Source organism: Sphingorhabdus sp. M41, assembly GCF_001586275.1.
Classification (GTDB): Bacteria; Pseudomonadota; Alphaproteobacteria; order Sphingomonadales; family Sphingomonadaceae; genus Parasphingorhabdus.
Genome location: NZ_CP014545.1, coordinates 2,784,448 through 2,897,911 on the forward strand (window position 1 = coordinate 2,784,448; position 113,464 = coordinate 2,897,911).

The following is a 113,464-nucleotide window of genomic DNA, read 5'->3' on the forward strand; positions in this document are numbered from 1 at the left end:
CGAAGAGAAACCACTGGACTGCGTAGGACAGATGATTGTTCGGAACGTCCTCCAGCGCGGGCGGCTGGCTTTTCTGCAACCCTGCAACCGGTTCGCTGGCGACCAGACGAATGATATACTGGCTGTCCGGCGCGATAATGCCGTCGACGATTCCGCCATCCCATTCCGGGTCATCCGGTCTCTCCGACCAGCCGGCTACGACTTGCGCGCCAGGGCCCTCAGCGCCTGCGGTGCGGCACTGGGCAATATGCGCCCAGCCCGACTGGCCGTTGGCGCTGCGCCCGCTGGTGGATCGCCAGCCGATAACTTCCAGACAGTTGACGGTCGACTTGCGGAAATAGGGCGCGTCCTCTGCGCTCGGCACGGCGGGATAAGCAATGGCAGGCATATCCGACGCCGCCGCATAGGTTGCCAGCAACCCGTTCTTCCAGTCTGCGCGCTGCAATTGCCAAATGCCGAGACCGGCCATGGTGGCCACGGCAGCCAGAACGAGGATGGTAACGAATATCGGAAGCCGCTTGATCATGGACAGTCGCTTCCGTCAATAGTGCCTTCGCGGGCCTGATTGCGATGCTCCAGAATCAGCAACAATGCCTTCGACACCCTGAGCGATCCGACAACCGCCGCCACGGTCAATGGTACCCAGAGCATTATATGAATCCAGATCGGCGGATGAAAATTCGCCTCCACCGCCAAGGCCAGGCCGAGGATAATCGCGCCGACTATCAATGTCAGAAAAGCGGCCGGACCGTCGCCGACATTATATTGGCTGAAGTCGAGTCCGCAGGCTCGGCATTTGTCCGAGAATTTTGTCAGATTTGCGAACAATGTCTTTTGTCCGCAATTGGGGCAAAGACCAAAAAGGGCAGCAGGAAGAACCTCCGGCTGCCCTTTTTCATTTTCGGTTTTGGTCAACGCAATGGCCTAGTGGACCGCAGCGCCCCAGCCGCCCCAGACATAGACGACGATGAACAGGAACAACCAGACGACATCGACAAAATGCCAATACCAGGCAGCCGCTTCAAAGCCGAAATGCTGTTGCGGGGTGAAATGCCCCTTATAGGCCCGTGCCAGACAGACGATCAGGAAGATCGTGCCGACCAGAACGTGGAATCCGTGGAATCCGGTCGCCATATAGAATGCCGAGCTGTAATTGAGACCAGCAAACGGGAATGGCGCAACACTATATTCATAGGCCTGAATGCACGAGAAGACCGCGCCAAGGATGATCGTCAGCCACAGACCGGTGATCAGGCCTTTCCGGTCACCGTGGATCAGCGAGTGGTGAGCCCAGGTAACGGTGGTGCCGGAGCACAGCAGGATCATCGTATTAAGCAGCGGCAGTTCAAAGGCGTTGAGAACCTCGATGCCCTTGGGTGGCCATTGCAGCAGCGCGGCGGCGCCATCCTGTCCGATATAATTTGTGACAATGCCATCAACCATTTCAAGCGGCTGAGGGAAAAGGGCGAAATCAAACCAGGCCCAGAACCAGCCCACGAAGAACATGACTTCCGATGCAATGAACAGAATCATCCCGTAGCGCAGATGCAACTGCACCACCGGTGTGTGATCACCCGCATGGGCTTCCTTGATCACATTGGACCACCAGGCGTAAAATGTCAGGCCGACAGCCGCCAGACCAACATAGAAAATCAATGCACCAAATGCCATGTCGTGCATCCAGCGGATGCCGCCGATTGCCATGACAAACGCGGAAAACGAACCGACCAGCGGCCAGATGTCTGGCGGCAGAATGTGATAATCATGATTTTTGGCACCGGCCATATTATTTCCCTAACCTTGACTTGAATTTCTCTTAGCTATCGCCCGTACCGGCGTCTACTGCCGGCTCGTTCGTGGAGCGATAAAAGGTATAGCTAAGCGTAATTTCCTTGATATCTTTAGTTTCCGGATCATCCATGATCGCCGGGTCAACATAATAGAGCACCGGCATCCGCATCGTCTGACCGGGCTTGAGCAACTGCTCACTGAAGCAGAAACATTGGATCTTGTTGAAATATTGACCGGCCAGTAGCGGGGTCACATTGAACGTGGCGGTACCGACAACCGGCTGGTCCGAGTCATTGGTGGCAATAAAAACCGCCATGTCGCGCGCGCCGACGGTGACATGGTCAACCGGCTGCTCCGGCTTGAAGGACCAGGGAAGCGCGGAATTGACATTCGAATCGAAACGGATCGACATCACCCGGTTGGTGGCATGGACTGTTGCGGCCTCTGCTTCACCGACGCGCTGGGTGGTTCCGGCATAGCCGGTCACGCGGCAGAACACCTCGTATAGCGGCACGGCGGCAAAACCCAGGCCGAGCATGCCGAGTCCCATCGCGCCCGCCATCATGGCGCTGCGGCGGTTCTTGCCGGAAAGGGAGGTCTTTGTGATCGCCATCAGGAACCCGACCCGATTTTGACGATCGTAATGAAGTAAAACAGCACAACCATGAACAGCAGCAGCCCGGCCATGATAACCGCGCGATGCTTTTGCCGGGCCTGATAGAGCTTCTGCTGTTCCGGCGTCATCGGAGCTTTTTCACTGTCAATCTCGCTCATGCCAATATCATCCGGTCCGCGACAATCGCTGCGAACAGCGAAAATAGATAAAGGATCGAAAATTTGAACAGCCGCTTTTCAGCCGTCATCTCATCTGGCCGGGTCGTTGTACTGCGCGACACCCGCCATGAAAGAACACAGAAAATGAGGCTCAGAATGATCGCGGCGGTGCCATAGATCACACCGGCCAGCCCCAGCGCAAAGGGCGCGATGGCGATTGCTGCCAGTATCAGACTATAACCAAAAATCTGGAGACGAGTCGATTGCCGACCGGCAACCACCGGCATCATCGGCACACCGGCTTTGGAATAGTCGCTGTTCATGAACAGGGCGAGCGCCCAGAAATGCGGCGGCGTCCAGAAGAAAATAATCGCAAACAGCAGGAACGGCATCACCGTCATGTCGCCGGTAACCGCAGCCCATCCTATCGCTGGTGGGAACGCCCCGGCGGCGCCGCCAATCACGATATTTTGCGGCGTGCTGCGCTTCAGCCAGATAGTATAGACCACGGCGTAGAAGAAGATCGAAAAGGCCAGGAATATGGCGCTGAACCAGTTTACGGCCACGCCCATCAGCAGAACCGAGAAAACCGACATTCCGATACCGAAATGCAGCGCGGTTTCGCGGTCCATCCGGCCAGCCGGCAGCGGCCTCTGGCTGGTCCGCTTCATGATCGCATCGATATCCGATTCATACCACTGGTTGAGCGCAGCCGAAGCCCCTGCCCCGAGGCTGATCGCGAGGATCGCGGTAAAGCCGATCACCGGGTGGATTGTTCCCGGCGCCGCCAGCAATCCGCAAAGCGCCGTGAATATAACCAGCGACATCACGCGCGGCTTGGTCAGCGCGAAGAGATCCTTCGCGCTGGCCAGGCCTTGTATTGTCTGTGACGCAGTGGTCATTTTTCTTTCCAAACTTCCGGCTGATTCTCAGATCACTTGATCTGAGGCAGCGTTTCGAACTGGTGGAACGGCGGCGGGCTGGACAATGTCCATTCCAGCGTCGTCGCGCCTTCGCCCCAGTAATTGCCTTCCACTCGACGGCCAGCCAGCAAGGCGTAGCCGATGTTCACGAAGAAGATCAGCACACCGACCAGCATCACGGCATAGCCGATCGAGCTGATCTGGTTCCAGTAAGCAAACTGCTCCGGATAGTCGGCATAGCGACGTGGCATGCCCTGCTGTCCGAGGAAGTGCTGCGGGAAGAACAGGATGTTCACGCCGATGAAGAAGATCCAGAAATGGAGCTGCCCCAGCAATTCGCTGTACATCCGGCCCGACATTTTCGGGAACCAGTAGTAGAAGCCGGCAAAGATCGAGAAGACCGCACCCAGCGACAGCACATAGTGGAAGTGAGCAACCACATAATATGTGTCATGGAGATTGTCGTCGATACCGCCATTGGCCAGCACAACACCGGTCACGCCACCAACGGTGAACATGAAGATGAAGCCAAGCGCCCACATCATCGGTGTCTTGAAGGACATCGAGCCGCCCCACATGGTCGCGATCCACGAGAAGATCTTGATGCCGGTCGGCACCGCGATCACCATGGTGGCTGCGGTGAAGTACATTTTCACGTTAACCGACATGCCGGTGGTGAACATATGGTGCGCCCAGACCACGAAGCCGACCACGCCGATGGCAACCATCGCATAGGCCATGCCGAGATAGCCGAACACCGGCTTGCGGCTGAAAGTCGCGACGATATGGCTGATCATGCCGAAACCGGGCAGGATCATGATGTAGACTTCGGGGTGACCGAAGAACCAGAACAGATGCTGGTACAGAACCGGATCACCGCCACCGGCAGCGTCATAGAAAGTCGTACCGAAGTTACGGTCGGTTAGCAGCATCGTGATTGCAGCAGCCAGCACCGGAAGCGCCAGAAGCAGCAGAAATGCGGTAACCAGAACCGACCAGACAAATAGCGGCATTTTGTGCAGGGTCATACCCGGCGCGCGCATGTTGAAAATGGTGGTGATGAAGTTGATTGCGCCAAGGATGGAGGACGCACCCGCCAGATGGAGCGACAGAATCGCCATGTCCACCGCCGGACCAACCGACCCGCTGGTCGAGAGCGGCGCATAGACCGTCCAGCCGGTGCCCGCACCATTGCCGGTGCCGCCGGGGACAAAGGATGACCCCAAAAGCAACAGAAACGCAGGGACAAGCAACCAGAAACTGACATTGTTCATCCGCGGAAAGGCCATGTCCGGCGCACCGATCATCAGCGGCACGAACCAGTTACCGAAACCGCCAATCATCGCCGGCATGACCATGAAGAAGACCATGATCAGACCATGTGCGGTAATCAGCACGTTCCAGAGGTGGTAGGCTTGATCCAGCGACGCTTCGCTGCCGTTGGAAATGCTTGCCCAGGCCTGCAGATACTGGATACCCGGCTCAGCCAGCTCCAGACGCATCAGACCGGAAATCGCACCACCGATGATGCCCGCGATAATCGCGAAAATCAGATAGAGAGTGCCGATGTCCTTGTGGTTGGTCGACATGAACCAGCGCTGGAAAAAGGCCGGCTTGTGATCCGCATCATGCGCGTGATCATCAATATGGCCATCTGCTGTGATAGTTGTCATTGCTCTAACCCTCAGTTGGTCGCAGCGGCTGCAACGGCAGGCGCAATTTCGGTTGTCGTGTCATTGACTGCAGCGACTTCGGCGACAGCAGGCTCTGCTGCTTCGCCTTTCACCGTGCCGCCATTGGCGCGAACCCAGTTGTTGAATTTTTCTTGCGAGAGAACTTCAACCGTGATCGGCATGAAGCCGTGACGCGCTCCGCAAAGCTCCGAACACTGGCCATAATATACGCCTTCACGGTCGATCTGCAGAACCTTTTCATTGATTCTTCCGGGAACCGCATCAAGCTTGAACCAGGCCGAAGGAATGGCGAAGCTGTGGATGACGTCCGCTGCGGTGATCAGCAGCTTGACCGGCTTGCCGACCGGGATAACCATACGGTTGTCGGCGGCCAGCTGATGGGGTTCGCCCCGCGCAGCCGCATCTTCTTCCGACAGCATGTTGGAAATGACTTCGAAATCGCCATTGTCGGGATAGCTATAGCCCCAATACCACTGATATCCGGTTACCTTCACGGTCAGCGCATCTTCTGGCGCTGGCTCAAACTGGCGGGCAAGCAGACTGATCGAAGGCACCGCGATGACGACCAGGATCAGAACCGGAATGACCGTCCAGATAATTTCGATGAATGTATTGTGCGTGGTTTTCGACGGCTCGGGATTGGCACCGCGACGAAAGCGGAAGACGACCCAGAACAAAAGAAAGAGAACCAGCAAGCTGACACCAACCATCATCGGGACGAGGATCGCATTGTTGATCCAATGTGCGGTCTGGCCGGTTTCGCTGAACTGCTGCTGAAAATCAATGCCGCCATCGACCGGCATGCCGATGCCTGGCGTAGGTTTCATCGGGGTATAAAGGGCTGGATCAAGTCCGGATGCGGTCGCTTCCGCCGCCGCTGGTACATCCGCCGCTTCAACTGCGCTGGCCGCTGCCGGATCTACGACTGGCGCTGCCGGCAATGCTTCCTGCGCCGACAATGCTGCCGGCGTGAGAATCAGGCCGATGGCCAGAATCCAAGCTTTAACAAAATGAGTCATATATTGCTCAACCCTATCTTACCCCAAGTTTCGGTAGTTTTCCGGCGATGGCCCGACATCTGGAATCAGCGAGCCCGGCCTGAAATAGTCCGATTGTGGCGGCTTATAGGCATGGTTGCTGCAAGCCTCAAGCTACCGAATAGATATTTTTTCAGTTTTTTGACTTTAATTTTTCTGGCAATGCAGCAGCAATATGCCCATTTGGGCAGAAAGAAGCAAAATAGAGCAGGATGAAACATTGACAGAAGACGAGATTTTAGCCGAATTCCGAAGCTGTGATGCCTTGCTGGAAGGCCATTTCATCCTCTCGTCCGGTCGCCATGGCGCCCAATATTTACAATGCGCGCGGTTGTTGATGGACCCGGCGCGGGCCTCGCGGATGGCTGAAGCGCTGGTCACCAAGATTCCGCAGAATATCAGGCGTTCAATCGATATTGTAGTGTCGCCGGCGATGGGCGGTGTGATTATCGGCCATGAAATGGGGCGAGCACTGGGTCTCGAGGCGCTGTTCCTCGAACGGCCCGACGGCACGTTCGAACTGCGCCGCGGTTTCCGACTGAAGCCGGGCCAGAAGGTGCTGATGATGGAAGATGTCGTTACCACCGGCCTGTCGTCGCGCGAAGCGATTCAGGCAATCCGGGATGCAGGCGGCGACGTGATTGCCGCCGGCGCGCTGATTGACCGATCCAATGGTGCCGCGCAATTTGATGTGCCCTTCTTCCCGCTGGTGACGCTGGACGTGCCATCCTATGCCGCCGATGAACTGCCACCCGAACTGGCCGCGATACCAGCCACCAAGCCCGGCAGCCGCGCCGGGATTCCAGCCGGGTGAACATTTCACACCCACTCAGGCTCGGCGTCAATATCGACCATGTTGCCACTATCCGTAATGCGCGCGGCGGCGATCATCCCGAACCGGTACGCGCAGCTCTGGTGGCTGCCGAAGCCGGCGCCGACGGCATAACCGCCCATCTGCGCGAAGACCGTCGCCACATCCGCGATGATGATCTGACCGTCCTGATGGACAAGCTCACCATCCCGCTGAATCTGGAAATGGCGGCGACCGACGAGATGCTGCAAATCGCCCTGCGCCACAAGCCGCACGCCGCCTGCATCGTACCGGAAAACCGCGAGGAGCGGACGACCGAGGGCGGGCTGGACGCCGCTGGCCTGCACAATAAGCTGGCCGATTTTGTCGGTCAGCTGAGGGAAGCGAATATCCGCGTCAGCCTGTTCATCGAACCCGACCCGCGCCAGATCGAAGCCGCCATCCGCCTCGGCGCGCCGGTGGTCGAATTTCATACCGGCCGTTATGCCGAACTTACCGGTACCGAGCGCGAAGCCGAACTGCGCCGGATAGCCGATGCAGCAGCCCTGGCCGCAAAAAACGGCATCGAACCCCATGCCGGCCATGGCCTGACCTTCGACAATGTCATTCCGATCGCGGCCATCCCGCAGCTCAAGGAACTGAACATCGGCCATTTCCTGATCGGCGAAGCGATTTTCAGCGGCCTCGACGGAAGTATAAGACAGATGCGCGAACTGATGGATGATGCGCGGTGAGAATGGTGCCGCAACTTTCCTCCCCATCGCAGATGGGGAGGGGGACCGCCCGAAGGGTGGTGGAGGGGTGCCTGCCGCTATGCACCAATTCCGCTTTCGGCCCCTCCGTCGCCTTCGGCGCCACCTCCCCACAGCTTCGCTGCAGGGAGGAAAAGATATGATCATCGGCCTCGGCTCCGACCTCTGCAATATCGAGCGCATCCAGAATTCGCTCGACCGCTTCGGCGAGCGGTTTGAAAAGCGTGTCTTCACCGAACTGGAACGCGCCAAGGCGGCCCGGCGGCCATTTACCAAGGCCGGAACCTACGCCAAACGCTTCGCTGCCAAGGAAGCTTATTCCAAAGCGGTCGGCACCGGTTTCCGCGCCGGCGTCTTCATGAAGGATATCGGCGTCATCAATGCCAAGAGCGGAGCACCGACGCTCGCGCTCACCGGCGGCGCGAAAAAACGCCTCGACGCGCTGACACCGGCGGGATATGGGGTGACCGTTCATCTCACACTCACCGACGATCATCCATGGGCGCAAGCATTCGTGATCATTGAAGCCCATCCGCTATAGGAAACGCGCGTCGCATGGACCAGGAAAACAAAGACAAGAATATGGCTCTAGACAATATCGCCGGCAGCGACACCGCCAAGAAACCGGAAAAGGAAAAGACCGACTGGATCGGCGAGATCAAGAGCATCGCCCTGCTGTTGCTGGCGGTTCTGGCGTTCCACAGCCTGGTCGCGAAGCCATTTTATATCCCATCGGTATCGATGATGCCCGGTCTGCTTGTCGGCGACCGGCTGATTGTCAGCAAATATGCTTATGGCTGGTCCTGGGTATCCCCGACCTTCCATATCGTCCCACGCGTATCGGGTCGCTTGTTCGGAAGTCTGCCGGAACGCGGCGACGTCGTCATCCTGACCCCGCGAGAGCAAAGCAGCGACTATATCAAGCGGGTGATCGGCCTGCCCGGCGACACGATCGAACTGCGCGGCGGTCAGGTGTTTCTCAACGGCATCGGCGTAAGACAGGACGTACAGCCCGATCTGCAGGTGCCGATCGATGCCAACTCTCCCTGCGGAGTCCACGAATTTCCCGGTGCACGCGGTGTGGATGCCGACGGCAATCCGGTTTGCAACCTGCCGATCGTGCGTGAAACTCTGCCCAATGGCGTGAGCTATGATATTATCGATCTCGGTCCGCAATATACCGATGACGTGGCACCGGTCGAAATTCCGGAAGGACAAGTCTATCTGCTGGGCGACAATCGCGATCTCAGCGCCGACAGCCGGGTGGCCAGTCCGCTCGGTCTCGGTGGCCCCATTCCCTGGGAGAATATTGGCGGACGGGCCGAATTCATCACCTTCTCGCTGGATGGAACCACGACGCTCAATCCCTTGAGCTGGTGGGGTGCCTTCCGCAGCGGACGGGCCGGCACCAGCCTGCGTCCTGCCAAAGCGGTTTCAGCCAGCAAATAGGCAGAAGCCTAGAGCTGCAGCCCTGCGGTCTCGTCGAGACCTGCCATGATATTGAGATTCTGCACCGCTGCGCCCGACGCACCCTTGCCGAGATTGTCCAGCCGCGCAATCAGGCGGGCATGATAGCCTTCGGCGTTACCACATACAAACAGCTCCAGCCGGTCGGTTGGCGCGTCATTCTCGCTGATCAACAATTCCGTCAGGTCACCCCTGCCCTGAACCGAAACAATCTTCGAACCGGCGTAAAAGGAGCTAAGCTCTGCCAATAGCTGTTCTGCCCGCACCGAGCCCATGGCTCCGAGGTGAAACGGCACGTCGACCAGCATCCCGCGAAAAGCGCGGATCACGGAGGGCGCAAAAATGACATCATGGCTCAGACCGGCATAGGTCTTCATTTCCGGCAGATGTTTATGGTCGAAGTTCAGGCCATAGCTACGAAAACCCAGATCGGGTTCCTGCGCAAAGCGCTCGATCAGCGCCTTGCCGCCGCCGGAATAGCCCGACACCGCATTCATCACATAGGGCCAGTCGGCCGGCAGCAGTCCCCTGGCAATCAGCGGCGCAATCAGCGCCAGAAAGCCGGTCGGATAGCAGCCCGGGTTCGACACGAAGCGCGCCGCCGCAATGGCATCGCGCTGACCATCGCGAAATTCGGCAAAACCATAAGCCCAGCCTTCGGCCGTCCGGTGCGCCGTCGAGGCGTCGATAATCCGCGTGCGGTCATTGTCGACCAGCGCAACCGCTTCCCGCGCCGCATCATCGGGCAGGCACAATATGACAAAATCGCTATCATTGATCGCTTCGCGCCGCGCCGCAAGATCCTTGCGCTTTTCGTCCGGCAGCCGGACCATCGCAAATTCTTCCCGCCCGAAAAGCCGGTCGGCGATCTCGAGGCCAGTGGTACCCACCGCGCCGTCAATGAAAACAGTTTTCGTCATAGTCAGTCTCAGGAAAGCCGTTTGCGCGCCAAAACCGGTTGGTCCGATAATTTGGCAAAGCGGGCAACCGTGTCGGCCAGAGGCTCGATAATTACCTGCATCATGTGCGAAGTGGAATGGATGATCCGGTCCTTGTCGACCATCAGGCCGACATGGTTCGGGAAGAACACCAGATCGCCGCGCCGCAGCTCTTCGTCTTCCGCAATATCTTCGCCCAGCGCCTCTAGCTGCTGGTCGCTGTCGCGCGGAGCCGCAACGCCGGTCAGCATCAATATCATCTGGATCAGCCCCGAACAATCGAGCCCGTCACCGCTGCGGCCACCCCAGAGATAGGGCGCGCCGATCAATTGTTCGGCGAGCGCCGCGGTGCCGTTGCTGCCGTCAAACACGACCTTGGTGCCAATCGGCTGGACATGGCGGACATGGACGTAGCCCTTGCCGCTTTTCAGATAATTGCCGCATTCGCTGGCTTCGCCACAGGCGATCCGCGCGCCCATCGGCAGCCGCTTCATCACGCCCGATTTGAAATCCGGCTCGATGAAAATCAGCGCCGCGCGGGCAAAGATCAAATGAGTCGGCTCGGGTGTCTTCTTCTGATGTTGCAGCGCATGGACCGGCACATAGCCGACATAGCCGTCATTGCCGCAATAGCCCCAGGCCCAGTCACCGGCGATATCCAGCACATGAAAATCCTCGCCGTGCAACAATTCGGAAATCGCTTCATGATCCTTGCCCGGCTGCTTGCGCAGCATCGCCTTGGGCGCGGAACAGCGCATCGGCATCGGCGCAGCATAATGCGGCGCAAACATCTTGCCGGCCAGCGCAATATCCGCCAGGTCGCCGCGATGCGCGGTGATCCGGGGATCGAAATCCCCTTCAGGACCATTGAGCACGAATTTCGCGTGCGCGCCTGTATCTGCAGTTTCCATGTCCATGCGTTTAGAAATCCCAATAGCGATAAAAAATGTCCGTGACTCTGCGGCTAGTGCGCCATGTGACAAAGCGATGACAATCGACCGCCTTTAGACGACCCGGGGGCGGTTAATCAAGCGGTGTCGCTGCTGTCTGGAATCTGTACACAAATTTTCGCTATGGATCGGGTTCGCCGCCTAATTAGGCGATAATCCCCCACTTGCCGTCAAAGCGCCCCCAATAGGAGCCACTGCTCCATTCATAGGAACCATTCTCGTCCTTGTAGACCACGCGTATGGGAGGTTCCATATTTGCGTCGAGAACCTGATATACCCGGCCGCCAAGCACCGGCGTGATGGTATAGCTTTCGGCGATTTTCGTGGCCCCCTTGGTCACAACCTCGCGGGCAAAGGCGCGGGCGATATCGACCGGATATCCGCGCCTTTTCGCATCCCGGAACAGCGGTGCCTGCAAGGCGAAGATGGCATCTATGTCGCGCGCCACGGCGGCTTTGTGGAAGCTTTCAATCGCCTCCGCCAGGCCCTCTTCCCCGGCAATTTCGGCGCTGAGATATTCGTCCTCGACGGGACGATCATGGATAAAGCTCAGCGTCTTGGTGCCGGGCGCATCAAATATTGCCTGATCGACATATTCGTCGTCGGGCATTTCATCTCGGCAGCCTTGGGTGATCGAAAATTGAGCGTCGTCGCCGTCATATTCGATACGGATCTTGTTCTGACCTTGGACGAGCCAGTCCGTAAACGTACCACCCCCGCTAGACGGTCCCTGTTCAGCGCGAAAAAACACGCCATTTACGAATATTTTGGCACTACCCGATCCCAGCTTGTCCTGCAGGCCATGTTCGGTAACGCAACTTTGCGCGCCTTCCGTATCGGTCGCGGCGGTTGTGGTCAGGGCGATCACGGCGGCGAGCAAGCCGCGTTGGACTTTGTTCATCATGACGCGGGATACTCCTCCTGAATTTTCTTCCCGTCAAGCTGTTCTGGGAGAATTAACCAACCACGGTCCCGCTATTACCTACTTCCCGTAACGCCCCTGCAAATAGCGCCAGCTCGCCCGCAGGCCCAGCGCTTCGCCACCGATCGGCCGACCCGGCTTGGCCGCCGGTCGCCAGGCAAAAGTGTCGAAATGCGCCCAGGGCACGGACTCCGGCGCAAATTTCTTCAGGAACAAAGCCGCGGTGATGCAGCCGGCAAAGCCGCCCGACGCGCTGTTCACGCAATCGGCGATACTGCTATTGAGCATTGCGTCATAGCCGGACCATAGAGGCATTTGCCAAAGCGGGTCGCTTTCATCGTCACCAGCCTGCAGCAGCCCATCTGCCATCTCCTTGTCATCGCAGAACATTGCCGGCATGTCCGGCCCAAGAGCAACGCGCGCGGCACCGGTCAGTGTCGCGAAATCGATCATCAATTCCGGCTCTTGTTCACCGGCCAATGTCAGCGCATCGCCCAGCACCAGCCGCCCTTCGGCATCAGTATTGGTAATTTCGACGGTCAGCCCCTTGCGGCTGTGCAATATGTCGCCGGGTCGCAGGGCGTTGCCGTCGATTGCATTTTCCACCGCCGGAACCAGCAGGTGCAGATGCACCGGCAGTTTCGCCTCCATCACCAGTCTGGCCAGGGCAATGGCATGGGCAGCACCGCCCATATCCTTTTTCATCAGCATCATGCCGGCAGGAGACTTCATCGAAAGCCCGCCGCTGTCAAAGGTCACGCCCTTGCCGACAATCGCGATTTTCGGATGGTCGGCCTTGCCCCATTTCAGTTCGAGCAGGCGCGGCGCATGGGCGCGCATCGCCGCCTTGCCGACGCCGTGGATCATCGGGAAATGTTCTTCCAGCGTATCGCCGCGCGTCACTTTCAGCTCTGCGCCGTGCTGAGCCGCCAGCTTGTCGACAATGTCTTCCAGCCTGTCCGGCCCCATATCGGCAGCCGGCGTGTTGACCATGTCACGGACCATCGCGCTGGCCTCGGCCTGGCGCAGTGCTTCCTCGCGCTGGCCGATCGCGTCCTTGACCAGCAACACGCTCGGTCCCTGCCGGTCGGGCAATTCCTTGTAGCGGTCAAACTCGTGCTGCGAGATCAGCCAGCCGAACAGCGCGCCCTTGGCGCTGATGTCCTGCAGCCGGTAATTGCCCTCGGGCAGGCTGCTGCCGAGCTTGGCCAGCGACCAGGCATCGAGCTTGCCATGATCCGCCACGCCGGCAACCACCGAAAAATCGGTCGCCAGCGATTTGTCATCGCTCTTGCCGCCGACCGGAGGCAGCAGCAGATAGGTGTCGGCTTTTCCGGCGAATTGATAGGCCGCCGCCAGCGCCCTTATGCTCTCCGGTTGCCCTTTCAGCCAGTCTTCGAAATTGCCCGCATTCACTATCTGGATGGAGCGAGCGGTCTGGCCGGTATCAGCCTCAATCAATGCCTTAAAATCAGTCATTTGATCGCTATAGCCATGAAATCTGCCGAGCGCGAGAGTCTATTCAGCAGCGATGGCTTCCGCTTCGACCGGTTGTGCTGGCAGACGAGCCGCGACCGCACCGGGCTTGGAAAAGACGATAACCCCATCATCGACCGCCTTGTACCGCAGATTGATGATATCCTTGGGATAGTTCTGATTGAGTCGCCACGGTTTGCGATCGCCCTGTTTTGGCAAATTCTTGATCGCCCGCTGGACATAGCCGGAACTGAAGTCGAGCATTGGTTCGGTGCCGATCAGGCCGTCGGCCGGCAAGGTCGGGGTTGCGATCGGCGTTCCATTCTTGTCCATGAAATTGATCAGGCGGCAGACATATTCGCTCGTCAGATCGGCTTTCAGGGTCCAGCTGGCATTGGTATAGCCCATGGTCATGCCAAAATTGGGAATGCCGGAGAACATGACACCCTTGTAATTGATTTTTTCGCCAAATTTGACCAATTGACCATCTACTGAAATTTTCGCGCTACCGCCGGTGATCATTTTCAGACCGGTAGCGGTGACAATGATATCCGCCTCGAGCATCTTGCCGGATTTCAGCTTGATACCGTCTTTGGTAAATCTCTCGACATGATCGGTGACGATCGACGCCTTGCCCGACTTGATCGATTCGAACAGATCGCTGTCGGGAACCAGACACAGCCGCTGATCCCACGGATTATAGCTGGGGGTGAAATTTGCCATGTCAACGTCGGGGCCCATTTCCTCGCGCACCATCTCGAGCAGCCGGCCCTTGAAGCCCTCGGGTTTCTTGCGAGCCAGATTGAACATGAAAATGCCCATCAGCACATTTTTCCATCGAGTCAGCAGATAGGCGAGCTTGCCCGGCAGGAATTTGCGCAACCGCAGGGCCCATTTATCCTCGCCCGGCCGCGATACGATATAGGTCGGAGAGCGCTGCAACATGGTGACATGCTCTGCCGTTGCCGCCATCGAGGGAATCAGTGTCACGGCGGTCGCGCCGCTGCCAATAACCACCACCTTCTTGCCGGCATAGTCGAGATCTTCGGGCCAGAATTGCGGATGGACAATCGGACCGGCAAATTCGGATTTGCCGGGGAAGTCTGGGTTATGGCCTTCTTCATAGCTATAATAGCCAGAGCACATATGGAGAAAATTGCACTGGATGGTGCTGAGCGAGCCATCGCCATGCTGGAGACTGACCGTCCACAGCGCCTCTGCACTCGACCAACTCGCATCAACCACCTTGTGGTTGAACAGGATTTTATCCTGCAAGCCATATTCGTCGACGGTTTCGTTGAGATAATTCAGGATCGATGGCGCATCTGCAATTGCCTTGCGCGCGGTCCAGGGTTTGAAATTATAACCCAGAGTATACATGTCGCTGTCGGATCGGATACCGGGATAGCGGAAAATGTCCCAGGTCCCGCCGAGCCGCTCTCGCCCCTCGACTATGGCAAAGCTTTTGCCGGGGCATTTTTTGGTCAGATGGACCGCTGCGCCAATACCGGACAGGCCGGCACCGACAATCAGGACGTCAAGAATCTTATTTTCCATCCCGCCGTCTTACTGACATTGCTGTCAGTTGGCAAGTGAGTGGTTTTGCTAGGCCCTGGCACGGGGCTATTCGCTGATCAGGGTCAGTCTGCGGAACAGGGTGGAGTCCAGCTTTTCGTCAAAACGGCAGCCGATATGGCCATCTTTGCACCACATCGCGGTCGCCGAGACTGGGCTGCTGTCTGCAAACCGCAGCCAGACGCGGATACCCTCGTCAAATATGCTTTCGCTCGCGATCCGGCAGCCGTAGATTGAAACATCAATCAGTTCGCCTGCTTTCGCCGCTTTGCCATGCTGCCTGATAGCGGCCTTACGAATCTGCACCGGATGACGATACACCTTGCGATGCTCGATCAGCGCCGGCTTCACCGTGCGATACTGCGAATTCATATAGCCCATAATCTACCTCTTGCAGAGAGGCTTAGCCAATTCTGGTCAACAAACGGTTAATCAACCTGAGGCAAGGGCTGGAGCCGATTATTCTGCAGCTTCCAGAGCAGGCTCGCTGTCGCCAGCCCCTTGCTGAGAATTGGGGCCGTAAAATTGCATCACCCCGTCATCCACCGGATCGTGGAGCAATATCTTCTTGTCGAACAGATAATCCTGATTGAGCTTCCATGGCATCGCAGTGCTGTTGCGCGGCAGTTCATTGATCGACCGCTGGATATAACCGGACGAGAAATCGAACAGCTGTTCCTGCTCCAATTCCTTGTTCAGCACCGGATTGGCGATCCGCGTCGATGTCGCGTCCATATGGTTCAGCACGCGGCAGGCAAATTCCGACACGATATCCGCCTTCAGCGTCCAGCTGGCGTTGAGATAGCCGAAGACGATCGCCAGATTGGGAATGTCGGAGAACATGCAGCCCTTGTAATAATAATGATCGGGCCAGTTGACCGGCTTGCCATCGACCTCGAACGCGACCTTGCCGGCGACCGCCAGCTTCAGACCCGTCGCGGTGACAATCACATCCGCGTCGAGCGTTTCCCCCGATTTCAGCTTGATGCCGCTCTCGGTTACCGTCTCGATATGACCGGTCTTCAGATCGGCCTTGCCTGCGGCAATCGCCTTGAACATGTCACCGTCGGGCACCAGGCACAGACGCTGCTCCCACGGGCCATATGGCGGCGTGTAATCTTCCTTCACATATTTGTCGCCGAGCTCTTTCTTCATCGGCTTTTCAAGCTTGTCGATGACCTTCTGCGGATTGTCACGCGCGGTGCGGAAGGTGAGATCCTGCATCTTCACATTCTTCCAGCGGGTGATCTTGTAGGCCCATTTGTCCGGCAATATCTTGCGCAGGCTGTTGGCAAGCCAGTCTTTCGACGGCGCCGAGGCATACCAGGTCGGCGTGCGCTGCAACATCGTCACATGGCTGGCTTTTTCCGCCAGTACTGGCACGATCGTCACGGCGGTCGCACCGCTGCCAATGATCACCACTTTCTTGCCGGTATAGTCAAAATCCTTGGGCCAGAATTGCGGGTGCACCACATCGCCCTTGAAATTGGCCAGCCCTTCTATTTGCGCGTCATAGGGATTGTCATAGTCATAATAGCCGGCGCCCATATAGACGAAATTGGCGTGCATTGTGACATGGCTGCCGTCGGATTTCTCTGCCGTGACGGTCCAGCGCGCATCCTCGCTCGACCAGCTGGCCGACAGCACTTTATGGCCGAAATGGATATGTTTCTCCAGATCATGCTTGGCCTTGATCCGGTGGAGATATTTGATGATCGAGGGACCGTCGGCAATCGACTTCTGCTCGGTCCACGGTTCGAAGCTGAAGCCCAATGTGTGCATGTCGCTGTCGCTGCGGATGCCGGGATATTGGAACAGGTTCCAGGTGCCGCCAATATCATCGCGGCGCTCGACTATGGCAAAGCTCTTGCCCGGACATTTGTCCCGCAAATGCACTGCCATGCCGATGCCGGAAATACCCGCGCCGACGATCAATACGTCGACCGATTCTATTGCTGCACTGCTTTTGTTTACGATCTGAGTCGCCATTGCCGTCTCTCCCAGCTTTTGGGATGTTATGCCATTGCCGACGAAGAGTTGCAATTAGAGATTTAATTGGGCGGTTAAGGGCGGTCAGAAACCGGCAACTTTTCTTTAGCCGCAAAGCGAGCAGAGGCCCGGCCGATACCAAGGAAACGCTGGCCTGATCCTGTGCTTCGATAAATTTGAACTTCGTCGTTCACAGATCCAGATTATCCGATTCTGCGTTTGGCAGGTTCGAAATTGGCTTCCGCTTCCTGAATATTTTCCAGAGCGACGAATTCGGGCGGCGCTTCTGCTATTCGGCCCGCGATTCCGCTCGCCGGAATGGGTTTGCTAAACAAATAGCCTTGTACCTGCTTGCACCCTGCCCGCTTCACCTGCAGCAACTGGCCATCGCGCTCGATGCCTTCTGCTGTCGTGATCATGCCCAGACTGGACGCCAGACCGGTGACCGCTCGGATGATCGCCTGACAATCTTCCCGGCTATCAACATCTTCGACAAAGCAGCGGTCGATCTTGATCTTGTTGAACGGAAAGCTGCGCAAATAGTTGAGCGAGCTATAGCCGGTGCCGAAATCGTCCAGGGCGATCTTCACTCCGAGCGAGTGAATCTTGTTCAAAAGTTCGAAATTGGCCCGGTTGTTGCTCATGATCACCGTTTCGGTGATTTCCAGTTCCAGCCGATGCGCGTCGACGCCGGCTGAGGCCAGGCCATGGATGATGGTCGACAACAGATTCGGGCTGCGCATCTGCGCCGGAGACAGGTTGACCGAAACGCCCAGATGTTCCGGCCAGTTTTTCAGTTCGAGAAGAGCCGTCCGGAGCACCCATTCACCCAGCTGGATAATCAATCCGGTCGCTTCGGCTATCGGAATGAACTCCTTCGGCATGACCATGCCCCTGGTCGGATGATTCCAGCGGACCAGTGCTTCATAGCCCAGCGGTTTCTCGGTCTGGACGTCGAATACCGGTTGATAGTAAAGTTCAAGCTCATCGCGCTTCAATGCGGCCTGCAGGTCCAGCTCCATCGCGCGCCGGTCCAGCTGCGCTTGCAGCATTTCCGGCTTGAAGAGCGTCACTCGCCCGCGTCCATTATCCTTCGACTTGTACAGCGCGATATCCGCATTGTGCAGCAGGCCTTCGGCGGTTTCGGACTTGTCATTCGAGACAACAATGCCGACACTTATTCCCGGAACAATCTTGTGACCGTCAATCATGAAGGGTTCGGACACGATATTGACGATATCCGACGCGATCTCAGCAATATCATCGCTATTCCCTACGCTGCTCAGGCAGATCGCAAATTCGTCGCCGCTCAGTCGGGCGACAATATCCTCATCGCCTGTGGCCGCTGCCAGCCGATTGCCGACCATTTGCAATACCTGGTCTCCGGCATTGTGACCCATTGTGTCATTGATCGCCTTGAACCGGTCAATATCCAGATAGAGCACAGCGATATTGCGATCGCCTTTGAGCCCGGCAAGCGCGCTTTCCAGCTTTTCATTGAACAGGGCGCGATTGGGCAGATCGGTCAGACTGTCATAATGCGCCAGATGGGCAACCTGATCTTTCGCCTGTTTTTCGTTGGTGACATCGGTGGCCGCTCCTCGAAGCGATTTAGACGGTCCCTCCGACGTGTCCATCGGCCGACAGGAAATTCTCCACCAACGCTCTTCACCGTCGACCGATATTGGCAGCACCAGACCGCGGATCGACTTGCCCAGGCCTATCTGCTGCAACAGGAAATCCCGCTCATCACCCTCGGTGAACAGATCGGCAATATGCTTGCCGTTCAACTCCTCGACAGCCAGGCCGGCGACATTGGCAAAACGGCCTGATGCCTGAACAATCCGATGCTCCTCGTCGGTTTCCCACAGCCAGTCCGAACTTTGCTCGGCATAGTCATTGAGCAAAAGCTTGACGGTTTCAGCAGCCTCTTTTTGCTTGGCGGCATAAATATGGCGCTTGGCAAAGTTGAAAAAGAACAGCCGATATATCGAGTCGATACAGATGGCGAAAAAGACCAGCAGCAAAACGGATTGAAATGCCGCGACGCCTTTGACCGAGAAGAAAGCGAGCGCCAGCAATGCGGTCGGTATCGCGATAGACAATGTCTGCGCGCGCGGGATGCTGCCATAGGTAAAACCGCCGATCACGATGCTCCCCAGGATCAGGATCACGCTATTCTCGTCAAATGGAATCTGGCCAAAAGCCAGGGGAAAAGAGAGGCTCAGATTCACCGCCAGAGCCACGATGATGCTTTCAAGGCAGAACTGGCGCCGCAACACATAAAAATATGCAAGGTCAAAATCCCGCGGATTTTGCCGGCTGAAATTTCTCATCGATATAAATATGATGACCGCCAGCCCGAAGAGGCCTGCCGCTATGAAGGGGGCGCTGGCATGGATGAACAGATTGGCCATCATGTAGCTCGCGACCGGTATCATGGCGATGGCAATGATGCGGGACACGTCGGCAATCAGCTTGAGTTGCTGCCGGGCAATCAATTCTATGGTCAATGGATCATGGTCAGCGCGGAAGGTCCAAAATTCTCGTTGAATTTCGAACAGACGCTGCATCATCTGATTTGCGGCCATTAGCTCCACCTCGTTAATCCCGAATCCGAACCGAATTTTCCGACTATCGACCGCAATTCTTCCACGATGCGAACCCGGGCTAGTAACGGTTGCGATCGATCAGATTTAAGGGGAGTGGCTTTAAGACTCCTTAATATGCCGGGCGGGGCCGATTGCCCTCGCCTGGTTCGGCCAGCGGAATGCGGCCCATGGCATCGCCGGCAAAATTATTGTAATCACACCCGATGAGCAGCATCCCGATCACCCGCAACCCGGTCCCTGAGGCCAAGGCCACGGCGATCAGAGCCGCGGTCACCGCCGCCACATCGATTGCCACCGACAGCGATATGTCCCGCCTGGCGCAGCTCGACGACGCAGCGATCTTCCACGAATTTCTCAGCGACCCGCAGATTCACGCACCCATCTACACCCTGCCCCGACCGCTGACCGTCGAAACGGTGCGCGCCTTCATCGCCGACCATCAGCAGCAGCGCGAACAGGGCACCGGCCTGCTGTTCCTCAACTTCGACGCGCAGGGCCGGATCGGCGGCTATAGCGATATCTGCGTCTGGCCCGAATGGGCAGCCGGCGAGCTCGGCGGCGCCATCCACCCCGACCGCCAGGGCCAGCGCCGCGGCGTCGACGGCGCAAGGCAGAGCTTCGCCTGGATGTTCGACCATCTCGGCCTCGACCTGATCTGCGAAACCGCCTCGCTCGACAACCACCGCACCGCGCATCTGCTCGACGGGCTCGGCTTCCAGCGCATGGGCGAAATAGTGAGCAAACGCGCCGACGGCACCACGAGACAGTCACTGGTGTGGGAAATATCGCGGGCAGAATGGGAGGCAAAACACCTTCTCCCGTGAGGGAGAAGGATACGAAGACTTGGCGCCGAAGCCTTGGCGAAGGTGGCTAGGCGCAGTTGGATGAGGGTGTTCGGATAGTGGGCTGCTTCGCCACAACGTCCGGTACACCCCGCTCCTTCTCCCGTGAGGGAGAAGGATACGCAATCTTGCCACCGGAGCGCAGCGAAGGCGGCTAGATGAAGTTGGATGAGGGTGTACCGCTAGTGGGCTGCTCTGCAACCAAAGCTCAGTACACCCTCACCCAGCTGCGCCTAGGCAGCAAGCTGCCAAGTCTCCACATCCCTCTCCCGCACGGGAGAGGGTACTTAACACCCTCCCAAAACCGTGATAGCGCCCGACCATCGAAACGCTCTTCCTCTTGATCGGCCTCACCCTCGCGGCAACCGGCCTTGCGCTAATGATCCGCAGCGATCTGCTGTTCATCCGCAATGGCACCCGCCGCGTGCCCGCCCAGATCGTCCGCCACCAGATCCAGCGGCGCGGCGGCACGACGCTGTACAGCGCAGTGCTGCTGGTGCCCGACGAGCGCGGCGGCTTCATCGAGGTCCGCGATCCCCTGACCACGCCCTTCCCGACCCCGGTGATCGGCGAGCGGCTCACCGTCGTCCACCCGACCGGCTACCCCGGCAAAGCGCGCATCCCCTATCCGTGGTTCCGGGCGGGGGTGTACGGGGTGCTGGGCTATGGGTTTGTGGTTTGCCTGTTGGGGGTTACGGGGTTGGGATAGGAGTCTTCGCCCTAAGTGATCTCAGTTGTCGTTATCCTCAACCAGATCTTTTGCAAGCTCATCAAACATCATATCCGCGCCCCAAGCTTGAGCAGCTGAAAATGCAACCTTCCGCTGTTCGATACTGGTAAGATTTCTGATCGACTTATAACCTAAATCGTGATGCGCTTCCGACCATGCATGTTGGAACAAAGTTTTGATTTGGAGTTCAAAAAAATCTGGGCAGCTTTGCCGCGCTTCACCATCCGGAAGAACATCATCCGGAATATTCAGAATAAAGTGAGTTCCCACATACCCAAATGCCGAGTCATCCTCTGGTTTTTTCTCTTGGATCTCAATGTGATTAAAGTATTTTTCTATCGTCTGTTCAACTTTCTCCACATCGGAGAGATAGAAAACGGTGATTCTAGCGCCGATTTGATCTTGGATTTCACTAAATGGGTCTTTGTATTTTCGGGTTCCATCTTCGTTCGTTTTTATCGCTTTCGTTGCGAACCTGCTTGGCGATTTAGCTCTAACAGTGATTGAATCAATTCTTTCAAACTGACTAAATACTTCTTTTATGTGCAACTCGAGTTCTTTTTCAATATTCTTCAATTGATTATCGAATATTATCGAATAAGCAGTCTCTATATCAGCAACCATCATTCTAATATCTACTTCTTAGTCAAACGTTGATCAGAAATGCGGCCTGATGTTGCATATTCCACTTCGTCACCTTTCCTCTCTCGAACTGTGAAAACCTTTTCGAAATCTTCGCTGGGAGCAGTTAGTATCGCTCCGTTGTCAATTTCGACAGTCCGATAAGGCGCTTTATCCTTAAACTCTTTATGATCAAATTTGAACTTTTTCTCAAACAAGGAGGGCTTTTTGAGAAAATTTTTGATCGTCTGTTGGGTAGAATGACTGAACCCGAAGTGATCGCAAAACTCTTTGATACTGGTGTTTTTATTTTTGAATGTCGTAGGAGCTAATGTCGTTGCTGAAGCAATCTGACCTTTGACCTCCAAGTTAGGATTATTCTTGATGGCGTTTTTCAATGCAACAACTAATCTTTTTGTTCCGGCAGCCGCTGTTTCAGTAAAATCAGCATCCAAAAAATCTCCAATCCAGTAATCTGAAATATTTTCAGCTGACCCACCAGCCTGTCGATCTGTAACTTTTCCATTCCAGAAATTTGCAGCTGGATTTTTGTCATCAAGCAACAATGCCTTATATGAAGACATCCTTTTGACGAAAACTCGATCCAAAAATTCGACGTCGAGTCCCGTACTATCTACTTCAGCAAGGATTGCTTGGTCAGTAGGAAATCGAGACACGACCAACCGTTCGTTCAAGCCATAATTCCCGCTGATCAAAAAAAGAAGTCCAATTCCACTTCGATTGTCTGTCATTGACTGAAGCCGCTGAGCAATGGCTCGACCATTTTTCTTTTTTGGATCCTGTTGGTAAGCAATCATAAGGTCTCGGCAATCGTTCTGTTGCGACCCACTATTTGAGTTAAATGTAATATCGAAATCCCGCGCATCCGGCCCAGCCGAATATATTGCTTTCAACATTTCAAACAAATCGCCGGTGTTTGGTAGCTTATCCCCTGAAATAGCGGTTGCATTCGGATCGTTTTTTCCGGGATGAATTAGGAACGCATGAATCTTGTTAATTGCCACAATACTAGTCCCCCGTGTTCGACATAACGATAATAGAGTACTTTTCTCAATCAAGTAAAGAAAACAGAGGCAGATCTGGAATAGCGTAAAAGTTCGACATACTGTTTTAAGTTAGAAACCGAGGTGCTTTCAAAAATGAATGGGCTCTCCGCTTTCCTACATCACACCAAATAGGTTATATATTTTCCATTTAGCAAACCACCTCTAAACCGCCACACCTATGTGCTGCGGTCAGGATGGTCACTTTGGAAGGAGTAAAACCTATGACATTTCAGGACGAATTTATTCACCGCTTGCGGGTGGTGCGGGGTGAGGCAACGGGGGACGGTGGGGAGGATAGCGGTCCTTCGACAGGCTCAGGACGAACGGACGAGAGGGAGAGTCGTCATCCTGAATTTATTTCAGGACCTCTCGAGGCTGAGCCGGAAGATCGGGGTGTGGGGGACGGGGTCCTGAACCAAGTTCAGGATGACGATTCTATGCGGTTGCAGGGTGAAGAAAGCGCTCCGGACAAATCCGTTCGTCTCGAGCGTAGTCGAGAGACTGGTGATGGTGGAGACGTGTCTCGACTTCGCTCGACACGAACGGGTGAGGATGACGAGGACAGCTCGGTTCGGGGCGGAGAACTGACACCCCCCTCCCGCTTGCGGGAGGGGCCGGGGGTGGGCCGGAACGAAACCAAGAGTGCTGGTGCGGATACAACAGACACCCCCACCCCTAACCCAGTATCAGGTGGAACTGCCCCCGGCAGTTCCACCTGATACTCGCGAGCGGGAGGGGGAGACAACCCGCCACGACGGCTGGCACCGCGAGCTGCGCGTGAAATTCCTCGAAGCCCTCGCCCAGACCGGCAATGTCCAGGCGTCGGCCTATTTTGTCCAGCGCACCCGCCAGTCGGCCTATGACCTCAAACGGCGCGATCCGGATTTTGCGCGGGCGTGGCTGGCGGCGCTGGTGCTGGCGCGGGAGGAGGCGCAGGACAAGTTGCAGGAGCGGGCCATTGAAGGCGTCGAGGAGGAAGTCTTTTACCATGGCGAAGTGGTGGCGACGCGGCGGCGCTATGACAGCCGGCTGCTGCTCGCCCACCTGGCGCGGCTCGACAAGATTGCCGAGCAGATTCCGGCGCAACGCGGGGCAGCGCGCTTTGGCGATATGCTCGACGCGATTGGCAAGGGCGAAGACACCGCCCCGCTGATCGCCACCCCGACCGAGGAGGAACTGGCAATACAGGCCGCCGAGGCCGAAACGCACGGGAAGCCTGTGCCGGAGGAAGAAGAAGGCGAGGAATTTTACGCGGTCCGCTTCCCCGACCATGACGGCCCGCCCGACTATTATCGCATGACCCAAGAAGAAGCCGCCGAAATGCAACGCGAGGTCCCCGGCCTGACCGCAACGCCCACCGGCACCCGCGACGAGGCGGTGATCAACGCCCTGCCCTGCAACGCCGAAGCTATGCGCGCTTTCCGGCGGGACGAGGGGAAGCAGGGAAAAAATCTATAACAGTGTAAAGTTTGTCAATTTCGGGTGCCATGATCGAGTGCATTCGTGATCGAAAGCAGCAGCTTCGTGATCGAAAGCAGCAGCTTCGTCATCCTGAACTCGTTTCAGGACCTCGTGAGATTGCGCGCTGCCGGTGGAGGTCCTGAGCCGAAGGCCACCGCAAGGTAAATGAATTCAGGATGACGATTATATACGGATGCAGAGTGATGATGACCACAATAACCGTTCGTCTCGAGCGCAGTCGAGAGACCGGCGATGGCGGAAAGGTGTCTCGACTTCGCTCGACACGAACGGAAGGCGGTGATGGTGACTTTAACACCGTTCGTCCTGAGCCTGTCGAAGGACCTCTATCGACCGCAAACTGTCCTTCGACAAGCTCAGGACGAACGGGAGGGGAGTTAGCCCCTCTTCTGCAGAAGTTTCGGGTCGATCAGTCCCCCGGACTGATCTGGAACGGCCGGGGGCCGTTTCACCCGGAACTGGGTTGGGGTGGTGGAGATGCGAAAGCATCGCTCGCGTTAGCGAAAGGCGGTGGAATGGAGATGGTGAATTGGTAACGCAAACGCAGCGCTCAGAAGAAAGAAACCACCCCAACCCCTCCTTTGAAAAGGAGGGGCTTAAGTGACGATTGGTGCGAAAAGCCCTGCCGTCATTGCGAGGAGCGAAGCGACGCGGCAATCCAGTGCGTCGCTCACCTCTCTGGATTGCTTCGCTGCGCTCGCAATGACGACCAAAATCTGGCCGTTCATGCTGAACCTACCCAGCAGCAACCCCGAACAGATCATGCTCGTCGGCATCCTCGATCACCGCGTCGATGATATCGCCAACCGCAAGGTCCGCACTCACATTACGCAGGAACACATTGCCATCAATCTCCGGCGCATCGGCCTCGGAGCGCGCGGTCGCGCCAATATCGCCGTCTTCATCGGACTCACCAATGTCGTCGATGATCACCGGCAGAGTGCGACCGACCTTGGCCTGCAGCTTGGCGGCGCTGATCCGGGCGGTGACGTCCATGATCCGCTGGTATCGCTCTTCCTTGACCTCTTCGGGCAATGCTCCGTCGAGCAGATTGGCCGCAGCGCCCTCTACGGGCTCAAAACGGAACGCGCCGACCCGATCGAGCTGGGCTTCCTCAAGCCAGTCGAGCAGATACTGGAAATCCTCCTCACTCTCGCCGGGGAAACCGACGACAAAGGTCGAGCGGATGGTGAGATCGGGGCAGATGTCGCGCCAGCTCTTGACCCGCTGCAGCACCTTGGCCTCGTTGGCCGGGCGCTTCATGCGTTTCAACACGTTAGGCGCGGCATGCTGGAACGGGATGTCGAGATAGGGCGTGATCTTGCGCTCGGCCATCAGCGGGATGACCTTGTCGACATGCGGATAGGGATAGACATAGTGGAGCCGGGTCCACACGCCCTTGCCTTCCGGCGTCCTGAGCTCGCCAAGAGCGGCGGCGAGATCGGTCATATGGGCGCGGACTTCGCGGCCCTGGCCGGTCGGGCCGTTCCAGACGCGGGACTGGTGGCGGATATCGACACCATAAGCCGAAGTATCCTGGCTGATCACCAGCAGTTCCTTGGTGCCCGCCTCGACCAGCTTCTCCGCTTCGCGCAGGATCGCGTCGGGACGGCGGGACACGAGGTCGCCGCGCAGGCTCGGGATTATGCAGAAGGAACAGCGATGGTTGCAGCCTTCGGAAATCTTGAGATAGCTGTAATGGCGCGGGGTCAGCTTGAGGCCTGCATCAGGCACCAGATCGACAAATGCGCCGCGCGCCGCCGGAGCCGCCGCATGGACCGCAGTCACCACGTCTTCATATTGATGCGCGCCGGTGACAGCCAGCACATCGGGGAAGCGCTTCATGATCAGATCGGCTTCATTGCCCATGCAGCCGGTGACGATCACCCGGCCATTCTCGGCCATAGCCTCGCCAATCGCCTCGAGGCTCTCTTCCTTGGCGCTGTCGAGAAAACCGCAGGTATTGACCAGCACGACATCGGCGCCGGCATAGTCCGCCGACATGTCATAGCCGTCGCTGCGCAGCTGGGTCAGAATCCGTTCGCTGTCGACCAGTGCCTTGGGACAGCCGAGCGAAACCATACCCACTTTGGGCGGAGAAGGAATTTGGGTAGCCATAGGGCGCGGCCTTTAGGCGCAATTGCCCGGCGAGTCACGATCAATGTTCCGGAGCCCCTGCCCCGCCGCAGACCAGGCCCTGTCTCGGCGCCGCGTGCCGGGTCGGGAACATGCTCCGGCGCAGACTGCTGCCACCCGGCCGCCGCCGAATTGTCGAAACAACCGGATTCGGCTATAAGAATGGCGCTCGGCCTGGGCCGGGAAACAGGAGGAGGATCACATGAACATATTCGATGTCAACTGGATCGCGGTCGTCGTTGCCGCGCTGGCAGGCTTTCTGGTCGGCGGCATCTGGTACGGGCCGGTCATGGGCAAGAAATGGATGGGCGCGGTCGGCCTGACCGAGGAGCAGATCAAAGCGGGCAGCATGGGCATGATCTACGGCGGAGCGTTCGCCTTCAGCCTGGTCGCTTCGTGGACGCTGGCGCATACATTTGCGACCTATGCCACCGATCTCGGCTTCGGCGTCAAGGTGCTGACCGCCTTCGGCATTGCGCTCGGCTTCATCGTGCCAGCCATCGGCACCAATTATCTATTCTCGCAAAAGAGCAAGACCCTGTTCTTCATCGACGCCGGCTACTGGCTGCTCTTCTACACCGCCATGGGCGTGGTGCACGCATGGTTTGGCGAATAATTTCAAGATGTTGATAGCAATATTAGGAGATAATATGGGCCGTAAAGTCGCCGGGGTCACCAACAAATGGGAGGGAGAGGCAACGCCCGGCTCATCCTAACAATGATCGAACCGGAGAACCGTTCCACACGGGGCAAAAAAATGTCGGGAGATTGAACGATATGCCATGCCCATGCGTTGGCCTTGCATCAAATAGCGATGCAACAGCTGGAGCAACATTATGGAACTGGTCGACATATTGCGATGGACCGCGAGTATCAGCGGCATGATCGCCGCCGCCATGGTTTCGCTCAATGCAGGAGCCAAGATCAGCGGATACGGTTTTGTCCTGTTCTGCGGATCGTCGATCGTATGGGTGACCAGTTCGCTGCTCGACGGCAACAATCCGCTGGCGGTGCAGAATGTGGTCCTGCTGGGGATCAATCTGTTCGGCGTCTACCGCTACCTGTGGCGCAAGCCGAAGGCCAAGGCGGCGGATTGAACCGGGTGCTGTGGATCAGGCCCGTCCGGCGAGCGTATCGGCGATGATCCGCCACACCCTGGGGTTGAAGCCCAGGCCCATATGACCGCCATCGACGCGGATATTGCGGGCCTGCGGATTATAGATGTCCTTGGCGATATCGGGCCCGACAATGCCGTCGCGGTTGGAATAGAGCACGGTCAGCGGCTGGCTGAAGCCGATGCTGTTGCGTTCGTGGACCTCGCGCTCAAACTGGTCGAGTTTGGCCGACTTGGCGTAGCGCTGACCCGGCGTGGTATATTTGGGACCGCCAATGATCGGCGTGCCCATGGTGATCACCTCGCGCACCAGATGCGGCGACAGCCGAGCGGTCTCCCGGGCAATGATCCCGCCCAGCGACCAGCCGATCAGGGTGAATGCTTGCTCGCCATTGTCCGCGAACCGCTCCTCGGCAATCGCGGTAAAGCGCGAGACATCGCGGTCCACCGAGCCCTTGTTGCGGCCGAGCGACCAGTCGGCGACGTCATAGTTGATCCGGTTGAGAAAGCCTTCCAGCGGTCGCATCGACAATTCGCTGCCGCCATAGCCGGGGATCAGATAGACCGGCCGACCATCACCGCGCGGCGCCGTGACCAGACGCGGCCACTGCAGGCCAAAGCGCAGCAGATCGAGCGGCAGCGCCATTTCCCCAAGCTGCGCCAGCCTGTGCGGCGGGCGGAGTCCGGTGGGCATTGTTATCGGTTCGGCCATCTTCAAGCTCCTCTGGGGAGTCGCCAAGATAGTAAATTATCTCGCAGGTGCAATATGAACCAACGAACAGGCGGGTTCAGACACTCACCCTGGCCGGCCTGTCGGAACCATTGCCGGGGATGATCTCGACAATGATATCGCCAGCCTCGAGCATCTTCGCTTCGGTTTCCCAAAAGCCGATCACTGTGTCACCCCGATATATCCGCACCCCCAGCCCCGAACCGACAACTTCGTTCATTGCCATGCCGACTTCGTCTTCGGTTACCGCCCGCTGCACCAGCTTCACGCGGCCCGTGGCCGATGCAAGGTCGCTGAGATAATCGGAAATCTTGGCGCCTTCGCAACTGCCTGCGAGCAGCAAACCTGCAAAACTGACCGGATTGATAACGGTCGTCGCTCCGGCCTGTCGTGCCAGCAGTTCATTGTCCGCTGCCTTGATCGATACGCTGATCGGCAAATGATAGGCAAGATGCCGGGCGGTGAGTACGATCAATATACTGGTGTCGTCGCGCCCGGCTGAAACGATCAGCGAGCGCGCACGCGAAATCTTCACGTTCATCAAAGCATTGTCGCGCGTTGCATCGCCATTAATCACCGCGCACCCAAGCTTTTCGGCCAGCGACAAAGCATCATCCGATGTATCGATCACGACAATTTCTTCCGGCTTGGTACCGCGCGCAAGCAGTTCCTGAACAGCTTCGCTGCCGCTCGTGCCAAAGCCGGCGATCACGATATGGTCGTGCAAATTGCTTTGAATCAGTTTCATGCGCCAATTGTCCCAGGTTCGTTTGAAAACAAAATTATAGGCCGTGCCGACAAAGATTAGCACGACGAAGATTCGAATAGGAGTCACAACCAGCGCGTCGAACATCCGCGCCCTTTCGGTAACCGGCGCAATGTCACCATAGCCGGTTGTGGTGATCGAGATCATGGTGAAATAGACCACGTCTAGAAAGCTGACATCACCGTCATAACTGTCCTGCAGGCCATTGCGGTCGAAATAATGCACCGACACAGCCATGCCGATCAGGGCCAGGACGAAGGTAACTCGCCAGGCAATGTCAGCCCAGATCGGCAGGCTGGAGCGCCGCCGAAGGGTGAAATAGTCAGAAATTTTGCGATCGCTGCTTGCCATGTCCGGTTCACCCGCGCTTCGGCAGATGGATGTTCGGATCCACCGGCTTCCGATCCTTGCGGATTTCGAAATGCAGTTGCGGTTCCTGTACATAGCCGCTTTCACCAGCGAGACCAATAACGTCGCCAGCCTTGACTTTCTGGCCACGTGTCACATTCAATTTATCCGCATGCCCATAAGCGGTAACCCAGCCCGCGCCATGGTTGATCAAGATCAGACCACCAAAAACGCCGATCTCGTCGCCGCTATAAGCCACCACCCCTTCGGCTGATGCGCGAATTGGCGTACCTTTCGGGACTCCGATGTTCAGGCCATCATTGACCTTGCCGCCGCCTTTGCTGCCAAAACTGGACAGGACGTTGCCTTCCACTGGCCACTGGAACCTGCCGGAGAAGCTGGCCGGTGTAGCGATAGTCACATTAGGCGTGATCGCTTTCCGCCAATCGGATGGCTCGCTTGCAGCCGCACCATCGGCCAGCGCTGGCTGGCTGCCGGTAACAATATCGTCAATATCCAGATCAAAGGAGGCTGCACGTTGTTCGATACTTAAATTTGCGGGATCAGTGGGGGCCGTAGCCGGTAGTAGCAGCTTCTGCCCCACACGCAGAATATAGGGCTCTTCCAGCGCATTGAGAGCCACTACTTCACGCCATGGCGCGCCATAGGCACGGGCGATTGCAATACCGGTTTCTCCCGCATTCACGGCATGATACCGCCCGCCAGTGATTGTGAGCCGCTGGCCCGGATGTATGACATAAGGCTCGACCAATCCATTGGCCAACGCGATGATCTGCGATCCCGCACCTGTCTTATTGGCAATTCCGCGCAACGTGTCACCCGGCTGCACGATATAGGTACCCGATTCCACCCGCTGAGCGTTGGCGGTGACCGGACCGGCTTGCCATGTCGAAGCAGGCGCCTGTTCTGGCACGGTACCGAGAGCAGCGGGATCGGTAAGCAGCTGCGGCGCGACTGGCGGCGGGGCATAGTTGTCATGGCCCGGAGGGATGCAGGCGGTTACCGTCATGAGTAATATGAGGATCACAATATGACGCAAATGGGACCCCATCAACCAACTCCTCCCCTTCCAGAAACGCTATTAGCAACAAATGCACTGCTTGCCAGCCCCGCTTCCCAAAGCCTAGTAAATTCGCAGGATTGCGGCGCGAGATCAGAGATATAGCTTCTTCAAGCCTTCCATTGAATCATAATGGGTAAGATCCAGATGAAGCGGTGTAATCGAGACAAAGCCATCGGCGATCGCTTCCAGATCGGTGCTATGCGCAGGCGTTTCGACCATTGGTCCGAGACCGAACCAGTGATATTCAAAGCCGCGCGGGTCGCGGTTGCTGACGATCTGCAGCCGACCGTAGTCGCGTATACCCTGTGATACGACCCGCACACCCTTTACTTCACTCGCGGGGAGCGCCGGGAAGTTGATATTCACCAGTGTCCGGTGGTCCATACGTTGCTTGATCAGTGGGCGCAGCACACGCTCGCCCCACTGCACCGCTGCATCAAAGGGCACGTTTGCGCCGATATCCTCACGAGCATAAGCTTGACTGAGCGCAATTGACGGAATTCCCGCCAATGCCCCTTCCATCGCGGCCGACACGGTGCCCGAGTAGGTGACATCCTCGCCAAGATTGGCGCCACGATTGACGCCGGACAATATGAGATCGGGTGGTCCGTCTTTCATGATTTTGGCGACCGCCATCATAACACTATCGGTTGGTGTACCGTCGACCGAATATTGCTGGTCACCACGCTTGCGAATACGCAGGGGGCGGGTAATTGTCAGCGAGTGACCGGCTCCGGAATTTTCATCAGAAGGCGCGACAATCCAGATATCGTTGGAAAAATGCGATGCTACGTCGAGAAGGATTTTCATCCCCGGGGCATCGAACCCATCATCGTTGGTCAGCAATATACGCATCATCCCGGCTCCAGTTTGTCGATCCCGCCCATATAGGGCAATAATGCCGGCGGAATTGTGACAGAGCCATCCGCCTGCTGGTAATTTTCAAGGACCGCGACCAGTGTCCGGCCGACGGCAAGCCCCGAACCGTTCAAAGTGTGAACGAATTTCGTTCCCTTTTCCTCGCTGCCTGGCCGGAAACGGGCATTCATCCGCCGCGCCTGAAAGTCGCCGCAATTGGAAATGCTGGAGATTTCGCGATAGGTATTCTGGCCAGGCAGCCAGACCTCCAGATCAAAGGTCTTGCGCGCCGTTGCTCCCATATCACCTGTGCACAGAAGCACTTTGCGATACGGCAGTGCTAGCGCCTTAAGAATTGATTCCGCCGCCTCGGTCATCCGCAGATGCTCGGCATCGCTATTGTCAGGATGAGCGATCGCGACCATTTCGACTTTCTCAAACTGATGCTGACGGATCAGACCTTTCGTATCCTTGCCAGCAGAGCCAGCTTCGCTACGAAAACAGAGCGTGAGCGCGGTCAATCGTATCGGAAGTTGCGCTTCATCCAGTATTTGCCCGTTAACACTGTTTGTCAGGCTCACTTCTGCGGTCGGGATTAGCCAGTGACCTTCGGTAGTTTGAAAGGAATCCTCAGAAAACTTGGGCAGTTGGCCAGTGCCAAACATAGCCTGATCGCGCACCAGCACAGGCGGTGCGCATTCCTGAAAGCCATTCATGGTGGTTTGCTGGTCGAGCATGAATTGTCCAACCGCCCGCTGCAGTCTCGCGATTTGACCGCGCAGGAAAGCAAAGCGCGCGCCCGACATTTCGACAGCCGTTTCAAAATCCAGCCCCAGCGCCGGACCAATGTCGCTGTGTTCTTTAGGATCAAAATCAAATGTACGTGGCTCGCCCCAACGTTCAATCTCGACATTGTCGTCTTCATCTGCGCCTGTCGGGACGTCATCCGCTGGCAGATTTGGCAGCGCCGCCAGAATATTCTGTAACCGGGCGGCCAACTCCCGCTCTTGCTCTTCAACCTTTGGCATTTTGGTTTTTAGCTCGGCGACTTCCGCCATCAACGCCTGCGCCGATTCCTCATCGCCCTGCCCCTTGGCCTTTCCAATCGCTTTGGACGCTTCGTTGCGACGTGCCTGCCCATTCTGCAGCTCGGTTTTCAGAGCGCGGCTTTGCTCGTCCAGAGACAGTAAATTCTGGGCAACAGCTTCGACTCCGCGTTTTGCCAGCGCAGCGTCAAATTCTTCCGGATTTTCGCGAATATACTTTATATCATGCATAGTGAACGCCTATGCCGAGCGACTGTTTCACTTGCAAGACTGCAAAGAAAAAAGCGACCAGATTGCTCCAGCCGCTTTTTCATTAATCTCAGCATCAACTGCCTAGGCGGTAACTGCCTTTTTCCCTTTGCGGCGGCGGGCGAACAAAGCCGCTGCTGCTGCGCCGAAAAGCAACACCACTGGAGGCGCCGGCACATCCGTGCCACCGGTCGATCCGCCGGTGCTACCGCCGGAAGACGAGCTTGAACTGCTGCTCGAGGAGCTGGAACTGGAAGAACTGCTCGAAGACCCGCTTGATGTGCCACCGAAGCTGGAAGAACCGCCCGTCGCACCCGATGAACTGCTGGTAGAACTCCCACCCGAACTCGAGGAAGAGGAGCCGGAGCTGCCTGAAGAACCTGAGCTTCCATAGCCGCCACTCGAACCGTAGCCCCCACTGGAACCGTGACCCGGCTTGCCACCACTCGATCCAGAAGAACTGGATGAGCTACTCGAGGAGCTGCTTGAGGAACTACTGGATGAACTGGACGAGGAAGAACTGCTGCCCGAAGATGTGCTGGTCGAACCACCGCTGCTTGTAGAGGAAATCACTACAGTGCCACCACCGGTGCTACCACCGCCAAAAAAGCCACCAAAAAAGCCACCGCTGCTGCCGCCGCTGCTGCCACCGATGACGACCGGGATTGATCCACCACTGCTGCTTATAGGCGGAGCGGGTGGAATATATGGAGGCAGAGGTATGGCCTGCGGTACCGGGGTTTGAGCAATTGTGACCACAGACGGTTGGCAAGCCGTCACCGTTTTGGTCACGGTGCGCCGCGTGCGTTTGATCTTGCGGGCAGGCTCACCCTTTTTTATCGTACGGGCCCGAACCGGCTTCTTCTTTGACATCTTTTTGACGTAAGGAGCCGCCGGCGCCTCTGATACATGGACTGCGCCGCCGCCAATCAAGGCCCCGCCGCATGTGCAGGCGCATAATTTCGCCAAAGCCATCCGTACCGACATAATATCATCTCTCTTCCGCTTTAAGTGGCGACCAGTTCGTCGACTTTTGATGCCGACGGCCTTTTTCGCTGCTCTGAGGTACATCAGAAAGACAGAACAAATGGTAAATCACAATTGAATTAACCCTGTATCATAATGTAAAACGGAAAAATAGCTTAACAGCAGGTATCCATTATAAGTTAATGTCCCGATTTGGAACCATTCGAGATAGATTCCTTGAAAAATGGCGGGAAAATTTCGACGCCTTTTTCCACGCTTGGTCAGAACCGCTATGCATTCGAAGGCGCAAACGCATCGCTAATGCCGTCTCATTTCTGTCGAGAATTTTGCGATTTACGGATTATTCAACAAACAAATATTTTGCGCCTTGTTTCCAATAAGTCGGCTCGGTATAGGCCCGCCGTGTATATGGTCCAGCCCTCCGGATTCGGCTAGGGCATGATGTTTGGAGAGTATGTTGGCATCCTCGGTTAAAAAAGCATCCGCAAAAAATGGCGCGAACGGCGCAGATCTGGTCCTCCCAAACGGTTATGAACCGAGCGAAGACGAAGAGTTTATGAACGAGCGCCAGCTCGCATTTTTCAGGCAGGCCCTGAAAAAATGGAAACAGGAAATCATCGACGAATCCAAGGAAACTCTCGCGCATTTGCAGGACGGTCCAATTCAGGAAGCCGACCTCAATGATCGGGCGTCAAGCGAAACCGACTGGGGCCTCGAACTCAGGACCCGTGATCGTCAACGCAAGCTGACGTCCAAGATCGATGCTGCACTTCGGCGAATTGATGAAGGTGAATATGGCTATTGCCAGGTTACCGGCGAGCCGATTTCACTTGATCGACTGAAAGCCAGACCGATAGCAACGATGACCGTCGAAGCGCAGGAAGCGCACGAACGGAATGAGAAAATTTCGCGCGATCAGTGACATGATTTTCCGCTTCAGCGGAAACCTCAATATTCTGCGCATTGCGGCATCGGCGACAATTTGAACAAGCGCAAACCTGGTCATATTTCCTGCAAAAGAAACTCTGATATTAACCAAATTTGCACCTATTCTCCGTTAGTATTTCTTTTACGAGACATTCATTTACATTTACCGACTACGGGAAACTCATGAAAGAAACATTTGACGATAGTCTGAAAATGAACAGCCAAGCCTTTGGCCAGCCGAAGCGGGAGCTGGATCGCGACAGCCTGTTTCTTAAGGCTGAACTACGGTTCGTAGATGGTGATAATTGCGGCGAAGTGCGTATTCGCAATCTTTCAGCTGGCGGCCTGATGGCCGAAGCACCGGTGCAGACCAAGAGAGGCGACAAGGTCGAACTGGAATTGCGTAACATTGGGCGTGTAACCGGACATGTCGCATGGGTTGCTCAAGGTAGATTCGGCGTCGCGTTTGATCATCCAATTGATCCGAAACTAGCGAGAAAGCCTGTTGGCCAGACCAAATCCGAACTGCCCCACTACCTGCGCCAACCATCCCAAAAAAAACCTGCTTTGCGCAGAGGGCAACCTCCGCGCTAGACTGAGAGCAAAGTTCAACAATAAGCTTGATTAGAACAAATTCCCTGCATAGGACCCGTTAATCAATCGATTAAACGGGAGCAGGACATGTCTGGACCATTAGCCGGTATAAATATTGTTGAATTCGCCGGGATCGGTCCCGGACCCTTTTGCGGCATGATGCTCGCGGATCAGGGCGCAACGGTGACAGTACTTCACCGTCCTGGCGCAGCCCCGGATCCCCGTCTTGCTCTGTCCCGCTCCCGTAAATTGATCGCGATCGACCTGAAATCGGAAGAGGGCATTGAAACCGCCCGCACGCTGGTAAAAAAGGCTGACGGGCTGATCGAAGGCTTTCGCCCTGGCGTCATGGAACGCCTCGGACTGGGGCCGGACCTGTTGCTAGCGGACAATCCGAAGCTGGTCTATGGCCGAATGACCGGTTGGGGCCAATATGGGCCGCTCGCTTCGGCAGCAGGACATGACATCAATTATATTTCCATTTCAGGCGCCCTGCACGCCTTCGGACGCGCTGGTGAGAAGCCCACTCCTCCGATCAATATGGTGGGGGATTTTGGCGGCGGCGGCATGATGCTGGCCTTCGGCATGGTTTCCGCGCTTCTGCATGCTAAGACCGGAGGATCGGGTCAGGTGGTCGACTGTGCGATGACCGATGGTTCTGCCGCGCTGATGGCAATGATTTATGACTTTCACAATATCGGCCAATGGCAGGATGAACGGGGCGTAAATCTGCTGGATACCGGTGCGCATTTTTATGACACCTATGAGACGTCCGATGGTAAATTTATCTCGATCGGCTCTATTGAGCCGCAATTTTACGCAAAATTGCGGGAAGTGGCCAGGCTTGCGGATGATGTCGATTTCGACGCACAAATGGATCCTAGAAAATGGTCCGTGTTAAAGGAAAAACTGACTGCTCTGTTCAAGACCAAGACCCGCTCGCAATGGTGCGACCTGATGGAGGGAACAGACATTTGCTTTGCCCCGGTACTGTCGCTGACGGAAGCCAAGGAACATCCGCATAATGTCGAAAGGCAGACCTTTGTCGATGTTGGTGGCCTGAAACAGCCTGCACCGGCGCCCCGTTACTCGGTCACGGTATCGGACCCGCCCAAGCGTCCGGTTTGAGCCGGGGCCGTGATCCTGTCCGCATAGCGGGGCCCAATTGGCAACTGGCTGCCATCCTGCAATATCACATATCGCTTGCGCCCCTTGCGGCGTACCTCCGCAATACAGTCACGCCGAACAATGGTTGATCGGTGAACACGGACAAACAGGCTGTCCGGCAATTGACTTTCCAGCGAACGCATCGACTGGTGCACCAGAAAGCTTCGGCCGTTAAGATACAGCCGCATATAATCTCGCTCCGCTTCCACCCATTCAATATCCGAAACGATAAGTTGCAGGGCCCCCGTCCCATCCTGCACCCAAAGACGTTCAACGATATCCGGCTCCCGGTCGTTCCTGTTGCGCGCGAGATTGGCAAGGGCGCGTTCGACGGCCTCGCGCAGCAAGGTCTCCTTCACCGGCTTCAAGAGATAATCGGTGGCTTCCAGTCGAAACGCCTCGACAGCATAAGCGCTATGCGCCGTGGTAAAAATGATTTCCGGCATCCGCGGAACACCCTGGCAGAATTGCGCAACTTTGAGTCCTGACAAATCGGGCATATCGACATCAAGCAGCAGAATATCGGGCTGTCCCTTAGAGATTTTCTCCAACGCCTGACGACCGCCATTGGCCAGTTCAATTTCATCGAAAAGCCGAGTACGCACACACAGCGCCTTGAGCCGAGAACGGGCAAGCGGCTCATCATCAACAATCAGAACCGATGGCAGATCCTTGACCATTTTCAGATATCCTCGAATATCAGGGACGGATCGGGTAGAACGATGGTCGCAATGGCCATTCCGTCCTTGCTGTTCGCTAGGAACAACGATGCATTTTGACCGTATAATGCGCGCAGACGGTTCTGAATATTGGTCAGACCGGTACCAGTGCCGACGGTGCGATCATTCACTTGCCCGGCGGGGAGTTTTACCCTGCCATTATTGGCGACGCTGATGCGCAATCGATCACCCTCGATCTGCGTGGAGATGACGATATTGAATGGCTGGTCCGTTTCTGACACGCCGAATTTGACGGCATTTTCAATCAGCGGCTGGATGATCAAGGCTGGTATGCTCCAACCATTTGTGGCCGGATCGATGTTGACAATATAGTGCAGGCGTTCCGGAAAACGCATGCGCTCTATCTCGAGATAACGAACCTGCTGAGCAATTTCCTGTTCCACCGCTATCATATCCTGCGCACCACCGGTCAAAACCGCCCGCATATAGTCGGCCAAGTCGTCGACGAGTTTTTCGGCCTGCTCATTTTTTTGATCGATGATCAGGCTGCTGACCGAATTGAGCGCATTGAAAACGAAATGTGGATTCAACTGGTACCGCAGCGCCCGCAGTTCGCTCTCCCGGTTCACACGCTCCAGCTGGCGGCTGTGCGCCATCATCCGCTGCGCATTCTGACTATGCGATAAAGCGAGATATAACGCACCCCAGCTGGCCAGAATGAAATAGCGGGTAAACGCCTCGTCCAGGACATAGGCCCAGTCAAATGAAGCCAGTTCAACCGGGTCGAGCAGATAGGAAAAGTCGAATAACAGGGCATCATGGTCAAAAACTATCTGGTCGAGAATCGCGATATAATTGGCCAGGATAATCGTCGGCAGGGTAAGCATGAATATCTCTGCCGCCATGCCGTGTCGGCGCACCGCAATCAGCAAGCGGTAGAGCAGCCACGTAAAGGTGATGCAAATGCTGGTCATCAGGATACGCTGGACGAACAATGCATCTGGATGGTTCTGCGTCACATAGAAAAACCGGCTGGTTGCAAACAGAAAATAGGCGACCCAGACCCCAAAAATCGATTTGATCGCGAGATCCCGATTGACGGGAAACAACCGGTTAAACAGAGAAGAGTTTTTGGTCGCGGCCTGTTGCGCCGGTCGATTGGCAGAGTCGGGTCTCACGAAACCGAATTGCCCTCCTTTTTATTGATCCCTCTCTTTGTGCGCCAATAGGTGGCGAAACTGGCCAACCAATGACTGCCGGAATAATGCGGTGTGCGTACCGATTGTTCTCCGGAATTGCCATGCAGGCTAGCCGAAGCGAGCAGCGATGCGCGGCGCGGATCATCAGTCGAGAGCGCGGAAGCCATACCCTCCAGCGCCCACGCCCTGGAAAGATTGAGACCGTCAAGATGCACCAATTTGCCGTCGGTCGGGTCATTGACAATGCCGACTTCCAGCCAGTCATCGCTGCCATCGGTGGGAATAGCAGGCAGGAAATCTGATAGCCAGGTGGTATATTCGCTACCATCCATCACCCGCCGCATCAGGTCGGCGACCATCAGGCAGGAAGAAAGAAAATCCTCGCCCGAGGGTTCATAAGCCATGGGGCAATTCCGGTCATTGCGATGAAAGCCTAGCGCCTTGTTGCGGACCAGACTGGCCATTTCGCTATCACCGCTGCGCGCCGCCCAATCGAGAAACAATCCAAAAGCAAAAGCGGACTGATTGTGGGTCCCCAGCCGGATCGGATAAGCCAGTTTCGGCAACCACTCCTTGATATTGCTCACGATTAAAGACTCCAGCGGCTCCAGTCGGGACAGCCAAGCCTTCGCCTGCTCGGCCTTGCCGTCTTTGCCATCTGCAATCTCGCTCAGTTCGGAGGTTAGCTGCAGGAACCACGCGATACCATAAGGGCGTTCGAATCCCTTGCGGTCGGCACCTTGGAAATAGGCTAATTCGCCGGCAATTTTTTCCGCCGTAAAATTCGCCGCAAGCGCCGCAGCTATTTCTTCGTCCATCTCGGGAACAAGGCCCTGCCCCCAAAGTCGCGTCAGTAACCAGTGTCCATGAACAGAACTATGCCAATCATAGCAGCCGTAAAAGACCGGCGTCAGTTTTGCCGGCTCCGCTACATCGACCGCGCTGTTCAAGACGTGGCTGATCTTGTTGGGATATTGCTTGTTGATGCAGTTGAGCGCAATCCGCGCATAAGCTTGTTCTGCCATGCGGGGTTGAAGACTATTTTCTGCCGGATCGGGCGCGGTGTTCCGGCGCTCGAACACATCGCGATCTTGATTCGATTGGTCTTCTTCCTCCGCGACAGAGCAACCAGTCAATATTGCGATCATCAGCGCGATCAGGCCTGTTCGATAGATCATGCAACCCCCTCAAAAGATCATTTACCAATAGATACGAATTGACCCCTTGGCAAAAGACTATAGGGCAAAAAATCTCTTCCGTCATTGCCAGTTCCGGCCAGGCGAATTGCAGTGGAACAGATAATATCGCGACGCAACCCGCCATATTCCTAACCGGCAGCCCTCTTCGACATATAGCGACCATGTCACTGACCGCCAGCATCGGTCTGCTGACCATGTTCGTTGTCGACTTTGCCGATCTGTTTTATATCGCTCAGCTCGCTGACAGTTCACTGACTGCTGCTATGGGCTTTGCCGCGACGATCCTGTTTTTCGCGACCGCATTCCATATTGGCCTGATGATCGCAACCAGTGCGCTTGCCGCTCGCCATATCGGCCAGGGCGATCCGGACAGGGCCAGACGGTATCTGACCAATATTCTGGTGCTGAGCACGATGCTCATGGTGCCATTGGCAATCCTGTTTTTCATTTTCGCGCCCGATATTCTGCATCTTGCGGGTGCCGATGGCACTGCGAACCAGGCCGCAACCGGCTATATCCGGATCGTCGCACCCTTCATGCCATTCAGTGTTGCAGCCATGGTCTGTTCGGGCTTCCTGCGGGCCCATGGTGCAGCCCGGCGCGCAATGAACGTGACCCTTAGCATGGGCATCACCAATGCCATTCTCGATCCGATCTTCATTTTTGGGCTCGACTGGGGAATAAATGGCGCAGCGGTTGCAAGCGCGTGCGCCGCTGTTGTTTCTGCGATGTTCGCAATCTCCCCGATCATCAAGAGCTATGGCGGGTTTGACCGTTTTTCCCTACCCAGTTTCCGCAAGGACATTCCTCCGATCATGACGATCCTGATCCCTGCGATCCTGACCAATGTCGCTACACCGATCGGCGGTTTCATTTCCTACCGCTTCGTCGCCGATTATTCCGATGATGTGATTGCCGGCTTCGCGGTTGTTGGCCGGGTTGTGCCCGTTGCATTCTGTCTTATGTTCTCCCTTTCCGGCGCCATTGGCCCCATCATCGGCCAGAATTTTGGCGCTGAGCAATTTGACCGGGTGCGCACAACGATCAAGCAGGCGACCATATTCGCCTTGATCTACACGTTGATCATCTGGCCTATCCTGTATCTCTTCAGCGGACCGATCAGCGACGCATTTCATCTGCAGGGTGAAGGGCGCCACGTTTTTTGGCTGTTTGCCGCATTGTTGACTCCGCTATTTTTCTTCAATGGCATGCTGTTCATAGGCAATGCCGCCTGTAACAACCTGGGTCACCCAAACTGGTCAACCGTGATGAACTGGCTGCGCAATACGCTCGGCCTTCTCCCCTTTCTCTGGCTCGGTCGCGAATTTTACGGACTGGACGGGATCGTTGTTGCCCCGGCCTTTGGTGGCGTAATTTTCGGCATAGCGGGTTATATGGTTGCACAATATCTGGTGAACATGAGAGAACAACGGGCTATGTTAACCCGTTAACTTGCCAGAATATCGCGTCCCATGATGGAACAGCATGTTTTTGTTCCGCGCAGTGCGCTCAAAAATAGTCTATATCCCGCCTCCTCTGCCCGCTTGGGCCCAATCAGGTAATTTGATAACCCGTGCGAGTCCCACCGCCCTATGTCCCGCGCCTTAGCGATAACATTCCAAACTATGGACAGAGTGATTGGGCACCGGAATCGTCAATCACGGCTAACGAGAATTCAGACAAAACGGCAACCGGCTGTTCCGATACGGACTCCGAGCACCCGTCCGAGCAAACACAGCTTCGATCCTTCGCGAAACTGACGATTCGCGAACGCATGTTGACGGCGTTTTTTCTGCTCAGCCTAGTCTTGATTCCAGCAGCCATGCCGCAGTCGAGCGTCGATGCTCAGCAGGTCAATCCCAGTGATCCGGGATTGCAATCGGTCGAACGTGCAGAAGAGAATTTTGCCGGTTCCGCCTTTTATTTCATCGACCCCAATTATGCGGTCCCGCAAAATGACGGCGGTTTCGGCATCGATCCTCTGGGGACACCGGGGAGCGGATCGATTGGCAGCTTGCCGGGAGGGTCCGGCAACCAAGCCGATCAAATCTCTCCGGCACATCTCATCCAGCAAATCGCCTTTCGCGGTTCCGCCATGGACAATAGCCGAGCGCAGCATTGTCTGGCCCAGGCGATCTATTATGAAGCAGGAATGGAGCCCGATGCCGGCCAACGCGCCGTCGCGCAGGTGATTCTGAACCGCGTTCGCCATCCCAGCTATCCTGACACGGTATGCGGCGTGATCTATCAGGGTAGCGAACGGACGACGGGTTGCCAGTTCACCTATACATGCGATGGTTCGCTGCGGCGCAAGCCTGCTCGATTTCACTGGGAACGGGCGAGGAAGGTCGCTGCCGAGGCATTGGCCGGAAAAAGCTACACCACGGTCGGCACTGCCACTCATTATCACGCTAGCTATGTCTATCCCTATTGGGCACCGAGCCTGCGGTTCCTCGGGACGCTGGGCGCACATCGTTTCTACAGCTGGAAGGGCAATGCCGGAAAGGCCAGTGCCTTTAGCCAAAGATATAGCGGCGGCGAGCCCTTACCCGTCCCGAAACCACGCCGCTATGACGTGGCTAGCAATGACGCCAGGGCAGCCTCGCTAGATCCGATTGCGCTGGAACAAGCCTTTGAAGCAGGCCGAATCAAGGCCGCAGCCGAAGCAGCCCTATCTGAGAAGACGGCCGCTATGGCGGAAGACAATGCCCGCCGGCACGATCGAACTGCTCCGGCGCTGGGTATAAATGCTTCCCCCGTCTATCAGGCCCCCAATTACAGCACCGAGGCCAAGGCCAAAGGTGGTGACGAGGCTTTCGCCGGACAAAACCTGCCCGATGTCAGCCGGATCAAACCCGAATTTCGCAACAGCGGTACCTGGAAGAAAAAACCCTGAGCCTGGCCTGAAGCGCTAGTTTCCCGATGGTTTCGCTGGCAACCAACAATGGGTTTTCCTTGCCATCGCTCTTGACTCCCGCCTAAAGGCTCTCGATTTTATAGGAAACGGAACGGAGCGCTCTGATGGCGACGAATTGGACGGCAAATAGCTGGCGGGATTTTAAGGGGCTGCACATGCCCCAATATCCCGACGCTGCCAAACTGGCGGAAACCGAGGAACTGCTTGGCAGTTACCCGCCACTGGTCTTTGCCGGTGAAGCACGCAGCCTCAAGCAGGATCTGGCCGAAGTTGCCGCAGGCAAGGCATTCTTGCTGCAAGGCGGCGATTGCGCTGAAAGCTTCGCGGAATTTCATCCGAACAATATCCGCGATACTTTCCGCGTCATTCTTCAGATGGCGGTCGTGCTGACTTATGCGTCGAAACTGCCGGTGGTCAAACTCGGTCGCATGGCGGGCCAGTTTGCAAAGCCGCGTTCCTCCGATGTCGAAGTGCAAGATGGTGTCGAATTGCCCAGCTATCGGGGTGACATCATCAACGGGATCGAATTTGACAGCAATATCCGCGATCCGGATCCAGAGCGGATGGTCCGCGCCTATAATCAGGCAGCAGCCACCCTCAACCTGCTTCGCGCCTTCTCGACCGGTGGCTATGCCAACCTCAAGCAGGTGCACGGCTGGACCCATGATTTCATGGCGCGCAGCCCGTGGGCGAAGAAGTTCGAGGAAATGGCCGACCGGATCGGCGAAGCGCTGGCTTTCATGGAAGCTTGCGGGATCAATCCGGACACCGTGCCGCAATTGAAAGCTACGTCCTTCTACACCAGCCATGAAGCACTGTTGTTGCCCTATGAGCAGTGCCTGACCCGCCAGGATAGCCTGACCGGTGACTGGTATGATACCAGTGCACACTTCCTGTGGATTGGCGACCGGACGCGGTTCGAGGGCTCTGCCCATGTCGAATTTCTGCGTGGCATTGGCAATCCGATCGGACTGAAATGCGGCCCCTCTCTGACACCCGACGCGCTGTTGAAAATGCTCGACACGCTCAATCCTGCACGCGAACCAGGGCGGATCACGCTGATTACGCGCTTTGGTCATGACAAGATCGAAAGCGGCCTGCCGCCGCTGGTCCGAGCGGTAAAACAGTCAGGCCATCCGGTCATCTGGTCCTGCGATCCGATGCACGGCAATGTGATCAAGGCAGAGAGCGGCTACAAGACACGGCCGTTCGATCGTATTCTGAGCGAAGTGCGCGGCTTTTTCGCCGTTCACCGGGCAGAAGGCACGTTTGCAGGCGGTATCCATTGCGAAATGACGGGGCAGAATGTTACCGAATGTACGGGTGGCGGCGTAGCCATCACCGATGCATCGCTCGGCGATCGCTATCACACCCATTGCGACCCTCGCCTCAACGCTGCGCAGTCTCTGGAACTTGCCTTCCTGCTGGCAGAAATGCTCAATCAGGAATTGTCCGAACGTTCGCGGGAAGCCGCCTGATCATGGTAGGCAAGACAAAACCCGAACGGATGCGTCCAGAAGATTATGCGCCGGGAGAATCGCCGATGCGTAGAGGTGTCACCTACGTTCGCAAGGAAATCGTAAGCAAAGGTGTCGGATTTGGCAGCGCGCTGGCCATTGCCATCAGCTTCACCACGCACAAGTCAATTCTCTGGGCGATCATCCATGGGTTTTTCTCCTGGGCCTATGTGGTCTACTACGCACTGACTCGATAAGTCCGATCACGAAAAACCAATTCGCGTGACTTTTCCTGACCGGCTGCCTATCAAAGCCTATTGATAAATCGGCTGGAGACCGTGATGATCCGATCACTCTCATGGATATTGGCAGGCGCAATAATGGTTTCCGGTTGTGCTGGCCCGATAGAAACCCGTGTCCAGACGCATCAGGTGATAAGCGCTCCTGACCAAAAGCAGTTTAGCGTGTGGCGAATAGATGCTGTGGACAATGCTGATCTGGCGCTGGCCCGGAATATGGTCGCGGAATCGCTAGGCGAGCGAGGCTATCAGTCGTCTCCGGAGGCCTCGATTTTGGTCCACGTCGCGCTCTCGGATCGACCAGCCGATATTGCGATAGACGCTGGCGACAAGGATACCGAACGGTCAATTGCCGCCGCCAAACGACAGAAACGCTTTCAGTCCTGCAAGGATCGCGAACATCGGTTGACGGTCAGCCTCTTTGATCAGCTGCGCGGCGCCAAGCTATATTCGGGAAGCGCTGCAGAATATCATTGCAATGGCACGATAGCGCAGTCTTTGCCGTTTCTGGTCGATTCAGCCCTGTCGGGACTGGACCGCGATCCAACCGATAGCCCGCGCACTGAAATCCGTACCCGTCAGGGCATTGAATGAGTCAGCCGGCCTGATCCTCGAGCTCGGGAGCCAAGGGTAACAGCACAGTGAAACAGGCGCCACTATCGCGGCTGTTCTCCCCGCGGATGTGACCGCCATGCCGCTCCATCACCTTGGCAACAAAATTCAGCCCCAGCCCTGCACCTTTTATCGATGATTGCGCCATGCTGTCATCGCTAGCGAAACGCTCGAACAACTGGTCCAGCATCTCGGGCGAAATGCCTTTACCCTGATCGGCAATCGCGACAGAGACAAAGGGCTGCCCATCCAGTCCGGTCACCCGGATCCTTATGGTCACGACCCCGCCATCCGGGCTGTATTTGATCGCATTGTCGATCAGATTCACAAAAGAACGATAGAGGCTGGAGGGCTCACCGCTGACAAAGGCCCCCTCCGACTGGTCATCGACTTCGCACCGAATATTTCTCGCCTTGCCGAGCGGCCAGAGACTGTCAGTGGCTTCCGCAACCAGTTCCGCTAGCAATATATCTTCGCCGGCAAATTCGCTGGCGTCAATCCGCGCCAAGCCGACAAAATTGTCTGCCAGTGCCAGGGTACGACGGGCATGTCCCTCAATCCGGCCCGATGTTTCATCACCCTCATGTCCGTCAAGAAGCGCCAGAATCGCCGCCTGCGGCGCGCGCATGTCGTGGGACAGCAGCTGCAGCACTTCTTCCCGTTGCTCTGCAGCATGGGCCACCTGCGTGATATCCGCTAGATAATGGATATAGCCCTTCTGCAACCCTTCGTCCGATACTACCGGCGCACGGCGCATGGCAAAAATATGGCCGTCGAGAGAAGTAAATTCGACATAATCCTGATTTGTTGGTCGGTTCTTCAGAGCGAGATAGGCCTTCACGTCCTGAAGGTCCTTGGGCGATACGAAACGGTTGAGCATATCATCCAGCGCCAGGTCCTGCGCACCATCTTCCATCCCCGTCTGTGCCAGCTGATTGACGAAAGTGACCTTTCCTTCGCGATCGGTGATAAACATCGGATCGGGAAGATTGGTCAGCGCATCGCTGATGAAACGCCGCAAATCGCGGACATGGGAAATCGCATGGGTCAACTGTTCGGCTTGCCCCGTGATAACATCGACAGGACCGAGCTCCGGACGCATGATCGGGATCTCGATCTTTGCCCGGTGGAAATTCTGCAATTCGCTATCCATGAAATCGCTCGTCGCCTGCAACCGACGCCAGCCCCAGACTGGATATACCAGAATCACGCCCAGAAGAGCGGTTCCCGGCGCAAACCAGAAGCCGAATTGCAAAAGGACCGCACTGGCGAGCAATATTGTCAGGAGCAACGCGAACGAAACAATGATCGTGGTCCGCGGCCGCCATCGCCAGAAACCGAGCAGCAATATCCAGACCGGCAACAGCGAGAGCGCCAGATGCCGAAAGAAGGAAATCGGATGAACAAAATCATCGCGCGTCAAGGCACCATAGAGATTGGCCATGATTTCGACCCCTGCGAGAGTCCCGCCATCACCGAGCGGAACCGGATATTGATCGCCCAATCCATTTGCAGTCGCGCCGATCAATATGATCTTGTCCTGCACAAAAGCGAGAGGCACTTCTCCTCTGGCCAATGCGGCATAGGAAATGGACTGAAATCCCCCGCGTTGTGCGAAGGGCATCAGCAGCCTTTCGTCGCAATCAGCCAGCCGGTCATAAGCAGGAGACGAGCGGCCCGCGACCGAGTGATAGACTTTTTCCATCAAATGCGGCCAGGCGTCTCCCTTCCCTTTGTCGCCAAAGCACAGAGCCGCTCGGCGGACGACACCATCAGTATCGAAGACCAAGTTTACATGACCCAGACCAGATGCGGTTTCAGCAAAAGGACTAACTGGCAGTTTGACGTCATATTCTGCACCATTGCTGCCGGGAAAAACGAAATGCAGCGGCAGGAACAGGTTCGAAATATCTGCCATCGCCCCGGCCAGCGCAGCCTCGCCGTCGGGGTCACCAGATTCGCTAAGCAGAACGTCGAAACCGATCGCCTTTGGCTTGCCTTTGGCCAGTTGAGCAAAAAGTTCGGCGTGCCGTTGCCGGGGCCATGGCCATTTTCCAAAGGCCGCAAGACTGTCCTCGTCAATCTCGATAATCAATATGTCAGCTTGCGGCGCCGGCCGGCCAATTCCGGACAGTTGATCGTATATGAGATTGTCGAAGCGCGACAGACTGTCCCAATAGGCCAATGTTCCAACCAGCATGGATGCCAGCAAAGCGACTGCCATCCATTCCATGCCCAGTCTCTGGCGCAGCCTCATCGGTGATTGTGCCTTTGCGGAAAATCGATCAAGAACCGGATCCAAGCAGCTAGTTGGCCACGGTCAGTTTTTCAAATTCGGTCCATTTTTCAATCGCTTCAGGATCGTTCGGATCGCTGGAAAACTGAATTACCCCGACGCGCCAATAATATTCTCCGTCCGCAAGATCCGACAAGGTTACGGTATCCGCCGACAGGCCTACTTCATCAATGATCGGAATCGCTGTTTTGCTGTCCTTCAATATCTGAAGCCGGTAAAATCTTTGCCCTTCGCCTTCACCAAACCATTTAAAGCGATATCCGAAATCACCAGCATCCGCACTACCACCCAAAGTACTGAGCTGGCGTTTGAAGCTATAGGTTGCAGGCATGCCTTCGAACCCATCGGCAGCCAGTGCGGTGACCTTGACGAAATAGCGACCGTTGGGGATGGTAGGCACTGCCAGCACCGCTCCCTGCCCTTCTGTTTCTGCCACGAGATCAACAAAACCGGCATCGGATGCAATGACGAGACGATGACCGACGACCGAACCTATCGGAGCAATGGAAAATTGCAATTCTGCTTCTGACTGGACTTTGGCAGGTTCCAATAAATCCGGTGGAGGCAGTAATTCCGCCTTGGCGATTGCGCCTGTGACAGTAGTCGCGGCACCGGTACCGGCAGGTATGGAAATTATTCGACCGCTGTTCAGGCTGTCCCCGCTCGCAACGACCACTTCGCCTTCTACTGTTTCGGAAAAGGCAGTACCGGTTCCTTCATCAACTCTCGTGCGATAGTCAGTGCCGCGAACGGCCGAGACGGCAACTGGGGTACGAACACGATAACGGTCCGCTTTCTTTTCCAACGGTGCGACTTTCGATCGGATGCGGCCCTTGTCCACGGCAATCTCATAATCGATGCTGTCGGTGAGCAGGATGCGGCGCAGACGGGTAATCCGGACCTGACTGTTGGAAGGCAGGGAAACGCGTGATCCGTCTTCCAGTTGCAGCGTCAGGAAGCTCCGCGCTGCGGTCGTGATAAGGCTTCCCTCTACGATATCGAGCCCCTGGACCGGCGTCAGATTCCGGCCACCCGAGGCAATCGAAACGCCGCCGCGGAACGCGTTCAATTTGGCCCCACTCGGTCGGTATTTTAGCAGATATACGGGAATGCGAAGCAATTTTCCGTTCGGAATCTTCCGGGGATCGGCGATATGATTGATACGCTGAACGGCAACATAGTCTGGCGATTTACGTAAATATTTTTGTGCCAGCGCGAACAGCGTGTCGCCGCGTTTGACGACATAGGTGATCTGTTCCGTTCCGGAAGTCTTTTGCGCCGCTGTTTCGCTCGGTGCGACGGCCAAAGTGCAAATGATTAAAGCGACCAGAAGGCGCAGGCCAGGTAACGGAATCAAATCCCGGAAGTGTTCAGACACAATTACCCTCCGTTGCCAAGCGTCTCCAATCTATAGCCATAGCCGAAAACTGTAAAAATCCGAAACCCGTTTTCGGGTTTCAGTGAAAGCTTGGATCGAATACGCGAAACATGCATATCGAGGGTCCGGGTTGCGAGATGTGCATTGGTGCGCCAGACAGTTTCCATAATATAGCGCCGCGACAATGTCCGGTCACGATTGCGGAACATCAGGTCGGTCAGTTCAAATTCCTTTGCGGTCAGGGCAATTTCCTTGTCGCCATGCTTGACCGTCTGTTCGATACGATTGAGCACATAGTCACCATATACAGCGGTCGCTTCCATAGCCGACGCACCGCTGTTTCTGCGCAACAAGGCATTGATCCGGGCAGCGATGACATTTTTGTCTTCCGGCTTGGTAATATAATCATCCGCGCCGGCATTGAGGGCATCGCTGATATCCTGTTTCGCCGTTCGGCTTGTCATCATGATGACGGGCGGACGATCTTCAACCGCGCTTTCCATCCATTCCAATATTTCCATGCCGTTCTTGCCGGGCATGTTCCAGTCCAGGATTACCAGATCAAACGTATCACGCAGCAAGGCGTTGGACAGGGACCTCCCGTCGGGGTAGCCGGCATAGACATAGCCCTGCCCTTCCACAATTTTCCCCAGAAATTCGATTATCGCCGAATCATCATCGGCTATTGCTACACGCATTTAAACTCTCCTAGCGGCAATCCGCCCTTGTTATGGCAATCTCTGCTTTTCCGGCGATACTATGATTTGCGTTTTACTATCATTTACAGGAAATTTACCAGAAATACGATTTTCTATTTACAACCATTTACATATAAGCTTCTTGAGCTAAGGAAGAATTGCGGCTCAACGCCGCTTTCAAAGCCGCTTTTTCGGCGAAGATAATGATCAAACTGCCAAAATGTTTCGCAACAGCGACAAGCCATTAAAATTCCCAGTCAAGCTCTAGCCTGAATTGGATATCCGGCGTTCTGTGGGTCAACGGAGCAAAGATCGACAGTTCGAACGCCGGTATAGGGCTGCCTTCTTCGCCAGCAGCGCTAAGCACGGGGCCCAGCCAATGACGACCCTTTGCTTCGCCAGATATTTCCCCGCCTGCTTCCAAACCTAGCGAGAAATGATTCCCTATCGCGTGATCGAACCGGCCGACATAGCTAGTGGAAAGTTCTGACCAGTCGCCTGGCTCCGCCGACAGCACCAAATTTGCGATCACGTCTATCTGGTCACTTTTATGCTCGGCGATAAAATAGGTTTCAAACCCGACATCGCTTGAGCGATCAAAGATCACCGCGCTCTGGATGCCAAGTCCAACGGCGGCATTTTCGGGGCTAATAACAACCAGTTTCGCCTGCACGCCCACTTCGGAAAGTTGCAGTGCTTCGCCAGCTTCTTTTTCAAACTCGATTTCCAGGCCAACGGAAAGCGCCTCGCTGACCCCATATTCTATCGTCGGCGCGATCTTCCACTCCCCTTCTTCTCCGTTGCTTTCAGGAACAAATATTGTCTGAAATTCGAGCTCGAATGCGTCTTTTTCTATCTCCAGACCCTCCGCCTGATCTACCCGTCCTTCTCCGGCAAAGGCCGGGTACGGGCTCAACAGCAGGACAAACGCCAGCAGGGGCAAGCTCTTCAGTTTCAGGAACATAAAATTATGCCGCTTCGTCGCTGCGCGAAACGCTCAACTTGCCTTCTGCAGGAACACCAATTTCTGGTCCGCTATAGTCGGGCAGCGCATTTTGCGGGCTGTGGCTCGGACGACCATATAAAAAGCCCTGACCAATGTCGCATCCAGAATCCATCACACTTTTCGCATTATCGTAGGTTTCCACTCCCTCGGCGGTAACCTGCAGTCCCAGGTTGTGCGCCAGCGCCGTCACAGCGCGGACGATCGCCTGCGACGCGGAATTTGTTTCAATGCCATGAACAAATGACCGGTCGATTTTCAACTTGTCGAAAGGCAGTTCCGACAGATGGCGGAGGGAAGAATATCCGGTTCCAAAATCATCAAGCGATATGTTTATACCCTGGTTTTTCAACGAGATGATCACATCGCGCGCGACGGCAAGATCACTTACCAGTGCGCTTTCCGTTATCTCGATTTCCAGACGGCCCGGTGGCACCCCGACATCGAGCAAAGTTTGCAATATGCGTTCCACAAGCCACTCATCACCAAATTGCACAGGAGAAAGATTGACGGCGAAATGTATCTCTGCAGGCCATTTTTTTGCTTCTGTTGCTGCGGCTTTCAACACCACGAAAAACAGATCGGATATGAGGCCGGTTTCCTCGGCGATGGTGATGAAATCATTCGGCATACGCCAGGTGCCATCTTCCATATGCCACCGGGCAAGAGCTTCAAAACCGAGTATTTGTCCATCACAGAGATTAACCAGCGGCTGGAAAAAGGGTATAATTTCGCCGTCGAGAATAGCCTTGCGCAAATCGGTTTCGATCTTGGCCCGTTGAATTGCCGCGTGCTCCATCCCCGCCTCGAAAAAAGCGATCTCATTGCGACCGGAGCCCTTGCAGCGATACATGGCTGCATCAGCCTGCGACAACAGGCTATCTATCGGGGTATCCGGGACATCGGTAGTTACGACACCGATGCTTGCGCTCACTACAACCGTTAAATCGCTCAGCATGAACGGCTTTTCAAAAACCTCCGACAGGGTCTCAACCTTTCGTATCAGTTGATCGCCTGCAGATATTCCGCTGAGCATCACGCAAAATTCATCGCCGCCGATCCGGCTGATCATTCCGTCGCGGCCCACTGCGTTTTTCAGTCGTTCGCCAACCGCTAGTAATAACAAGTCCCCGGTTTGATGACCATATAGGTCGTTTACCGGTTTGAACCGGTTCAGATCGATGGCAAGCAATGTCACTGGCGCGCGGTCAGCTTGTTTCAGCGCTGATTCTATCTCTATAGTCGCCTTCCGGCGATTGGGTAGCCCGGTCAGCGGGTCGTGCAAGGCCATTTCATTGGCTTGCTTTTCGGCCAAGAGCCTCAGCTTGAGTTCTTTCTTTGCCTCCGAGAGACGACGCATAGCGAAAACGCCCAGCGCGATCGGAAGCAGAAGCAACCCGGTCAGAGCTTCGTCAATTTCCCATTCCTCATGCTGCTCGACAAATTCAATAACGTGATCAAATGCATCAAGAGCGAACGAAACACCCAGAATGACCAGATAGAAAACCAGGATAATCGCCAAATCGCGGCGCGGCGCATATTCCTTTGCGCGCAAAATTCTACGTAAATCCAAAGACTGCTCCCGATGCCGTGGCAATTCGTGCCCGGCCATCTAATGTACGGCGCAAACCACACAAATTAAGTCTTCAGGAACTTCCCACATTAGTCGAGCCAGCCCAAAGACTGACTGCAAAGCAGCGGGAGTAGCCTATCGGCTTTATCATATAATGAAAGTTGGTTGGGGTGGCAGGATTCGAACCTGCGCATGGCGGCATCAAAAGCCGCTGCCTTACCACTTGGCGACACCCCAATAGATGCGGGCCTGATTCTGGTCGGCCGCGCTGGTGAACGGGCCTATTATCCAGTTTGCCCGCAAGGAGCAAGAGGCAGTTATAACTAAGCTGCGAACAGCCGTTTGACCCAGCCATGATCATCCGGCGCAACCCCGCGCTGGATATCAACCAGACGCCGCCGCAATTTTTCGGTCAGCTGACCCGGGCCGCCGCCGCCAATGGTAAATTCACCCTCGGCGGATTTGACGGTACCGACTGCCGTGACAACCGCTGCGGTGCCGCAGGCGAAGGTTTCGATCAGCTTGCCGCTGGCGGCGTCGGCTTCCCATTGATCGATTGCATAGGGCTCTTCGACCACTGTCAGGCCTTCTTCACGGGCAAGGGTAAGGATCGAATCGCGGGTAATGCCGGGCAGGATTGTTCCGCTGAGCGGCGGCGTGATCAGTCTGCCATCGTCCATGACAAAGAACAGATTCATGCCGCCCAACTCTTCAACCCATTTATGCTCTGCAGCATCGAGGAACACGACCTGATCACATTCTTTCTTGATGGCTTCGGCCTGGGCAACCAGGCTGGCAGCATAATTGCCGCCGCATTTGGCTGCGCCGGTACCGCCTGGCGCTGCGCGGCTATATTGTTCGGAGACCCAGATACTGATCGCTGATGCGCCGCTCTTGAAATAGCCGCCGGCCGGGGATGCGATGACGAGATAGAGATATTCCTTGGCCGGGCGAACACCGAGAAAAACTTCACTCGCGAACATGAAAGGCCGCAGATAAAGCGAACCACCCTCAACCGACGGGAACCATTCGCGGTCAATATCGACCAGCGCCTCGACCGAATCGAGAAACAGCTTTTGCGGCAGTTCCGGCATCGCCATCCGTCGTGCTGACGCCTGGAACCGCTTTGCATTTTCCTCGGGGCGGAACAGCGCCGTGCCACCATCGGCGAGACGATAGGCCTTCATGCCTTCGAAAATTTCCTGCGCATAATGCAGCACCGATGATGCGGGATCCATCAATATCGGCTCGCGTTTGGTGATCCTGGCATCGTGCCAGCCATCGGTTTCCGTATAGCGGATCATGGCCATATGATCGGTGAACAATGTTCCGAAGCCCGGGTTCTCCAACAGGCGGCTCCGCTCGCTGGCAGACACTGGCGTGGCGCTCGGCTCGAGGTTGAATTCCAAGTTTTTCATATCTGCCATATCCTGCCGCTTTCGCTGTGAATCATGCCGACAAATGGAAGAATTGGAAGCATAATCCAATTGTCTTGCAATCCCCTAATCAGCCTGTCAAGATACGTCAACATGACTGACGTATCTCGCCCTGCCATATCTCCCGGAGCGTCGCCGCTTTTTCTGCGCGAGGACGAAATCCGCCGAGGCATCGAGCTGCTCTATTTCGGCTATACCAGACTGACCAATGCTATTGATCAGGAACTCGGCAAGCAAGGTCTGGGCCGGGCCCACCACCGGGCACTATATTTCATCGCGCGGCAGCCCGATCTTACCGTCGGAGAATTGCTCAAATTGCTGGCGATCACCAAACAGTCGCTCGGCCGGGTATTGAAGGAATTGCAGGACCGGGATTTCATTCTGACATCCCCCGGCGTCATCGACCGTCGACAGAAATTGCTGCGTCTGACCGAAAAAGGGGCCGGGCTGGAAGCGGAGCTGTTTCGCAAGCTGCGCGAGAAGCTGTCTTCCGCTTATGTTTCGGCCGGACAGGAATCGGTAACCGGTTTCTGGCATGTCCTGGAAGGCCTGGTACCCGAAAGCGACCGGAAAATGGTCTTCGACTTGCGCGGAGACAACGGCTGAGGCCAGACTTGACGGTGACCTGTTAGCGGAGGATCGTCAGGCCTTGGCTCAGGCTTCGCCGGCGGTATCGACCATAGCATGTTCGATCGCATCCTTCGGGCTCTTGTCGCTCCACAAGACAAACTGAAAGACCGGGTAAAAACGCTCCCATTCTTCAATCGCCAGATCGACGATCGTCTGTGCCTGATCCAGACCCAGCATACCGCTGCCACCGAGCAGGGTAGCATGGCGAAACAGCAGGACATTATTGTTCGACCAAAGATCGAAATGTCCCAGCCAAAGCTGCTCGTTAATCAAGCCAAGCGTCTCGTAAATAACAGCCGTCTTTTCCTCTGGAACCCGGATTTCCGGTAACAGCAGGATTTGCAGGACATGATCCTCATTCCGCCAGATGGCGCGAAGCTGATAACTGGTCCAGTTGCCCTTTATCTCGACCGACAGTTCGTCATCGCCGACATGATCAACCGACCAGCCGCGCGCTTCGAAAAAGGCTGCCAGCATGTCCACGGGCGGCGCTTCATCCTGATCAAGCTCTTCCCATTGGTCGTCAAGCATCGCGGTTCCAGATCCTTTGCAGATAATTGCCTAGTGGCCCACTCGCTGGATCAGGGCAAGGCAACCGGACGCCGGCCCTCACATTGTTTGTGGGAACGCTGTGGATAATGAACGGTGATTGGGCGCTGTTCAGGCTGGTGATCAGCTGTCGGTTGTGGGAGCCGATGCCTTGCGTGCGGCCGCTTTGGGCGCTGCAGGTTTACGGGTGGCCGCGCGTTTCGCCGCCGGTTTCTTGACCGGGGCGGCTGTGCCCTTTTCAAGCGCATCAAGGCGCTTCTTCAGCGCATCAGCTTCGGCCCGCGCCTTGGCAGCCATTTCCTTCACCGCTTCAAATTCGTCACGCGATACAAAATCCATGCCGCCGAACCATTCCTTGGCGCGTTCGCGCGCACCGGCTTCGGCTTCCCGGCCGACGCCAGCCACGGTCCCGGCAAGTCCGTTCAGGACCTTGGATATATCATCGAAAAAGCGGTTCTGGCTCTGCATTTCATTAAACTCCGTCATGGCCCTTCCGGGCCGAAAAAAATATTGCCCTATATCTGGGTTCTTGCCGCCGGAACCACAAGGGTTTCCGCACTCGGATTCAACCATTCGATCTGCTTGTTGAGGATTGCCGCAAAACAGAGCCACGCGAGATAGGGGACGAGCAGCCATGCAGCGGCCTTGCGGATCCGGCCAAAGACGATTGTCGTCATCAGCGCCAAGACGAAGATGATCGCCAGAAGCCAAAAGGCAGCGGTAACCTGGTGCATGCCGAAAAACAGGATGGGCCAGAACAGGTTAAGTGCATATTGGACAAGATAAAGGATGATTGCCAGGCCGCGCAAAGGCGCTCCACGGGCATGCAGAACCATCGCGAAAGCCGTACCCATCAGTGTATAGAGCACAGCCCAGGCCGCACCGAAAGCCCACCCCGGTGGCTGCGCCGTCGGCTTGGCCAACGCCTGAAACCAGCGGTTTTCCTCACCGCTATTGGCAAATTGACTGAAGGTGAAACCAAGAAGCACGGTAATCGGGACGATGAACAATATCCACCGCAGCAGGGACATTCGAAGCTGACCTTTTGAAGCAATCTGATTCACAGGCAGCATCCTTGATCGAAAAATTAGACGAATCGTCGGGGACAAACAGGCCCGAAACCCTTATGCTTTTAACAATTTCTCGGCATTTGGCCAGCGTTAAGCCATTGTAATTCCTAGATCGGAAAATCGGCAAAAAATTCTGGTCACCCTTGGTAATTTCGGCTTCATCGCCATGTTGGCTGGACGGCGGGATTTGGATGAACACCGGACAAAGCTTTGATTGTGACAAATTGGACGGGCTGCTAGGCGCTTTCTCATGAACGATAAAACCAATTCCGTTGAAAAAGACACCCCTCCCGCACCGCTCAAGAAAATCGGCAATTTGCGGATGGTGTTCGATCGCGCCGTCGCTTATCCGAAGCAAATAGCCTTTGCGTTGCTGGCACTTTTTGTCTCCGCAATGGCGACGCTGGCGATACCCGCCGGCTTCAAAACCATTATCGACAAGGGCTTCATGGCCGGGAACGGGGATATCGCTCCCTATTTCCAGGGTCTTCTTGGCATAGTCGCGATACTGGCAGTCGCGACGGCATTCCGTTTCTATTTTGTCAGCTGGCTTGGCGAGCGGGTTGTTGCCGACCTGCGGCTTGCGGTACAGGCCAATCTGCTGCGTCTCGCGCCGGGATTTTTCGAGGAAAACCGGCCATCGGAAATTGCCTCGCGCATGACCTCCGATACCGCGATTATCGAACAGGTAGTGGGGACCACCGTGTCCGTCGCCTTGCGCAATATCGTGATCGGCATCGGCGGGATAATCTATCTCTTCACCCTTGCCCCGGCGCTCACCGCAGGACTGCTGCTGGCTATTCCGGTGATCATTTTGCCGATTGTGTTCATCGGCCGGAAGCTGACCAATGTGTCACGGTCGAGCCAGGACCGGGTGGCCGATGTCGGCGCGATGATTTCCGAAGTGCTGGGCGCGATGAAAATTGTCCAGGCATTCGGACAGGAAAAGCGCGAGCATGAACGATTCAGCGGCGCAGTCGAGTCCACATTCGAAACCGCCAAGCGCCGGATCCGGCTGCGCGCGGCGATGACCGCCATCGTGATCGGTCTGATCTTCACCGGCATCACCATGTTGATGTGGCGCGGTGCAATCGGCGTGGCAGAGGGAAGCATTTCCGGCGGTACCATTGCAGCCTTTGTGATCACCGGCGGCCTGGTAGCAGGGGCCTTTGGCGCCTTGACCGAAGTCTATGGCGATCTGTTGCGCGGCGCCGGAGCCGCGGGCCGGCTGGCCGAATTGCTGTCCGAGAAACCGGGCATTGCGGCCCCCGAAAATCCGATTGCCCTGCCCGTGCCATCGCGCGGCCAGATCGCGTTCGACAATGTCACATTTTCCTATCCGACCCGCCCGGACACGCAGGCGCTAAGCAATTTTTCCCTGACGGTGTCGCCTGGCGAGACGGTCGCCGTGGTCGGACCGTCCGGGGCCGGAAAATCGACTCTGTTCCAACTCGCCCAGCGTTTTTACGACCCGCAGAGCGGCTCCGTGCGCATTGATGGCGTCGCCCTGCCCTCGGCCGATCCGGCTGAAATCAGGCAGCGTATGGCACTGGTGCCTCAGGAAACCGTATTATTTGCCGCATCGGCCCGCGACAATTTGCGTTACGGCAAATGGGAAGCGACCGACGAGGAAATCTGGCAGGCAGCGCGCGTTGCCAATGCGGAGAAATTTCTCCGCGCCTTGCCCGACGGTCTGGACAGTTTCATGGGCGAAGCGGGAACCCGGCTGTCCGGCGGCCAGCGCCAGCGTATTTCGATTGCCCGCGCCCTGCTCCGCAACACGCCGATCCTGCTGCTCGATGAAGCCACGTCGGCGCTCGATGCGGAAAGTGAAAAGCTGGTGCAGGACGCGCTTGATCATCTGATGCAGGACCGCACGACGATCGTCATTGCCCATCGCCTGGCGACCGTACGGTCGGCCGATCGCATTATCGTGATGGATGAGGGCAAGATCGTCGAACAGGGTGACCATGACAGCCTGATTGCCAGGAACGGCCTCTACGCCCGACTGGCTGAGTTGCAGTTCAGTAGTGCAGAGACAAGCTCGTCCAAGATAACCGTCTAGAGACGGGACCGGTTAGAGCCACCTGCTGGGGGCACCGGCCAGATGTCATTCCGGCAACAGCGCCCGCGATGAGAGCTTATTGCCTTTGCTAGGAAGCTTTGGTCTGGGAACAAGGCAAACTAGCTATCCGCAAGATGTGACGGATATGGCGCGGGGCAATGACCGTGGCGCCTGCTATAGCACCGTCAAAGCAGTCCTTTCCGGTCACCTGCAAAGCCCCTTGGCACCAGATCAGCGGCACCTGTCCGACAGGTCCTGACCCCAATATTCTCTACGCTTCGCGCATAAAAAAGGGGCCGCGACAGGATATCGCGGCCCCTTTTTTGTTTCTGTTTGTCGAACCTAGTTCGGTGGTCGCTTGGCTTTATTGAAGCTGCCATATTGTTCGTTGCCGACGAAGCCGAATTTGGTCACGCCGCTGTCCTTGATCACCGCCAATGTCCGGTCGGTGGTCAGATAGGCGCTCAACGGATCGGGCTGGAACTGCAGTTCCGGTTCCGGAACCATCGATTTCGTCTGTGCCAGATATTGTTTGACCTGATTCAGCGTAACCGGACTGTCATTCCAGATGACCTGATTGGTTGCCGTAATCCCGAGACGGTTTTTGACCGGATCGACCGGAGGTGGGTCCGATGGACTATCGTCCGACACCGGCAAATCGATTTTCACCGCGTGTGTTTGCACAGGGATTGTGATGATGAACATGATGAGAAGAACCAACAGGACGTCGATGAGCGGCGTCGTGTTCATCTCCATCATTGGCTCGCCATCATCGCTTCCGCCACTCATTGCCATTCGTGCGTCTCCTTAACCTTAAATAACTCTAAGCTGTCGGACTATTCGACAACAATCGGTGTGGACAAAAAGCCCACTTTCGCAAAACCAGCGCGCTGCATCGTATAGATTGCGCCGCCAATGCACTTGTAGGGTGTGTTGATGTCACCACGGATATGAACCTCTGGCATATCTTCCGGTGTCATGTTCTCGACCCCACCAAAGGATTCAATCTGATCCTCCAGCTGCTTCACCGCTCTGGTGACCAGGTCGTTGGAATCAACCGGGATGGTGTTCCAGTATACCCGGCAGTTGCCGCCTGGAGTGGCGCCTGAATATCCTTCTTCACCCGGGTCACGTCCTGCGGCATCCGTCGTCGTGATCGACAGCAGCACATTTTCGCGCTTTGTCGTGGTCACTTCAAATGGAAGCACCGGAAGTTCGAGCTTCACAGTCTGGATAACCACTGGAACCGCGATCAGAAAAATGATCAGCAGGACCAGCATAACGTCCACGAGTGGGGTAGTATTAATGTCGGATAGAGGAGTTTCCTCTCCGCCACCGCCCCCAACATTCATCGCCATAGGATTTTATCCTCTCAAAACTAAACCATCTGAAGGGAGCGAAGGCCCCCTCGTCGTGCGTTGGCCGGGTTGCTTGCCAAAGATCTGGCTGACAACCCGGCCCCCGGCTTATTTCTTTGCGGCGGGTGCAACCGGCTTTGCAGCAGGTTTCGCTGCAGCGGCAGTTGGCGCGATTGGCTTAACGCCACCGTCGGAAGCCATATAGCCCAGAACGTCATTGGAGAATGCAGCCAGCTGTTCGGAGATACGCTTGTTGCGTCCCTGCAGCCAGTTGTAAGCCAAAACGGCTGGAACAGCAACGCCAAGACCCAGAGCGGTCATGATCAGTGCTTCACCAACAGGACCAGCAACGGCGTCGATCGATGCCTGACCGGCGATACCGATTTTGATCAGTGCGCGATAGATACCGATAACCGTACCGAACAGTCCGATAAACGGCGATGTTGCACCAACAGTAGCCAACCATGGCAGGCCGGTTGCGAGCTTGGATTTGATTAAATCCTGCGACCGTTCGATCGATCCGTGCAGCCAGTCATGCGCTTCAACCGGGTCGGTCAGTTTCGCGTGATCTGCATCAGCCTTGATCGCGTCATCAACGATTTGACGGTAAGCCGAATTCTTGTCGAGTTTCGCGGCGCCTTCCTTGAGGGTACCCGCACGCCAGAAAGTCGAGCGCATTGCCTGGCCCTGCTTCATGATCTTGTTCTGTTCGAAAAGCTTCGAAAACAGAATGTAGAAAGACGAGACAGACATGATCGTAAGAATTGCCAGGACAGACCATGCGATAACGCCGCCCTGCTCCATGGCTTCGACGAAACCGAAAGCGTTTTGTGGTGCTGCGGAACCAGCGGCCAAAATTTCAATCAACATTTTAACATTCCCCTCAGGATAAACTATTTGCAATAAAACTGTTGCGGGAAGGGCAATTTGGAATGCCCTCCCCAATTTACATTATTTTGGTATCTGCCAACGAACGGCGTTGGAATAATAGCCAGTTGTTGGCTCGCCTCTCGAGTCCAGAGAAGGTCTGAACCGTGCGCGCCGCGTTAGGTTTTTGCAGGCAGCTTCATCCAGATCAGCATGGCCGCTAGAACCTGTGATCTGACAATCGGATACCCTGCCATCGGCGTTTACGGTCAACCGGAAACGAGTGGTCCCTTCACGTTCTTCACGCAGAGCCCGCGAAGGATAGTCATTCGCATTGGCCCAACTCCCCGGATTACCACGAGGCTCCGGATTCGCCCGTTGTGGCGGAGGAGGAGGTGGTGGTGGCGGCGGAGGCGCAACCACTGGCGCTGGTGGTGGTGGCGCGGTTGGAACCGTCCGTATCACCGGCCGAGGAGCTACCACAGGTGCCACGATGGGCGGTGGTGTAACCACTGGTGGCGGCTCAATCGGCTTTTCCGGTGGTGGTGGTGGTGGTTCCTCCGGCTCTTCCGGTGGTTCTTCCTCATCAATATCAATCATATCCAGTTGCGACGCAACCTTCTTGACGGCAGTATAGGCTAGCCCGGTGACCAGCGCATAGCCAAGTAACAGGTGAATGATTACGACAAGAACGATCGATATGATCTTGTTCGAACTCATCTCTTGGTCAGCATAAGCCATTCAGAAATGTAACTCCTTTTTCCCCATCACAAGGTAGTATACTTCATCACTGAAGTTCCAGACAAAGAGCGAGAGGCTTGGAAAACCATCGCGACCCTTATTATCCCCATGACAACTTTTCGTTCGCTTGAAAGCCATCTTAAATTTGTTTTAACGTGCTAGTTCCAGACAGGCAATCGCTTTGTTGGTTCAGGGACGATTAAGCTGTTAAAGACCCACAATAGGGCCTAAAACCCGGCATCCTTTAACCCTGTTTCAGAGATAATCATGCGCTCTTTGTTGATGTTCGCCTTCGCCCTGTTTTCCACCCAAATCGGGGTATTTCCAGCTTTCTCACAGGCCATGGATCAGAGCGATCCACTGCAATATGCGGACATCGCCGACCTCAGTTCGGATGCACCGCTTATTATTCACCTGACGGTTAAAGACGCAATAAAAGTCGATCCGGCCCGCGTGCCAAATGCCCCTCCGGGAACGCAACGCTTTTATATTGTCGCATCGACCAACGCGCTGATTCGTGGTCAGGGCGGGATTGGCGAAACGATTCGCTATGTCATCGATCTGCCCCTTGACGAGCACGGACGGGCTCCGAAAATCAAGAAGAAATCGTTCATAATATTTGCCCGTCGCCCATCGGGCAGCGGTGGTGACAATGTCCAGCTGGTCGCCAAGGACGCACAGGTTGACTGGACGCCCGAACGCGAACAGCGGGTCCGTTCGCTGGTCCGCGAGCTGGTCGCTCGCGATGCGCCGCCGGCAATCTCCCGGATCGCAAGTGCCTTTCATGTTCCCGGCACCATAATCGGAGAAGGCGAAACCCAGATATTCATGGAAACGGAATCCGGCTCACCCGTTTCGATCACCGTGCTAAAACGTGATGGCCAGCGGAAATTCTGGGCCGTCTCGCTGGGCGAGATAGTCGACGAAGCAGCGCGCGCACCAGTGAGGAACAGCCTGCTCTGGTACAGGATGGCCTGCTTCCTTCCCCGCCAGTTGCCGGCCGCGGCATTGGCAGGCGATTCACCGACCAATGCCCAGCAGGCGCGCAGCGATTATCAGATGGTGCTCAATGATCTCGGCAACTGCCCAAGATCACGACGCCCCTGACTGCGCAGAACTAGTTCTGGCAATCGCCAAGGGCGGCGCTAATAAGACGCCAACAATCTCACCTGAAACGCAAAGAGGCAATGACCATGACCGCTCCGCTACGCATCGCGCTCGCAGGACTAGGCACCGTCGGGACCGGAGTTATCCGGCTCATCGAAGAAAATGGCGCAATGATCGCGCAGCGGGCCGGCCGGCCCATTGTTGTCACCGCCATCTCTGCCCGCGACCGCAACCGGGACCGTGGCATCGATCTGACCGCCTATAACTGGTATGACGAGGCCGAAGATCTAGCGACAGATGATAAGGTCGACTGCGTTGTCGAACTGATCGGCGGCGCCGATGGCACTGCGCTGAATCTCGCGCGCAAAAGCCTGGCCTCGGGCAAGTCATTCGTCACCGCCAACAAGGCGATGATCGCACATCACGGCATGGAGCTGGCCAAGGCCGCGGAAACCGCAAATCTCTCACTGCGCTACGAAGCGGCAGTTGCCGGAGGAATACCCGTGATCAAGGGGCTGCGCGACGGTGCGTCGGCGAACCGGATCGAACGGGTCTACGGCATTCTCAACGGCACCTGTAATTACATTCTCACCGCGATGGAAAAACACGGACATGCTTTTGACGACGTGCTGAAGGAAGCACAGGAGATCGGCTATGCCGAAGCCGATCCCAGCTTTGACATTGATGGTGTCGATGCAGCCCACAAGCTCGCCATCCTGGCGGCCTTGTCCTTCGGCAAGGCGCTCGACTTTGAAGGCGTCGAGATCGACGGCATCCGCCATATCATGGCCGCAGATATCGGTCAGGCCAAGGCTCTGGGCTATCGCATCCGGCTGCTCGGCATGGCCCGGATCGATGACGGAAAATTGTTCCAGCGGGTCAATCCCTATCTGGTGCCCGAAAGCCATCCGCTCGCCCATATTGAAGGCTCCACCAATGCAGTGGTTGCCGAAGGCAATTTTTCCGGGCGCCTGATGTTTCAGGGCGCCGGCGCTGGCGAAGGCCCAACCGCCTCTGCGGTGGTCGCTGACCTGATCGATATTGCCCGCGGTGATGCCGGCACGGTATTCGCCGCGCCCGCCAGCAAAATGGAAGCGTGCGAGCGCGCCGAGAGCGGCAACCGGATCGGCAAAAGCTATGTCCGCTTCATCGTCACCGACAAGCCCGGCGTATTGGCGGAAATTACGGCCGCCATGCGCGATGCAAATGTGTCGATCGAGAGCCTTATCCAAACCGCGAAAACCGATGAAGGGTCAGTGCTGATCTCGATGGTCACCCATGACAGTCGCGAGCGCAATGTTTCGGAGAGTCTGGCGGCCCTGTCGAGTTCCACCAGTTTGCAGGCCGCTCCCGTGGTGATGCATTTGCTCAGCGATCAGGACTGATCAGTCGCCGGACGACGGTGCGAGCGGCCTGATCATCGCCTGTTTGACGTAATCCTCGTCCGGTAAATCCGGGTTTACGGCCTGAGCAATACGACCGGCTGCGCCTCCCACTCCACCACCACTTCCGCCGAAACTGACACTGAGCACCGACAGGCCTTTGAAGCAGTTGCGTTCGTTCATGGTCACATAACAGCGGCCCTGCTGGATAATGCCGGGGTTGGCCCTGGGAAGCAGCTCGCGAATTCTTTCACCCGGCTCTGCCGTCAATTCGGGATATGGCAACCGCTGCTGACGATCAATTTCGGGAGTTCCGCACACCACAATCTCGTCCGTCGAACGGAAAAGAAGGCAGCCTTCCGCATCAACAGCGGCCAATTGCCTGGCATTGTCCAACAGCTGATGGGTGCGATCACTCGGCTCTATGGATTGACTCAGTACAGCCGACGGTATCAACAAAAGGATCAGGAAAACCTGTCTCGACATTGCAATATCGCTCCCCTATCGAGAGTTCAAAATTACCCCATTACAGAAGGATTAATCGATATCATGCCCAAAGCAAGCGACATATTGGACCGCGTACTGGTTATGGAAATGGTACGCGTCACCGAAGCGGCGGCGATATCGGCAGCCGATCTGATCGGTCGCGGTGATGAAAAGGCAGCGGATGCTGCTGCTGTTGAAGCGATGCGCGCGGCGCTGAACGAGCTGGACATATGCGGCACCGTAGTGATCGGCGAAGGCGAACGCGACGAGGCTCCAATGCTGTTTATCGGGGAAAAAGTTGGACGCGGCTGTGAAGGCGAATCTCCGGCCATTGATATCGCGCTGGATCCGCTGGAAGGCACAACCATTACCGCCAAGGCCGGTGCCAATGCGCTGGCCGTTCTGGCCATTGCGGAAAAAGGCAACCTGTTGAACGCGCCTGACGTCTATATGGACAAGCTGGCTGTCGGACCTGGCTATTCGCCGGGTATCATCGATCTCAACAAGTCGGTCACCGAAAATGTCGCTGCCGTTGCCAAGGAAAAGGGCGTTGAGCCATCCGAAATCATCGTCTGTGTTCTCGACCGACCGCGCCACGACAAGATAATCGCGGAACTGCGCGGCATCGGATGCGGCATCATGCTGATCCCGGACGGTGATGTCGCTGGCGTCATCGCGACGACCGACGAAGACACGACGGTTGATATGTATATGGGCAGCGGCGGCGCGCCCGAAGGCGTGCTCGCGGCAGCCGCGCTGCGCTGTGTTGGCGGCCAGTTCAAGGGCCGTCTGTTGTTCCGCAACGACGACGAACGCCAGCGCGCCTATAAATGGGGCATCGAAGATCTCGACAAAATCTACGACCTGAAAGAGCTGGCCAAAGGCGATGTGATCTTTGCCGCGACCGGGGTTACCCATGGTTCGCTGCTCGAAGGCGTGAAGAAATTGCGCGGCGGCAAGATGACCACCGAAAGCGTCGTCATGCGCGCCTCATCCGGCACCGTACGCTGGGTGAAGAGCGAGCATCGCAAGACTTGAATATGGGGATTGCAAGCCGTGAAATGCTGAAGCGATTGGCATCGAAAGCCAGATGGTCAATCCTCGCGTTGCCGTGGCTGATCGCCGGGTGCGTGACACCGGTGGAATATGGTAAAATACCGCATTCAGACTATGTCGCACCCGAGCGATGCAATCCAACGGGAAGCGTTAAGGTCGACGGAAGTGACAAGCCATTTTTCTTTGTCACCAGCCGATTGCCGGACTGCCTGACCGAGAATATCAGTCTGCTCAATCATCGCGGAGACAAAGTGCGCTACGGGCGATTCGCCGGACCGCGAGACGTAGAACGCGAACCGGGCAAAACGGTCCGTACCATTCCGCTGGCCTTCTCCGATTCTCAACAATGGTGGGCCCAGCTTGCCAGCAAGATGAAAGCTGCTGATGGTCGGGTTCTGCTCTATGTCCACGGCTATCGGGAAACATTCTTCTCCAGCTCGCGCGATACGGACCAGATCGCCCGGCTGGCCAACTTCACCGGACCGGCCATTCAATATAGCTGGCCTTCGCAAGGCGCACTGTTCAAATATCCGGTCGATGAAACCAATATGTATTGGGATGAACGCAACTTTCGCAAATTTCTGATGCAGCTGGCTCAGCTGGAATCGACGAAGGAAATCATCCTCATTTCCCATTCGCTGGGTGCGCGACTGGTTCTGCCATCGGTGGAATATGTGGACCGCAATGTTTCCAATGGCGATTCGAGCGTCATATCGAACATCATTCTGGTGTCGCCGGATGTCGATACGCAGGATTTTGAACGCGACATCGCGGAAGAAATATTATCCGACCGGCGCGTCCGCAACGACCGGCGGATTACGGTATATGCATCGATTAATGATCGGGCCCTGTCGCTGTCCGACAATTACCATGGCTATCCTCGCCTGGGCTATCCCCGGTGCTTCAATCCTTTTGAAGCGGCTGATCTCAAGGCCAGAAACCTCCCCGAACGATGCTATGCAAAACATCCCAAATATGCGCAGGCTGTCGACAAGGCGGCGCTGACCATCATCGACACCTCCGCGATCAGCCGCGGCAGCAGCGGCCACAGCAACTATCTGCTGAGCGCGCCCGTCTGCCGGGATTTTGCCGCAGTGGTCAATGGCGAACGAAAGCCGGACGGGCGCCAGGCGACGCATCTTGAGCATGTCTTTGCCCTGCCGCGAATTTCCGAGGACGAAAAACTCGATCATCTGGCGATTTGTCGCCGGACAGAATGAGCGCGAATCCAGACGATGGTCTGGAAACACTGCTTGCCCAGGTCCGGACCTGCGCGATCTGCACAGACCTGCCCCTGGGCCCGAGCCCGCTGTTGCAGGCCTCTGCCACAGCCAGGATCCTGATTGCCAGCCAGGCTCCGGGCAGCAAAACCCATGAAAAGGGTCGGCCGTTTGACGATGCCAGTGGCAAACGGCTCCGCCAGTGGCTCGGCGTGACCGAAGATCAATTTTACGATCCAGGCCTGTTTGCCATCCTGCCAATGGGCTTCTGCTATCCAGGAACCGGCAACAGTGGCGATCTGCCGCCCCGTCAGGAATGTGTTCCGGCGTGGCGCCGTCCGTTGATGCAGGCGATGCCGCAAATCGAGCTCACGCTGGTCCTCGGCCAATATGCTCTGGATTGGCATTTTGGCGAGCGCAAATCGCGGACCCTCACCGAAACGGTAAAGCGCTGGCAGGAATTCTGGCCCGATCTTTTACCCCTGCCCCATCCCAGCCCGCGCAATATCCGCTGGTTTAAGGCCAATCCATGGTTTGAGAAAGACGTTATCCCGGTGTTGCAGGAGCGTGTGCGCGAACTGACCTAGAAGACTCCCATGGCCAGTCCTGCCGATAACGTGGCACCCATCTCGGCGCATCGCTGGCGGTCGGTTTCGGAAATCGTCTTGGGCGCCATTATTTCCTGCTCGGTCTGCGCATGGGTGCAGATGATCAGGCTATCGATCACTTTCCTGAGCCGCCAGCCCGTTGCAATCCGCTCCACCTGTTTCTTCGCATTCTTGCCATCCGATCCCGCGCAGATCATCACGGCATAAGGTCGTCCTTCAATTCGACCGAGCAGCGGATAATAGCAGCGGTCGAAAAAGGCCTTCATCACTCCGGCAATCGCCGCGAGATTTTCCGGCGTCGCGAAAATATAGCCGTCGGCGGACAACATGTCCTCCGGCTGGCAATCTTCCGCACGAATCACCAACAGCTCAATCCCGTCCTCGCCCTGCCCGGCCTGGGCAGCAGCCTCGACCATCTGGGCGGTGCCACCGGTATAGCTGTAATAGACGATCAGAAGCTTTTTCATGTGCCTCTCCCTAACAAGTAACAGACCGATTGTCAGCGCCGCAGCTTTAACGCATAGCGCGGACCATGAATGCAGTATTGAATGTAGAAAAATCCCTGTCCGGCCAAACCTGGCGCTGGCGCAGCACCAGTGCTGATGCCCGCGATCCGGGATTCCAGCCGGATGATCTGGTAACCCAGTTGTTGCTCGCTCGCGGCGCCAGCCGGGAAACGCTCGCGGTCAACCGCGACCCGACGATCCGGGGCTTCATGCCCGACCCTTCGGTTTTTCAGGACATGGACAAGGCGGCGGACCGCCTGGCCCTGGCGATCAAGAACCAGGAAAAGGTCACGATATTTGGCGATTATGATGTCGATGGTGCGACCAGCGCCGCCTTGCTCATACGCCTGCTGAGAGACCTCGGGCTGGAAGCGGGTTACTATATCCCGGACCGGTTGATGGAGGGCTATGGCCCTTCCGGCGAGGCTTTGGTCAAGCTTGGCGAGCAGGGCAGCAACCTGGTCGTTACCGTTGATTGCGGCGCGATGGCCTTTGAAGCGCTCGACATGGCGCACCGGGCCGGTGTCGAGGTGATCGTCGTTGACCATCACAAATGCGCGGTGGAACTGCCCAAGGCGCTGGCCCTGGTCAATCCAAACCGGCTGGACGAAAGCGATGCCGGCGCGGTACATGGCCATCTCGCGGCGGTCGGCATGGCGTTTCTGCTCGGTGCGGCTCTGGTCCGGACGCTGCGCCAACAGGGATTTTTCAAGGATCGCGCCGAACCAAAATTGCTCGAACTGCTGGATATTGTCGCCTTGGGCACGGTCGCCGATGTCGCCCAGCTGCGCGGTCTCAACCGCGCCTTTGTTGCGCAGGGAATCAAAGTGTTGGCAGGGCGCCAGAATATCGGCCTGTCGGCGCTGATCGACGCCAGCCGGCTGAAGCGCGCGCCGATCTGCTCGGATCTCGGCTTTGCTCTCGGTCCCCGAATCAATGCCGGTGGCCGGGTCGGCAAATCGGATCTCGGCGTGCGATTATTGATCACTCAAGACCCTGAGGAAGCGCGGAGCATCGCCGCCGAGCTCGACCATCTCAATCAGGAACGGCGCGCGATCGAAGCCCATGTACTCGAACAGGCGGATGCGATGTGTTCGTCGCAGCAGAATCAGGCTGTAGCGGTATTATCCGCCAAGGGCTGGCATCCCGGCGTCATCGGTATTGTCGCGGGACGGATCAAGGAGAAGCTGAACCGGCCGGCAATCATCATCGCGGTGGATGATGATGGTCTCGGCAAAGGCTCCGGACGTTCGATTTCCGGCATTGATCTCGGCGCCGCAATTATAGCCGCCAAGGACAGCGGCCTGCTGGTTGCTGGCGGCGGTCATGCCATGGCTGCAGGCATCACCATCGAGGCGGACAAAGTGGATGCCTTTTCGGAATTTCTCAACGACCGGCTCGCTGACAGTGTCGGGAAGGCCCAGGACGGCAAGGCGCTGCTGCTCGACGCGGTGCTTTCGCCCAAGGGCGTCAATCCGACGATGGTCGAAGCGATGGACGGAGCCGGTCCTTATGGCATGGGCTGGCCAGCGCCGCGCATCGCCACCGGACCGGTCCGAATCATCAAATGCGATATTGTCGGAACCGATCATGTGCGGATGATTGTCGGCGGCGATGATGGTGCCTCGATCAAGACAATTGCCTTTCGCGCGGCGGAAAGCGATCTTGGCCAGACTTTGCTCAATGCTCCGAGAGGAAGAAAATTATGGATCGCAGGCCGCGCCAAGATCGATGACTGGGGCAGCCGTCCGTCGGCGGAAATCCATCTGGAAGATGCCGCCTGGGCGGATTGAGGGAGGGTCTGGGGCCCACCGCGACTGCGTCCCGATTATTATTATTCGCATATTGGCGCCGATGTCCGCGACGCAGAAAGCGACAAGCTGCAGGCAGTCTGCCACAGCGTTAGAAAATAGGCCCGAAAATCCAGCGAAAAGAGGGTTGACCAATGCCCGGCACCCCCCTAATGGCCGTTGCTCGCTGACCAGCAATTGGTATGGCCCCTTCGTCTAAGGGTTAGGACGCGGCCCTTTCACGGCTGAAATACGGGTTCGAATCCCGTAGGGGTCACCACTTCTCAATGACTTAACGTCATTGCATTTATCTTCATGAAATATACGTAAGATATGTGCGGCTGAATTTCAGCGCACATTGGCTGTCGTGTACGCATTTGCCAGCAGATTTTTGTTCTTTCAAAGCAGCAGCACAGCGGGATCGGCATAACCGGCCACCCTCATTCAGCGAGCGCGATTCAAGCCGTTCAGTGGCCACCGCCGGATACTTGCATGAATCGGGCTTTGCCCGACAAGCCGGACATGTCCGGTGTCGTCGAAGAATTTCCCGCTGGCAAGGCTGCGCTAGGCATGCCCGCTGCGGAAAGCTCATAGGGAGACGCCCGGTGGCGCGTGCACAAGCCGCCGGCGCCGTCACTGACCAGCGGCATTTCAAATTCGACGCCCACGGTGGATTCGTCTGATCGCGTCACTGTACTGACCACCAATTGTCCCGCACCCAGATCGAGCACCATCTTGGTGCCAATCGGAACGCCCATCAGGCCTTCGAACATGGCTCCGGTCTTCGACAGATCGCGCATCACGACATCGTAGCGATGATCGTCATGAATCGCGCCAATCCGGCGAAACACGGTCCGCCTATCCGGCCGGTACAGGTCCGGTCCGTCAGGCTCGATACTGAGTTCGCCGCTCCCCAATTTTTCTTCGATTTCTTCCAGCCGCATCGCCTTGGAATAGATCCACCCCTGAATGTAGCGCGCGCCTTTCGAACAGACGAGGCGGAACTGGTCAAAGGCCTCGACGCCCTCGACCGTCGTTTCCATTTCCAGCGCGTCGGACAGGCTGATAATCGCGGCGATGATCTTGGCGCTATTCTTGTCATTTTGCGTACAGGAATCGACAAAACTCTTGTCCACCTTGATCTTGTCGAACGGAGCCGAGCGCAGATAGCTGAGCGACGAATATCCGGTCCCGAAATCGTCCAGAGCCAGGCGTACACCCAGTTCCTTGATGGTTCTGAAAGCCGTGTCGATAGTGTCGCTGTCGCCGAGAAAGACGCTTTCGGTCAGTTCCAGTTCAAGCCGCTCCGGATCCAGACCGCTGGTCGCCAGCGCGTTCATCACGATTTCGGGAAAGCCACTATTGGCGAATTGCACGGCCGATACATTGACCGCTACCCGGACCGATTTTGGCCATTGCAGCGCATCGTGGCAGGCGCGGCGCAGCGCCCATTCCCCCAGTTGGTTGATCAGATTCAATTCTTCCGCCATCGGGATGAACACGGTCGGGCTCACCTCTCCCCGCTCCGGATGCGTCCAGCGCATCAGCGCCTCAAATCCGACGATCATATGATCGTCCGTGCGCACGACCGGCTGATAGTGAAGCTCGACCTGGTCATTGACGAGCGCGTCCCGCAGGTCATCGACCAGAAGCCGCCGCTCTTCTTCCTCATTTTTCAGAAAAGAGGAAAAGAAACGAAACTGTCCGCGGCCCGAATTCTTGGCCGCATAAAGGGCAAGGTCGGAACTGCGCGCCAATTCTTCCTTGGTGACGCCGTCATAGGGGGCGATGGCAATGCCGATCGAAGTTCCGATGGTCGCGCTTTTGTCATCTATGGGATAGGGTTGGGAAATGATCTTGACGATCTTTTCGGCAATTTCGCCGAGTTTTCCGCGATCGGAAAGATCGGGCAATATGACCTGAAACTCGTCGCCGCCCAGACGCCCGATTTCACCGGTATCGCCGATAATCGACCGCAATCTTTTGGCTACCTGCTTCAGCAATTCATCGCCAGCCGGGTGGCCCATCGTGTCATTGACCTGCTTGAAACGGTCAAGATCGAGCATCATGATTGCGCAGCTGCGGTTGGCGACCTTGAAAGCCGCGAGCAGGCTGTTGAGCCGGTTGTCCATACGATGGCGGTTGGCCAGTCCGGTAAGCGAATCAAATTCCGCCATCCGCGATTCTCGCAGCTTGCGCTGATATTCGAGGGTGACATCCTTGGCATTGCCGCGATAGCCCTGAAAATTTCCCAAATCGTCAAATTTGGGATGTCCGGAAATCAGCCACCATGTCGGATGGTCTTCCTGTCCAAGCGTATGTGGTACCCGGCGGACGATCAGATCGTTGATCTTGCTGCGCTTGCTGAGATGAAATTTGAGCGGGCGGTCGGATTTTTCGTCCGGATTGTCGGGATCATTTTCGAACAATGAAGTCAGCGGTAAGGCCAGCAGTTCGTCAATCGACTTGTTCAGGCTGGCCGCGGCTTTTTCTGAAAGATATACCAGATTGCCCGCAACATCCGTTGCCCATAGCCAGCTGATGCCCGCTTGCTCGAAATCATCCAGGATTTCGATACGTCGGGCATGATCATCCGACATGATGACCGAAACGGAATCCTCCTCCGCATCTTTCACCGGTTCATTTGAGAATAATTTCAAGAATTTCTTGGCCACATTCAACCCTGCTTTTTGCAAACTCTCAATCGCCAAAAAGGATTAATTTGGTCGTAAGAAACGGTCCGGCATGTGCAAAATTTACGTGGCTTTACGTCGATTTGCATGAACAGACGGGCTTGCCCGCGATATCTTCTGCCAAAAGCCGCTTTGCAGCAGCACCTCCGACACGCTAATCCTCCTGTCCTGCAGTGGCCCGATAGGATAAACCGCTGCCATGACCATGTTGCACCAGGCTCTGCTTCGCGCGCTGACAGGCCCCGCCGCTCCACTTTCCGGTCCCTTTCGATCCCCCTCGCTCAACAGGAATAGGGTCGATCTTGTGGCCGCCCGCTAACCGCTGCCCACCACCACAGGTTTTTCCGCTTTAGGGGGCGTGACCCGTGTGACCCGAATTAAATTTTTCCGGGGAAAAGGAGACCTATAAGGACAATATATTCGCAAAACGGATGCCTTTTGCTATTGCCGCCCGATGTGCATCATTTCACTTGCGTGGCAGGCCCATCCCCACTGGAAACTTGTCGCGATCGGCAACCGGGACGAGATGCACGCCCGGCCCGCACAGCCGCTGGCCCGCTGGCAGGACCGCGAGCATATGTTGGCAGGGAAAGACATTCAGGCAGGCGGGACGTGGCTCGGCATCTCCGAACAGGGCCGCTTTGCCGTCGTCACAAATCTCAGCGGCTATGGGGCGCCGGATGGCAATCGCGCTTCCCGCGGGGATCTGCTGAAGGATTTTCTGGCTGGCGAGGGTCGCTATTCCGACCTTTCCGGGGTGTCATTTTCCGACTTTAACCCGTTCAACCTGATCACTGTCGAGGAGGGTGAAGCTCTGGTTCATTCCAACCGGCCGGATGCTGTCAGCAAACGTCTCGAGCCGGGCATCCACGGCCTTTCCAACGGGTCACTGCAAAATCCGTGGGCAAAGGCGAAACATCTCAATGCCGCTTTGGACGATTGGCTCCACAACGCGTCAGAGAATTCCGCTGATTTACTCGATCTGTTGACGGACAGATCGACATATCCGCTCACGACAGCAGGCAATAACCAATCGCCCGCGCAACTGGAGCCCGCCAGTTCCGGGATATTCATACTAAACCCGGTCTACGGAACGCGCTGCAGCACGGTCGTTGCGATCGACCATCAAGGCAATGGATCGATCATCGAACGCCGCTATAGCGCATCCGCCATAGCCACCGGGCAAGACCGCCTGTCCTTTACCTGGCCGGACTGAAAGCCAGTTGGCCGCCAGCATAGAAAATCCGTGCATGCCGCTTGCCGGAATTTCCGCTATGCCGCCGGAATGGATCTGCCGATGTTGAACAGGATGCCGACAATATTCGAACGACTGGCTTCGGACAGCTCGCGAAACTATGTCTCGTTCTTCGTCGGGCTCGCGGTCTTTGTCGCCGGAACTCTGGCAACTTATGTCGCGCAAAGCGCCGACCGGCCGGTTAGTGCTGCGCTGATCTATGTGTCCGCCGTAACCATCATCGGTGCTGTTAACGGCCTGCGCGGTGGCTTGCTGGCCGGTATCGGCGCCTCCTTTTTCTACAACTTCTTCTTTAGTGAGCCCCTGCTCGATTTCGGTGTAACCACTTCCGATGAATATATACCGCTAGTGGCTTTCAATCTGAGCGCTCTTCTGTCGGGCGTGCTGGCTGGCCGGATCAACGACCGGGCCCGCGCTGCCGAGATTGCGCAGCAGAAAATCAATCTGCTGCTCGATATCAGCAATCAGTTGCAGACCGCCGTGCAGCTGGAAGATATTGACCGGGCGATCGTCCAGACCGGCATATTCGATTCAGCCCGTGAATTCGAAATTTATGCACTCAGCGAAGAGAAAACGATCGCGGTCGAGGGAAAGGAGCAATGGCTGGCAGAAGCCCAGCAAGCCGCCCGACAAGGTGAATTACAGCATATTCGGGATCAGAAGATCGTCTATCTGTTGACCTCATCACAGCGCCAGGTCGGTGTGCTGATCTGTACACAGGATGCGCAAAAGTCAAAACGACTGAGCAAGATCGACTTTGATGCCGTGCTGAACTTGCTGAGCATGGCAATCGACCGCTTCGTTCTGCTCCATCAGAAATCAGAGGCAGAAGCGATGCGCCGGTCCGAAGAGTTCAAGACCGCGCTGCTCTCCTCGATTTCCCATGACATGCGCACGCCGCTTGCGGCAATCTCCGCATCGGCATCCAGCCTTGCATCCTATGGTGACACACTGCCGGAAGCTTCGCGCAAGGAAATGCTGACGATCATTCAGGATCAGTGCGAGCGGTTGAACCGCTACACCACCAACTTGCTCAATCTGGGCAGGCTGCAGGCCGGCATATCGCCCGACCAGCTGGAAAGCCTGGATCTGGTGGAGATGCTGGGCTCGGCGGTCAACACGGTGAAAATGCATCACAGCGCGCGAGAGATCATCAAAAGCCTGCCCTTTGATAACTGCACGGTACGCGCCAATCCGGTGATGCTGGAGCAGCTATTCTACAATATTCTAGAAAATGCGATCCAATATAGTCCTGAAGCTGCGCCGGTTCTGATCACCGGGCACAAGCAAGCCGGACAGGTTGAAATTGCCATATCGGATCAGGGCTGCGGCATTCCGGCTTCCGAACTCAGCAGAGTTTTTGACCGTTTTTACCGCTCGGCGGAAAACATACGCAAGGAAGGCCATGGCCTGGGCCTGTCCATCGCTTCTGGATTCGCCCAGGCATTCGGGGGCGATATCGCCGCCCACAGTCCGCTGGAAATGGGCAGAGGAACAAAGATAACCGTCAAGCTTCCCGCATCCGCCTCCCCCTCAGAAAGCAATGGCCGATGAACGTGAAAATATTGCTGGTCGATGACGAGACCGCTCTCATCCGGTCGCTGCAGCCTGTATTGATCGCACAAGGCTATGGCGTCGATTCAGCTGGAACAGCGGCGGAAGCCCTGAAAAAGGCGAAAGAAACCGTGTTTGACATCATCCTGCTCGACCTCGGATTGCCCGATGCCGATGGCAAGGAGATTATCGCAAGGCTGCTCGATCTCAACGCCCTGTCCATCCTGATCCTGTCTGCCCGCCACCAGGAAGCGGAGAAGGTTGCCGCACTGGATCAGGGCGCCGATGATTTCATCAACAAGCCGTTCAATATCGAGGAGCTATTGGCGCGAATCCGGGCTGCGGTGCGGCGCAGGAAGAACGAGGCAATCAAGAGCCAGGAATTTGAATCCCGTCATTTGCGGATCGACTTTCTCAAGAGGAAGGTCTTCCTGATGGGCGAGGAAATCAAATTCTCGCCCAAGGAGTTCGAGCTGCTGGAGACTTTGGCCCGGCATGCCGGACAAGTGGTGACCCATCGCCAGCTGCTGCTTGCCGGTTGGAATGATCCGACGGTCGATACCCAATATTTGCGCAGCTACATGGCGCTGATCCGTCAGAAGCTGGAATATGATTCATCGCAACCGGAATATCTGCTGACCGAGCCTGGCGTCGGCTACCGGCTGGATATTGATTTCGAACATTGAGGATTGGATGACGCGGGCGTCGTCGGGGTGGGCGGGTGCCCGCGTCATCTCGTGGAGGGGGACTTCTCCTAGTTCATTCAGTCCCTCAAAGGGACGAGCATGTTTTACATCAGGCATGATTTTGTCGTTACCATGGATTTCATATGCCTCCCTTCCCGACGGGCGCATATAAAATCCGTGGTAATTGCTTTTGATGAAAGGACCTAAAAGACAGCTGTAACAGTCAAAAGGTTTTCCCAATGTCCCAATTTCGCCTTTCAGCAAATTTGATATCAATGCCCCTTTTGTTCGCGGCACTGTCGCTTTCGGCCTGCAGCAAGAAAGCGCCTGAAGGCCTGCCACCCGCACCGGGCGACAATAGTAATTATAACAATGCACCCAGCGGACCGATCAAGGGCAGCCAGGAAGACTTCCTGGCCAATGTCGCAGCCGACAGAATTTTCTTTGAAACCGACCGCAGCAATGTCGACAGCGAAGATCAGCAAATATTACGCAGCCAGGCTGCCTGGCTGGTCGCCAATCCGAGCGTGCGAATCCGGATCGAAGGCCATTGCGACGAACGCGGGACCCGCGAATATAATCTTGCGCTCGGAGAACGCAGAGCCAATGCCGCAAAAAATTATCTTTCCACTCTGGGCGTGGAACTATCGAGAATATCGGTCGTCAGCTACGGGAAGGAACGGCCAGACGCGCTCGGCTCTGATGAAACGGCATGGGGTCTGAACCGCCGGTCCGTCACCGTAACCGTCCGCTAGACATAAACCTCGAAATATTCCGGCGCAGGAAGCAGGATTGAATCATGATCCACCGAATATATGACGGTGGATCATGATCGCGGGTGGGTCCTCTAGCCGGGCTGATTGTTGCGATACCGCTCACCAGCGATGACGCCCTTTAGCAGTTCAGGTTGGATAGTCCGGTCACTGTCCGAACTGTGCAGGACAGATACGTCCCCCGTGGTCTCCGCGATTACGACCAACACTTGCGAGAAATTCAAAGCATTTGCTTCCCGCAGTTTGCCCCAAAGATCGCTCTCGGTCATCTTGGCTTTCTTCAACTGGTCATGCTGCACTTCACCACCGATCATGATGAGCCGCGGCTTATTGTCAGCAATTAACTGGAGGCCGGGAAAACGGCTTCTCAGCACTGCCATTCCGATTTGAAGTGAGAATAGAAAAATCAGCGCAGCAACACCGTGAGCGATAGGCGGATCTTTGGACAGAATGACCGAGCCAAGCACCGAGCCGATCGCGACCGTGACAGCGAAGTCGAAACCGCTCATTTTCGAGAAGCTCCGGACACCCGCCAGCCGGGTGAGCAGGATCACCGTCACATACATCACCGATGCGGAAAGCGCGATGAGAGCTACCTGCTCCCATTCTGTGGTCGTCCAATCACTCAACATTTATTTACCCCCCGGCTTATATCAGTTCTTCAGGCAACTTCCTGTTTTTCCACAGGCTTGCGTTCGTCGAAAATCTTGGCCAGCTCCTGGGCTCGCTCGTCACTTAATTCTTTCTTGGCAGCTGCGAAAATTTCTTCCTCTTCCTCTTCCATGTGATGCTCCAGCCGCTCCTTGAGAGTCTTGAATCGCGTAAGCCATCCCGTGCTGCCGAAGTCCATGTCTACCAAATCTTCAAAATAATCTTCCGCTTCCTTATGCTCGGCAACCGAATGTCGGCCTTTGTCCTGAAGGTCAGGCCGAGCCAGCATTTCCGCGTATAACGACTGTTCTTCGGCATTTGCGTGAGCGGAAACATCAATCCGCAGCTGCTCGAAAGACTCACGACGCTCCTTTGTATCACCGCTTGTGTCGGCGACATGGTCGAGCATTTCACGGTGCCGGTCATGGTCCTGTTTCAGACGGGTAAAAATATCAGTCATAAGATCTCCATCGATAATATATATCTTACATGACGCGCAATTGGCTCATTGGTTGCATCTGCTTGGTTGCATCTGCGCGGTCCGCATGCCTTATTGATCGGAGGCAATCTTAGTACACAGTCTCTCGTGCTGACGGGACGGCTGCCAACTAATTGGTTTCTCGGCGGCAAAAATGCCCGTCGAAAATAAATGCAATGTCCCGGGAACCAATTTTAACGACAAGTGTTGTCAAGATTGAATGGATGTCGACCTCTGACCCGGTGTTGCTTTCATTCCTCAAAAACCAGCTGGGAAATTCGCCCGATCGTATCCCCCCCGTTTACCAACGGCCGAATTTCCCAGCAACTTTTCACTCATCAATTCTGATATATCTGCGATTCTCCGGAACCGGCGCGGCATATGCTGTCAGCCCAAGGCCCGGTCACGCAAAAAAATGGCCAGGACATAATGCCTGGCCATCGTCGTATTAATAAATTTCGAAAAATTATTGTTCGGAAGGCATCTTCACGTCAACGTCAGGAACGTCGACCGTGACTTCTTCCGTACCGACTTCAACATCGGCGGTTTCGACGTCGATCTCAGGCAGTTGGCCTGCATCGCCGGAAACGTCAACGTCCATGGAAGGCATTTCGCCTTCTTCCGTAACATTGGCTTCACAAGCGGAGAGCGCCAAGCCAGCCGTCATCACTGCAGCAATTGCAATTTTTTTCATTATGAACTCCCTATATTGGTTCGGTTTATGCAACGCCTATGTTCTACACAAAGTTCCACAATAACCAAAATTTATTCGCGCCCTAACCGCATGCGAAAGGCGTCGAGATGAAAATAGCTGGAATCAAATTGACTGATCTCGGCAAGCCGCGCTTCGTCCTTGAACAGAATCCAGCCATTGTCGCGCTCCACCAAGCCATCCCGTTCCAGCTGACGCAATATCCGGTTGGTATGAATGGGGGTCAAACCCAGTGCATCTGCGATGACCGTCTGGGTGAGCGGTACGCGAAACCCGTCGTTTGTACCCGCCCCGGTAATCAGCACGCGCCGATAAAGCTCGAGCAAAAAATGCCCGATTCTTTCCCGGGCTGTCTGCTTGCCATTTCTAACGATCTGCTCGCGCAAAAACGCTTCTTCCTGAACCTGCATCCACCAGAATGCGAGAGTCAATTTCCCGGATTCCGTCAACAGGCGCCGGAATACCGAGGGCCTCACCGACAAGCCGGTTAGGTTCGTCACTGTTTTTACCGAATGGTCTGCTTCGGCGGCAACCAATACCTGAAGATCGAACATATCCCCTGGCAGCAACACGTTCAGAACCTGGCGCCGGCCGTCCTCCAGAGTCTTGTATCGGATCGCCCAGCCTTCCTTTACGATCAGCACGCTATCCATTTCCTGGCCAGCATCGACGATTTCCGTATTTTTCTCGAAATGCTGCTCTCGCCCATCAATCTGCATGATCACTTGCCGGTCAGCCTCATCCAGATCGGCATAAAAGGATATTCGTCTTAACAGGGCCTTTTGCGCCACTAACCGATTCCTTCTTCAGGAGCAGGGAAAGTTATGGTGCATATGAGGCCGTCGGCCGTCCAGTCCCTGACAATCTCTCCGCGCAAGTTTCGGGTGATGCTATGATCGATCAGCGAAGAGCCAAAACCGCCACTGGACGGGGCGACATCCGACTGGGGGCCACCGCTTTCCGACCAGCGCAATTCAACAATATCCTGTCCCTCTTCGGTTCGGACATCCCACTTGATCCTGACAAGTCCTTTTTCAGCGGTCAGCGCTCCATATTTCGCCGCATTGGTCGCCAGTTCATTGAGGACGAGCGATATCGAAACCATCGCATTCTCTGCCAGAATGATATCCGGACCGGACCAGCGCACTCTCGGATAGGTCATGCAGAGATCTTTCACCAGCGCGGCAAATGATCCGGTTACAAAATTGGTGTCCAGCAATATTTGCTGGGCCCGATTGAGCGCCCGCAGCCGATTATTGATCCGCTCGATATAATCATCAATCGATGTCGCCGAATTTTTGGTCAGCGCCATGATCGATTGCAGCGTCGCGAAAAGGTTGCGCAGGCGGTGATGCAGTTCGCGCGTGTGGAGCCGCAGCTGTTCCTGCTGATCGACGGAATGGGTAATGTCCTTGTTGACCCCGGTCAGCGTGGGACGCCCGTTCGCTTCCAGATAGTCGCCATATCCCTCCACCCATCGGATTTCTCCCGACGGTAAAACGATACGAAACCGCGCTTCATATTTCTCACCCGGTGCTGCCGCCGCGTTCATCGCGTCGGTGACAGTCTCGCGATCTTCGGGGTGAACACGGGCCATTGCGCTTTCAACTTGGGTAAGCGCTTCGCCTGCATCCTCTCCCCAGATTTTCATATAAGCGCCGCCCCAATCGATCAGCCCAGTTTCAAGATCGATCCGAAAGCTGGCAATATCACTGAGGGCAAGCGTAAGATCCAGATTGGAGCGGTCGATGGCAGCATTTTTTTGCGCCTGTTCACGCAAACTGATCTCGCGGCTTAACTCCATTTCACTCATTACGATATCGGCCATGCTTGTCAGCTGATTCAATTGGCTTTTTGTAATGCGAAAACGCTCGACCGTGTCAGCGACCCAAAGCGCACCAAGAACCATGCCATTGGGAGCAATCAATGGCGCGGCAGCGAAAAAGCAGACGGACGGTTCCCCGATTACCAGAGGATTGCGGTCATAGCGCAAATCACGTGAAGCGTCCTTGATGACCAAAGGCTCGCGAGCCTCAATCATCGGCGCGCACAGGGAAACATCCCGAGCAGCATAGCCCTCGGCAAAGCCGACCGAAGACTTGAACCATTCGCGGTCGGCATCGATGAATGAGATTGATGCCATCGGTGCGGCGAAAATATCGGCGATCAATTGCGTAATCCGGGCAAAGGCCGCATCCGGCGCTTTATCGATAACCTCATAGCCACGGAGCGTTGCCAGACGCTCGGCCTCCATGGCCGGCTCTAGCTCGTTGTGGATCTGATTGCCCGCATTCATATCTGGTCCTTGTTTCCCACGCCCGATCCGCCGATCAACGCCCAAACGAATGACTCCCGATCTTGTTGCACGCGGTCGGAACCAAAGACGGAAGCCGCGCGTAGCAAAAAATGGGGGCCTGCTCGGGTCGAATAAAACATGACTTTTACATGAATAATGATGATCGTGAAGAACTATATGAAATGCTTGAAGTTATCGGCAATGCAAAATTGGTAGGCGAGAGATCCACCGCTTTGGAAGACCTCCCCATAGATCAAAAGCGCGATCGCAAATTTAGCGATCTACGGGTGGAAATAATCCGTTTTGACGTCCCTTGCATAGACCCGAGCAACAATTTGCAATCATACGGCTCAGACCATAAAAAAGGTGAGGGAATTTATTTCCCTCGCCCCTTTCACTCCAGCATTTCTTATAGCCTAACGGCGGGCCATCAATGCGCCAATAATCAATCCCACTCCTGCTGTGGCTGCTATACTCACGATCGGATTGTCCTGAATCGTCGCCTGCGCTTTTTTGCGTCCTTTGGTTCCGGCCTCAACCGCATTGGCGCGCGCGGCGTCAAGCTTGGTTTTCGCGTTGGCACGTAATTCCAATGCGTTGGCCTGGGCATCGGCCTTGACGGATTTGGTCAAGGTTGCCAGATCATCCTTTAAAGTTTGCAAATCCGATTTTACCGCGCCCAATTCTTCCGAATAATTACCTGTCATTTCTTTTTCTCCAGCTTCTGTTTAATACACAGTCTACGACCCATTTCCAGATTGGTTCCGTTTCGAACCCCAAAATCCAAGGATTAACGCATTATCTGCCAAGCGAAATTATTATGGAACCCTTTCCCATATCATGCGTTTGGAGCCCATTACGGAGACACAATATATGTCATTAGCTGAAACTTTAAAACCGCATCTTCCTTATCTCCGACGCTATGCCCGAGCTTTAACGGGCAGCCAAAAAAGCGGCGATGCATTTGTGAAGGCAACCCTCGAAGCCATTATCGCCGATCCCGGATCTCTGTCAGACGACAATAATGTGCGGGTTCACCTATACCGGATTTTCTCTGGCATCTGGGAAAGCGCGAACGTCAGTGTCACGGCAGATCCTGATGACAATACGGCTCAGAGCCATTTGAACGCAATTCCAGATATCAGTCGGCAAGTCTTGCTGTTGACAGCGCTGGAGGGTTTTTCGATCAGCGAAGTCGCAAAAATCGCAGATGTTGGCGTGAATTCGATCAACGGATTGCTGGAAGACGCCATTGCAGAGATCGACAATGAAATTCGGTCAGATGTCCTTATTATCGAGGACGAGGTTCTGATCTCGATGGAATTGCAGCAAATCGTATCGGGCTTAGGACATCGAGTGTGCGGAACCGCGACTACCCACAAGGGCGCACTCGAAGCCGTTGCCAAGGCAAAACCAAGCTTGGTACTCGCCGATATTCAGCTGGCGGACGGGAGCTCGGGTATTGATGCTGTAAAAGATATCCTGGAAAAGATTTCGGTGCCAGTAATCTTCATTACTGCGTTTCCCGAGCGCTTGCTCACCGGGGAACGCCCCGAGCCGACATTTCTTATCACCAAGCCGTTCCAGCCCAATGCTATTCGGGCAGCGATCAGCCAGGCGCTATTCTTTTCAACCGCAGCGCGGGACTCTCGCGGATAATCCTTGTATGGATGCAAATCGGCACAGCGCCTCGGGCCCGTTCAAGCAATGTGAACAGGCGCGAGGCGCTGTTTTTCCGTTAAACAAACGGTACCGCTCTTGTTGCTGATTTAAATGACAGGCAGAGTCGCGCTAGGGCGCAATTTTTTCCACCGCACCAATGATATTTTCAAGCGCCGTAGCCGTCAGACTGGCATGGCCGTCCGAGGCAGACGTAAACCGCCCCTCCTCGAGGATGACTTCCAGCGTCTTGCGTGCGCGTGATACGCGGCTTTTCATTGTACCGACGGCGCAATTAGCGATTTCCGCCGCTTCTTCGTAGGAATAGCCACCCGCGCCGACCAATATTATGGCTTCTCGCTGGTCATCCGATAATTCCATCAGCCCGCGCTGCAAATCGGCAAGATGAAGAGGCTCCTGCTGGGGAGCTGGCGCTGATAATATTCTCTCCGCAACCAGTTCGTCGTAATTTCCGCTGAATTTCTTGCGGCGCATGCTTGAAAAAAATGTGTTGCGCAAAATAACGAATGTCCATGCGCGCATTGAAGTTCCGGCAATGAAGCGGTCCCGTGCAGCCCAGGCTTTCAACAATGTATCCTGAACCAGATCATCCGCAACGTCCCGATCGCCCGCCAGACTGCGCCCAAACGCACGCAAATGCGGAATCGCTTCTGTCAATTGCTGTTTGAATTGCGCCGGTGGTAAAGCCTGAGGCTTACTCATTGTCGTCCGACCCGCTAGAGTCAGAATCGTCGTCATCATCCAGCTGATCCAAAAGCGCCAGCATATCGTCCGGTAGTGGCTCATCCAGAACACTGAGATACATGTTCTTAAGCCCGAGGCCCAATCTCTGTTGCATGTCTTCCTTGCTTTTCACCGGCATGTCCTTTGACTGCTGTCCGTCATCATCAAGCTTCGATGAATCGGTTTTATCTTTTCCTTGGCTCGCCAAACCATGCCTCGTTTTCGTTTATTTTAATGCTTGAAGAAAGAACACCTGATGTCCGTAAAGGTTGCATAAAGGTTGCATAGAAATTTTTATCGGGAATGTCCACTTGGCAGGGACAAACCAAGCCAGCCCGCGTTAGCGACATGAACGTTCAAAATCGAAATCACAAAAATTGGGCACGGCAGAAAACAAATTCAATCTGAATATGGAATGCGAAAGAAGCCGAGAAAGTTCACCCCGCTATCAGGATGCACAGCATCAATTCGCCCCTATTCATTCATCCCATTCATCGTTCGGGGCGTTTGGCACCGAGAGAGCGGAAACTCTGAAACACCATCCGAGTAGCGTCTGTTACCGCAACCCCGGACAGTAAGGCAGAAAGGTCGGACTGTCCCAAGCCTTGTGTCACCGGCAAATATTGCCCCGCCATATTCCATTGTGAAAATTGGCGGCGGTGCGCCTGCTGTTGGCTGAGAATATTCATCCCGCCGTGCCGCTCGTCCATTCTGATCCGGTGCATGAGCTCGTTGGTCGCGGACCGATCCCCTTCAAGGAACTGCATGAAATTGAATCCGTTGAAAACAAGCAATCCGGTAATGCCGAAACGCCGATTGTTCCGTTGCGATGTTGTCATCAGCGCCAGAAAATCGTCTTGATCAAGGCCAGGTCTTGCGGTGCTCACATAAATGAGAGAGGTGATCGCTTGGTCGGGCACAGACAACTTTCTATTGGCGGTGGTTTCTTAGCCCAACCTCTTATTGAGCTGCGAAATACTCGATTTTCAATCGGGTCGCTCTAACATAGATTAGCGCTATGAACCATCATTCCACTGGTTGTTGATCGTCGAGCAGATCGGATAAACCATCATCGGATCGCTCCGACGCCACCAATTTCTCAACATGATCCTCTGGCGAAACGTCAAATGCTTTCTTTGCGACCGCTTTTTCAGGTTTTTCGATCACCGTATCACTCGGCTCAGTTTTGCTGAAGGTCTCGACCAATTGTTCTGCCCCATCATCGAAGCGCAATCGATATATCGGCTCCGGCAGGGCGAAGCCGGACTCTTCCAAAGCATTTTTGGTAACGCGGATCGCCGCGCCCCTTGCCTTGTTGAAGTCGCTGTTCCGCTGGTCGATCCAGCCGTGAAAGGTGATAAGGATATTGGAATCACCAACTTCCCTGATTTCTGCTGTTGCTTCGGGTTCGTTCAGGACGAATTCCTGCCCGTTGATCGCCTTCAATCCGGTTTCAATCGCTGCGGCCGGGTCGTCATTGGCATCCACGCCGAGTTCAAAGCTAAACCGACGCTGCGGGTTGCGAGAATAATTTAATATTTCCGCTTTGAACACCGTGGCGTTGGGAATCCGCAGGTGATTTCCGTCCAACGTCATCAGGATTGTTGCGCGCGAGGTTAGCCGGACCACCCTGCCCTGTTGCGCGCCGATCAGCACATGATCATTGGCGCGAAAAGGCTGACGAATGCTCAGCATGATGCTGGACATATAATTGTCGACGGTATCGCGCAGGGCAAAGCCAACCGCCAAACCGATTACGCCCGCGCCGCCGAGCACGGCTCCGAGCAGAGCGGTCGCGTTCAGGATATCCAGGCCGATAAATATCCCGAGCAGGATGAAAATGACACGGACAAAACCAGCGATGAGTTCGGCCAGGAATATATTTGGCGTCACCCGTTCCCAGAACCCCATGCGCGAGGCAAAGAAATGGCCCAATAGCCCCACGGTTATCGCGACGAGAAAGGCTATTCCGATGAGCGGTAGCGCCGAAAGGAAATTCTGCAAGCTCGCGCCAAATTTATCGACTACCGGCTCAACATTGCTACCCACCGAAACATCACGTTCAAACTTTGTTTCTACCGTAACGACGCCGGAAACGCGCTGCGCAATAGCTTTGGCGCGGTCAGCCGATGCATTGTCGGCGATTGACCCGGACAGGCTTACAACGCCGGCGTCCACCGCCACGACAACATTTTCCAGGCCTTTGATCTCCTGAAAAATACCGCGCAATCGAACGGCGATAGCGTCATCGTCGGTGACGGGCGCCGCCGGATCTATCGCGGGTTCCGGTTCGGCGGCCGGTTCGTTCAGCTGCACCTGGGCACTGGCCTGACCGACAATCGCGTGCGTAGGGGTGGTTCCGGAAATGGCTATTGCCAGTAAGATCATGGTCAGAAGCCAGCGATATTGGGACATAATTCTCCGATCAGGGACATTCGCATACGTTGCAGCATAGCAAGAGTTCCTGCGAACGGGAAAAATTTAGTTTGGAACCGACAAGCCGGTCCGATGTTGGTTGTTCATATGCAACGAACAACGAGGACGAAATGACAAACAACACCACCACCGAAATACTGAACGACGTTCTGGAAACCCTGATCGACTCAACGCATGGCTATGAAAAAGCCGCCGAGATTGCAAATCGGAGCACTTTCAAGGATTTCTTCACCCGCCGCGCCGCCTCCCGCCGCGCGATGGCCGCTGCCGTCCGCAACGAGATAGTGGAACTCGGAGACACGCCCGAAAGCGACGGCACGATTCTGGCATCGGCCCATCGCGTTTTCATGGGCCTGAGCGCTGCACTGCAGGATAATGACGAAGCCGCGATCGAGGCGGTTGAGACAGGCGAAGAATATCTCCGTACGAAATTCGAAAAGGCACTCGAGCATGATGACTTGTCGGTATCCGCCAAGACACTGTTGCGGAACTACCAGGGTGAGCTGCGGGCGGATGGCCGTCTGATCGACCATCTGGAAGAAGCGACTTCCTAAACACGCATTTCAGGCATTATTTACACAAAGGAACTCATCATGGAATATGGAATTATTGGACTTCTGATTTTGGCTCTCGATATCTGGGCGCTGCTTAGCGTTTGGGGAAGCGGCTCTTCAATGGGTGCCAAGATTATCTGGTCGCTGATCATCTTGATCCTCCCGGTCATCGGATTATTGCTCTGGTTCTTCGTAGGACCAAGAGGCTCTGCCCGGGCTATCTAGTCTGAAGCGACTAAACTGTTATATATCTGTCAGAGCAGGCCTCGATATTCCTCCAAAGAGGGATATCGGGGCTGCCTTGATATGTAGGCAATGGTATCGCAGCCGAAGGCCATAGGGGACCATGATGACAAAGAAACCATCCAGCACGGACCTGGCAAATGAACGCACAGATCTTGCGGAGGATCGAACGGAGTGGGCTGAAGACCGGACGATCATGGCCAATGAACGGACTTTCGCGGGCTGGATGCGCACCGGTTTGGCTGCGGTTGGGATAGGACTGGGGTTCAACGCGCTATTTGGGAAACTCGAACCGCTTTGGGTGCCAAAGGCAATCGCAACGCTGTTCATGATCATCGGTATTTTCATTTTCTGGGTAGCGCAGCGCAATGGTTGCGCAGTGCAAATTCGATTGAATTCGCATCATGCAACCCCGGTAAAGCCCACCAATATGCGGATAATATCCGGCTTGATGGCGTCCGGCGCTATCGCATTGATCATCGCTATCTGGACGATGAACTTTGGCCGCTGAATTGGCATCCTATGCAACCAAAGCGCTGCTCATCGGTAGATTGAATGAACATGATCTAGCAAAAACAGGAGAATGACATGCGTTACATCATCAGAACCATCGCGGCCGGTGCTATTTCGGTAGCAGCCAGAATCATCATCAAGAAAATTCAGGAAAAAGACCAGCCGAAACAAACCGAAACCGCCGCCTGACGGTGACTTGAAGGGATACTTCAATCGATCGGATTTGGTGAGCTGTCAAATGATGCCTGCGAATACGTCATCGGCCCGCTTCGGGTCGAGGACATCATTGTCCGCCAACCAGGCTTCTGCCGCTCCGACATCCGGCGTTTGATATGGCCGAAGCTGGCGACCCGCTTTATTGAGAGCTTCGATGGTAACGATAAGGGAATTGGTCTGTTCAATAGAACTGCCAACTTCTCGCTCCTCCACCCCAAGATGCTCGGCCAGAAGATCGTTCCGGACGCTGGCAATCTGGCCGGGCACCGTTCCGCCTTGAACCGCGGAGGCATCGATCGCCACATCGCACTCGCTGTCAAAACCGAGCGAGCGGTTATTAAAATTGGACGATCCGATGCGCAGATACTGATCATCGACAATCATTATTTTGGCGTGGACGTAAATCGGCGTGCCAGCGGCATTAAACGGGTGCAACATACGAAACCGGTCATATTTGTCCCGCGCTTTCACTGCTTCAAACAATCGGGCTCGCGTTGAATCCATGATTTCGGATTCTAGCCAGCCCTCGGCACTTTCCGGATTGACGATTATGACTTCGGGCCCGTCGGGCTCTGACAATCGTTCGGCAATGGCGCCGGCGATCCGGGCGGATGCAAAATATTGGCTCTCCGCATAGATGAACTGCTTCGCCGCGCCGATCAGGTCGAGATACAGGCTTTCAATTTCATGTACGCCCTGCTGATCGTCCATTTCCGGCAATGTCCGCGCGATGGCTACGGGACAATCGGTAAAATCTGCGTCCAAGCCCGCTGGCCAACAGTCCGCGCTGGCACTGACCGCCTTGACTTGCTTACCGCCAGCGTCCCGCCAATGTTGTCCGGCATATTCGGATAAAGCCCGCGCAACGTCTCCCTGAACCACCATCGCCGCGTCATGCCAGGGTCCGGCATCATTGCCGTCCGGCTGATACCGCTGCTCCTGGCTCTCTTCGTGAGCGCGTGTATCCCAGCGATTATTCGCAACATCGATACCACTGCAAAAAGCCGTGTCTTCATCGATCACAATGATCTTTTGATGATGCGCTGCCCCCACCGGATGGTGAGAATCGAGTTTAAAATGAACCCTTGGATGCAAATACCAGCGCGCCAGCGTCAAAAGCCCGTTAAGCCGGACAAAGGATTTTAAAGCCCCGGTATCCCAGCGCAGCACATAGATGTCGAGATCGCGGTTTTTCTTGAGCAGCCAATCGAAATAGGCTCCGACTTGCAAAGGGCCGTCCGGTTGCTCCGATGTGTCATGCATTTCCACGCGTTCATCGAAATCCCAGCCCAGCAGCATGATGCGTTGCTTGGCCTGCGCGAGAGACTTTCTCACCGCCCGGAAATAATTTTCCCCGTCGATGAGAACCGCAGCCCTGTCAGCATGTTCCACACGCCAGCAATTTTCTCCGGGCTTGAATATATTTGACATAGGCGATCAACCTCTCCGGTGGGGTAGAGTTCCCGGTAGCACAATAATATATGCAACCGTTCCAATATTTGTGCGTTTTGAACCTATGAACGAACAAATAATCCACTCGCTCAACAGTCTGGCAATATCTGCTGGCGAACTGCGCTCCCTTCGCGAAGGTTCGATGCCCGGCCTGAAGCCCGGTAATCGCAGAGCGGCAAGGAGACATTTGATGGCTGAGCCTTTGTCTTTTCAGAACCAGGTCCAGTCAGTGGATGCCAAGCTCGACAATGGTACGAATATCTGCCTGCGGCGCGTTCGTCAGTCCGACCTGGAGGAAATTGAAAAAGGAATCAGCCAGATGTCCGACCAGAGCCGCTATTTGCGCTTCTTTTCCGGCTCCAAAACCATGCCTCCTTCGGTCGTAGAGCGGTTGGCGAGCGTCGATGGAGTCAATCATCTTGCATGGGGGGTCATCAATATGGATGAAGAAGATCATCCCGCTATTGCCGCCGCCCATGTTTTTCGTGAGACGGAAACCAGCGACACTGGAGAATTCGCAATTGCAGTATTGGATCAGTATCACGGCCTGGGCGTCGCGAGAATCCTGATGACAACGTTATTTCTGGACAGCTTTTGCGAAGGTTTGCGGCAATTGCGGATCGATATCCTGCGCAACAACAAGAAAGCCTATGGCCTCATCCGGTCTGTCGGAGCGACGCCTTGCGCGCTGGAAGGCCCTGCCGCTCAATATAATCTAGTCATCCAGGACGCAATTTCGGCACTGCGCAAAATGGACAGTCCTGTTGCTATCCCGGATATCGTCGCGGCCTTCACAGCTGACTGAGAACAGAAGCAACGCGCGCGACAGTCTCGATAAAAAATACTGACCGTCGTGGAACCAACCAATTATCTCCGCGTAATATAGACTAATCGATGGGCGATGTCCGAATTCACCTTCGACCCAAAGGTTTGCGCCGGAAATCGCGATCTCGACGAGTTGCGTATGTCGAGGGTCGCGTTTTCCGGCTCATCTTCCCGCCAGCCATCATATCCGCGCTCGCGAACCTAAGCTTTGCAGCAATCAGTAACCTTTTGCGATCTTGCTTTCAGATCTTTTATGTCCGGCTTGTGGACGATCGTATCGAGCGCTCTCGCCAGGGCCTGGCGGGAGGCATCTGACGCCGCTTCAGAGAATTTTTCCGGCCATGACTGGGCCAGCGCTAGTAAACATAGCTGAACGCGCTGATGCACTTCCACCATAGCAGCGCCATCCCGCGCGATTTTCGCGAAAAAATCGGTAAACAGATCCTCTGTTTCTATCACCGGGCCATGCACTCTGGAATATCGGGCATCTTGTGGTTCGATGCTGGCTTCCGCAAAGACCTCAAAACAGCGCAGACCACTATCCAGCACCGAAATGGCTGTGCCCGGATCATTGATGGCGGGAGATAATGCTCGGGAGGCTATTTCGGAGAGAACCACCAGCCCGAACCGGGGGTCCTGAGCAAAGCTGCGATTATTTTCGACCAAAATCGCATCCCGAAAGGATTGCGGATCCACTGCATTAACGCCCTCACCGGAGAGATAGAGCAAGGGCCGAGCGGGATAAATCAGTTTCCCGGGGTGTATGGTAAGATAGACGGTGACAGAATATTTCTCGGCGGCTTCCTCCAGACGCCCCATATCGATCGAAGTTACGACACCGCTGGCGATATCACAACTGACGGCAAGCGCATCCTGCGGTATTTCCACCGTTGGCTGCGCGTTCAGAAAGGGATGTTGCCCGTGCCAGCGCAATGCTTTTGACGTTGCCTGCTCGACACGTCCGATGAGATCATTCATCCTGCCGAAGGTCGAGAGTTGCTGGATCCAGTTGATCAATGTCCCGCTGATCAGCACAATCACGGCAATCGTGGCGAAAAACAGGATGATCCGGCCGCGGTCATCATAATAGCCGGCAGATAATCCGATTATGCCGACAATGCTGAACAGAAATGTTCCAAGGAAGGTCGACAAGGCATTTTGCGATCGATCATCAGCAAGCATCAGAGCAATGGTTCGGGGCGTGGCCGTGCTGGTCGCCGAACCATATGCCGAGACCATGATGGACACCGAAAAGGCAATCACAGCCAACATGCTGGAGGCCAATATCGTCAATATATCGCCCACCGAACCGCTGGCGATCTCAAGGTCCGCTTCATAGGGGATCAGGGGGCCCACCCATTCTGCCGCTGCTGCTGCGGCAATAGCGCCCACGCTGAACAGCATCGCCCGGAACCAGATTTTTTCGGGCAAACGCGACACATATTTCTTCAATTCCAATATCATGCGTCGCTCTTTCTCAGCTGCGTAAATATAGGCGGTTTGGCAAACCGCAATTTTTGGTACCTTGTCAGCACCCCGTTTTGAAATCTGCACATTCGCCGATGATAGCGGCTTTTTTTAGCCCCCGCCAGCACGGCTTCCGGTACCTGCGGGACCGGAACTCCAAAAGCGCACCCTTAAAAGGCCGCCTGGACACAAAAGGCTTGATCGGGAAAAGTCAAAATGACAGATGGGTAATTCGATTTTGCATTAGTCGGCGCCAGACGACTAGGATACTGAATCTGTTATCAATATTATGCGATAGGAAAAATATGGTCAGCATGAAGTCAGTAGCTGCAATAGTCACCCTGGCTGTTTTGACGGCAGGCTGTTCGAGCGGCGGTTCGGAGCCCAGCAAGCCAGCGTCAGGCACAGCCGAAGCAACCGATCCTGCAGCAACAGCGCCGCCCGCCGATAGCGGACCACCGGCCGTTGACGATATCGCTACATTGGACGGTCCTTCCTATGCGAGCCTGACCGGTGATGCCGCCTCCGGAAAAGCCGCCTTCATGCAGTGCCGCACCTGTCATGTGGTCGACCCCGGCATGAACCGCGTCGGCCCGTCACTGGCCAATATCATCGGCCGCGAAGCGGGTTCAGTGGCAGGTTTCAGATATAGCGAAGCCAGCGCCAATAGTGATATCATCTGGACAGAAGAAAAACTGTTCCAGTTTCTCGAGAAGCCCCAGCGGGTGATCCCGAAAACCAAGATGATTTTCGCCGGCATGCCAGATGCGCAGAAACGCGCCGACGTGATTGCCTATCTCAAGAACCCGAGCTGATCAGGCTTTCCAGCATCCGGCGAGATGATCGTCGGTCATCCCGATGGCCTGCATATAGGCATAGATGATAGTGCTGCCGACAAAGCTCATGCCGCGTTTCTTCAGGGTTTTGGATATGAGGTCGCTGATCGCGGACGTCGTCCCCATGTCGGAAAAATATTTGGGTCGGTTGACGGGCGGAGGCCCGTCCAGATGGCCCCAGAGCCATGCATCGAAGCTGCCATATTCTCTCTGTATCTTAAGAAAAGCTAGCGCGTTCTTGCGGACCGAGTAAATCTTCAGCCGGTTGCGGATGATCGCTGGTTCTTCGCGCAATGCTTCCAGTTCGCCATCCGCCATCATCGCACAACGTTCGATATCGAAATCATGAAAGGCACGGCGATAGCCCTCGCGTTTGCGCAGCACTGTCTCCCAGCTCAAGCCGGCCTGCGCGCCTTCGAGGATCAGGTTTTCGAAAAGCAAGCGGTCATCATGAACCGGCACACCCCATTCCCGGTCATGATAAAGGCCGTAGAATTCCTTGCCCGCCTGGCCGCCGAAGCAGCGGTGTTTTCCGTCCGTTCCGATCACTGTCATGGGACAAGATTAGCTACACCGGATGGTTTCAACAATCTTATTCGGCAGGCTGAATTTCGGGAGCATTGCCCTTGTCCGGGGTCCACCAGCCGATACGCCGCTTGGTCCAGTTTAGCACGCGGGGGATCGGCGCATTGCGGTCCATCCATTCGACATAATCCTTATAGACCGGGTCGCTCAGCAGATGCTTTTCCTCGGTTTTGGCGCGCCAGTAATAGACCCCGCTGACCGCCGCTATCAGCACCGTATTGCGCACGAAGTCGGTAACACTGCCGGAGGTTACCAGAAACGGCATGGTCGCCAGCCACCAATAGGCATTTTTTGCGACATAGGCGGGATGCTTGGTCCAGCTATAGGGACCATGGGTCAATATTCCGCGATGGGTGAGATTGGAAAAGCGCAGGCCAAAGGCGACCGTCGCCCAGGCGTAGATGGCGGTAAGGAAAACCAACATGCCGCCCCAGATCCAGAGAATAGTGGCATGACCCTCGAACCAATAAGCCCAGTCGGCGGTGTTGACATGATAGTTGAGCGGACCGTCATCGCCCATCAGAATGAACGGCGGATAGCAGATCAGGGCGGCGACCCAGCCAGCCAGATAGGGATTTGCAGTGCGGATATGCGCATCAAGCGGCTTCATCGTCAGCATATAGCCAACCGTGGCAAACTGGACATCGACGACGAACATCGCGATGATCAGCCAATGGGCGATCACCACAGGATTGCCTGCCAGTTCATCAAGGTCCAGCCGCACCAGATCAGCAAAACCGCCGGGCACGATCGACAGCATGAACGCCAGGAAAAAGCCCTTCACCGCCCAGGCGCGCAGATGATGAAAAATCTGATCGCGCTCAAACTCGCTTTTCCTGCCGGTCAGCAGCTGGCCAAAATGCCAGGCACCGTCGCGCGGTTCAATGGTAAAGCGGTCCATGAACAGAACATAGGGAATGGACAGCACGAACAACCAGGGCGCGGCGGTTTCCATGATCTCCATTGAAAATTGATATTGGCCGGTCCAGTACCATCGACCGACGCAATAGATGGTCGCGATAATGCCCCAGGTTGCCCATAGGCCTGCCAGCTTCACCAGACTGATGTCGAATGTCTCTTTGAGCGCTTTCGGATTGTGCCAGTCGATCCCGGTGGAGGGCCGCAAATGGACCTTGTCCATCAGCAGCGACCAGATCACCATCGGTACCGCACAGGCCAGACAGGCGGCGAGCGCGGAATAGGGGCCGTCCAGACCATATTGCCGGGCGATCAGCACCCAGGACGCCAGACCGATCAGGCCTGCCACACCCACGCCATGGGAAACCGCTGACAAAGGACGCGGATCATCGCTTCTTGATTTTCGTCCAAACATGCAGTCGCCTTAACCAATAATGGTAAGCAAGCGATGAACGGGCAGATTCATGGGCAAAAAACCTCTGATTGGCCTAGGAAAATTGCCTCGGCTCCTCTATACTGACACGCAAAGGTGGCTGGCACAAATTTGATGATAAAACACGGGAATCTCATGAAAAATATTGGACTTTCGCTCTCGATCGCAATCCTCATGGCTTCCTGCACGAATGGAGAAAATGCACAGGCCAATGGGGGCGCTTCGACGGAAACGCAGGCTCTGGCAGATATTTCTCCGGTGGATCGCAAGCCTTTCGAAACAACCGCCATTGCCAGCTTTGATGAACCGTGGGCGATGACCTTCCTTCCCGATGGTCGCATGCTTGTCAGCGAAAAAGCCGGGAAGTTGCAGCTGGTTGACGCAAAGGGACAGAAAACCGAAATCGGCGGTGTGCCCGAGGTGGACTATGGTGGTCAGGGCGGCTTTGGCGATATCGTACTCGCACCCGATTTTGCGACCAGCAACATGGTTTATCTCAGCTGGGTCGAAGCGGGAGATAAAGACACGCGGGGCGCCGTGGTCGGCCGGGCGCGGCTGGAACTGAAGGGCCAGAAACCGGCGCTAAAAAACCTCAAAGCCATTTGGAAGCAAAGTCCCAAGGTCGAGGGTCGAGGGCATTTTTCGCATCGCATCGCCTTTTCGCCCGATGGAGAATATCTCTTCATTGGTTCGGGCGAGCGGCAGAAATTTGATCCTGCGCAGGATATGGCTGCCAATCTCGGCAAGATTGTCAGGCTCTATCCGGATGGCAGCGTTCCCAAGGATAACCCGTTTGTAGACAAGGAAGACGCGCTTCCCGAAATCTGGTCACTGGGCCACCGCAACATATTGGGTCTCGCGTTCGACAGCAAGGGACGTCTCTGGAATCAGGAAATGGGTCCGAAAGCCGGCGATGAGTTGAATCTCGTCCAGCGCGGGGCCAATTATGGCTATCCGATTGTATCGGAAGGCGATCATTATGATGGGAAGAAAATACCCAATCACGACACGCACCCGGAATTTGAAGCGCCAAAAGTGGCCTGGGTGCCGACGATTGCGCCCAGCGGTTTGATTTTTTATTCCGGCAAATTATTCCCTGCATGGCAAGGCAGCGCCTTTATTGGCGGCCTCGCCAGTCAGGCGCTAATTCGCATCAGCTTCGATGGTGACAGTGCTAAAGAGGCAGAGCGTTTCCTGATGGACACTCGTATCCGCGAAGTGGAACAGGGGCCCGATGGCGCAATCTATGTGCTGGAAGATGGCGAAGGCGGCCGATTGCTGAAACTGACTCCAACCGGCTGATCCCCCCGCTACAACAGACCTATTGCGAAGCGGCGGTAGTCGTTCCCGACAAGTCGCTCAAAAAACGGCGGACGCGCTTGGCGTTTGCGCCGAGGTCATGCACGCCGACGCGGCTGACCGAACGCATGTCGATAATGCTGGCCGCGCCATTTTCCGCCGAACGGGCACGAATCACAATATCATCCTTGAACCGGAACAGAGAGATCGTGTCGGTCGCTTCCAGATTGCCGGATGCGGGATCGACGCTGACAATTTTCCAGCCGCGATCTTCTGCCAGCCTTTTGGCTTTCTCGATCACTTCGGCGACCGGCTGGTCGATACGAACGGAGCGGATGTCCGGATAGGCATCCTGATGCGCCGTCGCCCATCGCTGGCGGGGATTCATGCCGCGCATGTCACCGTCATCCGCACCCGGGATATTGTCCCAATTATCGGCCCGCAGGGTAAGCGCGGTAAACTCCGGCGGATCGGCGAGATCGGTGGTAATGTCATGAATCGCCGGGAGCGTAAGAATCGCCACGACATAAGGTATCCAAAACCCCAGAAAGGCGAGCGTAGCAACCATCCCCAGACCCAGCAGTGGCCAGCGCGTCTTGCGACCTTTTCGCCGGTTCAGCACGATAAAGACAATCGCCAGAAGCAATGTGAGCAAGGCCACCAATATGATCCATGGTATCGCTGCCAGACCAGCTTGCCAGCCCCACAGACCAATGCCTCCGCCAACAGCGGCAATGACAAATGCCAGCGGCGCGCCCAGGCCGAGCAGCAGAATGAGCCAGCCTTTGGGGTCGCGGCGCAGCGAACCCCGTCTTGCCGGCTTGGCTGGTGCAGCGGCCGGTGGCGTATCGCCAGTCGATGGTTCGGTTGGCTTGTTCTGGTCCATCACGCGCAAACTCCCTTAACAGATCAATCTTTTAGCTGGCGCTTCGCGATCATGCAATTGCAACCTATGCGGCTCGACATTTACCGCAAAGCGGAGTAGCGCGCGCTTTTCCTGATATACGAGACCAACGCCTTGACCAGCATCATTCCTCTCGCCGAAATCGATCCGCAACTGGTCGAAGCCCTGCTCGACTCTGCCTTTGGCAAGGATCGGCACGACCGCACTGCCTACAAGCTGCGCGAAGGCATGGACATGCTCGAGGGCCTGTCGCTGGCCGCCGTGGATCAGGAAAAGCACGAATTGCTCGGATCTATTCAATGCTGGCCCGTGGCTCTGACCGATGAGGAGGGACAGATGCACCCCATGATTATGGTTGGTCCGGTGGCGGTTTATCCGGACTTTCAGCGCGAGGGTATCGGCCGGGCGATGATGGCGGCCCTGCTGAAGGAGATTCAGCCGGATGATCCGCTGCCTCTGGTAATGATCGGTGACCCTGAATATTATGAGCGGTTCTTCGGATTTACAGCCGAAGGCACCGGCGGATGGACGCTGCCAGGGCCTTGGGAACCTTCACGGTTACTCGTCCGCGCTAATCCGGCGCAGACATTGCCGAAGACCGGCACACTCGGCCCCTGGACAAGATAGCGAGTCTAAGCCTTTACAGAAATGGCGCCGGGCAATAGTCCGGTTGCATGCCCTATACGCCACCACCCGAACTTGCCTCGCTCTCCATCGCGGAAATCGCGGAATTGGCCGACGCGCAGAAGCTGCCACCGGTCGATCAATGGGATCCGCAAGAGACTGGCGACAGCGAAATGCGTATCGCGGCAGACGGGACCTGGTATCATCAGGGTGACCCGATCAAGCGTCCCGCCATGGTGCGCGCCTTTTCCAGCATCTTGCGGCGCGAGCCCGATGACAGCTATGCACTGGTCACACCCTATCAGAAGCTCAGCATCATCGTCGAAGATGCGCCGTTCGTCGCGGTGGAACTGGAAAGCGAAGGCAGCGGTGCCGATCGCACGCTGGCCTTCCGGCTCAACACCGACCATCTGGTGGTCGCCAATGCCGAACATCCACTACGATTTGGCGCGGACAAGCCGCAGCCCTATCTGCAAGTGCGCAAGGGATTGGAAGCAGTGCTGGCCCGGCCGGTTTACTATGGGCTCGCGGAACTGGCACTGGAAGAAGACGCCGATCCCGTTGGTATCTGGTCTGCCGGCACCTTTTTCCCCATCGCGACCGATATATGACCCTGCGCGACCGGCTAGAAAAGGCGCTGGTGAAAGGGCATGAAAATGATCTCGATCATTTGCTCTACAACGAACGCGACCATATCGATGACCTGAAGGTCTTGCGCGATGCAGCCGTGCTGATCGCAGTAACCGATCGTCCGGATCCGGGTGTTATTTTCGTCCAGCGGCCGCAGCATATGCGCAACCATCCCGGGCAGGTTGCTTTCCCCGGCGGCAAGATCGATCCGGGCGACATCGATCCGATCGATGCCGCATTGCGCGAAGCCCATGAAGAAGTCGCGCTCGATCGCGGCCATGTCGACATTATCGGCATGACCGACAGTTTCCAGTCTGGCAGCGGCTATAATATCCAGCCCGTGCTGAGTGTTATCCCGCCCGACCTGCCCTTTGTTGCAGACCCGGACGAGGTAGAAAGCTGGTTCGAAGCTCCGCTCGAGTTTCTGCTCGATCCCAAAAACCGCACCATACATGAAGGCACATGGAACGGGCGCAAGCGGCATTATTATGAAATCTACTGGCAGGATTATCGCATCTGGGGAATTACCGCAGGTATCTTGAACAATCTTGGCAAAAGGCTGGACTGGAAATCATGAAAATGCCGCCGGCAGAATGGACAGAAAGACGCGGGCTCGCTGCTTTGATCGCGGCGCTGGATGGCAAGGCCCGCTTTGTCGGCGGGGCCGTACGCGACACATTGCTGGAGATCGAGGTCAAGGATGTGGACATCGCCACACCATTGCTGCCCGAGGATGTGATGCAAAGGCTAACGGCGGTGTCGATCAAGGTCATCCCTACCGGTATCGCCCATGGCACCGTCACCGCCGTGCTGCCCGACGGTCCAGTCGAAATTACCACCCTTCGCCGCGATGTCTCCACCGATGGACGGCGCGCTACGGTAGCGTTCAGCGATGACTGGCAGGAAGATGCGGCGCGCAGGGATTTCACCATCAATGCGCTTTTCGCCGATCCCGAAACGCTGGAAGTTTTCGACTATTTTGGCGGACTGGCCGATCTCGAAGACCGACAGATCCGCTTCATCGGTTCGGCCGTAGAACGGATTGCCGAAGATCATCTCCGGATCATGCGCTATTTTCGGTTCCTGGCCCGCTTCGGCAAGCAGGAGCTTGAACCGGAAGCCTTCCGTGCTTGCGTCGACGCAGCGCCCAAACTGGAACAACTGTCACGGGAAAGAGTAGCGGATGAACTGCTGAAATTGCTCGCAACGGAGGATCCCCGCCTGGCTATCGGCAAGATGCTGGATGGAAAAATATTCCAGCATATCATCGCCGAGACCGACGAGCAGGCGACGACCATTCTAGGCCAGCTTATCACCCGCGAACAGGCCTATGCCATCATGCCCGATCCGGTGCGGCGTCTGGTAGCCCTGCTTCCCAAGGATCGGGATAAATCAGGCGCGATAGCCAAAAGCCTGAAGCTATCGAAGAAATTGCAGCGAGCGATTGCCGAGCGTTCACCAGCGCAGGCGAACGGCAAGACGCAAGTTGCACCTCGCCTGTTTCACAATGCGGAGAACATCCGTGCCCTCGCCTATCGCACCAGTGTCGAGACCGCCCGTGATGTCGTCCTGCTTTTCGCCGACGATAGCGAACTGCCCGAAATGCTGGCTCAGCTCAAAAACTGGCAATCGCCGGTTTTTCCGCTGACAGGCGGGGATTTGATCCAGCGCGGCCTCAAACCCGGCCCGATTGTCGCCCGGACTCTGGCAACAATCGAACAGGCGTGGATTGATAAAGGCTTCCCGGAAGAAAAATGGGTGACAGAATTTGTCGCCGGTCTTGATTTCAATGGCCGGACGTGAGCAAAGTCGGGTAGCGATACGGACGATATTTGCAGAACAATATAAAGCCGCAATCGGGCAAGCATATGAGAGAGGAAACAGATGACTGAGGCTCCGGGAAAAAATGATCTGGTGGATTTAATTGCATCCCCGCGCAGCGATGATGCCACTCATTGTACCGCTGCGGACTATGACCGGTTGTACAAGGAAAGCATCGCCGATCCCGATAGCTTCTGGTCCCGTCAGGCCGAACGGCTGGACTGGAACAAGGCCCCCGGCAAAATCGCCAACTGGTCCTTCGATCCGGTGTCGATCAAATGGTTTGAAGATGGCGCGTTGAACATCTGCCACAACGCGGTCGACCGCCATGTCGCCGCCGGCAAGGGCGATGTCACCGCGCTGATTTTCGAACCCGATGATCCGAAGTCGCCCGGCCGCACGATCAGCTATGCCGACCTGCTGGCAGAGGTCATCAAAATGGCCAATTGCCTGAAGAAACTGGGCGTCCAAAAGGGCGACCGGGTCACTATCTACATGCCGATGATCCCCGAAGGGGCGATTGCCATGCTCGCCTGCTCCCGTATCGGCGCGATTCACAGCGTGGTCTTTGGCGGCTTTTCCCCCGATGCGCTGGCCGGCAGGATCGAGGATTGCGACAGCAAGTTCGTGATCTGTGCGGACGCGGGTCGGCGCGGCGGCAGGCCGGTGCCCCTGAAAGCGAATGTCGATGCGGCGCTGGAAAAGGTGTCGGTCGATGCCGTTCTCGTGATCAACCATACGGACAGCGATATTGTGATGACCGCCGGACGCGACCATTATTATCACGAGCTCAAGATTGATGTGCCGGCGGACTGCCCCTGCGAGCCGATGAACGCCGAGGATCCCTTGTTCATTCTCTATACGTCCGGATCGACGGGCAAGCCCAAGGGCGTGCTCCACACGACCGGCGGCTATGCGGTCTGGGTAGCAACGACCTTTCACTATGTCTTCGACTATCAGCCCGGAGAGGTTTTCTGGTGCGGCGCCGATATCGGCTGGGTCACCGGGCACAGCTATATTGTCTATGGCCCGCTGATCAACGGTGCCACCGAGCTGATGTTCGAGGGCATCCCCAATTATCCCGATTTTGGCCGCTTCTGGGAAGTGGTCGAAAAGCACAAGGTGAACATTTTCTATACTGCGCCAACCGCCATCCGCGCCCTGATGCGCGAGGGGGACGGGCCGGTCAAAGCCCATGACCGGTCTTCGATCCGCCTGCTCGGTACAGTCGGCGAACCGATCAATCCGGAAGCCTGGCTCTGGTATTATAATGTCGTCGGCGAAGCCAAGTCGCCGATTGTCGATACCTGGTGGCAGACCGAGACGGGAGGCATCATGATCACCACCCTCCCCGGCGCCCATGGCATGAAGCCGGGCAGCGCCGGAAAGCCGTTTTTCGGCGTCCAGCCGCAACTGGTGGATGGCGACGGCAAGATACTGGAAGGCGCGACCGACGGCAATCTGTGCCTCACTGGTAGCTGGCCCGGACAGGCGCGCAGCGTCTATGGTGACCACGAGCGGTTCATCCAGACCTATTTCAGCACCTATAAGGGCAAATATTTCACCGGTGATGGCTGCAAGCGCGATGCGGATGACTATTACTGGATCACCGGCCGCGTTGACGATGTGATCAATGTTTCGGGCCACCGCATGGGAACGGCGGAAGTCGAATCCGCTCTCGTCTCTCACCCCAAGGTCGCCGAGGCAGCGGTGGTCGGCTATCCGCATGACATCAAGGGTCAGGGCATTTACTGCTATGTCACATTGAATGCGGGCGAGGAACATTCGGACGAATTGGTGGCCGAACTGCGCATCCATGTCCGCAGTGAAATCGGCCCCATCGCCACGCCCGACCATTTGCATCTGACACCCGCCCTGCCGAAAACCCGGTCCGGCAAGATCATGCGCCGGATCCTGCGCAAGATTGCCGAGAATGAACATGGCGCCCTGGGCGACACATCGACGCTGGCCGATCCGAGCGTTGTCGATGCATTGGTCGAGGGGCGGCTGAACAGATGAATGTGCTCCGCACTCGATGCGGAGCTCCGGCGACGAGAACTATTCTTTGTAGCGCAGGGCTCCGCATCAAGTGCGGAGCACAAGCCTAGCCGTCAAAACCGACAAACACGGCGGCCTCGTCAATCGGCTTGCGCGTTGATACCACCGCGTTGGCGGGAAAGCTCTCATCCGGCCAGCCGAGCGCGATACTTTTCATGATCACTTGATCATCGGCGATCCCTGCATGTTCGCGTACCACTGGCGACTGCATGATGCCCTGGCTGTTGATCACCGTACCCAGTCCCCGCGACCAAGCCGCATTGACCAACGCGGTTGCCACGGCGCCACAGTCAAAGGGCGTATCGTCACTGCCGTCCACCGCGCGGTCATAGGTGATGATCACGCATACCGGCGCGTCAAATTGCCGGAAACCCCGCATCACCCAGTCCTGCCGCGCTTCCTTGTCGTCGCGCTCGATCCCCATTGCCGAGAAAAGCTGTTTCGCCACCCCGATCTGCCGCTCGCGGTGCGGTCCGGCAAAGGCCTCACCGGTCCGGAATTCGCGCGATTGCGGCACGCCAGCCAACATCCGTTCGGTGTTTCCTGCCCGGATTTTCTCCAGCGGTTCACCGGTGATGACGTAGAAACTCCACGGCTGCGTATTCATCGACGATGGCGCGCGCATCGCCAGTTCGAGGATCTCCTCGATCAGTTCTTTCGGTACGGGTTCCGGCTTGTAGCCGCGTATGCTGCGGCGGCCGAGGACTACTTCGTCAAACTGCATGAATGACTCCATCTGTAAATACTGATCGGGGCTAGCGGACAAATGGCGCTGTGCAAAGCCCGCTATTGCCAGCGGCCGAGCGTGCGGAATTCTTATTGGGTGCACGCTCCCAATAATCTGCTAGACCGAAAGCCATGAAAGACCATTTCGAACGCCACAAGCAGACCTGGACCAGCGAAGAAATCCAGAAGCTTCACGCCTTTGCGAAAAAGGGCATGACCCTAAAGGCCATTTCCAAGGCGCTGACGCGCAGTGAAGAATCGATCCGCACACGGTCCAAGCTGGACAAGCTGAAAATTGCCAAGAAGCGCTGATTTTCGCGCGTCATTAACCCGCGATATTCAGCTCAAGCTCAAGCTCTCGGCACCCGAATCTTGTCGACCAGCCAGCCGATCTCCTTCGGTGGCGCGCTGGTATATTTCGCAACGACAATTGCCACCGCGAAATTGAGCAGCATCCCGATCACGCCAATGCCTTCCGGTGAAATCCCGAACAGCCAATTGGCCTCGACATTGCTGTCCGGTGACCAGAGCTTGAACCAGCCGATATAGAGGAAGGTAAAACTCAGGCCGGTCAGCATGCCTGCAATAGCGCCTTCACGGTTCATCCGTTTGGAGAATATACCCATGAAGATCGCCGGGAACAGCGAGGCCGCGGCAAGTCCGAAAGCGAAGGCGACCACCTGCGCCACCCAGCCGGGCGGATAGATGCCGAGATAGCCGGCTACAACAATCGCTGCCGTGGCGGCCAGTCTGGCAGCCCGTAACTCGCCTTTTTCGGTGATCTGCGGCCGGAAGGTCCGCTTGAGCAAATCATGGCTGATCGAGGATGAGATCACCAGCAACAGTCCCGCCGCCGTCGACAACGCCGCCGCCAGCCCGCCGGCGGCGACCAGCGCGATCACCCAGCCCGGCAGATTGGCAATCTCCGGATTGGCGAGCACCATGATGTCGCGGTCGACATAGACCTCGTTGGGATTGTCGTCAGCGGCTTCGTTCTGAACAATTCGCTCGCCGTTTGCGCCCGCATTCTCGGCAAACAGAGGTGCGCCCTTGAATGCGTCGCCTTTACCGAGCTGCATCTTGCCATCGCCATTTTTATCGCGCCAGGCGATCAGGTCATTGCTCTCCCAATTCTTGAACCATTCGGGGGCCTCGGCATATTCGACATTGTTTACGCTATCGATGAAATTGAGCCGCGCAAAGGCCCCAACGGCAGGCGCGGTCGTGTAGAGCAGGGCGATAAACACCAGCGCCCAGCCCGCGGACTTGCGCGCATCCGATGCCTTGGGCACGGTGAAGAAGCGGACAATCACATGCGGCAGACCGGCCGTCCCGACCATCAGCGCCGCAGTGATGCAGAATACGTCGATCATCGACTTGCTGCCATCGGTATAGGCGCCAAAACCCATGTCCTGCAGCACCAGATCGAGCTTCTGCAGCACATAGAGGCCGGAGCCGTCATTGACCGTCGATCCCAGCCCCAGTTGGGGCACCGGATTGCCGGTCACCAGAAAGCTGATGAAGAAGGCCGGCACCATATAGGCAAAGATTAGCACGCAATATTGCGCAACCTGCGTATAGGTGACTCCCTTCATTCCGCCGAGCACGGCATAGACGAAGACAATGGCCATGCCGATGATGACACCAAGCGTGATCGGCACATCGAGAAAGCGGGAAAAGACGATGCCGACGCCGCGCATTTGCCCGGCGATATAGGTGAAGCTGATGAAGATCAGGCAGATCACCGCGACCACCCGGGCGGCCTTGGAATAGTAACGTGTGCCAATAAAGTCGGGCACCGTATATTCCCCGAATTTCCTGAGATAGGGCGCGAGCAGCAGCGCCAGCATCACATAGCCGCCGGTCCAGCCCATCAGGTAGACCGAGCCGTCATAGCCGGAAAAGGCGATAATCCCCGCCATCGAGATGAAGCTCGCCGCCGACATCCAGTCCGCGGCTGTTGCCATGCCATTGACGATCGGATTGACCCCGCCGCCGGCGACATAGAATTCCTTGGTCGAGCCCGCGCGCGAGGCGATCGCAATGCCGATGTATAGCGCGAAGGACAGGCCGACGAAAATATAGATGAGTGTCTGGGTTGCCATCAGCCGCGCTCAATCATCAAGATCATATTGGCGCTCGATCTGCTTCATCCGGACGCTGTAGAAGACGATCAGCAGGATGAAGAAATAGATCGCGCCCTGTTGCGCAAACCAGAAACCAAGCGGATAGCCGCCGAGGGCAAACTGGTCGAGAAAGTCGCGGAATAGGATCCCCGCGCCAAAGGAAACGACGAACCAGATCGTCATCAGCGTCCACAGCAACCGGATATTCTGCGACCAATAGGCCTTTTCATTATCGCTCGTGTCCGACCGTGGCGGATCCCGCTTCACGTCGTCCATGCTGTCATCGGACATGCTGTCTCCTCCCCTTTATATTCTTGCAGATCAAACTAGGGGGCGAGGCGGGATAGCGCAAACAGGTTGTGATATTTTGATCATTGGACGGCAGAGCCGGCCTCGCTCCTGCCGTCAACAGTTCGGCTTTAATTGAATAATCCGTCAGACTATCGCCAGCAGCAGTCGCCGAGCATAGCGCTTGATCCAGACCAACGCCCCTCTTTGTCGGACTAGCTGGCCTGTATGTTCATAAGCGCCGAGTCGCCATTCTTACCGCGCGCATCGCGCGCCAAAGCTGACAATGTAAAATGTCCTACAGCCGACCCTTTACTTAAGTATATTTGTTAACCTTAATTGACTAGCAACGGATCGGTCGATACGGCTAAAGTGTCGAGTATGTGACAGGAGTAAAAATGCGTGAGTATAAGGATACACATTTTTCCGATAATGATATTGGAGATTTGACCGATCACTCACTCAAACAATTTAATATGTCAGCTTCAGATATACAGTTAGACGAGGGTCGGCACATCGATCTCGCGAGAACCGCTGCGTTCTTGTTGAAAAGTCGCGCCATCCGCGCGGAGCAATTCGGAAATGGCAAAGCTGATATCGATGATGTCTCCTGGCACATTTTGCTGCACTTGATCATTTCGACAGACACGAAAAAAGCCGTCACAGCGCTTGATCTTGCGCACACTCTCAATCTGGCGACAAGCACGACGATTCGCTATGTTGAGTATTTGATAGCGACGGGGCTGGTCGACAAGCAAATCGAAGCTGAAAATTTGGAAACGGTGACGTTAAAATTAACCCAATCCGGCGATGCCCTGACCAGCGACACTCTTCGCAGAATCGGCCAGGATCTGATCAATATCTGATCCCATTTTTTCGGCGAAACTAGGCGGCCTTTATTGTCTTTTCCACTCGTTCGATATCCGCCAATTGGCAAAGTTCGACAATCGCGGTATCGACATGGATGGCGGCAATGCTAGCCTGGATGGAATCGAGCTGCGATAAAATCTGCTCGAGCTGGTCGATCCATTCACGCAAGGCCTCTGTTTCATTGCTCATTGGCTTAGAAAATTCTTCCTGCTTAACATAAAGGCATAAAATGAGACCGCCCGTATTTGACTCTTGTGACTGCACCGAGTCAACTATTCACGTGAACGAGCGGAAACTAATGCGAATATTATAACATTTTCACTTGCTTTGACAATGGTGGAATTCGGAGCAATTTTAAGGGGCCTTCATCCTTGGCCAATGGAGGGTTTACCGGTAAACCCGCCCACTCGCCAGTCAGCTCAGTCAAATTTGCCGCTCTTTGGAAATCCCGTCGGCGGCAGGCGCCCGGCCGCCCCGCGTGCCACGCGCCACATGGTCAGATCATTCTCGGTCCGTGTTCGTCCGCTTTCACCGCCCATTGCCCAGCTCAGCCCTTCTTCCAGTCTGAACACAATCGCATCGGACAAGCCGCCGTCCTTGTAACGCTGCAACATTACCCCCTGCCCCTTGGCCATTTCGGGCATTTCGGAAAGAGAGAAGACGACCAGCTTACGATTCTCGCCAATAGCTGCGACATGGTCGGCCTCTTCGGGAACCGGCCGGACTACGATCAGACGCGCATCGCCCTTCAGATTGACGACCTGACGGCCTTTCTTCGTTTCAGCGACGACATCCGCGATCTTCGCAACGAAGCCGCGACCCCAGGTGGAGGCAAGCAAAAGCCTGGCCTTCATATCGGCAACCATCAGCGCAATGGGTTCGGCACCGGGTTCCAGATCAACCATTGATCCCACCGGCTCGCCAAAGCCGCGCGCGCCGGGCAGCTTGTCCGCGCCAATCGTGTAGAAACGCCCGTTGTCACAGCACATCAGCAGCTTGTCGGTGGTCTGGGCGTGGAAGGCATATTTCGGGCCATCGCCTTCCTTGAACTTGAAACTGTCCGGAGCAGAGAGGTCCGCATGCCCTTTCATCGCCTTGATCCAGCCGCGCTGCGACATGATCACGGTGACCGGCTCTTTCTCGATAAAGGCTTCGAGAGAAATTTCCCGCGCGGGTGCGGCCTCGATCAGCATCGTGCGCCGCGCGCCCAGCGCGGTGTCCTCGGCATAGAGCTTGCGCAGTTCCGCGAGATCCTTCTTCAGCCGGGTCTTCTGCCGCGCCGGGCTCTCGATCAGCTTTTCCAGCCCTTCCCGTTCCTCGAGCAGCTTGTCGCGCTCGGTCCGCAATTCCATTTCTTCCAGCTTGCGCAACGACCGCAGGCGCATGTTGAGGATCGCCTCGGCCTGACGGTCGGTCAGCTTGAACTCGTCCATCAGCATCGGCTTGGGTTCGTCATGGTTGCGGATTATCTCGATCACCCGGTCGAGATTGAGATAGGCAATGATATAGCCGCCGAGCAGCTCCAGCCGGGCATCAATCTTGTCGAGCCGGTGCTGCGACCGGCGCAGCAGCACTTCAATCTGGTGGACGATCCATTGTTTCAGCACTTCGCTGATACCCATCACCTTGGGCACGCGATCCTTGTCGAGCACATTCATGTTGAGCGAGAAGCGGTTTTCCAGATCGGACATGCGGAACAGCGCGTTCATCAGGTCTTCCGGGTCGACGGCACGGCTCTTCGGCTCCAGGACAATCCGTACCTGCTCATCCGATTCATCGCGGATATCGGCGAGAATGGGCAGTTTCTTGTCGGCAATGATCTGGGCGATCTGCTCGATCAGCTTGCCCTTCTGCACCTGATAGGGAATTTCGGTAATAACGATCTGCCACGCACCGCGCCCCTCGGCGTCTTCCTTCTCCCATTTGCACCGCACCCGCATCGCGCCGCGGCCGCTCTCATAAGCGGCATCGATCACCGATTTCGGGTCGACCAGCGTACCGCCAGTCGCGAGGTCCGGCCCCTTGATGATCGCCATGATCTCGGCATGCTCGGCCTTGGGACTGTCGATCAGCAGCGTCGCCGCGTCGATAATCTCGTGAACATTATGCGAGGGTATGCTGGTCGCCATGCCCACGGCGATACCGCTTGCACCATTGGCAAGCAGGTTCGGGAACAATCCGGGCATGACCTCGGGCTCTTCATCCTCGCCATTATAGGTCGGCTTGAGATCGGCGGCATTCTCGTCGAGCCCGCTCATCAGCTCGATCGCCGTGCGGGTCAGACGGGCTTCGGTATAGCGATAGGCAGCGGCATTATCGCCATCGATATTGCCGAAATTGCCCTGCCCGTCGACCAGAGGATAGCGCAGCGAGAAAGTCTGGGCGAGGCGGACCATCGCGTCATAGACCGACTGGTCGCCGTGCGGGTGATATTTACCGATGACGTCACCCACCACCCGGGCACATTTCTTGTACCCCTGCGACGGATCAAGCTTGAGCAGCCGCATCGCCCACAGGAGGCGGCGATGCACGGGCTTCAGCCCGTCGCGCAAATCCGGCAAGGACCGCGCAGTGATCGTCGACATGGCGTAAATCAAATAGCGTTCGGAAAGCGCCGCATCAAAGGGCGCTTCGACTATCGCATCAAATTCATCTTCGGGAGCCGCTTCGGGCGCATCGGTTACATCACTCATGGCAGGAGCGATAGCAGGGTGGATTCAGGGTTGGTAGGGGGAAAGTAGCGGAATGATGATCGCGCTTGCACAGGTGACACGATTTTATGTCACGGTCCGCTCGCTGCGATAATAGAGAAAGGCAAACCATAATGCGCCCGCGCCGAGGAGGTGCCAGACGGCATGCCCCTGCCACAAACTCTCCGGCGCGCAAAGCTGACCGCGCTGGTCAAGATTCCAGATCGTGAAGGCAACGATATTGGCGACAAGCCCAGCGATATAATAGCCGGTCCGGACTTGCCGGCGCAGCGGTCTAGCTAAGGCTAGCTCCAGGATGATAGCCGCCAGCAGGATAACGGCAAAAAGCCAGCGGCGGACGTCCGGGAGCACATAAAGAATTGCAACAAGAACGGCGCAGAGCAAAGCATAATAGATTATGGCACGCTGGTCCGGGATATCCCGCCATTTGGCCAACGCGCTGATCAAAAAGAACCCGCTGATCAAATACATTCCGAGCACATCGAAAAACTGCCCCCATAATGTAAGCGTCGCGTGGAGCAGGACGGATCCGATGCCGACGATGATCGCGGCTCCTCCCAGCACGCTTGCCGACAGCGGTGGAAAAGCCGACACCCAGTCACGCGACCGGGCCAACAGGATCATTAGAAAACCGGCAAAGACAAAGCCCAGTGACGACAGGCTGTTTACCGGCTGCAACAACAGCGCGCCGGTCCGCGGCATTTCGCAAAAGCACCTGGTTTCGGTGCAGCTCGCTGGTACATGGAGCGACCAGTCAGGCCCAATCAGGTTGAGCAAGGCGATTGTCATTGCCGCAGCCACCGCCGTCAGTGCGAGCGCAACGAATAGCTTTGGCGCGATGTAGGTCATCCCGTCAGCCATTGCTCCGGCAGATCCAGGCCTTCCCGCTCATTGTCCCAGATGATCCCCATGATCCACCAGCGACCATCGGGCTTGCCGTCATGGCCCATATCGTCGTTCCACAGATGAATCATATTGACGCCGCGGAACTGGATTTCGGGATGGTCAGGCGTCTCACGGGCTTCATATGCCGAATAGACATGCGCGACCTGGCCAAAAACATCCGTCTTGCGGCCAATCTCGATCTCGTAAAATGACTTGCCTTCGAGCAAAGGGATCGTCGCTTCGACAAATTCATCATAGCTGAAGGGATAGGCGACCGGCTTGTCATTCTCGATCCGGGTGCGGACCAGCATACAGCGCGGATGATAGATTTCGCGGTCCCGCTCCCAATCCTGTCCGCCCGGGGGTCCCGAGATGCACTCATAAAGCGTTTCCATGACTTCATCGATGGTCGTATATTTGGTCATCGCGACGACATTCTTTCGGTTGGTTCAGATGTCCACCATGAAACGGGATTGTTTGCGCCGCAAGTCGCTTTCGCATATAGGAAGGCTCGGTTGCCCCGGTCCGTTCAATCCGCCATGATTCGAACCATCGGGGCATGATTTTTTGTCGCTCTCTTTGCGAAGTGGAACCAAGCAATGTCCCGTCGCCGCCAGATTTACGAAGGCAAGGCCAAGATTCTTTACGAAGGCCCTGAGCCCGGCACTATCATCCAATATTTCAAGGACGATGCCACCGCATTCAATGCCGAGAAAAAGGGTACGATCAACGGCAAGGGCGTGATCAACAACCGCATTAGCGAGCATATTTTTCTGTTGCTCGGTCATATCGGCATTCCCAGCCACTTCATCCGTCGCCTCAATATGCGCGAGCAGCTGGTCAAACAGGTCGAGATCGTTCCGATCGAAGTGATCGTCCGCAATGTCGCCGCCGGGTCGCTTTCCAAGCGCCTCGGTATCGAAGAGGGCACGCCGCTTCCTCACACTTTGCTGGAATATTGCTACAAGGATGATGCGCTCGGCGATCCGCTGGTTGCAGAAGAGCATATCGCCTGCTTCGGTTGGGCCAGTCAGGAGGAAATGCAGGATATTTCCGCCATGGCCATCCGGATCAACGACTTCATGGCCGGAATGTTCGCTGGAATCGGCATCAAACTGGTCGATTTCAAGCTCGAGTTTGGCAGAATTTTCGAAGGTGATTTTTCGCGGATAATCCTGGCTGATGAAATCAGCCCGGACGGTTGCCGTCTTTGGGACATTGAAACCAACGAGAAACTGGACAAGGATCGTTTTCGTCGTGATTTGGGCGGCGAAGCCGAAGCTTATCAGGAAGTTGCCAGGCGTCTGGGATTGTTCCCGGAAGGCGGCGTCAGCGAAGTCGCTGATCTGGATAGCGAACGGAAGAAGCGCGGGAAATAACAACATATGGATTGTCTGTAGCTCTGCTCACCGGGCGTATCCCTCAACCGGGTCGTGCCTCACCAGTGCAATGCCGGCTTTCCGATCCCTACCAACGCCGGCCTGTTTCAATTTTCCTTCTTACTCTTGCCCCGGCAAATCTTGGCGCTATAGCATGGCGATATTGGCGGCGGAACAACGCGAGGACGCAGCATGAAAGTCAGAATATTTGTAACGCTGAAAGATGGCGTATTGGATCCCCAGGGAAAAGCCATCCATCATGCTCTCGAAAGCCTGGACTTTTCCGGGGTAAACGATGTGCGTGCAGGCAAGCTGATCGAACTCGATGTCGACACATCCGTCAGCCGGGAAGAGATTGAAAAAATGTGCGACAAACTGCTCGCCAATACCGTCATCGAAAATTACGAAATTGAGTTGCCGGAATCGGCGCTCGGAACGACCTCCTGATGCAATCTGCGGTAATCGTCTTTCCCGGCTCAAATTGCGACCGCGACATGGCGGTCGCCTTGGAAACGGTTTCGGGCCAAAAACCTCATATGGTCTGGCACGGGGACAGCGAGCTTCCACCGGGACTGGATGTCATCGCGATACCAGGCGGCTTTTCCTACGGCGACTATCTGCGATCGGGCGCCATGGCTTCTCGTTCCAACATCATCCAACCGGTCATTGAAGCAGCACAGCGAGGCGTCAAGATATTGGGCGTGTGCAACGGGTTTCAGATCCTCACCGAAACCGGCCTGTTGCCAGGGGCGCTGATGCGCAACAGCAATATCCATTTTGTCTGCAAGGATGCCGAGCTCGACGTTACCAATACGAATACCATCTTCACATCTCGCTATGCGGAACACACGTCCATATCGATCCCGGTTGCTCATCATGACGGCAATTTCTTTGCCGACAATGAAACGTTGGACAGGTTGGAAAAAGACGACCGGGTGGTGTTTCGCTACCGCAACGATATCAACGGTTCATCGCGCAACATCGCCGGTATCATCAATGAAGCGGGAAATGTCTTGGGCATGATGCCTCACCCTGAGCGGGCTATCGACAAGAAGCACGGCGGGACTGACGGGCTGGCCTTGTTTGAAAGCCTGCTGGGTTAAAGATCAGCAAGCAACTTTTGCACATGGCTAGCAATTCCGGGTTGGCAGCCGTCTGATTCACCGAATCCTCTCGGATTTCGGCATATATCACGCAACGTCTGCGGCAATTTCGACACCCTACCGGACGGATACCAGTCTATCAGCAGAGTGCCCGGTTAATATCGATCGGCAGCAAAGTCGTGCGAATAAGAGAATACGCACAGCGTTGCAGCAAGCGGAACTGTGTCTTGTCGTCCGGCAAAATTTCTGAATTTTCCAAATCCAGAATATCACCCAACACAAAACCCTGCCGGTGCGGACGTTGCTGCGAACAATCGCCTCCGGTGCAATCATGCCTCAGAAGCGCAAACGAAAAAGGGCCGGTCCGAAGACCAGCCCTTTTCCCAATTGGTATGTGTGTTGGTATTAGTTACCCGAACCAGGTCCGTACATAACTTCAACACGACGGTTCTGAGGCTCACGAACGCCGTCTGCGGTTTCAACGCGAGGACGCGATTCACCAAAGGCTTCACTCGAGATAACGCCGCTGCCGATGCCGCGCGATTCAAGATACGCACGAACAGCAGTGTTGCGACGCTGGGACAGACCGACGTTGTAGCTGGCAGAACCAGATTTGTCAGCGTGACCAGCCAGCATGACCTGAGCCGAACCACAATCACCATATGCGGTAACCGCATTGTCGAGAACCGAAGCCGCTTCTGGCGTGATATCTGACTGATCCCAGTCAAAGAACACGATGTAAGGGCCAGGCGCACATACAGCCGGTGGTGGCGGTGGTGGCGGTGGTGGTGGCGGTGGTGGCGGTGGTGGTGGCGGTGGTGGAGGTGGTGCCGCTGGTTCGCCGCCGAAGTTGTAGATCAGGCTACCCAGAACTGAGTGGCTACGCAAACGCGTATCAGTCGTACGTCCGAGCTGGTCTACAAGATTGACTTTATCAGCATTGAAGAAGCGGTATTTCAGACCCACATCCCAGCTGTCGCTCAATGGAGCGCGAACGCCTGCAAGCAACTGCCATGCAAAGCCAGTGTCCGAATCATTAAGATAAGGTCCAGCAAAGATATTGGTCACTTCGGTCCGTGCAACGCCGACGCCGCCGCCAGCAAAGCCCTGGATGCCGTCATCGTCGCCAAAGTCGAGCAAGCCGTTCAGCATGAAGCTGAGCGCATTTACATCGCCATTGATCGGGAATACACCAGTTGTCGTTCCACCAGCGCCATTCGCCGCGTTTGGAAGTCCAGGTGCACCAGCTTGTACACGATTGGCAGCAGCTGATTTATAACCAACTTCGGCTTCCAACCGGAAACCTCCGAAATCATAACCAACGATGCCGTCTACGTCGTAACCAGCATCATGATCTACTTCAAACGCGCCATTGTTGCCGGCAACGTTCATCGACAGATCTTCAGCGATCATTGCACCGCCCTCGACACCAACATACCACTGGCCATCACGAGCCAGTGCAGGTGTAGCGAGCGCTGTGGAGGCAAGCGCCATTCCTAAGGCAAGCTTCCGCATTTATATTCCCCTTCTCAATTAGGTTCTAAATTCACGCCGCTTTCTAACCTTTCGCTCCGATCAGTGCAAGCCGCCAAATCGCATAACTGTTGCGAAAATGTCGCCATTTTCGGCATTTAGCCCAAAAAATGGCTTTCAAACTCCGCGGATTCGAGCAATTATGCGTGCGAATATCTCCGGGAACTTGGATTCAGGCGCCGGATTGCAGAATGCCTTGCGCTTCAAGTGCGGCCAATATCGATTCGATGACGTTCCGTGCTTCAACATCGATAACAGCGCCTGATTGCGGCCCCCCGATCGTCGGTGCCATTTGCCATGAGCCGCGATAAACCGCGACACTATCGATAGATTCAACATAGATGCGCATCGACACAACCGGCGCAATGAACTGCCACCCATTTCCCGTCCAGCCGGCGATGTGATCATCATGACCCAGCCATTCGCCTGCAGCGCCAGATCCAACAAGCCAGCACTGACCAGCAGCCGGTACAATAGCGGCGGGATCTGTCGCAATCGCCTGCACGACCGGATGGATCAGAAAGTCGATCCGCGCGAGGGCTTCGTTGTGGAACAGTTCTTTATGCGCCTGACCTACTGCCAGTAGCGGTATTTCAAAGCGTGCGGTTTCCAATATGGCCATATCCTGCTCTTTCGGGAAATGTTGCGGAGATAAAATGTGATAGATTCAAAGCGGTATTTGAAAGTCCAGCGGCTCGGACAGCCCATAGGCTCCGATTTGATAGACCTTGACGACTAACTGACTGTTGTCGTTCTCGCGAAATGGTTCGACTTGTGCTTGCGATACAATGACTTGTGGCTCGGCCGTTTCCGCTGAAACAGATAGTTCCGAACCGTCGCCTGCCGCCAGTTCAACCCGATATCTTTCGGTTTCCTCGGCCAGCGGCACTTCGACATGATCGGACCAGACTGTTCCCGCCCGGGACCGCCGAGTCCAGCCGATCACGAGATCAGCTCCATCGAGAAAATTCCATCGCGGGTGAACCGGCGACCAGGGCATCAAGGCTCGTCCCGGTGAGGCGATCCCTGCGGAAACCGGAGCGAGGTCATCTCGTCCCAGCGCAAAGACCTCGACCGGTGTAAAAGCTGCATAAAAATTGGGAGCAATTTCCAGCAGAGAACCAACGTCTATCAGGACAAAATCCTCATCAGCGGCATGGCGCGCCGCTTCGATCTCGGTACCGCCCAGCCCGCGGATCAGACGGGAGAGGCGGAAAAGCCGGTCTCCCAGAGACACGGCCTTCGCAAACTGGATAATTTCCCGGCCGATCATTGCAACATTGCTACCGGCCAGCAATTGAGCATCATTGGCATGAGACAATGCCATCGCCGGATTATGCAGTTCCACGTCGATGTAATTCATGCGATCGATCAAAGCGGGATTGGCGGATGCGAGCGATCCGGATGCGGTGCCGATGATCGTTGGCGCCGCTATCTGGCCGATATAGGCACCCGGCGAACCATCGGCTCCGGACGCAAAAAGCTGGGCATTTCGCCATCCGGAATCACCGGCAGCAACAGCATATAGTCGGGGCGAATCCGAAACTGCGCTAGGCGCATCAATTGCGAAGGGCAGATCAACCAGCACCAGACGGGTCAATCCGGCACGAAGATCGGGATCCGCTATATTTCTGCCCTGGTCCGATAGGCCCGGAGCGATATGATGGACAGGGTTGGACCGTGTCAGCGAAAGCTGCGCAAAACCGGATCCAATCTCGCATTCCCGGATGCACCAAATTCCGTCACATGACCCGAATTTGACGAGCATTGAAGGTCGATACGGACAGCTATCCAAGGGCAGGGAAACATGAATAGTCGCACGTTCCTCATATTTCGTCCACAGGTTGGTCGCGGAGAGCGCCCTAGCTTCATTTGCCGCTATCGTCGCGG

At 55.9% G+C, this 113,464-nt stretch carries 116 protein-coding genes and 2 tRNA genes (2 of these 118 running past the window's edge); 49 read left to right on the plus strand and 69 right to left on the minus strand.

The features are described 5' to 3' along the window. The 8 genes in view from AZE99_RS13190 to coxB are tightly spaced (at most 32 nt apart) and all read right to left on the minus strand, a layout consistent with a single transcriptional unit that may run on beyond the window. Window positions 1–526 carry the 5' portion of an SURF1 family protein gene (locus tag AZE99_RS13190; protein ID WP_082788380.1) on the minus strand. Its footprint begins 80 nt before the window's first position, so the window shows 526 of its 606 coding nt (coding positions 1–526); its start codon is at window positions 524–526; its stop codon lies beyond the left edge, outside the window. Continuing rightward, the gene (locus AZE99_RS13195; protein WP_067201982.1) at window positions 523–921 is read right to left on the minus strand and encodes a DUF983 domain-containing protein; all 399 of its coding nucleotides are present in this window, start codon (window positions 919–921) and stop codon (window positions 523–525) included. The genes AZE99_RS13190 and AZE99_RS13195 overlap by 4 nt, the downstream gene beginning before the upstream one ends. A 3-nt stretch (window positions 922–924) precedes the next feature. Beyond that, complete coding sequence (locus AZE99_RS13200) at window positions 925–1,785, minus strand: cytochrome c oxidase subunit 3 (protein WP_067201984.1); 861 nt, start codon at window positions 1,783–1,785, stop codon at window positions 925–927. Between the two features lie 31 nt (window positions 1,786–1,816). Then, window positions 1,817–2,404, minus strand: a complete 588-nt coding sequence (locus AZE99_RS13205) for a cytochrome c oxidase assembly protein (RefSeq protein ID WP_082788381.1) — start codon at window positions 2,402–2,404, stop codon at window positions 1,817–1,819. Further along, a complete protein-coding gene (locus AZE99_RS16180) occupies window positions 2,404–2,565 on the minus strand; it encodes a hypothetical protein (RefSeq protein ID WP_156472271.1) in 162 nt (53 codons plus the stop codon). Before AZE99_RS16180 ends, AZE99_RS13205 begins: the two co-directional genes overlap by 1 nt. Further along, window positions 2,562–3,467: a heme o synthase gene (locus tag AZE99_RS13210; protein WP_067201988.1), complete on the minus strand. Its 906-nt coding sequence runs from the start codon at window positions 3,465–3,467 to the stop codon at window positions 2,562–2,564. The genes AZE99_RS16180 and AZE99_RS13210 overlap by 4 nt, the downstream gene beginning before the upstream one ends. A 32-nt stretch (window positions 3,468–3,499) precedes the next feature. After that, window positions 3,500–5,161 (minus strand): cytochrome c oxidase subunit I, encoded by a 1,662-nt coding sequence (gene ctaD, locus AZE99_RS13215; protein WP_067201990.1) that lies wholly within the window; start codon window positions 5,159–5,161, stop codon window positions 3,500–3,502. Between the two features lie 11 nt (window positions 5,162–5,172). Next, window positions 5,173–6,201, minus strand: coding sequence for a cytochrome c oxidase subunit II (gene coxB, locus AZE99_RS13220; RefSeq protein WP_067201993.1), 1,029 nt, complete (start codon window positions 6,199–6,201; stop codon window positions 5,173–5,175). A gap of 238 nt (window positions 6,202–6,439) precedes the next feature. On the opposite strand from coxB, the gene pyrE reads away from it, so the two are divergent. The 4 genes from pyrE (at window position 6,440) to lepB (ending at window position 9,231) form a co-directional block, all read left to right on the plus strand. Next, entirely contained in the window at window positions 6,440–7,033 is a 594-nt protein-coding gene (gene pyrE, locus AZE99_RS13225; RefSeq protein ID WP_067203685.1) for an orotate phosphoribosyltransferase, read from the plus strand. Between the two features lie 2 nt (window positions 7,034–7,035). After that, window positions 7,036–7,764, plus strand: a complete 729-nt coding sequence (locus tag AZE99_RS13230; protein ID WP_067203687.1) for a pyridoxine 5'-phosphate synthase — start codon at window positions 7,036–7,038, stop codon at window positions 7,762–7,764. Between the two features lie 157 nt (window positions 7,765–7,921). Next, window positions 7,922–8,323, plus strand: a complete 402-nt coding sequence (acpS, locus tag AZE99_RS13235; RefSeq protein WP_067201995.1) for a holo-ACP synthase — start codon at window positions 7,922–7,924, stop codon at window positions 8,321–8,323. Between the two features lie 41 nt (window positions 8,324–8,364). Beyond that, window positions 8,365–9,231 carry a signal peptidase I gene (gene lepB, locus AZE99_RS13240; protein WP_067203689.1) on the plus strand — a complete coding sequence of 289 codons (867 nt, stop codon included), beginning with the start codon at window positions 8,365–8,367 and terminating at the stop codon, window positions 9,229–9,231. Window positions 9,232–9,239: 8 nt separating this feature from the next. Here the strand turns inward: lepB and argC are convergent, their stop codons facing one another. The 8 genes from argC to AZE99_RS13280 all read right to left on the minus strand — a co-directional run bounded on the left by argC (window position 9,240) and on the right by AZE99_RS13280 (window position 19,690). Continuing rightward, entirely contained in the window at window positions 9,240–10,169 is a 930-nt protein-coding gene (gene argC, locus AZE99_RS13245) for an N-acetyl-gamma-glutamyl-phosphate reductase (protein ID WP_067201997.1), read from the minus strand. Between the two features lie 8 nt (window positions 10,170–10,177). Then, window positions 10,178–11,104, minus strand: a complete 927-nt coding sequence (locus AZE99_RS13250; RefSeq protein ID WP_231862614.1) for a C40 family peptidase — start codon at window positions 11,102–11,104, stop codon at window positions 10,178–10,180. Between the two features lie 178 nt (window positions 11,105–11,282). Continuing rightward, on the minus strand, window positions 11,283–12,041 hold the full coding sequence (locus AZE99_RS13255; protein ID WP_067201999.1) for a hypothetical protein: 759 nt from the start codon (window positions 12,039–12,041) through the stop codon (window positions 11,283–11,285). A 78-nt stretch (window positions 12,042–12,119) separates the two neighbouring features. After that, window positions 12,120–13,538: a leucyl aminopeptidase family protein gene (locus AZE99_RS13260; protein WP_067202002.1), complete on the minus strand. Its 1,419-nt coding sequence runs from the start codon at window positions 13,536–13,538 to the stop codon at window positions 12,120–12,122. 39 nt (window positions 13,539–13,577) lie between these two features. Continuing rightward, window positions 13,578–15,092: a flavin-containing monooxygenase gene (locus AZE99_RS13265; protein WP_067202004.1), complete on the minus strand. Its 1,515-nt coding sequence runs from the start codon at window positions 15,090–15,092 to the stop codon at window positions 13,578–13,580. Window positions 15,093–15,158: 66 nt separating this feature from the next. After that, complete coding sequence (locus tag AZE99_RS13270; protein ID WP_067202006.1) at window positions 15,159–15,491, minus strand: PilZ domain-containing protein; 333 nt, start codon at window positions 15,489–15,491, stop codon at window positions 15,159–15,161. A gap of 78 nt (window positions 15,492–15,569) precedes the next feature. Next, on the minus strand, window positions 15,570–17,099 hold the full coding sequence (locus AZE99_RS13275) for a flavin-containing monooxygenase (protein WP_067202008.1): 1,530 nt from the start codon (window positions 17,097–17,099) through the stop codon (window positions 15,570–15,572). A gap of 203 nt (window positions 17,100–17,302) precedes the next feature. Next, window positions 17,303–19,690, minus strand: coding sequence for a putative bifunctional diguanylate cyclase/phosphodiesterase (locus AZE99_RS13280; RefSeq protein ID WP_067202011.1), 2,388 nt, complete (start codon window positions 19,688–19,690; stop codon window positions 17,303–17,305). Between the two features lie 224 nt (window positions 19,691–19,914). On the opposite strand from AZE99_RS13280, the gene AZE99_RS13285 reads away from it, so the two are divergent. Further along, window positions 19,915–20,535 carry a GNAT family N-acetyltransferase gene (locus AZE99_RS13285; protein ID WP_067202012.1) on the plus strand — a complete coding sequence of 207 codons (621 nt, stop codon included), beginning with the start codon at window positions 19,915–19,917 and terminating at the stop codon, window positions 20,533–20,535. A gap of 358 nt (window positions 20,536–20,893) precedes the next feature. After that, window positions 20,894–21,262: a hypothetical protein gene (locus AZE99_RS13290; protein WP_067202015.1), complete on the plus strand. Its 369-nt coding sequence runs from the start codon at window positions 20,894–20,896 to the stop codon at window positions 21,260–21,262. Window positions 21,263–21,283: 21 nt separating this feature from the next. On the opposite strand, the gene AZE99_RS13295 is transcribed toward AZE99_RS13290, so the two are convergent. Next, window positions 21,284–21,910: a GTP pyrophosphokinase gene (locus AZE99_RS13295; RefSeq protein ID WP_067202017.1), complete on the minus strand. Its 627-nt coding sequence runs from the start codon at window positions 21,908–21,910 to the stop codon at window positions 21,284–21,286. Window positions 21,911–21,918: 8 nt separating this feature from the next. After that, a complete protein-coding gene (locus AZE99_RS13300; RefSeq protein WP_156472273.1) occupies window positions 21,919–22,929 on the minus strand; it encodes a hypothetical protein in 1,011 nt (336 codons plus the stop codon). Between the two features lie 819 nt (window positions 22,930–23,748). Here AZE99_RS13300 and AZE99_RS16185 point away from each other — a divergent pair. Further along, a complete protein-coding gene (locus AZE99_RS16185) occupies window positions 23,749–24,429 on the plus strand; it encodes a hypothetical protein (RefSeq protein ID WP_067202026.1) in 681 nt (226 codons plus the stop codon). A 756-nt stretch (window positions 24,430–25,185) separates the two neighbouring features. Here AZE99_RS16185 and rimO read toward each other — a convergent pair. After that, entirely contained in the window at window positions 25,186–26,568 is a 1,383-nt protein-coding gene (rimO, locus tag AZE99_RS13315; RefSeq protein ID WP_067202029.1) for a 30S ribosomal protein S12 methylthiotransferase RimO, read from the minus strand. Between the two features lie 220 nt (window positions 26,569–26,788). On the opposite strand from rimO, the gene AZE99_RS13320 reads away from it, so the two are divergent. After that, the gene (locus AZE99_RS13320) at window positions 26,789–27,202 is read left to right on the plus strand and encodes a DUF1761 domain-containing protein (protein WP_067202032.1); all 414 of its coding nucleotides are present in this window, start codon (window positions 26,789–26,791) and stop codon (window positions 27,200–27,202) included. Window positions 27,203–27,422: 220 nt separating this feature from the next. Continuing rightward, entirely contained in the window at window positions 27,423–27,683 is a 261-nt protein-coding gene (locus AZE99_RS13325) for a hypothetical protein (RefSeq protein ID WP_231862615.1), read from the plus strand. Window positions 27,684–27,698: 15 nt separating this feature from the next. Here AZE99_RS13325 and AZE99_RS13330 read toward each other — a convergent pair whose 3' ends face one another. The 5 genes from AZE99_RS13330 to serS all read right to left on the minus strand — a co-directional run bounded on the left by AZE99_RS13330 (window position 27,699) and on the right by serS (window position 32,763). Further along, window positions 27,699–28,412, minus strand: a complete 714-nt coding sequence (locus tag AZE99_RS13330) for an esterase/lipase family protein (RefSeq protein ID WP_067202034.1) — start codon at window positions 28,410–28,412, stop codon at window positions 27,699–27,701. A 76-nt stretch (window positions 28,413–28,488) separates the two neighbouring features. Next, window positions 28,489–29,547, minus strand: coding sequence for a potassium channel family protein (locus tag AZE99_RS13335; RefSeq protein ID WP_067202037.1), 1,059 nt, complete (start codon window positions 29,545–29,547; stop codon window positions 28,489–28,491). A 7-nt stretch (window positions 29,548–29,554) separates the two neighbouring features. After that, window positions 29,555–30,616, minus strand: a complete 1,062-nt coding sequence (locus AZE99_RS13340; protein ID WP_231862616.1) for a M23 family metallopeptidase — start codon at window positions 30,614–30,616, stop codon at window positions 29,555–29,557. Between the two features lie 102 nt (window positions 30,617–30,718). Further along, the gene (surE, locus tag AZE99_RS13345; RefSeq protein ID WP_067203696.1) at window positions 30,719–31,483 is read right to left on the minus strand and encodes a 5'/3'-nucleotidase SurE; all 765 of its coding nucleotides are present in this window, start codon (window positions 31,481–31,483) and stop codon (window positions 30,719–30,721) included. Then, a complete protein-coding gene (gene serS, locus AZE99_RS13350) occupies window positions 31,483–32,763 on the minus strand; it encodes a serine--tRNA ligase (RefSeq protein ID WP_067202040.1) in 1,281 nt (426 codons plus the stop codon). The genes surE and serS overlap by 1 nt, the downstream gene beginning before the upstream one ends. A gap of 127 nt (window positions 32,764–32,890) precedes the next feature. Here serS and AZE99_RS16305 point away from each other — a divergent pair, with 127 nt between their 5' ends. The 5 genes from AZE99_RS16305 (at window position 32,891) to AZE99_RS13375 (ending at window position 36,417) form a co-directional block, all read left to right on the plus strand. After that, window positions 32,891–33,175: a hypothetical protein gene (locus tag AZE99_RS16305; protein ID WP_197460197.1), complete on the plus strand. Its 285-nt coding sequence runs from the start codon at window positions 32,891–32,893 to the stop codon at window positions 33,173–33,175. Between the two features lie 42 nt (window positions 33,176–33,217). Then, window positions 33,218–33,526: a hypothetical protein gene (locus tag AZE99_RS16310; RefSeq protein WP_067202043.1), complete on the plus strand. Its 309-nt coding sequence runs from the start codon at window positions 33,218–33,220 to the stop codon at window positions 33,524–33,526. A gap of 699 nt (window positions 33,527–34,225) precedes the next feature. Continuing rightward, the gene (dksA, locus tag AZE99_RS13365) at window positions 34,226–34,690 is read left to right on the plus strand and encodes an RNA polymerase-binding protein DksA (RefSeq protein ID WP_067203698.1); all 465 of its coding nucleotides are present in this window, start codon (window positions 34,226–34,228) and stop codon (window positions 34,688–34,690) included. A 188-nt stretch (window positions 34,691–34,878) separates the two neighbouring features. After that, window positions 34,879–35,289, plus strand: coding sequence for a PilZ domain-containing protein (locus AZE99_RS13370; protein WP_231862617.1), 411 nt, complete (start codon window positions 34,879–34,881; stop codon window positions 35,287–35,289). A gap of 87 nt (window positions 35,290–35,376) precedes the next feature. Further along, a complete protein-coding gene (locus AZE99_RS13375) occupies window positions 35,377–36,417 on the plus strand; it encodes a CaiB/BaiF CoA transferase family protein (protein WP_067202046.1) in 1,041 nt (346 codons plus the stop codon). On the opposite strand, the gene AZE99_RS13380 is transcribed toward AZE99_RS13375, so the two are convergent. Genes AZE99_RS13380 through AZE99_RS13390 form a run of 3 tightly spaced genes read right to left on the minus strand, consistent with a single transcriptional unit; the run spans window position 36,375 to window position 39,513 of the window. Next, window positions 36,375–37,136 (minus strand): LytR/AlgR family response regulator transcription factor, encoded by a 762-nt coding sequence (locus AZE99_RS13380; RefSeq protein ID WP_067202048.1) that lies wholly within the window; start codon window positions 37,134–37,136, stop codon window positions 36,375–36,377. The two genes, AZE99_RS13375 and AZE99_RS13380, sit on opposite strands and share 43 nt — an antisense overlap. A gap of 2 nt (window positions 37,137–37,138) precedes the next feature. Then, entirely contained in the window at window positions 37,139–38,314 is a 1,176-nt protein-coding gene (locus tag AZE99_RS13385; protein ID WP_067202051.1) for a sensor histidine kinase, read from the minus strand. After that, entirely contained in the window at window positions 38,311–39,513 is a 1,203-nt protein-coding gene (locus AZE99_RS13390; RefSeq protein WP_082788385.1) for a DUF2891 domain-containing protein, read from the minus strand. The genes AZE99_RS13385 and AZE99_RS13390 overlap by 4 nt, the downstream gene beginning before the upstream one ends. Window positions 39,514–39,695: 182 nt before the next feature. Here AZE99_RS13390 and AZE99_RS13395 point away from each other — a divergent pair, with 182 nt between their 5' ends. From AZE99_RS13395 to AZE99_RS13415, 5 genes are all read left to right on the plus strand, one after another. After that, complete coding sequence (locus AZE99_RS13395) at window positions 39,696–40,985, plus strand: MATE family efflux transporter (RefSeq protein ID WP_067202052.1); 1,290 nt, start codon at window positions 39,696–39,698, stop codon at window positions 40,983–40,985. 323 nt (window positions 40,986–41,308) lie between these two features. Beyond that, a complete protein-coding gene (locus AZE99_RS13400) occupies window positions 41,309–42,430 on the plus strand; it encodes a cell wall hydrolase (protein ID WP_067202055.1) in 1,122 nt (373 codons plus the stop codon). 125 nt (window positions 42,431–42,555) lie between these two features. Then, a complete protein-coding gene (locus AZE99_RS13405) occupies window positions 42,556–43,929 on the plus strand; it encodes a class II 3-deoxy-7-phosphoheptulonate synthase (RefSeq protein ID WP_067202058.1) in 1,374 nt (457 codons plus the stop codon). Window positions 43,930–43,931: 2 nt separating this feature from the next. Beyond that, window positions 43,932–44,165, plus strand: a complete 234-nt coding sequence (locus tag AZE99_RS13410; RefSeq protein ID WP_067202061.1) for a hypothetical protein — start codon at window positions 43,932–43,934, stop codon at window positions 44,163–44,165. Window positions 44,166–44,249: 84 nt separating this feature from the next. Continuing rightward, the gene (locus AZE99_RS13415; protein WP_156472275.1) at window positions 44,250–44,801 is read left to right on the plus strand and encodes a hypothetical protein; all 552 of its coding nucleotides are present in this window, start codon (window positions 44,250–44,252) and stop codon (window positions 44,799–44,801) included. 1 nt (window position 44,802) lies between these two features. Here AZE99_RS13415 and AZE99_RS13420 read toward each other — a convergent pair whose 3' ends face one another. The 7 genes from AZE99_RS13420 to AZE99_RS13450 all read right to left on the minus strand — a co-directional run bounded on the left by AZE99_RS13420 (window position 44,803) and on the right by AZE99_RS13450 (window position 53,194). After that, the gene (locus AZE99_RS13420; protein ID WP_197460198.1) at window positions 44,803–47,052 is read right to left on the minus strand and encodes a CHASE2 domain-containing protein; all 2,250 of its coding nucleotides are present in this window, start codon (window positions 47,050–47,052) and stop codon (window positions 44,803–44,805) included. 73 nt (window positions 47,053–47,125) lie between these two features. Next, window positions 47,126–48,493, minus strand: coding sequence for a FecR family protein (locus tag AZE99_RS13425; protein ID WP_067202069.1), 1,368 nt, complete (start codon window positions 48,491–48,493; stop codon window positions 47,126–47,128). A 2-nt stretch (window positions 48,494–48,495) separates the two neighbouring features. Next, a complete protein-coding gene (locus tag AZE99_RS13430) occupies window positions 48,496–49,191 on the minus strand; it encodes a response regulator transcription factor (protein WP_067202072.1) in 696 nt (231 codons plus the stop codon). 244 nt (window positions 49,192–49,435) lie between these two features. Continuing rightward, the gene (locus tag AZE99_RS13435; protein ID WP_067202075.1) at window positions 49,436–50,155 is read right to left on the minus strand and encodes a hypothetical protein; all 720 of its coding nucleotides are present in this window, start codon (window positions 50,153–50,155) and stop codon (window positions 49,436–49,438) included. A gap of 4 nt (window positions 50,156–50,159) precedes the next feature. Then, window positions 50,160–51,767, minus strand: coding sequence for a putative bifunctional diguanylate cyclase/phosphodiesterase (locus AZE99_RS13440; protein WP_197460199.1), 1,608 nt, complete (start codon window positions 51,765–51,767; stop codon window positions 50,160–50,162). Between the two features lie 162 nt (window positions 51,768–51,929). After that, window positions 51,930–52,004: transfer RNA gene (locus AZE99_RS13445), tRNA-Gln, on the minus strand. An 86-nt stretch (window positions 52,005–52,090) separates the two neighbouring features. Beyond that, window positions 52,091–53,194: a branched-chain amino acid aminotransferase gene (locus AZE99_RS13450; protein WP_067202081.1), complete on the minus strand. Its 1,104-nt coding sequence runs from the start codon at window positions 53,192–53,194 to the stop codon at window positions 52,091–52,093. A 102-nt stretch (window positions 53,195–53,296) separates the two neighbouring features. Between AZE99_RS13450 and AZE99_RS13455 the strand changes: the two genes are divergently transcribed. Next, window positions 53,297–53,809, plus strand: coding sequence for a MarR family winged helix-turn-helix transcriptional regulator (locus AZE99_RS13455; protein ID WP_067202084.1), 513 nt, complete (start codon window positions 53,297–53,299; stop codon window positions 53,807–53,809). 48 nt (window positions 53,810–53,857) lie between these two features. Here the strand turns inward: AZE99_RS13455 and AZE99_RS13460 are convergent, their stop codons facing one another. The 3 genes from AZE99_RS13460 to AZE99_RS13470 all read right to left on the minus strand — a co-directional run bounded on the left by AZE99_RS13460 (window position 53,858) and on the right by AZE99_RS13470 (window position 55,446). Beyond that, on the minus strand, window positions 53,858–54,364 hold the full coding sequence (locus AZE99_RS13460) for a YbjN domain-containing protein (RefSeq protein WP_067202087.1): 507 nt from the start codon (window positions 54,362–54,364) through the stop codon (window positions 53,858–53,860). A 141-nt stretch (window positions 54,365–54,505) separates the two neighbouring features. Next, on the minus strand, window positions 54,506–54,850 hold the full coding sequence (locus AZE99_RS13465; protein ID WP_067203704.1) for an accessory factor UbiK family protein: 345 nt from the start codon (window positions 54,848–54,850) through the stop codon (window positions 54,506–54,508). Window positions 54,851–54,897: 47 nt separating this feature from the next. Next, a complete protein-coding gene (locus tag AZE99_RS13470; RefSeq protein WP_067203705.1) occupies window positions 54,898–55,446 on the minus strand; it encodes a TspO/MBR family protein in 549 nt (182 codons plus the stop codon). A 256-nt stretch (window positions 55,447–55,702) separates the two neighbouring features. On the opposite strand from AZE99_RS13470, the gene AZE99_RS13475 reads away from it, so the two are divergent. After that, entirely contained in the window at window positions 55,703–57,517 is a 1,815-nt protein-coding gene (locus tag AZE99_RS13475) for an ABC transporter transmembrane domain-containing protein (protein WP_067202091.1), read from the plus strand. Window positions 57,518–57,859: 342 nt separating this feature from the next. Here AZE99_RS13475 and AZE99_RS13480 read toward each other — a convergent pair whose 3' ends face one another. The 4 genes from AZE99_RS13480 to AZE99_RS15990 form a co-directional block, all read right to left on the minus strand. Continuing rightward, a complete protein-coding gene (locus AZE99_RS13480) occupies window positions 57,860–58,312 on the minus strand; it encodes an ExbD/TolR family protein (RefSeq protein WP_067202094.1) in 453 nt (150 codons plus the stop codon). Between the two features lie 41 nt (window positions 58,313–58,353). Continuing rightward, on the minus strand, window positions 58,354–58,875 hold the full coding sequence (locus AZE99_RS13485; protein WP_067202097.1) for an ExbD/TolR family protein: 522 nt from the start codon (window positions 58,873–58,875) through the stop codon (window positions 58,354–58,356). Between the two features lie 108 nt (window positions 58,876–58,983). After that, complete coding sequence (locus AZE99_RS13490) at window positions 58,984–59,745, minus strand: MotA/TolQ/ExbB proton channel family protein (RefSeq protein WP_067202099.1); 762 nt, start codon at window positions 59,743–59,745, stop codon at window positions 58,984–58,986. Window positions 59,746–59,826: 81 nt separating this feature from the next. Next, a complete protein-coding gene (locus AZE99_RS15990; RefSeq protein ID WP_082788388.1) occupies window positions 59,827–60,483 on the minus strand; it encodes an energy transducer TonB in 657 nt (218 codons plus the stop codon). A 267-nt stretch (window positions 60,484–60,750) separates the two neighbouring features. On the opposite strand from AZE99_RS15990, the gene AZE99_RS13495 reads away from it, so the two are divergent. After that, window positions 60,751–61,590, plus strand: coding sequence for a hypothetical protein (locus AZE99_RS13495; RefSeq protein WP_231862618.1), 840 nt, complete (start codon window positions 60,751–60,753; stop codon window positions 61,588–61,590). 86 nt (window positions 61,591–61,676) lie between these two features. Continuing rightward, window positions 61,677–62,975 carry a homoserine dehydrogenase gene (locus tag AZE99_RS13500; protein ID WP_067203709.1) on the plus strand — a complete coding sequence of 433 codons (1,299 nt, stop codon included), beginning with the start codon at window positions 61,677–61,679 and terminating at the stop codon, window positions 62,973–62,975. Here AZE99_RS13500 and AZE99_RS13505 read toward each other — a convergent pair whose 3' ends face one another. Further along, a complete protein-coding gene (locus AZE99_RS13505) occupies window positions 62,976–63,458 on the minus strand; it encodes a hypothetical protein (protein ID WP_067202102.1) in 483 nt (160 codons plus the stop codon). It abuts the gene before it with no gap. Between the two features lie 63 nt (window positions 63,459–63,521). Here AZE99_RS13505 and glpX point away from each other — a divergent pair, with 63 nt between their 5' ends. The 3 genes from glpX to AZE99_RS13520 are packed head-to-tail and all read left to right on the plus strand — an operon-like array spanning window position 63,522 to window position 66,321. Next, complete coding sequence (gene glpX / locus AZE99_RS13510; RefSeq protein WP_067202105.1) at window positions 63,522–64,496, plus strand: class II fructose-bisphosphatase; 975 nt, start codon at window positions 63,522–63,524, stop codon at window positions 64,494–64,496. Window positions 64,497–64,498: 2 nt separating this feature from the next. After that, complete coding sequence (locus AZE99_RS13515; protein WP_231862619.1) at window positions 64,499–65,734, plus strand: alpha/beta hydrolase; 1,236 nt, start codon at window positions 64,499–64,501, stop codon at window positions 65,732–65,734. Further along, a complete protein-coding gene (locus AZE99_RS13520; protein WP_156472276.1) occupies window positions 65,731–66,321 on the plus strand; it encodes a uracil-DNA glycosylase family protein in 591 nt (196 codons plus the stop codon). The genes AZE99_RS13515 and AZE99_RS13520 overlap by 4 nt, the downstream gene beginning before the upstream one ends. Here the strand turns inward: AZE99_RS13520 and AZE99_RS13525 are convergent. Continuing rightward, the gene (locus AZE99_RS13525; protein WP_067202107.1) at window positions 66,318–66,809 is read right to left on the minus strand and encodes a flavodoxin family protein; all 492 of its coding nucleotides are present in this window, start codon (window positions 66,807–66,809) and stop codon (window positions 66,318–66,320) included. The genes AZE99_RS13520 and AZE99_RS13525 overlap by 4 nt on opposite strands. A 65-nt stretch (window positions 66,810–66,874) precedes the next feature. Between AZE99_RS13525 and recJ the strand changes: the two genes are divergently transcribed. Both recJ and AZE99_RS13535 read left to right on the plus strand, forming a co-directional pair. Further along, a complete protein-coding gene (gene recJ / locus AZE99_RS13530; RefSeq protein ID WP_067202110.1) occupies window positions 66,875–68,641 on the plus strand; it encodes a single-stranded-DNA-specific exonuclease RecJ in 1,767 nt (588 codons plus the stop codon). A gap of 202 nt (window positions 68,642–68,843) precedes the next feature. Continuing rightward, window positions 68,844–68,918: transfer RNA gene (locus tag AZE99_RS13535), tRNA-Glu, on the plus strand. A 187-nt stretch (window positions 68,919–69,105) separates the two neighbouring features. Here the strand turns inward: AZE99_RS13535 and AZE99_RS13540 are convergent. Continuing rightward, window positions 69,106–71,298, minus strand: a complete 2,193-nt coding sequence (locus tag AZE99_RS13540) for a putative bifunctional diguanylate cyclase/phosphodiesterase (protein WP_231862620.1) — start codon at window positions 71,296–71,298, stop codon at window positions 69,106–69,108. A gap of 487 nt (window positions 71,299–71,785) precedes the next feature. Here AZE99_RS13540 and AZE99_RS13545 point away from each other — a divergent pair, with 487 nt between their 5' ends. The 4 genes from AZE99_RS13545 (at window position 71,786) to pal (ending at window position 75,581) form a co-directional block, all read left to right on the plus strand. After that, the gene (locus AZE99_RS13545) at window positions 71,786–72,547 is read left to right on the plus strand and encodes an NRDE family protein (RefSeq protein WP_067202116.1); all 762 of its coding nucleotides are present in this window, start codon (window positions 71,786–71,788) and stop codon (window positions 72,545–72,547) included. Between the two features lie 81 nt (window positions 72,548–72,628). Next, window positions 72,629–74,140: an ATP-binding protein gene (locus tag AZE99_RS13550; RefSeq protein ID WP_197460200.1), complete on the plus strand. Its 1,512-nt coding sequence runs from the start codon at window positions 72,629–72,631 to the stop codon at window positions 74,138–74,140. Further along, window positions 74,137–74,826 (plus strand): response regulator transcription factor, encoded by a 690-nt coding sequence (locus tag AZE99_RS13555; protein ID WP_067202122.1) that lies wholly within the window; start codon window positions 74,137–74,139, stop codon window positions 74,824–74,826. The genes AZE99_RS13550 and AZE99_RS13555 overlap by 4 nt, the downstream gene beginning before the upstream one ends. Window positions 74,827–75,101: 275 nt before the next feature. Beyond that, entirely contained in the window at window positions 75,102–75,581 is a 480-nt protein-coding gene (pal, locus tag AZE99_RS13560; RefSeq protein WP_231862621.1) for a peptidoglycan-associated lipoprotein Pal, read from the plus strand. 92 nt (window positions 75,582–75,673) lie between these two features. Here pal and AZE99_RS13565 read toward each other — a convergent pair whose 3' ends face one another. The 6 genes from AZE99_RS13565 to AZE99_RS13590 all read right to left on the minus strand — a co-directional run bounded on the left by AZE99_RS13565 (window position 75,674) and on the right by AZE99_RS13590 (window position 80,443). Further along, window positions 75,674–76,231, minus strand: a complete 558-nt coding sequence (locus AZE99_RS13565) for a DUF421 domain-containing protein (protein ID WP_067202128.1) — start codon at window positions 76,229–76,231, stop codon at window positions 75,674–75,676. A gap of 29 nt (window positions 76,232–76,260) precedes the next feature. Beyond that, window positions 76,261–76,710, minus strand: coding sequence for a hemerythrin domain-containing protein (locus AZE99_RS13570; protein WP_067202130.1), 450 nt, complete (start codon window positions 76,708–76,710; stop codon window positions 76,261–76,263). 484 nt (window positions 76,711–77,194) lie between these two features. After that, window positions 77,195–77,422, minus strand: a complete 228-nt coding sequence (locus tag AZE99_RS13575) for a hypothetical protein (RefSeq protein ID WP_067202133.1) — start codon at window positions 77,420–77,422, stop codon at window positions 77,195–77,197. 71 nt (window positions 77,423–77,493) lie between these two features. Further along, window positions 77,494–78,231 carry a Crp/Fnr family transcriptional regulator gene (locus AZE99_RS13580; protein WP_067202136.1) on the minus strand — a complete coding sequence of 246 codons (738 nt, stop codon included), beginning with the start codon at window positions 78,229–78,231 and terminating at the stop codon, window positions 77,494–77,496. Next, window positions 78,231–79,736 (minus strand): sensor histidine kinase, encoded by a 1,506-nt coding sequence (locus AZE99_RS13585; RefSeq protein WP_067202139.1) that lies wholly within the window; start codon window positions 79,734–79,736, stop codon window positions 78,231–78,233. Before AZE99_RS13585 ends, AZE99_RS13580 begins: the two co-directional genes overlap by 1 nt. A gap of 416 nt (window positions 79,737–80,152) precedes the next feature. Continuing rightward, window positions 80,153–80,443 (minus strand): DUF883 family protein, encoded by a 291-nt coding sequence (locus AZE99_RS13590; protein WP_067202142.1) that lies wholly within the window; start codon window positions 80,441–80,443, stop codon window positions 80,153–80,155. A 166-nt stretch (window positions 80,444–80,609) separates the two neighbouring features. On the opposite strand from AZE99_RS13590, the gene AZE99_RS13595 reads away from it, so the two are divergent. Beyond that, entirely contained in the window at window positions 80,610–81,395 is a 786-nt protein-coding gene (locus AZE99_RS13595) for a response regulator (protein WP_067202145.1), read from the plus strand. A 132-nt stretch (window positions 81,396–81,527) separates the two neighbouring features. Here the strand turns inward: AZE99_RS13595 and AZE99_RS13600 are convergent, their stop codons facing one another. From AZE99_RS13600 to AZE99_RS13610, 4 genes are all read right to left on the minus strand, one after another. Then, window positions 81,528–82,118 (minus strand): sigma-70 family RNA polymerase sigma factor, encoded by a 591-nt coding sequence (locus tag AZE99_RS13600; protein ID WP_156472278.1) that lies wholly within the window; start codon window positions 82,116–82,118, stop codon window positions 81,528–81,530. After that, the gene (locus AZE99_RS16315; protein WP_231862622.1) at window positions 82,111–82,272 is read right to left on the minus strand and encodes a NepR family anti-sigma factor; all 162 of its coding nucleotides are present in this window, start codon (window positions 82,270–82,272) and stop codon (window positions 82,111–82,113) included. The genes AZE99_RS13600 and AZE99_RS16315 overlap by 8 nt, the downstream gene beginning before the upstream one ends. 358 nt (window positions 82,273–82,630) lie before the next feature. Then, window positions 82,631–83,059 carry a BLUF domain-containing protein gene (locus AZE99_RS13605; protein WP_197460201.1) on the minus strand — a complete coding sequence of 143 codons (429 nt, stop codon included), beginning with the start codon at window positions 83,057–83,059 and terminating at the stop codon, window positions 82,631–82,633. A 106-nt stretch (window positions 83,060–83,165) separates the two neighbouring features. Further along, window positions 83,166–84,554 carry a mechanosensitive ion channel family protein gene (locus AZE99_RS13610; protein WP_067202150.1) on the minus strand — a complete coding sequence of 463 codons (1,389 nt, stop codon included), beginning with the start codon at window positions 84,552–84,554 and terminating at the stop codon, window positions 83,166–83,168. 131 nt (window positions 84,555–84,685) lie between these two features. On the opposite strand from AZE99_RS13610, the gene AZE99_RS13615 reads away from it, so the two are divergent. The 3 genes from AZE99_RS13615 (at window position 84,686) to AZE99_RS13625 (ending at window position 85,883) form a co-directional block, all read left to right on the plus strand. Continuing rightward, window positions 84,686–85,129, plus strand: a complete 444-nt coding sequence (locus AZE99_RS13615; protein WP_156472279.1) for a PA2169 family four-helix-bundle protein — start codon at window positions 84,686–84,688, stop codon at window positions 85,127–85,129. Window positions 85,130–85,168: 39 nt separating this feature from the next. Then, complete coding sequence (locus AZE99_RS13620; protein ID WP_067202155.1) at window positions 85,169–85,354, plus strand: PLDc N-terminal domain-containing protein; 186 nt, start codon at window positions 85,169–85,171, stop codon at window positions 85,352–85,354. 121 nt (window positions 85,355–85,475) lie between these two features. Next, window positions 85,476–85,883, plus strand: a complete 408-nt coding sequence (locus tag AZE99_RS13625; RefSeq protein WP_067202158.1) for a YidH family protein — start codon at window positions 85,476–85,478, stop codon at window positions 85,881–85,883. Between the two features lie 236 nt (window positions 85,884–86,119). On the opposite strand, the gene AZE99_RS13630 is transcribed toward AZE99_RS13625, so the two are convergent. Continuing rightward, window positions 86,120–87,532: a phospholipase D-like domain-containing protein gene (locus AZE99_RS13630; RefSeq protein ID WP_067202161.1), complete on the minus strand. Its 1,413-nt coding sequence runs from the start codon at window positions 87,530–87,532 to the stop codon at window positions 86,120–86,122. Window positions 87,533–87,743: 211 nt separating this feature from the next. Between AZE99_RS13630 and AZE99_RS13635 the strand changes: the two genes are divergently transcribed. Then, entirely contained in the window at window positions 87,744–88,358 is a 615-nt protein-coding gene (locus AZE99_RS13635) for a GNAT family N-acetyltransferase (protein ID WP_067202164.1), read from the plus strand. A 221-nt stretch (window positions 88,359–88,579) separates the two neighbouring features. Here AZE99_RS13635 and AZE99_RS13640 read toward each other — a convergent pair whose 3' ends face one another. After that, window positions 88,580–89,842 (minus strand): DUF2254 domain-containing protein, encoded by a 1,263-nt coding sequence (locus tag AZE99_RS13640; protein ID WP_156472280.1) that lies wholly within the window; start codon window positions 89,840–89,842, stop codon window positions 88,580–88,582. 317 nt (window positions 89,843–90,159) lie between these two features. Here AZE99_RS13640 and AZE99_RS13645 point away from each other — a divergent pair, with 317 nt between their 5' ends. Then, window positions 90,160–90,660 carry a c-type cytochrome gene (locus tag AZE99_RS13645; RefSeq protein ID WP_231862623.1) on the plus strand — a complete coding sequence of 167 codons (501 nt, stop codon included), beginning with the start codon at window positions 90,160–90,162 and terminating at the stop codon, window positions 90,658–90,660. Here the strand turns inward: AZE99_RS13645 and AZE99_RS13650 are convergent, their stop codons facing one another. After that, complete coding sequence (locus AZE99_RS13650) at window positions 90,661–91,236, minus strand: DNA-3-methyladenine glycosylase I (protein ID WP_067202171.1); 576 nt, start codon at window positions 91,234–91,236, stop codon at window positions 90,661–90,663. A gap of 37 nt (window positions 91,237–91,273) precedes the next feature. Continuing rightward, window positions 91,274–92,599 (minus strand): methyltransferase family protein, encoded by a 1,326-nt coding sequence (locus tag AZE99_RS13655; protein WP_067202174.1) that lies wholly within the window; start codon window positions 92,597–92,599, stop codon window positions 91,274–91,276. A 153-nt stretch (window positions 92,600–92,752) separates the two neighbouring features. Between AZE99_RS13655 and AZE99_RS13660 the strand changes: the two genes are divergently transcribed. After that, window positions 92,753–93,919, plus strand: coding sequence for a PQQ-dependent sugar dehydrogenase (locus tag AZE99_RS13660; RefSeq protein ID WP_067203714.1), 1,167 nt, complete (start codon window positions 92,753–92,755; stop codon window positions 93,917–93,919). Window positions 93,920–93,938: 19 nt separating this feature from the next. On the opposite strand, the gene AZE99_RS13665 is transcribed toward AZE99_RS13660, so the two are convergent. Further along, on the minus strand, window positions 93,939–94,802 hold the full coding sequence (locus AZE99_RS13665; protein WP_067202175.1) for a DUF1499 domain-containing protein: 864 nt from the start codon (window positions 94,800–94,802) through the stop codon (window positions 93,939–93,941). A 132-nt stretch (window positions 94,803–94,934) separates the two neighbouring features. On the opposite strand from AZE99_RS13665, the gene AZE99_RS13670 reads away from it, so the two are divergent. The 5 genes from AZE99_RS13670 (at window position 94,935) to acs (ending at window position 99,914) form a co-directional block, all read left to right on the plus strand. Continuing rightward, entirely contained in the window at window positions 94,935–95,447 is a 513-nt protein-coding gene (locus AZE99_RS13670) for a GNAT family N-acetyltransferase (protein ID WP_067202178.1), read from the plus strand. Window positions 95,448–95,494: 47 nt separating this feature from the next. Further along, a complete protein-coding gene (locus AZE99_RS13675) occupies window positions 95,495–96,055 on the plus strand; it encodes a DUF1285 domain-containing protein (RefSeq protein ID WP_067202181.1) in 561 nt (186 codons plus the stop codon). Then, window positions 96,052–96,651 carry a CoA pyrophosphatase gene (locus AZE99_RS13680; RefSeq protein ID WP_067202182.1) on the plus strand — a complete coding sequence of 200 codons (600 nt, stop codon included), beginning with the start codon at window positions 96,052–96,054 and terminating at the stop codon, window positions 96,649–96,651. The genes AZE99_RS13675 and AZE99_RS13680 overlap by 4 nt, the downstream gene beginning before the upstream one ends. Further along, window positions 96,648–97,877, plus strand: coding sequence for a CCA tRNA nucleotidyltransferase (locus AZE99_RS13685; RefSeq protein WP_067202185.1), 1,230 nt, complete (start codon window positions 96,648–96,650; stop codon window positions 97,875–97,877). The genes AZE99_RS13680 and AZE99_RS13685 overlap by 4 nt, the downstream gene beginning before the upstream one ends. A gap of 81 nt (window positions 97,878–97,958) precedes the next feature. Next, on the plus strand, window positions 97,959–99,914 hold the full coding sequence (acs, locus tag AZE99_RS13690) for an acetate--CoA ligase (RefSeq protein ID WP_067202188.1): 1,956 nt from the start codon (window positions 97,959–97,961) through the stop codon (window positions 99,912–99,914). Between the two features lie 85 nt (window positions 99,915–99,999). Here acs and AZE99_RS13695 read toward each other — a convergent pair whose 3' ends face one another. After that, window positions 100,000–100,677 carry a nitroreductase gene (locus AZE99_RS13695; protein WP_067202190.1) on the minus strand — a complete coding sequence of 226 codons (678 nt, stop codon included), beginning with the start codon at window positions 100,675–100,677 and terminating at the stop codon, window positions 100,000–100,002. Between the two features lie 134 nt (window positions 100,678–100,811). On the opposite strand from AZE99_RS13695, the gene AZE99_RS13700 reads away from it, so the two are divergent. After that, entirely contained in the window at window positions 100,812–100,991 is a 180-nt protein-coding gene (locus AZE99_RS13700) for a hypothetical protein (RefSeq protein WP_067202192.1), read from the plus strand. A 38-nt stretch (window positions 100,992–101,029) separates the two neighbouring features. On the opposite strand, the gene AZE99_RS13705 is transcribed toward AZE99_RS13700, so the two are convergent. Continuing rightward, window positions 101,030–102,784 (minus strand): sodium:solute symporter family protein, encoded by a 1,755-nt coding sequence (locus AZE99_RS13705; RefSeq protein WP_067202194.1) that lies wholly within the window; start codon window positions 102,782–102,784, stop codon window positions 101,030–101,032. 9 nt (window positions 102,785–102,793) lie between these two features. Then, the gene (locus tag AZE99_RS13710; protein ID WP_082788389.1) at window positions 102,794–103,096 is read right to left on the minus strand and encodes a DUF4212 domain-containing protein; all 303 of its coding nucleotides are present in this window, start codon (window positions 103,094–103,096) and stop codon (window positions 102,794–102,796) included. A gap of 395 nt (window positions 103,097–103,491) precedes the next feature. On the opposite strand from AZE99_RS13710, the gene AZE99_RS13715 reads away from it, so the two are divergent. Then, window positions 103,492–103,959, plus strand: coding sequence for a hypothetical protein (locus AZE99_RS13715; protein WP_067202197.1), 468 nt, complete (start codon window positions 103,492–103,494; stop codon window positions 103,957–103,959). Between the two features lie 19 nt (window positions 103,960–103,978). Here AZE99_RS13715 and AZE99_RS16190 read toward each other — a convergent pair whose 3' ends face one another. The 4 genes from AZE99_RS16190 to AZE99_RS13730 form a co-directional block, all read right to left on the minus strand. Continuing rightward, entirely contained in the window at window positions 103,979–104,152 is a 174-nt protein-coding gene (locus AZE99_RS16190) for a hypothetical protein (RefSeq protein ID WP_156472282.1), read from the minus strand. A gap of 230 nt (window positions 104,153–104,382) precedes the next feature. Further along, window positions 104,383–106,656 carry a DNA topoisomerase IV subunit A gene (gene parC, locus AZE99_RS13720; RefSeq protein WP_067202200.1) on the minus strand — a complete coding sequence of 758 codons (2,274 nt, stop codon included), beginning with the start codon at window positions 106,654–106,656 and terminating at the stop codon, window positions 104,383–104,385. Window positions 106,657–106,740: 84 nt separating this feature from the next. After that, window positions 106,741–107,535 carry a ceramidase domain-containing protein gene (locus AZE99_RS13725; protein ID WP_067202203.1) on the minus strand — a complete coding sequence of 265 codons (795 nt, stop codon included), beginning with the start codon at window positions 107,533–107,535 and terminating at the stop codon, window positions 106,741–106,743. Next, window positions 107,520–107,984, minus strand: a complete 465-nt coding sequence (locus AZE99_RS13730) for a hypothetical protein (protein ID WP_067202207.1) — start codon at window positions 107,982–107,984, stop codon at window positions 107,520–107,522. Before AZE99_RS13730 ends, AZE99_RS13725 begins: the two co-directional genes overlap by 16 nt. Window positions 107,985–108,158: 174 nt before the next feature. Here AZE99_RS13730 and purC point away from each other — a divergent pair, with 174 nt between their 5' ends. The 3 genes from purC (at window position 108,159) to purQ (ending at window position 110,041) form a co-directional block, all read left to right on the plus strand. Continuing rightward, a complete protein-coding gene (purC, locus tag AZE99_RS13735) occupies window positions 108,159–108,938 on the plus strand; it encodes a phosphoribosylaminoimidazolesuccinocarboxamide synthase (protein ID WP_067202210.1) in 780 nt (259 codons plus the stop codon). 192 nt (window positions 108,939–109,130) lie between these two features. Further along, a complete protein-coding gene (gene purS / locus AZE99_RS13740) occupies window positions 109,131–109,385 on the plus strand; it encodes a phosphoribosylformylglycinamidine synthase subunit PurS (protein WP_067202213.1) in 255 nt (84 codons plus the stop codon). Then, on the plus strand, window positions 109,385–110,041 hold the full coding sequence (purQ, locus tag AZE99_RS13745; protein WP_067202215.1) for a phosphoribosylformylglycinamidine synthase subunit PurQ: 657 nt from the start codon (window positions 109,385–109,387) through the stop codon (window positions 110,039–110,041). Before purS ends, purQ begins: the two co-directional genes overlap by 1 nt. A gap of 405 nt (window positions 110,042–110,446) precedes the next feature. Here purQ and AZE99_RS13750 read toward each other — a convergent pair whose 3' ends face one another. The 3 genes from AZE99_RS13750 to AZE99_RS13760 form a co-directional block, all read right to left on the minus strand. Next, window positions 110,447–111,556 carry an OmpA family protein gene (locus AZE99_RS13750; protein WP_067202218.1) on the minus strand — a complete coding sequence of 370 codons (1,110 nt, stop codon included), beginning with the start codon at window positions 111,554–111,556 and terminating at the stop codon, window positions 110,447–110,449. A 190-nt stretch (window positions 111,557–111,746) separates the two neighbouring features. Continuing rightward, the gene (locus tag AZE99_RS13755) at window positions 111,747–112,196 is read right to left on the minus strand and encodes a DUF2793 domain-containing protein (protein WP_067202220.1); all 450 of its coding nucleotides are present in this window, start codon (window positions 112,194–112,196) and stop codon (window positions 111,747–111,749) included. A gap of 45 nt (window positions 112,197–112,241) precedes the next feature. Continuing rightward, window positions 112,242–113,464, minus strand: the 3' portion of a protein-coding gene (locus AZE99_RS13760; RefSeq protein ID WP_067202228.1) for a GTA baseplate fiber-binding domain-containing protein. The gene runs 1,003 nt beyond the window's last position; the window shows 1,223 of its 2,226 coding nt (coding positions 1,004–2,226); its start codon lies beyond the right edge, outside the window; its stop codon occupies window positions 112,242–112,244.

Bases quoted from the DNA above. Each gene is read 5' to 3' on its own strand.
- AZE99_RS13200 (WP_067201984.1), bottom strand. From the start codon at position 1,785: ATGGCCGGTGCCAAAAATCATGATTATCACATTCTGCCGCCAGACATC.
- AZE99_RS13205 (WP_082788381.1), bottom strand. From the start codon at position 2,404: ATGGCGATCACAAAGACCTCCCTTTCCGGCAAGAACCGCCGCAGCGCC.
- AZE99_RS16180 (WP_156472271.1), bottom strand. From the start codon at position 2,565: ATGAGCGAGATTGACAGTGAAAAAGCTCCGATGACGCCGGAACAGCAG.
- AZE99_RS13210 (WP_067201988.1), bottom strand. From the start codon at position 3,467: ATGACCACTGCGTCACAGACAATACAAGGCCTGGCCAGCGCGAAGGAT.
- ctaD (WP_067201990.1), bottom strand. From the start codon at position 5,161: ATGACAACTATCACAGCAGATGGCCATATTGATGATCACGCGCATGAT.
- coxB (WP_067201993.1), bottom strand. From the start codon at position 6,201: ATGACTCATTTTGTTAAAGCTTGGATTCTGGCCATCGGCCTGATTCTC.
- acpS (WP_067201995.1), top strand. From the start codon at position 7,922: ATGATCATCGGCCTCGGCTCCGACCTCTGCAATATCGAGCGCATCCAG.
- lepB (WP_067203689.1), top strand. From the start codon at position 8,365: ATGGCTCTAGACAATATCGCCGGCAGCGACACCGCCAAGAAACCGGAA.
- argC (WP_067201997.1), bottom strand. From the start codon at position 10,169: ATGACGAAAACTGTTTTCATTGACGGCGCGGTGGGTACCACTGGCCTC.
- AZE99_RS13250 (WP_231862614.1), bottom strand. From the start codon at position 11,104: ATGGACATGGAAACTGCAGATACAGGCGCGCACGCGAAATTCGTGCTC.
- AZE99_RS13255 (WP_067201999.1), bottom strand. From the start codon at position 12,041: ATGATGAACAAAGTCCAACGCGGCTTGCTCGCCGCCGTGATCGCCCTG.
- AZE99_RS13260 (WP_067202002.1), bottom strand. From the start codon at position 13,538: ATGACTGATTTTAAGGCATTGATTGAGGCTGATACCGGCCAGACCGCT.
- AZE99_RS13265 (WP_067202004.1), bottom strand. From the start codon at position 15,092: ATGGAAAATAAGATTCTTGACGTCCTGATTGTCGGTGCCGGCCTGTCC.
- AZE99_RS13270 (WP_067202006.1), bottom strand. From the start codon at position 15,491: ATGGGCTATATGAATTCGCAGTATCGCACGGTGAAGCCGGCGCTGATC.
- AZE99_RS13275 (WP_067202008.1), bottom strand. From the start codon at position 17,099: ATGGCGACTCAGATCGTAAACAAAAGCAGTGCAGCAATAGAATCGGTC.
- AZE99_RS13280 (WP_067202011.1), bottom strand. From the start codon at position 19,690: ATGGCCGCAAATCAGATGATGCAGCGTCTGTTCGAAATTCAACGAGAA.
- AZE99_RS13285 (WP_067202012.1), top strand. From the start codon at position 19,915: ATGAGCAGCATCCCGATCACCCGCAACCCGGTCCCTGAGGCCAAGGCC.
- AZE99_RS13295 (WP_067202017.1), bottom strand. From the start codon at position 21,910: ATGATGGTTGCTGATATAGAGACTGCTTATTCGATAATATTCGATAAT.
- rimO (WP_067202029.1), bottom strand. From the start codon at position 26,568: ATGGCTACCCAAATTCCTTCTCCGCCCAAAGTGGGTATGGTTTCGCTC.
- AZE99_RS13320 (WP_067202032.1), top strand. From the start codon at position 26,789: ATGAACATATTCGATGTCAACTGGATCGCGGTCGTCGTTGCCGCGCTG.
- AZE99_RS13325 (WP_231862615.1), top strand. From the start codon at position 27,423: ATGGAACTGGTCGACATATTGCGATGGACCGCGAGTATCAGCGGCATG.
- AZE99_RS13330 (WP_067202034.1), bottom strand. From the start codon at position 28,412: ATGGCCGAACCGATAACAATGCCCACCGGACTCCGCCCGCCGCACAGG.
- AZE99_RS13335 (WP_067202037.1), bottom strand. From the start codon at position 29,547: ATGGCAAGCAGCGATCGCAAAATTTCTGACTATTTCACCCTTCGGCGG.
- AZE99_RS13340 (WP_231862616.1), bottom strand. From the start codon at position 30,616: ATGGGGTCCCATTTGCGTCATATTGTGATCCTCATATTACTCATGACG.
- surE (WP_067203696.1), bottom strand. From the start codon at position 31,483: ATGCGTATATTGCTGACCAACGATGATGGGTTCGATGCCCCGGGGATG.
- serS (WP_067202040.1), bottom strand. From the start codon at position 32,763: ATGCATGATATAAAGTATATTCGCGAAAATCCGGAAGAATTTGACGCT.
- AZE99_RS13370 (WP_231862617.1), top strand. From the start codon at position 34,879: ATGAAAGAAACATTTGACGATAGTCTGAAAATGAACAGCCAAGCCTTT.
- AZE99_RS13375 (WP_067202046.1), top strand. From the start codon at position 35,377: ATGTCTGGACCATTAGCCGGTATAAATATTGTTGAATTCGCCGGGATC.
- AZE99_RS13380 (WP_067202048.1), bottom strand. From the start codon at position 37,136: ATGGTCAAGGATCTGCCATCGGTTCTGATTGTTGATGATGAGCCGCTT.
- AZE99_RS13390 (WP_082788385.1), bottom strand. From the start codon at position 39,513: ATGATCTATCGAACAGGCCTGATCGCGCTGATGATCGCAATATTGACT.
- AZE99_RS13395 (WP_067202052.1), top strand. From the start codon at position 39,696: ATGTCACTGACCGCCAGCATCGGTCTGCTGACCATGTTCGTTGTCGAC.
- AZE99_RS13400 (WP_067202055.1), top strand. From the start codon at position 41,309: ATGTTGACGGCGTTTTTTCTGCTCAGCCTAGTCTTGATTCCAGCAGCC.
- AZE99_RS13405 (WP_067202058.1), top strand. From the start codon at position 42,556: ATGGCGACGAATTGGACGGCAAATAGCTGGCGGGATTTTAAGGGGCTG.
- AZE99_RS13410 (WP_067202061.1), top strand. From the start codon at position 43,932: ATGGTAGGCAAGACAAAACCCGAACGGATGCGTCCAGAAGATTATGCG.
- AZE99_RS13415 (WP_156472275.1), top strand. From the start codon at position 44,250: ATGATCCGATCACTCTCATGGATATTGGCAGGCGCAATAATGGTTTCC.
- AZE99_RS13420 (WP_197460198.1), bottom strand. From the start codon at position 47,052: ATGGAATGGATGGCAGTCGCTTTGCTGGCATCCATGCTGGTTGGAACA.
- AZE99_RS13430 (WP_067202072.1), bottom strand. From the start codon at position 49,191: ATGCGTGTAGCAATAGCCGATGATGATTCGGCGATAATCGAATTTCTG.
- AZE99_RS13435 (WP_067202075.1), bottom strand. From the start codon at position 50,155: ATGTTCCTGAAACTGAAGAGCTTGCCCCTGCTGGCGTTTGTCCTGCTG.
- AZE99_RS13450 (WP_067202081.1), bottom strand. From the start codon at position 53,194: ATGGCAGATATGAAAAACTTGGAATTCAACCTCGAGCCGAGCGCCACG.
- AZE99_RS13455 (WP_067202084.1), top strand. From the start codon at position 53,297: ATGACTGACGTATCTCGCCCTGCCATATCTCCCGGAGCGTCGCCGCTT.
- AZE99_RS13460 (WP_067202087.1), bottom strand. From the start codon at position 54,364: ATGCTTGACGACCAATGGGAAGAGCTTGATCAGGATGAAGCGCCGCCC.
- AZE99_RS13465 (WP_067203704.1), bottom strand. From the start codon at position 54,850: ATGCAGAGCCAGAACCGCTTTTTCGATGATATATCCAAGGTCCTGAAC.
- AZE99_RS13475 (WP_067202091.1), top strand. From the start codon at position 55,703: ATGAACGATAAAACCAATTCCGTTGAAAAAGACACCCCTCCCGCACCG.
- AZE99_RS13480 (WP_067202094.1), bottom strand. From the start codon at position 58,312: ATGGCAATGAGTGGCGGAAGCGATGATGGCGAGCCAATGATGGAGATG.
- AZE99_RS13485 (WP_067202097.1), bottom strand. From the start codon at position 58,875: ATGGCGATGAATGTTGGGGGCGGTGGCGGAGAGGAAACTCCTCTATCC.
- AZE99_RS13490 (WP_067202099.1), bottom strand. From the start codon at position 59,745: ATGTTGATTGAAATTTTGGCCGCTGGTTCCGCAGCACCACAAAACGCT.
- AZE99_RS15990 (WP_082788388.1), bottom strand. From the start codon at position 60,483: ATGGCTTATGCTGACCAAGAGATGAGTTCGAACAAGATCATATCGATC.
- AZE99_RS13495 (WP_231862618.1), top strand. From the start codon at position 60,751: ATGCGCTCTTTGTTGATGTTCGCCTTCGCCCTGTTTTCCACCCAAATC.
- AZE99_RS13500 (WP_067203709.1), top strand. From the start codon at position 61,677: ATGACCGCTCCGCTACGCATCGCGCTCGCAGGACTAGGCACCGTCGGG.
- AZE99_RS13505 (WP_067202102.1), bottom strand. From the start codon at position 63,458: ATGTCGAGACAGGTTTTCCTGATCCTTTTGTTGATACCGTCGGCTGTA.
- glpX (WP_067202105.1), top strand. From the start codon at position 63,522: ATGCCCAAAGCAAGCGACATATTGGACCGCGTACTGGTTATGGAAATG.
- AZE99_RS13515 (WP_231862619.1), top strand. From the start codon at position 64,499: ATGGGGATTGCAAGCCGTGAAATGCTGAAGCGATTGGCATCGAAAGCC.
- AZE99_RS13520 (WP_156472276.1), top strand. From the start codon at position 65,731: ATGAGCGCGAATCCAGACGATGGTCTGGAAACACTGCTTGCCCAGGTC.
- AZE99_RS13525 (WP_067202107.1), bottom strand. From the start codon at position 66,809: ATGAAAAAGCTTCTGATCGTCTATTACAGCTATACCGGTGGCACCGCC.
- recJ (WP_067202110.1), top strand. From the start codon at position 66,875: ATGAATGCAGTATTGAATGTAGAAAAATCCCTGTCCGGCCAAACCTGG.
- AZE99_RS13545 (WP_067202116.1), top strand. From the start codon at position 71,786: ATGTGCATCATTTCACTTGCGTGGCAGGCCCATCCCCACTGGAAACTT.
- AZE99_RS13550 (WP_197460200.1), top strand. From the start codon at position 72,629: ATGTTGAACAGGATGCCGACAATATTCGAACGACTGGCTTCGGACAGC.
- AZE99_RS13555 (WP_067202122.1), top strand. From the start codon at position 74,137: ATGAACGTGAAAATATTGCTGGTCGATGACGAGACCGCTCTCATCCGG.
- pal (WP_231862621.1), top strand. From the start codon at position 75,102: ATGCCCCTTTTGTTCGCGGCACTGTCGCTTTCGGCCTGCAGCAAGAAA.
- AZE99_RS13565 (WP_067202128.1), bottom strand. From the start codon at position 76,231: ATGTTGAGTGATTGGACGACCACAGAATGGGAGCAGGTAGCTCTCATC.
- AZE99_RS13570 (WP_067202130.1), bottom strand. From the start codon at position 76,710: ATGACTGATATTTTTACCCGTCTGAAACAGGACCATGACCGGCACCGT.
- AZE99_RS13575 (WP_067202133.1), bottom strand. From the start codon at position 77,422: ATGAAAAAAATTGCAATTGCTGCAGTGATGACGGCTGGCTTGGCGCTC.
- AZE99_RS13585 (WP_067202139.1), bottom strand. From the start codon at position 79,736: ATGAATGCGGGCAATCAGATCCACAACGAGCTAGAGCCGGCCATGGAG.
- AZE99_RS13590 (WP_067202142.1), bottom strand. From the start codon at position 80,443: ATGACAGGTAATTATTCGGAAGAATTGGGCGCGGTAAAATCGGATTTG.
- AZE99_RS13595 (WP_067202145.1), top strand. From the start codon at position 80,610: ATGTCATTAGCTGAAACTTTAAAACCGCATCTTCCTTATCTCCGACGC.
- AZE99_RS13600 (WP_156472278.1), bottom strand. From the start codon at position 82,118: ATGAGTAAGCCTCAGGCTTTACCACCGGCGCAATTCAAACAGCAATTG.
- AZE99_RS13610 (WP_067202150.1), bottom strand. From the start codon at position 84,554: ATGTCCCAATATCGCTGGCTTCTGACCATGATCTTACTGGCAATAGCC.
- AZE99_RS13615 (WP_156472279.1), top strand. From the start codon at position 84,686: ATGACAAACAACACCACCACCGAAATACTGAACGACGTTCTGGAAACC.
- AZE99_RS13620 (WP_067202155.1), top strand. From the start codon at position 85,169: ATGGAATATGGAATTATTGGACTTCTGATTTTGGCTCTCGATATCTGG.
- AZE99_RS13625 (WP_067202158.1), top strand. From the start codon at position 85,476: ATGATGACAAAGAAACCATCCAGCACGGACCTGGCAAATGAACGCACA.
- AZE99_RS13630 (WP_067202161.1), bottom strand. From the start codon at position 87,532: ATGTCAAATATATTCAAGCCCGGAGAAAATTGCTGGCGTGTGGAACAT.
- AZE99_RS13635 (WP_067202164.1), top strand. From the start codon at position 87,744: ATGGCTGAGCCTTTGTCTTTTCAGAACCAGGTCCAGTCAGTGGATGCC.
- AZE99_RS13640 (WP_156472280.1), bottom strand. From the start codon at position 89,842: ATGATATTGGAATTGAAGAAATATGTGTCGCGTTTGCCCGAAAAAATC.
- AZE99_RS13645 (WP_231862623.1), top strand. From the start codon at position 90,160: ATGAAGTCAGTAGCTGCAATAGTCACCCTGGCTGTTTTGACGGCAGGC.
- AZE99_RS13650 (WP_067202171.1), bottom strand. From the start codon at position 91,236: ATGACAGTGATCGGAACGGACGGAAAACACCGCTGCTTCGGCGGCCAG.
- AZE99_RS13655 (WP_067202174.1), bottom strand. From the start codon at position 92,599: ATGTTTGGACGAAAATCAAGAAGCGATGATCCGCGTCCTTTGTCAGCG.
- AZE99_RS13660 (WP_067203714.1), top strand. From the start codon at position 92,753: ATGAAAAATATTGGACTTTCGCTCTCGATCGCAATCCTCATGGCTTCC.
- AZE99_RS13665 (WP_067202175.1), bottom strand. From the start codon at position 94,802: ATGGACCAGAACAAGCCAACCGAACCATCGACTGGCGATACGCCACCG.
- AZE99_RS13675 (WP_067202181.1), top strand. From the start codon at position 95,495: ATGCCCTATACGCCACCACCCGAACTTGCCTCGCTCTCCATCGCGGAA.
- AZE99_RS13680 (WP_067202182.1), top strand. From the start codon at position 96,052: ATGACCCTGCGCGACCGGCTAGAAAAGGCGCTGGTGAAAGGGCATGAA.
- AZE99_RS13685 (WP_067202185.1), top strand. From the start codon at position 96,648: ATGAAAATGCCGCCGGCAGAATGGACAGAAAGACGCGGGCTCGCTGCT.
- acs (WP_067202188.1), top strand. From the start codon at position 97,959: ATGACTGAGGCTCCGGGAAAAAATGATCTGGTGGATTTAATTGCATCC.
- AZE99_RS13695 (WP_067202190.1), bottom strand. From the start codon at position 100,677: ATGCAGTTTGACGAAGTAGTCCTCGGCCGCCGCAGCATACGCGGCTAC.
- AZE99_RS13700 (WP_067202192.1), top strand. From the start codon at position 100,812: ATGAAAGACCATTTCGAACGCCACAAGCAGACCTGGACCAGCGAAGAA.
- AZE99_RS13705 (WP_067202194.1), bottom strand. From the start codon at position 102,784: ATGGCAACCCAGACACTCATCTATATTTTCGTCGGCCTGTCCTTCGCG.
- AZE99_RS13710 (WP_082788389.1), bottom strand. From the start codon at position 103,096: ATGTCCGATGACAGCATGGACGACGTGAAGCGGGATCCGCCACGGTCG.
- AZE99_RS13715 (WP_067202197.1), top strand. From the start codon at position 103,492: ATGCGTGAGTATAAGGATACACATTTTTCCGATAATGATATTGGAGAT.
- AZE99_RS16190 (WP_156472282.1), bottom strand. From the start codon at position 104,152: ATGAGCAATGAAACAGAGGCCTTGCGTGAATGGATCGACCAGCTCGAG.
- parC (WP_067202200.1), bottom strand. From the start codon at position 106,656: ATGAGTGATGTAACCGATGCGCCCGAAGCGGCTCCCGAAGATGAATTT.
- AZE99_RS13725 (WP_067202203.1), bottom strand. From the start codon at position 107,535: ATGGCTGACGGGATGACCTACATCGCGCCAAAGCTATTCGTTGCGCTC.
- AZE99_RS13730 (WP_067202207.1), bottom strand. From the start codon at position 107,984: ATGACCAAATATACGACCATCGATGAAGTCATGGAAACGCTTTATGAG.
- purC (WP_067202210.1), top strand. From the start codon at position 108,159: ATGTCCCGTCGCCGCCAGATTTACGAAGGCAAGGCCAAGATTCTTTAC.
- purS (WP_067202213.1), top strand. From the start codon at position 109,131: ATGAAAGTCAGAATATTTGTAACGCTGAAAGATGGCGTATTGGATCCC.
- purQ (WP_067202215.1), top strand. From the start codon at position 109,385: ATGCAATCTGCGGTAATCGTCTTTCCCGGCTCAAATTGCGACCGCGAC.
- AZE99_RS13750 (WP_067202218.1), bottom strand. From the start codon at position 111,556: ATGCGGAAGCTTGCCTTAGGAATGGCGCTTGCCTCCACAGCGCTCGCT.
- AZE99_RS13755 (WP_067202220.1), bottom strand. From the start codon at position 112,196: ATGGCCATATTGGAAACCGCACGCTTTGAAATACCGCTACTGGCAGTA.